This window comes from Bradyrhizobium sp. USDA 4486 (genome assembly GCF_054057995.1).
In genome coordinates this window covers 7,222,501-7,336,731 of record NZ_JBSRZV010000001.1, presented here as the reverse complement: position 1 = coordinate 7,336,731, position 114,231 = coordinate 7,222,501, and the positions used below count along the sequence as shown (strand labels likewise).

Here is a 114,231-nt window from a genome sequence, read left to right as displayed (position 1 = left end):
GGTGACGGTCTCTCTACGTCCAACAGTGCCCGAGTGGAGAGATCAACCCACCCCGCTCGCGCTGCGCGCGATCGACCCTCCCCCTCCAGGGGAGGGTAAGAGCAAGTGCCACACGACACACTCTCTCGATCAGAAATCGATGCAGCGCGTCAACACGGCTGCCGTTTTGCTTTCCGCCCATGCGTCGCATTGAAGCGGGCTGCCCGGCCACAGCTTTGCCAAACGCTTGACGTAGATTAAGCGGCCTTGGTGCGGATCGGGCCGACCTCGTTGGGGGCCAACGACAAGGTGTCGAACATGCGCGTCACCGGCAGACTGCTGTTCGTTTCGATGATCGCTTTCGCCTCACTCGGGGCGATGTCGCAGCAACACACCGAACAACCCGCGGCCGACACCGAAATCCGCATCGGCAATGTCATGCCGTATTCGGGGCCGCTCTCGGAGTTCGGCGCGATCGGCACGGCGGAGGCCGCCTATTTCGACATGGTCAATGCGCGCGGCGGCATCAACGGCCGCAAGATCCGCTTCATCACGCGCGACGACAATTCCGATCCGGCGACCGCGCTGGAGCTGACCCGCAACCTGGTCGAGAAGGACGGCGTGCAGCTGATGTTCGGCTCGTTCGGCACGCCCGGCAATATCGCCACGCGATGGTATCTGAACGAGAGGAAAATCCCGCAACTGTTCGTCGCCTCCGGCGACGAGGAGCTGAGCCAGGCCAAGGCGTTTCCCTGGACCATGGGCTGGCAGCCGTCGTTCCGCTCCGAAGGGCGCATCTACGCCAACTATATCCAGGCCTACTATCCCCGAAAGAAGATCGTGGTGCTCTGGCAGAACGATCAGTTCGGGCGCATGCTGTACAAGGGCATCCAGGAAGGGCTCGGCGAGCTTAACCGTCAGGTCCTCGTCGACATCGCCTTTGACATCAATGACGAGCATCTCGACGGCCACGTCTCGATCCTCAAGCGCGCGGGCGCCGACATCTTCGTCTTTCTCGGCGTGCCGTCGACAGCGTCCAAGGTGATCAAGCTCGCGGCGTCAATGAAATGGCGCCCGGTGTTCATCGTGAACGATGCCTCCGCCTCGATCGCCAATGCGATGGCGCCAGCCGGCCTCGAGAATTCATCCGGCGTGATCTCGGCGGCGTTCCTGAAGGATCCGAGCGATCCCGCCTGGAAGGACGATGCCGGCATGAAGGACTGGTTCGCCTTCATGGACAAGTACCACCAGATCGAAAGCACCAACAACAGCGCAGCGGTCTACGGCTACGCCGCGGCCGAGGCGCTGACGAGGGTGCTGAAGCAATGCGGTGACGATTTCTCGCGCGAGAACATCATGCGGCAGGCGGCATCGCTGAAGGCCTATCAGCCCTCCGTCGCGCTGCCCGACATCAGGTTGAACACCTCGCCGGACAGCTATCTGCCGATCAAGCAGATGCGGCTGGTGCAATTCGACGGCCGCTCCTGGCAGCCGTTTGGCGACGTGATCGAGACGGCGTTCACGGAGGGGGCGGCAAGGTGAGCCTCGCGTGGACGTGTCGTTGGTACAGCACGGCGTTCAACACGCACCTTTTGCGACTATTCCCCCCGTCACGCCGGCTTGAGCGAGGCCAGCGCGTTTTCCCAGGAGCGTGCGCACGCGGGCGGCGTTGCCTGACTTCACCACGGCGGGATCGAGATATGGTGGTCGCAGCAGCCACCTTTTCGTTTCATAATGAATGTTTAAGATCGGCTTGAACCTGCATTCACGCCGCCGGGAGATCTTGGAATGACCGACATCCGCATCAAGCGCTTCCATGCGCGCCCCGTGATCGTGCCGATGAACCTGCCGCTCCAGACCTCGACCGGCACGGTCGCGAAGGCGCCGCTGGTGCTGATCGACTGCGAGACCGACCAGGGCGCCGTGGGGCATGCCTATCTGTTTGCGATCACGCCCTCGGCCCTGAAGCCGCTGACCGCGATGGTCGCGGAAATGTCAGAGCTCGTCGCCGGCGATGCGCTGCTGCCGTTCGAGATCGAGCGCAAGCTGACCCAGCGCTTCACGCTGCTTGGCCTTGCCGGCCTGCAGCGCCTGGCGCAATCCGGTATCGACATGGCGGCATGGGACGCGCTGGCCCGCACACGCGGCCTGCCGCTGGCGCGCCTGCTCGGCGGCGCGCCGAAGCCGGTGCGCGCCTACAATTCGAAGGGCCTCGGCATCATGCCGGCGGGCGCTGCAGTGGAAGAAGCTTACAAGCTGCTCGCCGAAGGCTTTCACGCCGCAAAGATCCGCGTCGGCCGGCCCGACGCGCGGGACGATCTCGCCGTGGTGCGCGCGGTGCGCAAGGCCGTCGGCGACGAGGTGACGCTGATGTGCGACTACAACCAGGCGCTGACGGTCACCGAAGCCATTCGCCGCGGCGAGATGCTCGACGACGAGGGCCTGACCTGGATCGAGGAGCCGATCCGCCACGACGACTACGAGGGTTGCGCCCGCATCGCGGACGCGCTGCGCACGCCGGTCCAGATCGGCGAGAATTTCGACAGCGCGTTCTCGATGAAGGCGGCGCTGGCCGCCGAGGCGTCCGATTACGTCATGCCTGACGTGCAGCGCATCGGCGGCGTCACCGGCTGGCTGCGCGCCGCCGCGCTCGCCCACGCCGCCGGCATCGAGATGTCGACGCACCTGTTCTCGGAGGTCAGCGCGCACCTGCTCTGCGTGACGCCATCAGCGCACTGGCTGGAATATGTCGACTGGGCCGACGCGGTGCTGACGACGCGCTTGAAGATCAAGGACGGCTTTGCGCTGCCGAGCGAGGAGCCGGGGAACGGGATCGCGTGGGACGAGGCGGCGGTGAGGAAGTATTTGGTGGAGTGATCATGCCGGCCCGGTCATCCCCGCGCAACCGCCAAGCGGTTGTCGCTGGAGGTGCGCGTCGCGCGATGCGAAGCTTCGCACCGCGAGCCTCGAAGAGTGAACAGCCCGGATGCAGCGGGGCCGTCGCCCTTCGAGGGCCGCTGAAGAGGCGAGCGCCTCAGGGGTGATGGTGACAGAACGCGTCACTGTCTCCACATCGTCATTGCGAGCCAACGGGTCCGCGCTTCGCGCGGACCCGTTGGCTCGCAATGACGGAGTACTACCACACCTCCGCGCCCGGTATTTTCTTGCGCACCGCCATGCGCTGGATCCAGATGCAGCGACGGACAGACCGGTTGGAGCGGCCGACGGCGGATATCCCCTCGCCGGCCTGAAGCAGCGGCGCCACGTTCTGGCGCAGCTCGCGGCAGCGCTGGAGCTCGGCCTGCCAGTCGATGATCGCAGCCTCGGCGCGCGACGCCATCAGCGCCATCACCGCCAGGGCAAGACAGCCAGCCCGCGTCATTTGCAGTCCCTTCACTGTGACCTGCCTCCATCGCGCCGATAGCGGAAATTGCAATGAGAGGCGCCCTGCATGATCGTCTGGGTACGCGTGAGCTTGACGCCGGGGCCGAACCCTTCGGCGGTCGCAAAGTCCGCGGTGCAGACCAGGAGAAAGCCAAGCTCCGGCTCACCGAGCGCCTTGTAGAACTCGGCATAGGCACAGCGCGTCACGTCGAATGCGAACGCGTCCGGCGTCTGCTCGATGACCTCATAGCTGAGCGCGTCGTCGCGGGCGTAGGTCCTGAACGCCGAAGATACGGTCTTGCCGAGATCGACTTCGTTGTTCGCAGTGTTCTTGGCCTTCCAGAATTCCTCGCCGAAACCGCGGTAGAGATCGCCGAGCGCCCTGCGCACCAGCGCATTGGCGCGCGCCTCGCCGAGCTCGGCCTGCAATGCCTTGACCAGCGGCACCAGCACCTGCGCCTGGATTTTCGCCTGCTCGATGACGGACACGCTCATGTGCGGCCTCGCGTCTCTGGAAGATATCTCGCCTGGATGCCGGCGAGCATAACTCTGGCGTCGACGCTTGGCTAATTTTGCGCGGGGTAGGATAGGCGGCCGTCAGCCATGACGCGCGCGGCCGGATTGATCTCGGCCTCTTTGACCTGCCCGGGTCCCAGAATGTGAAACACCGTCTCGCCGGCCGCGAGCAGATAATCTGTGATGATACGGCGGTGGCACCGCCACCACAATGTTTCTGCACACATGATGGCGCAGCGCTGCATCCGCCCGAGGCTGCGCAAATGAACGAGACCTTCGTGAAAGGCCGAGCTCATGGCGTGGTCGGCGTAATTGTGAAAACTGTCGTTCTGCCAGAAGGCGTTGGTCTCGCGCGGCACTTCACCCTTGCGGCCGCGCAGGCCGCCGAGCGAGGCGATGTGCTCGTAGCCGATCGCGTCGACCGCCAGCGACTGCGGCAGCGTCTCGCGATTGTACTGCGGGTTGGTGCGGGATCGGGGCACTGTGCGCACGTCGGCGACGAAGGTGACCGAGCTGCCCTGCAACAGTCCGGCGAATTCCTCGAGCGAACGCGCGGCATGGCCGATGGTGAAGAAGGGATGAGCCATGGGCAGCCCGTCAGCTCGCCTCGTGCCGCTCAGCTACGCAGCCGCCGCAATGCCCGGCCCTTGTGCAGGGCGACGTGATCGGTCTTGTCGCTCTTGATCTCGTATTGCGGATCATCCGGGCTCGCATGGTGCGTGTGCCCCTTGTAGTCAACGTCCTTGGTGTGCACCCGCAGGATATGGCCGCGCACGCGGCCGGCCTCTGAATTCCAGCTGACGTGATCGCCGCGCTTGAAGGTTTTTGCGGAGGCTTTGGGCATGGCGGAACAATGCCGGATGGCGTTCGGGCGTTCCACGATACCGAGCAAGACGCGCCAGTCCGTCTACGCGCTCTAGGATACGCCGGACACGCTTCGCCGCAATCTTCCAGGCTGGGCCACGCGAAGCCGAACGCGACGCGTGGTGGGCACGACAGGGATCGAACCTGTGACCCCTACCATGTCAAGGAAGGTCCCGCAGGCGTATCTCGTTGATTTCAAAACGCTTCCGTTTCGTCCCGTGCCGTCCGGTTCGGCGCCATTTTCCGGCGTTTTGGCCCCAACGTGGAAAGCTCGTGGAAAGCGGCCGACCTCCCGGGAGGTGCTGGCATGAGCGGAGCGCCCTCCCGTGCCACCGGACGCCTGCTCGACCGGCGACCTCCCGAGCCCCGCCAGCGCGGTGCTCATCCCGCGAGCTGTTCGGGAAACGACGCGCTCCGTGCGACATTGTGCGTGCCGATCGAACAGCTGATTGAGAGTCAGATGTTTGATGAACAACGACAGGTACTTAGATGTAAAAAGCGGTGCGAACCTGCCTGTACAGATCAATAGGTTACCGTCGAATTGTAAATCGAGTTCCGCGGATTAGCGAACCTGCACCCTCTGCGTCCCGAACGCAGTGAGCATCTTCTAAGTCATTGGCTTTTTGATACGGCAGGCCCGTCGGTCGCGTTCTGTTCACGTTCGTTTCGCTCAATTCGTTGCGATTTCGCTGCGGTGTTCTCGAGGAGACGCGCGACCCGTCCCTTCCTGGTTAGCGGCAACGCACACTATCCGACGGTGACGTCACAGGTCTTTTCGGCAAGTTCGCAAAACTCGTCAAAACTCGTCACGGCGACTCCACCCTCGGATCCGAGCACGGGCATAATGGAGCGGTCGGGGCATGCCATCGTCGCGGAGCGCGCTGCTATGCGGCCGCTGTTAGTCCATTTCAGGTTTCGCGGAAAGCGCGGGAGAAGCTGTCGAGGACCGGCTTCATGATGTACTCGAAAAAGGTGCGCTCTCCAGTCTTGATGTAGACGTCGGCGGGCATCCCGGGCGTCGGAATGAATTCAGGCATGCGCCTTAGAATATCGTCTTGGTCCAAACGCACCCGAACGACATAGAATTCCCGACGCGTGTCGCCGTCGGAGCGGGTTTCGGTCTTCACCTGTACTTGCTCCGCCGCCAAGGCGTCCGCTGACACGTAGATAACGCTCGCTGCGACCATAGGCGTGATGCGCTGGTTGAGCGCGGACAGCCGCACCAGCGCCTCTTGGCCAATGCTCACGTGCGAAATGTCCTTGGGATTCACATGGGCTTCGATGATGCGCTCGTCGCCGATCGGTAGAAGCTCAAGGATCACGGCGCCGGGAGAGACGACGCCGCCTGGCGTGTGGAAGTTCTTCTTCACCACGATGCCCCGGACTGGCGAACGAACATCGATCCGGTCGACCACGTCCTGCGCGGCGCGGATCTGCTCATCGACGTCGTCCAGATCCGCCTCGGTCTCGCGCAGCTCCTTGGTCGCATCGCGGAGCGCCGTCGCATGGAGCTGCGTTATTCTTTCATTCGCCTGAGCGATCCGCTCCTTCGCATCCGCGATGCGGCCGAGATACTCGCCGAGATCTCCCCCGAGGCCTGCCTCGGAGCGCCGCAGTGCCAGCACATCTGACTTGCGGACCAACTGCTGACCAAGGAGCGAGTTCTTGTCCTTCAACTCTTCGGCGAACAAGGCAATGCGCTCTTTGGTGGACTGCACTTGCGCCTGATATCCGCGAATGCTTTCCTCCAGCCCGGCAATTTGCTTGACGAGAACGCTTTCCTCGGTCATCAGACTAGCCCGACGTGCCCCGAGTTCGGCACGTTGCCGCTCGAGAATCGCTTTGATTTCCGGATCGCGTGCGCTCTCGCTGAATGCGACCGGAGTTTCGATATGATCCGAAGAGCTCATTTCAGCTTCAAGACGCGCCTTCATAGCGAGGAGCCGATACTTCTTCAAGACCAGTCGCCTCAGCTTGGCATTGGCAGCAGTGTCATCCATGCGAACGAGGACCTGGTTCGCCTCGACGATATCACCGTCATTGACCGCAATCTCGCGGATGATGCCGCCCTCGAAATGCTGAACGAGCTTGTTTTGTCCGGTTGCCACGAACGTACCCGAGGCGACGACCGCACTGTTCAGTGGAGCGACTGCCGCCCAAAGGCCGAAACACCCGAGCCAAACTACCAGGATGGCAAGGCCGGTGAAGATGGGCCACTTGGCGCTCAACGGAACGTCACGATACCATTCGCCGATACGGTCGTTTTCCGCCCTCATGCCATCCTCCCGCACTCGTCACCGGCCCGAGGATTCCATCCGTTGCGGCTGCTCCGGCTTATCTCCGCCGGCACCGCCCGGCGAGCGAACCAGGCGATGCAACACGTCGCTCGGAGATCCGAATGCTTCCGCGCGCCCGGCCCGCAGGATGAGGACTTTATCCACACTGTTCAGGAGCGCCGGGCGCAAGGTTACGACCACCACAGTGACCCCCCGCCTCTTGGCGCGCTGCAGGGTCTCGGTCAGAGCCTGCTCGCCAGCCGCGTCGAGATTCGAATTGGGCTCGTCGAGCACGACAAGGGACGGACTACCGAAGAAAGCCCGGGCGAGCGCGATGCGCTGCTTCTGCCCGCCGGAGAGCGGCCCGCCGCCGCGGTCGAGCACGGTCTCGTAACCTTGCGGCAGCTGGCAGACCATATCGTGGATGCCGGACAACATCGCCGCCTCATAAATGCTCGCATCAGGCAGGTCGTCGCGCATGCGGCAGATGTTCTGCTTGATGGTGCCGGGAAATAGCTCGACCTCCTGAGGCAGGTAGCCGCTATATTCCCCGAACTGGCGGCGATCCCAGTTGCGCAGCTCCGTGCCGTCCAGTCTGACCTTGCCAGCGGTCGGCACCAGGCAGCCCACCAGAATGCGCGCGAGCGTTGACTTGCCCGATCCGGACGGTCCGACAATGGCCAAAGATTCTCCTGGCGCCAGGTCAAGCGATACGCCATTGAGTATCGGCTCCTTCGAGCCGGGCGGCAGATACAAGACCCGATCAACGCTCAGGCGCCCTTGCGGTTTGGGCAAGCGCAGCTTGGGCGTCTCGCGCTGGAATGACTCGACTGCCTGCTTGACGCGCGCGTACGCCGATCGCGCCTGCACGCAGCTGCGCCATCCCTCGATCAAACCCTCGAGCGGCTGCAGGGCGCGTCCGGCAATGATCGAAGCCGCGATCATCATGCCCCCAGTGATCTCGGCGTGGAGGGCCAGATAGGCGCCAGTGCCGAGGATCGTAATCTGGGCCACGAGCCGGACGAACTTCGACGCACCGCTAATCCAGAAATTCCGGTCAAGCGCCTGGCTCTGAACCGTCAGCGCCGGCGCCTGCCGCTGGCCCCAATGCAGAATGCTTTCGCTCAGCATTCCCATGGCATTGATTACTTGCGAATTTCGGGCCAGCGACTCCGCCGCCGCATCGGCCTCTGCGGCGTGCAGGCCTGCCTCGCTCAAACGTTCCGAGGTCGCTTTCTGGTTGATCAGCGCAATCAGCGCAAGAGCCAAGCCCGATACGACTGCGATCCAGCCGAGATGCCGGTGAACGAGGAAAATGACTCCGAAGTAGAGGGGCGAGAGCGGCGCGTCCATCAGCAGAAGCATGATAGGGCTCGAGATGAAGCCCCGCACTTGATGAAGACTACGGATCGCCTGAATGGTCCCGCCCTCGCCGGCCCTGGCGTTATTGATGCTACTCGCCAGCACTGCGCCGCCGAGCACCGCCTCCATCTTGGTTGCAAGACGCCCCAGCACCTGCCGACGCAGAATGTCGACGATCGAGAGGACGCCGATGAACGCCAGCGCGAGAGCCGAGAGCATCAGCAGGGTCTCGAGACTGCGGCTCGTCAGCACGCGATCAGATATCTGGAACAGGTAGATCGGTAGCGTGAGCATCAGCAGATTCACAACGAGCGAAAATGCCGCGACCGCTATCAGGTTGGTGCGCGCGACCGAACGCCAGGTGGCCAGCGCGTTAACAGGTCCGACATAGTCGCGGGGTTTGCCGCCGGGTGCGACACGAAGGTGATCTGCAGGAACATTGCGCGGCGGATTGTCCAGTGTCTCGACGGCCGCCATGTTTGCCTCCTACTACAGGATGGCGTCGTGAGGTGCAATGTGATCGATCGGTTGAGTCGTGTCGACGCTGTCAGGAGGCGGCGGCGCGGGTTTTTGGACATCGGCAACCACTGGCCCCGAGGTGTCGAGAGCCGAGGCGGCGTCCCCCGGAGAGACAGCATTCTGGAGGGGAACCGCGGTGTCGCTGCTGAGCGTGACGCCATAGTCGGTATACTGGCTTCCGGTGAACAGCGCATTTGAGGGAGGGGGTGGGGTGTCGTTCAAGGCGATCACATCGCCAGAGACGGCACTCGGATCGACGGTCGCCGCGGCATTCGACGTGCCCGTTGCCACATTGTCCGCGACGGAGTTCGCGGATGTAGGACCCTGGTTCGGTGCGTCAGTTGCGGTGGCGAGCGCGAGAAGGGTGTCGGCGGATCCGGGGGGTGGAGCACTGCTGGAGTCCAGGGTCGTATCAACCACCGGCGCTGCATTGGCAGGCGCTGCACTGGCAAGAGTGTCGCCGGCTACATTCCCGGCGTCGGCCGGATGTGACGTGTCGCTGCTCGGATCGGCCGGAGCGGTAGCTGTGTTGGTGAGCACCGGCTCGGTCGGGTCAGCGATCGGCGCGGCATTCGCAACTGCGTCGCTGGCTACGTTCGCAGCGTCGGCCGGATGTGATGCGTCGCTGCTCGGACTGGTCAAAGCAGCAGCCGTCGGGGTGAGCACCGGCTCGGTCGGGTCAGCGATCGGCGCGGCATTCGCAACTGCGTCGCTGGCCACGTTCGCGGCGTCGGCCGGATGTGACGCGTCGGTGCTCGGATTGATCGAAGCAGCAGCCGTCGGGGTGAGCACCGGCTCGGTCGAGTCAGCGATCGGCGCGGCATTCGCAACAGCGTCGCTGGCCACGTTCGCAGCGTCGGCCGGATGTGACGCATCGCTGCTCGGATTGGTCAGGATGGCGGCCGTTGGGGTGAGCACCGGTTCGGCCGAGTCAGCGATCGGTGCGGCAGTCGCAACGGCGTCGCTGGCCACGTTCGCGGCGTCGGCCGGATGTGACGCGTCGGTGCTCGGATTGATCGAAGCAGCAGCCGTCGGGGTGAGCACCGGTTCGGCCGAGTCAGCGATCGGCGCGGCATTCGCAACAGCGTCGCTGGCCACGTTCGCAGCGTCGGCCGGATGTGACGCATCGCTGCTCGGATTGATCGAAGCAGCAGCCGTCGGGGTGAGCACCGGCTCGGTCGGGTCAGCGATCGGCGCGGCATTCGCAACAGCGTCGCTGGCCGCGTTCGCGGCGTCGGCCGGATGTGATGCGTCGCTGCTCGGACTGGTCAAAGCAGCAGCCGTCGGGGTGAGCACCGGCTCGGTCGAGTCAGCGATCGGCGCGGCATTCGCAACAGCGTCGCTGGCCACGTTCGCAGCGTCGGCCGGATGTGACGCATCGCTGCTCGGATTGGTCAGGATGGCGGCCGTTGGGGTGAGCACCGGTTCGGTCGGGTCAGGGATCGGCGCGGCATTCGCAACGGCGTCGCTGGCCACGTTCGCAGCGTCGGCCGGATGTGATGCGTCGCTGCTCGGACTGGTCAAAGCAGCAGCCGTCGGGGTGATCACCGGCTCGGTCGGGTCAGCGATCGGCGCGGCATTCGCAACAGCGTCGCTGGCCACGTTCGCAGCGTCAGCCGGATGTGACGCGTCGCTGCTCGGACTGGTCAAAGCAGCAGCCGTTGGGGTGAGCACCGGTTCGGTCGGGTCAGCGATCGGCGCGGCATTCGCAACAGCGTCGCTGGCCGCGTTCGCGGCGTCGGCCGGATGTGGCGCGTCGCTGCTCGGATTGGTCAGGATGGCAGCCGTTGGGGTGAGCGCCGGCTCGATCATATCAACGGGTGCGGCAGTCGCAACGGCATCGCCAGCTACATTGGCGAGCTCCGGCTCGTCACTGGTCGCAATACGCGTAGCCAGCGCCGACTCCGTGATTTCAAGAGCTGGCGAACTGTCAAGGGTGTCAGCGCCGGCGCTGTCCAATGCAGCCATTTGCGACAACAAGGTCGACTGGCTATCTGCACCCGTCTTCGCGCCGGCCATGTCGTAGGGCAACGTACTGGCGGTGTCGGCCACGGTCGTGAGCACCGGCTGCACCGTCGCCTCCACCGGCGCAATCACGCCGCCCACGTCGCTTGCCAGCGTGCCGGCGGTGTCGCTCACGGTCGTGAGCAGCGGCTGCGCCACCGCCTCCACTGGCGCAATGGTGCCGGCCACGTCGCTGGGCAGCATCCTGACGGTGTCGGCCACGGTCGTGAGCACCGGCTGCACCGTCGCCTCCACCGGCGCAATCACGCCGCCCACGTCGCTTGCCAGCGTGCCGGCGGTGTCGCTCACGATCGTAAGCGCCGGCTGCACCTCGGCCGCGATCGGCGCGATCGCGCCGGCCATGTCGTAGGGCAACGTACTGGCGGTGTCGGCCACGGTCGTGAGCACCGGCTGCACCGTCGCCTCCACCGGCGCAATCGCGCCGGCCACGTCGCTTGCCAGCGTGCCGGCGGTGTCGCTCACGATCGTAAGCGCCGGCTGCACCTCGGCCGCGATCGGCGCGATCGCGCCGGCCATGTCGTAGGGCAACGTACTGGCGGTGTCGGCCACGGTCGTGAGCACCGGCTGCACCCTCGCCTCCACCGGCGCAATTGCGCCGGCCACGTCGCTTGCCAGCGTGCCGGCAGTGTCGGCCACGGTCGTGAGCATCGGCTGCACCGTCGCCTCCACCGGCGCAATGGTGCCGGCCACGTCGCTTGCTAGCGTGCCGGCGGTGTCGCTCACCGTCGTGAGCAGCGGCTGCGCCACCGCCTCGACTGGCGCAATGGTGCCGGCCACGTCGCTGGGCAGCATGCTGACGGTCTCGGCCACGGTCGTGAGCACCGGCTGCACCGCCGCCTCCACCGGCGCAATGGTGCCGGCCACGTCGCTTGCCAGCGTGCCGGCGGTGTCGCTCACCGTCGTGAGCGCCGGCTGCACCTCCGCCGCGGTCGGCGCGATGGCACCAGCCATGTCGTAGGGCAACATGCTGGCGGTGTCGGCCACGGTCGTGAGCACCGGCTGCACCGGCGCAATCGCGCCGGCCACGTCGCTTGCCAGCGTGCCGGCGGTGTCGCTCACCATCGTAAGCGCCGGCTGCACCTCCGCCGCGATCGGCGCGATCGCACCAGCCATGTCGTAGGGCAACATGCTGGCGGTATCGGCCACGGTCGTGAACACCGGCTGCACCGTCGCCTCCACCGGCGCAATCGCGCCGGCCAGGTCGCTTGCCAGCGTGCCGGCGGTGTCGCTCACCGTCGTGAGCAGCGGCTGCGCCACCGCCTCGACTGGCGCAATGGTGCCGGCCGCGTCGCTGGGCAGCATGCTGACGGTGTCGGCTACGGTCGTAAGCACCGGCTGCACCGTCGCAATCGCGCCGGCCACGTCGCTTGCCAGCGTGCCGGCGGTGTCGCTCACCGTCGTGAGCGCCGGCTGCACCTCCGCCGCGGTCGGCGCGATGGCACCAGCCATGTCGTAGGGCAACATGCTGGCGGTGTCGGCCACGGTCGTGAGCACCGGCTGCACCGGCGCAATCGCGCCGGCCACGTCGCTTGCCAGCGTGCCGGCGGTGTCGCTCACCGTCGTGAGCGCCGGCTGCACCTGCGCCGCGATCGCACCAGTCATGTCGTAGGGCAACGTGCTGACGGTGTCGGCCACGGTCGTAAGCGCCGGCTGCACCTCGGCCGCGATCGGCGCGATCGCACCAGCCATGTCGTGAGGCAACATGCTGGCGGTATCGGCCACGGTCGTGAACACCGGCTGCACCGTCGCCTCCACCGGCGCAATCGCGCCGGCCAGGTCGCTTGCCAACGTGCCGGCGGCGTCCGCCACGGTCGTGAGCACCGGCTGCGCCGCCGTCTCGACCGGCGCGGTCCCTCCCCCCGCGCCGTTGTCGAAATTGCCGACCATTCCAAGCAGCTGGCTGTTTCCGAGGTGGGAATTCGCTGACAGCGCGTTGACGGAACTGACGTCGATTGAGATTGGAGCGTCCTGCTCGGGGGAATCGGCATCATCGCCGCTTCCGCCGTCCCCGCCCAATGCGGCCGCGACAGCCTCACTGCGAGAGGAGCTCGGCGTGGCCGCCCCTTCATGTAGCTCCGCTTGAAGTCCAATCGGATCGAGCTGGGTCGCATGCGCCTGCGACGAGTGGGCGGCTCCCTTGGCCATCTCATCCTCTGCACTCGTTTTCCGCGCATCATCCATCGGCTGAACATCGTTTGTCACGTGCGGCGCGCCTGCCTGAGCGGCTTTCGCATCCTCCTCCTCGGCCGTCGCGGAATTGAACGTGGCAGCAAGAAACTCTTCTCTAGCGATCAAGGGGGCAATGGCAATGAAGAACGGCCAGGTTAAGAAGCTGAAAGAGCCGATTCGCTTGTCCAAACGCTGCGACCCAGCCTCGAAGATCTTTCGCTCTTGTTCGAACAGTTCACGCTTTTCTACATCGTTCATGATCGCCACCGTTCAACTCGTTCGTTACAAAGCAACTCGCACCGGGCGGCATTCACCGCCGGGCGCCGCTCTTTCGGCGCATCAGGCATCCGTGTTGTGTGACGTGTCCGTTGCCGCGTCGAAATGCCCTACGTCGACGTGATCCGCGTCCACCGGCCCCATCTGGCCGATGGCGTATTCGAGCGCATCGTCGGACGACATCGAAGCGAGCGCGCCGTGTATGTCACTCACATGATCCGGACCGTGCGAGCCGAAATCACCATGCGAGAAATCGAACCTGGCCAGCGCTTCGCCGGGATTACCATAGGTGTCACCCCCGCCGGCGTCGTCGGACCGAAGGTCGCAAGAATCCTTCGGCTGATAGTTGTGGTCCTTGGCGTCCGTCCAGCCAACATGATACTTGGAGTAGTCGCCCGGGCCATCTGTCGACGAGCCATCCTTTCCGCCAAGCTTGGAATACTCGTCGTTGTCGCCGTTCTTCGAGTAGACGCCGCGCCCCCCATGATCGTCATTCCACTTGGACTGCTTGCCGTCGCTGCAGTCGTCGGGCTTGCTTGGCGTGCATTCCTGCGTTGGGACACCGATCCCCAAACTCTTTGTCAACCCGAAAATGCTCGTAATGCTGCTCAGGATAGACATGATTGCGTTCCTCCCTGCAGGTTTGCGACGGCAAGGGCATGCGTCATGGGCACATGCCCCCGGATCACTGACCGTCACCCCTACTGTCGCCGACGCACACCGATGGATGCAGCGGCGAAAAATAATTTCACGCCTTATGCGAGCTGCCGCCGCAGGGCCACGAGCTCTCTCCGGATCCACGCCTTGACAGTTCCGACTGGAACCCGGAGGTATTCGGCGATCTCTTCATGTGTGCGCCCGTCGACGATCGCCAGAAGCAGGGTCGCGCGGCGCTTTGGCTCGAGTTGATCGAGCATGGTCCTGAGCGTCATGCTATCTGGGATAGAGGCGGCGGGGTTCCGGATGGTCTGTTTGCGCGCGCAGATGGCGTTCAATGTCTCGTCCTCCAGGGCGAATTCGCGCCTGGCGTTCTCCTGCATCTTGAGTGCCGTGTTGCGGACGATTGTGTAGATCCAGCCTCGCGCGGATCCGCGGGCAGGATCGAAGTTTTTGGCGTATCGGAGAATTTGCGCGAATGCATCGTGGACGACGTCTTCCGCACGCGACCTGTCGTGGACGATGCGGTGCGCCATCGCGCGCAACTGCTCCTTTTCACGGGCGTAGATTTTGCCGAGGGCCGACTGCGATCCCGAGGCGCAGTCAAGAAGCGCCATCTCGTAATTAAGAGCTGTCTCGCAACGATAGGTGTTATGCCGCGCCGCACCGGAGCGAGACTCTGGCTTCGTGAAACCAACGCATGGATGGGGCATGGTCGAAGTCACCCCTCATAAAGCAGGTACGCTATTACCCTTCCCGCGCAGGGAGACTGCCTACTGCGTTCGAATTGCTGCAGTATAAAATTGTCAAGTTCTAAATCGAAATCGGCTAACTCAAGTCAACACAGTCGACTTTCGTTCCGGAAATTTTTCAAAAATTTTTCCAATCGCCAAAACGCGACGTGGTCGACAGTGTAAGCGGCCGCAAACGGATCAAGCTCGCTAGCTCGGTGAGCCGGCCGCGAGCAGCAACGTGAATTGCCTCTGTTCGGAGAGAGTTGGAGGCGGCCCGTCATTCGTATTGTTCAGGCCCGCCGAAGCCGTTGCAAACCACGTTTGCCCGCGGCCGCTTGCGGACTGACGCCATGTTCTCGAGCGAAACGTCTTCGACGTTGTCATTTTGCGCGGCGGCTTTTTCGAAGAGAGCCGCAGCGGCCGCCGCCGGGTGGCACTGTCCGCTAATTGGCGTTTTACGACTTCAGAGCAGGCATCGGATCCAACTTCGATACTGTGTAACGTCTTCGAGGGTCAATCGCAGCCCTTCAAAAAGATCGGTATCGCTACCCTCACATTTTCCACCCTCTATACAAAATACAAACCTGCCCGCAACGCGCTCACACTGTCACGACTGCAAGCCTTTGCGCTGCTCATCGGAGCGGTGACGTGCGCCGCTATTGCGATGAGTGCGGCTATCGATGGAAGCCATGCCGCCTCTCGGGGGCGTACCAGCCCATGGCGTCGCAACGCATTTTCCTTCGGAAGACACGATCTCGCATTTCTGCCGCCGCCATCGAAGATATCGTCAATCAGAACGTCCAACTCACTCAGACGAAACCGCACTGACCCCGAACTTCAAGGCGCCATGCTTTCGTCGCTGTCGATTCACGATGAGGACGAGCGCGTAGCACGTACCACACAGCAATTTGCGCGAATTTGCGCGACGGTCATCCCACAGAAAAATTGTGCGACAGTGCATCCAGATTTACGCCTTGCAACTAGTTAGAACGTGGCAGCAGTCACAGCGATATCCCACCACTTACATCGAAAGGAGACCAACATGGAGAAGATGGACAAGTTTACTCATCCTATGGAGCTGTCTGATCAGGAACTCGATCTGGTTGCAGGCGGTGGCGGCCATCGTTGTTGCGGAGGAAACGAAAACAACGGCGGCATTGGCGGCCTCGTCGGCATCGGATTCCTCAACGACAACAATGTCGCGATTCAGGTTGGAGCTGGAAACGTCGCCGTCCAAAGAACGTAGCGACCCAATCTGCTCGTCCCCTGGGCGGTGCAGCGCCGCCCAGGGGGCCGCAGGAGCGAGCTACAATGAGCTACATCGCTGCCGCACTGCCGTCGCAGGTCAGTTTCTTTCGGCCCGGACGCTGGGCCAACCACTTTCCCGATAATGAGGCGCGGTTCTCCATCGCATTGTGGGGTACCGTTCGCAGCCGTGGCGCGGCGGAAGCTATCGAGTTGAGAGAGATATCGCGCGTAGCCCTTAACGTAACGAACGAAAGCTAACTAGGTGCATCCATGGCGGCTCGACCAGCTCTATTTCGCCAGGAAGCAATCGACTTTCTACGTCAGCGCCATAGCTGGGGAGAGGTCGTATTGCTGCAACCGCTATCGAGCACGCTCCTTAGCTGGAGCGTTGGAGCGCTCGTTGTACTCATTTTGTGTTTTCTCTCCATCGCGCAATACGCACGCAAGGAGACCGTCTCCGGGTATCTCACGCCTACCTCCGGCACGGCTAAGATTTTCGTAACACAACAGGGTTTCATCAAAGGCATACATGTGAAGGAGGGGCAGGAGGTTGCGGAGGGTGACCCGCTCCTGACCGTAGTCACTTCCCAAATCACCGCCAATGGCGACGACGTCAATGCCACCGTACTTGGAGTGCTGACCCAGCAACGCAATGTGGTCGAGCGACAAATCGATGCGGAAGATCGCCGAACCGCCTCGGAACGGGATCGCCTCGCTTCCACGATCCAAGGGATTGAAGCAGAGATTGCTCAGCTCGAGGACCAGCGAAACATCCAAAACGAGCGACTGAAGCTTTCGGAGGGTTTCGTATCAACCGGCGCCAAGCTAACTGCGAGCGGAGCATTGCCAGCGATTGAGCTGAAGCGCCGCGAACAGGCTGCACTTGAGCAAAAACAGAGCGTGGTATCGCTCGATCAGCAGATCATCGCGCGACGCACCCAATTGACAGACGCTCAGCATACACTCGAGCAACTCCCGACCGTTACTGCAGAGAGGATCCGGGTGCTGCGCAATGATCTCTCCTCGATCGAACAGCGCATCGCCGAGGTGAACGGGCGGCAGGCTTACGTCATCAGGGCACCAACGAATGGGCGCGTGTCCACGCTGCAGGCGACTGTTGGCCAGGTCGCTGATCCACGGCATATGCAGCTCGAAATCATTCCCGTTGATGCGCAGTTGCAGGCGGAGCTGTTCTTTCCGACGCGCGCGTTTGGTTTTGTGCGCCCCGGCCAGCACGTTAGGATACTTTACGATGCATTTCCGTATCAGAAATTCGGCACCTACCGCGGCAGCGTGACAAAAGTCTCTCACACCATTCTGACCGCCAACGAAACGACCGGGCCGATCACCCTCAAGGAACCGGCTTACCGTGTGACTGCGGCGCTCGAGCGGCCCGACATCGACGCCTATGGCCGGAAGATGCCGCTTCAGCCGGACATGCTGCTTAGGGCCGACGTTATCCTTGAGCAGCGCTCCCTGATGAGGTGGCTGCTTGATCCGGTGTTAAGCGCAAGGATGTAGCGCATGCAAAGCCTACTGAATTTCAGCGGACGCAGATTCCTTCCGGTCATCAGGCAGACGGAGGCGACGGAATGCGGGCTCGCCTGCCTCGCAATGGTAGCGTCCTATCATGGTCATCGAACGGACTTGAACAGCCTGCGGCGCCGGCATCCAGTATCCCTGAAAGGCGTCACTCTCCGCGACCTCATGGAGATAGCAGCTCACCTGGGACTGGCATGCCGGCCGCTGCGAATCGAAATGGGCCATCTCTGCCAGTTGCGTCTGCCGGCCATTTTGCACTGGGACATGGCTCATTTCGTTGTACTGAAAGCGTACAGGAAGAAAGGGATTGTGGTGCACGATCCGGCGGGCGGAGAGAAATGGTTTCCCCTCACTGAAGCATCTAGACATCTCACCGGGGTCGCGCTCGAACTGTCGCCAACTGAAGAGTTCTGCCGCACAGACGAGAGAGTGCGATTGCCGTTCTCGGTATTTTGGAGCGGAATGAACGGAAACACTCATGCGCTCGCCCAAATATTTGTTCTCTCAGTTGTCATCGAAATTCTTCTCCTTGCCGCCCCGTTCTACATGCAGCTCACAGTTGACGAGGTCATAGCCAGAGGGGACGTCGATCTCCTGGTCGTACTCGGGCTAGGATTCGCGCTCCTTCTCCTGATACGGGTCGCGTCAGCCGCGACACGCTCGTTCATTATTCTTGTTCTGCAGAACACCTTGAGCTTTCAAATCGGCGCCCGCCTGTTTCATCATCTAGTGCGTTTGCCACTCTCATTCTTCGAAAAGCGGCACATCGGCGACATCCTTTCTCGTTTCAACTCGATCGAGCCGATCCGCAACGTGCTCGCGGAGGGACTGATCACGGGCTTGATCGACGGGCTCATGTCGGTGTTGATGCTGGCCTTGATGTTCACCTACAGCGTCCAGCTCGGACTTGTCGTGCTGCTCGCATTCGCGCTGTATGCCGGCTTGCGGCTCGCACTTTTCAAAATGTTCCGACAACGAAGCGAAGCGGCCATTCACAGTAAGGCAGACGAGAATTCCACCTTCATCGAAACCGTGCGTGCGGTACAAAGCCTAAAGTTGCTCAACCGAGAGAACGAACGGGAAAGCCAATGGCTGAACCGCTATGCTGCGTATATAAATGCCGTCGTGCGGCTTGGTCGCGCGAGGATCAGCTTCAAAGCGATGAACGACACGATCTTCGGCCTCGAAAACGTCATCACAATCTACCTCGCGGCTCGCCTCGCACTGGACAACCTCATCACGGTTGGCATGATATTCGCGTTTGTCAGCTACAAGCTGCAGTTCGCCGAGCGGACAGCGCTGCTGATAGAGAAGCTGGTGGATGTCCGCATTCTCGGATTGCATTTGGAGCGTCTCGCAGACATTGCGCTCACTCCGCTGGAGCGTGGGCACGATCGGGACCTGTCGTATCTCCGACAGATTCGCGGCGCGATCGAACTGCGCAACGTGTGCTTCCGCTATGCAGAAGGAGAGTCTCTGATTCTTAGTAATGTCAATCTGTGCGTCGCTCCCGGACAATTCGTGACGATCATGGGACCGTCGGGCTGCGGCAAGTCAACTCTTGTCAAGATTATGCTTGGACTGCTCGAGCCAACGAGCGGAGAAGTTCTGATCGACGGCCTTCCGCTGGGCCAGATCGGACCGCGGGCTTATCGCGAGCAAATTGGCGCGGTGATGCAGGAGGATCAATTGCTATCAGGATCGATTGCCGACAATATCTGCTTTTTTGACACAACATTCGATCTGCAAGGGATGATCGAGTGCGCGCGGATTGCCGGCATTCACGACGACATCATGGCAATGCCGATGAGCTACAACAGCCTCATCGGTGACATGGGAAGCTCGTTGTCTAGCGGGCAGAAGCAGAGAGTACTGCTTGCGCGCGCGCTTTATCGCCGACCAAAGATCCTGTTTCTGGATGAGGGCACGGCACATCTCGACACCGAGAAGGAAAAAGAAATCAATGCGAATCTCCGGCAGCTGAACATGACGCGGGTGAGCGTAGCGCACCGGCCCGAAATTACCGAGGGAGCGGATATGATCATCCATCTTACCTCGGCGAGTGAGCCGTCCCAAGTCAGGATTGCAAGCCCCAGCCCAGCGGCGGCTCCCGCGTGCGATGCTGGTTCCACCAGGCTTGCCGTAGAGGGTGCAAGATCGGCCGAGGCCGCATCGGCCGGCGAGGGCCACGATGCCTGCTCCGATCACGGCCGCACGCGCGATAACGCGCATCATGCCGGGACGGACAACTACTCGGAGGACAGCCGGTTGGACCACTCCAAGCATGTTGGTGGCGACGAGTGCCAGCCGCACCAAGACGGCAGCCAGCTAAAGAAGCACGATTGCACCACCGAGCCATCCGACCACCGCGGCAACGGCGGCGCCATTCGTAATCCGGGTGAAGCGCTAGCCAAGATCGACTTCTCGCGATATTGATCTCGGCTCGCATTGTCCTGGATCACTCGGTTGACCTACGGGGCGCGCTCCATTTCTGCGCGCGAAACGCCATCTCATTAGCACGGTCGGTTACTCGGTCGGAGAAAAAACGGCCTCGCAACAATTCAGCATGCGGTTGCGCAGGGCCAAAGCTGCGCGAGGGTGCATCCAGATCGTCGGCTTTCGACTAGACACAACATGACAGCTACTACAGCAATTGGCCTGCGCCGGATGCCGGGAAGCAAGCGCGAGCGGCTATGCCTGGGTTCTCTTTCTTAGGTTGAAGCGATGGACGTGCATGAAAAGATAATCGATGATCCAATCGGCGACGGGCTGGGCGACCAAAGCCGCCGACCTGCTCCAACTAGATCATCCGCGCCTTGGTGACCCGCAAGCTGCGTACTCTGAGCGTTGCGCAGTCAAACCGAAGCGAAGTTCGGCACGAAGTGACATAGATGCGCTGGATCAAGCGATGTGCTGTCAGCGGCTGACGCGCCACAGCAGCGCCCCTGTTCCGAGAGCGCTGGGCGGGCATAAACCAATGATTGTGAGAAAGTCTCAGCAGACGATCCGCGCCGCTTCTTCGCCGTGCTATGGCCGGCACCGCAGCTTACACTGGGCACATCCCCGCGTCTGTGTCAGAATCTGCGTTCAGGACAGTACCTCCTCGCCCTGCATTGGGTCACTTGGAGGCTTCCGGTTGAACCCCTCGTTTTCGGTTCGACGCGCATGGACAACAGGTTCCAACTGCTATGGGAGGACGATGCCCGGATCTTTTGCCGGGCTTCGTGCCCGGATTCCAATGCCACTTGCAGAGCTGTATTGGCGGTACTTCCCAAGGCGACGCACGCTTCCTCCGGCATCCTCGATCGACTGGCTCACGAATTCGAACTGAAGGACCAGCTGGATGGCGCGTGGGCAATGCAGCCGCTCGGGCTGGAGTACGACGGCGGTCACCCTGTTCTGCTGCTTGAGTATCCTGGCGGCCAGCCACTTGAGCAGTTGCTTGGCGCGCCCATGGATATCGAACGCTTTCTGCGACTGGCGATCGAAATCGCGAGCGCCTTGAACAAGGTGCATCAGCGAGGCCTCGTTCACAAGGACGTGAAACCGGCGCATATACTGGTAAACTGCGACGACGAACGAATCCGGTTCTTCGGATTCGGTATCGCTTCGCGTCTCGTCCGGGAGCGACGTACGCCCGGCCCGCCCGAGTTCATTGTGGGCACGCTCCCCTACATGGCGCCCGAACAGACCGGGTGGATGAACCGCTCGATCGATTTCCGTAGCGACCTCTACTCGCTTGGTGTGACGCTCTATCAAATGCTGACAGGCTCGTTGCCGTTCACTGCGGCACATTCAATGGAGTGGGTCCATTGCCATATTGCGAGAAAGCCGGTAGCGCCCAGCGAGCGCTTGAGCACTGTACCGAGTGCAATCTCGGCCGTAGTACTCAAGCTGCTCGCCAAGTCCGCCGAGGAACGCTATCAGAGCGCGCTGGGCCTCGAGCATGATCTACGCCGGTGCCTGCGTGAATGGGAAACCGGACGCGGGATCGAAGACTTTGCACTCGGGCAAAATGACGCGCCCGACCGACTGCTGCTCCCAGAAAAGCTCTATGGAAGAGACCGCGAGATTGACATCTTGCTGGGCGCGTTCGACAGCATGCTCAAGAGTGGCGTGCCGGAATTGGTGCTGGTTTCCGGCTGTGCCGGCGTCGGCAAGTCCTCGGTGGTCAATGAGCTCCATCATCGGCTCGTTCCGGCGCATGGACTGTTCGCGTCGGGCAAGTTCGACCAGTACAAGCGCGATATTCCGTATTCCATGCTGGTCGAGGCCTTTCAGCGCCTCGTGAGGTCTCTTCTGAGCAAGAATGACGCCGAGCTCGCGAACTGGCGCCAAGCCTTTCAAGATGCGCTGCGCGCAAATGGCCGACTTGTAGTCGACCTGATTCCCGAATTGAGGCTGATCATGGGAGAGCAGCCGCCGGTCCCTGACCTGTCGCCCTTGCAGGCACAAAACCGCTTCCACCACGTCTTGCGGTGCTTCATTGGGGTATTCGCGCGTTCCGAGCATCCGTTGGTACTTTTCCTCGACGATCTCCAGTGGGCCGACGCCGCCACGCTCGATCTGGTTGAGGATCTATTGACCCGGACCGATCTGGAATACCTGATGCTGATCGGCTCCTTTCGGGACAACGAGGTCACCGCCGGCCATCCGCTACGGCGGCGACTTGAGGCCCTAGAGAACGCTGGCGCAAACGTGCAGCAGATCAGTCTTGCGCCGCTTGCCGGCGAACACATTTCGCGGCTGATTTCTGATGCTCTAGGCTGCGATTTGCTGCATGCGGCGCCGCTCGCGCATCTGATCCACGATAAAACGGCCGGCAATCCATTCTTCGTGAATCAGTTCCTCCACGCACTCGCCGCGGAAGGCCTCGTCCGCTTTGATCATGACGCGGTGTGCTGGTGCTGGGATTTGGACCGCATTCACGCAAAGGGTCACACCGACAATGTCGTGGATTTGATGATTGCAAAGCTTGCACAGCTGCCGGCTGACACACAGAACGCGCTGCGGGAGTTGGCCTGTCTCGGAAATTTTGTCGAAACCACGACACTCTCGATCGTCCTCGGGCGCTCCGAGCAGCAGGTTCATGCGGCGCTCTGGGAAGCGGTCCGCCAGGAATTGATCGAGCAACAGGCCGGCGCCTACAGGTTTGTCCACGACCGCATACAAGAAGCCTGCTACTCGCTGATCCCGGATCATCAACGCGCGGCGCTCCATCTACGAATCGGACGGCAGTTGCTGGCGCAGACATTCGGGGAGAAGCGCGAGAAGGCGATCTTCGCGATCGTCAATCAGCTCAATCGCGGCGCGGCCTTGATCACCTCCCGAGATGAACGCGTGCAGCTTGCGGAGTTCAATCTGACAGCCAGCCTGCGCGCGAGGGCATCGGCGGCCTACGCGGCGTCGCTCAATTACGCCGCGACCGGCGCGGCATTGTTACCGCACGACCGTTGGGAGCGCTTCCAGCGGCTTGCTTTTTCGCTCGAGTTGCAGCGCGCCGAATGCGAGTTCGTGACCGGCGCTGTCGTTGAGGCGGAACAGCGCTTACAGGAACTGACGACGAGAATCGCGAGTGCAACTGACCTTGCAGTCGTCGCACGCCGGCTGGTGGATCTGTATACGGCGCTCAGCAAGCCGGACCGCGCGGTTGGCGCCGGGCTCAGCTGTCTGGAGCAACTCGGGATTCGATGGGTGGCCCACCCAAGCGACGATCACGTCCGACAGGAGTACGAGCGCGTCCGATCTCGTCTCGGAGACCGAGCCATCGAGGAGGTGTTGGATCTGCCACTGATGACCGACCCGCTCGCACTGGCCATCTTGGATCTTTTGACGGCCCTCATGCCGCCCGCATTCTTCACCGATACGAACCTTCGCTCGCTGGTGGTCATCAAAGCGGTGGATTTCAGCCTGGAGTGGGGGAACAACGATGCTTCGTGCGTTCCCTACGTCATGTTCGGCGCCATTGCCGGCGCACGCTTCGACGACTATGAGGCGGGGCTTCGATTGAGCCGTATCGGCACTGAGCTGGTCGAGCGGCGCGGATTTTCGCTCGTTCAAGCGCGGACCTACCTGAACTATGGCAACCTTGTCCTTTCATGGACAAAGCCCCTGCAGCATGCGCGAGACGCGTTTCGACGCGCGTTCGAGGCGGCGAGCAACAGTGGCGATATCACTTTCGCGGCTTTCAGCTGCGCCAGCCTGAACACCAATTTCCTTGCGGCGGGCGATCCGCTTGCAGAAGCACAACGCGAAACCGAGCACGGATTGCAGTTGACCGAGAAAGCGAAATTTTCGCTCATCGGCGACATCATAAAGTCGCAGCTTGGGCTGATCCGGATGCTGCGCGGCCTGACGCGCCGGTTTGGCACTCTTCACGACGATCACTCCGACGAGCTTCGGTTCGAGCAGCATTTGGCCGCTGATCCGGCACTCGCATTGCCTGAGAGCTGGTACTGGATCCGCAAGCTGCAAGCATGCTTCTTTGCCGGCGACTATGTGTCGGCCGTTGCCGCCGCAGCCAGGGCTCGGAGCCTACCGTGGTCACCACCTCAGCTATTCGAAACGGCGGAATACGAGTTCTATGCAGCACTGTCCCACGCCGCATGCTGCGATTTTGCCTCCCCTGAAGAACGGGAAGGGCATTTTGAAGCGCTGAGGGCCCATCATCAGCAGCTCGAACTGTGGGCGCAGAATTGCCCTGAGAGCTTCGCAAATCGCGCTCTCCTCGCCGGCGCAGAAATCGCGCGCCTCCAAGGCAGAGAACTTGAAGCGGAGTGTCTTTTTGAACAAGCCATCCGCTCCGCCCGCGGCAACGGCTTCGTCCACCACGAGGGACTCGCTTACGAATTGGCCGCGCGCTTTTACGGCATGCGTGGCTTCGAAGAGTTTGCTCGCATCTATCTTCAAAAAGCACGCGAGTGCTACGTTCGTTGGGGGGCCGACGGCAAAGTGCGGCAACTTGAGAATATCCGTCCGTACCTCAAGGAGGAGAGATCAGAGCCTGGCCCGATGAGCACCATCGGGGCGCCAGTCGAGCATCTCGACCTCACTACCGTGATCAAGGTGTCTGAAGCGGTCGCAGGCGAGATGGTGTTGGAAAAGCTCATCGAGACCCTTATGCACACGGCAATTGAACAAGCAGGCGCTGAACGGGGCCTGTTGATCCTGTCGCACGAGAACAACGAGGCGCGCATCGAGGCGGAAGCCACGACAACCGACGAGAGAGTGACCGTCGAACTGCGCGATGCAGCGGTGACCGAGGCTCTCCTTCCGGAATCCGTTCTCTATTACGTAATGCGGACCAGAGAATGTGTTGTTCTCGAAGATGCCGCTTGCCAACCTCCTTTTGCTACGGACCCCTACGTTGGTCAGCGCAAGCCTCGTTCGATTCTTTGCTTGCCTCTGATCAACCATGGGAAGCTTATCGGGGTGCTCTACCTCGAGAATACACTGACACCCGACGTTTTCGCTCCCGCGAGAGTCGCGGTTCTAAAATTGCTTGCCTCACAAGCGGCAATCGCGCTGGAAAATGCGACTCTGTATCGCGATGTCAGAGAACGCGAAGCGAAGATCCGGCGCCTCGTCGACGCCAACATCATCGGGATCATCATCTGGGAGCTTGAAGGTCCCATTCTGGAGGCCAATGACGCGTTTCTGCGCATCGTGGGGTACGATCGTGAGGATCTCGCCTCTGGCCGCCTGCTCTGGACTGCCCTGACGCCACCGGAATGGCTCGACCGACACGAACGATGGTGGATCCCGGAACTCAAGAAGATGGGGAGCGTACAGCCGTTCGAGAAAGAGTATTTCCGCAAGGACGGGAGTCGCGTGCCGGTCTTGATCGGAATGGCTGCGTTCGACGAGCAACGGGACCAAGGTGTCTCCTTTGTCGTCGACCTGACGGAGCGTAAACGGTCCGAGGAGGCTCTGCGGGAGAGCGAAGAGCGCTTTCGAACTCTCGTACAGTTCTCTTTCGACGTGTACTGGGAATCAGATGCGAACCACCGCTTCATCCGCCAGGAGTTCGCCGAAACCATTGCTGACGCGCCCGCCTCGGGCTCTGAACTGGGTAAAACGCGCTGGGAAGTGCCCTACTTGGAGCCCGACGAGGAGGCTTGGCGCAAGCATCGGGAGACGCTCGATGCGCACCTGCCGTTCCGCGATTTCGAGCTCGCGCGCCCTACGAGCGACGGCCGGAAGCGCTACGTCTCCGTCTCGGGGATGCCGGTCTTCGACAAGTCCGGCCAGTTCATCGGTTATCGCGGCGTGGGACGCCACATAACCGAACAGAAGCGCGCTACGGAGGCCCTGCGCGAGATGCAGAGGGAGTTGGCACATGCCAACCGCCTCGCCACCATGGGCGAACTGACGGCCTCGATCGCCCACGAAGTAAGCCAGCCGGTCGCCGCGGCATCCATGAATGCTAGTGCGGCCGCGCGGTTCCTCGACAGAGACCCACCGGATCTAGAGAGGGTCAGGCAATCACTGGACTGGGTGATGAACGATACTGCGCGCGCCCGCGACATCATCCAGCGAATTCGCGATCTCATCAAAAAAGCACCGCCCCGAAAGGATAGTTTGGACATTAACGAGGCGATCCGGGACGTGATTGAGCTTACCCGCGGCGAAGCGATGAAGAACGGCGTCTCGGTACAGACGGAACTTGCACACAGCTTACCGCTTGTGCAGGGCGATCGTGTCCAATTGCAGCAAGTCATCCTCAATCTGATTGTCAATGCCGTCCAGGCAATGGGCACTGTGGCGGACGACGCCAGAAGGTTGCTTATCGCCACCCGTGCGGTCGACCCTGACCGTATTCTTGTCGAGGTGCAGGACTCGGGACCGGGGTTGGCAGTGGAGAATCCCGAGCACGTCTTCACCCCCTTTTACACGACGAAGCCGGGTGGGCTCGGTGTGGGACTGTCCATCTGCCGTTCCATTGTTGAAGCTCATGCCGGGCGCTTGTGGGCGACCCCTAGCCTGCCTCGCGGCGCGACTTTTCACTTCACCTTGGCGGTCCGTCCCGCAGACGCTACGCGATGATCTCCGGTTGGCTTTTAACTTCTGTGCCCAGCCTCGTGCGATTCCGCGCGCTCCTCTTCGAGCCCTTGTTCGACATAGAGGAAGCGTCGAAACCACCTCTTCAGGCCTCAGGCGCAAGGCGACTAAGTCATTGAAGAGGATGGTGGGCACGACAGGGATCGAACCTGTGACCCCTACCATGTCAAGGTAGTGCTCTCCCGCTGAGCTACGTGCCCTAAAAGTCCACTTGCGTCGGGTGGGGTCCCTATAACGGCTCAGGGGAGCGTGCGCAAGGACGGAACGGGCCTGATTTAGGCCGCCAGCATCTTGTTCACTTCGCTAACCAATTCGCGCAAATGCACGGGCTTGGACAGCACCTTGGCATTTTTGGGGGCGTCCGAATCCGAGTTCAGGGCGACCGCGGCAAAACCCGTGATGAACATGATCTTGATGTCGGGGTCGAGTTCCGAGGCCCGGCGGGCGAGCTCGATGCCGTCCATTTCCGGCATCACGATGTCGGTCAGCAGCATCTCGAACGGCTCTTCCCGGAGCCGCTGATAGGCGGCCATGCCGTTGTCGTGGGACGAGACCTGAAAACCGGCGTTTTCCAGCGCCTTGACCAGGAAACGGCGCATGTCGTTGTCGTCTTCGGCGAGCAGGATCTTTGGCATGGCAGGAAACGTCGAATCCCCAGAGGATATCAGCAGAAGTCACTAAGCCCGATAGACGGTAAATTTGGGGTGAAAATCTTTACCCTCGCGGCCCGCGCTGCCGGCTCCTTGTGAACCCGATCGAGCTGCGAATCAATCAAGCCGGCCGCGCCGATCCCCACCTCGATGGCTGCACGGTTAAGACAAGTTCCAGTGCCCGTCACATCTTTTCGCTTGGCAGAATGGTTGCGATTCCGGACAATGGCGACACATAAGAGCCGTTCGACCGGCCGAATCATTCGATCCGGGGGCCCCGGATCGTGCGGCGAAGGGACGAAGCCTGAGAAGATGACGCGGTTTGACGGCGAGGTGTCGCCAGCCTTCGAGATCGTGGAGCCCGCCGAGTGGCGCGCGCCAATCATCTTCAACTCGCCCCATTCCGGCTCGACCTATCCGGACGAATTCCTGACAGCCTCGCGGATTGATCTGCCGACGCTGCGGCGGTCCGAAGATTCCTTCATGGACGAGCTGATCGGCCATTTGAGCGCGCGCGGCTTTCCGACCGTGCGGGTCAACTTTCCCCGCTCCTATGTCGACGTCAATCGCGAGCCCTATGAGCTCGATCCCCGCATGTTCACCGGGCGCCTGCCGAGCTTCGCCAACACCCGCTCGATGCGGGTCGCGGGTGGTCTCGGGACCATTCCGCGCGTGGTCGGCGACGGCCAGGAAATCTACCGCGACCGCATCCTGGTCGACGATGCGCTGGCGCGGATCGAGACGCTGTACAAGCCCTATCATCGCGCGCTGCGGCGGCTGATCAACAAGGTGCACCAGATGTTCGGCACCGTGGTGCTGGTCGATTGCCACTCGATGCCGTCGGTTGGCGTCAGCAGGGACGAGCCGCGCCGGCCCGACGTCGTGATCGGCGACCGCTACGGCACCAGCTGCACGCCGCTGCTGCCGGACCGGGTCGAGGAGACCTTGGGCGGGCTCGGCTATTCGATCGGCCGCAACAAGCCCTACGCCGGCGGCTTCATCACCGAGCATTACGGCAACCCCGCAAGCGGCCTGCACGCCGTGCAGCTTGAGCTCAACCGCGCGATCTACATGGACGAGCGGCATCGCGAGCGCGGTCCGCGCTTTGCGCAAGTCGCGTCCGATTTCGGTGTGCTTGCCGACGTGCTGGCGACGACGATCCCGTTCGGCGATCTCGGCCCGTTCCAGGCCGCAGCGGAATAGACGACAGCTTGTCTCGAACGATCGCACCGCGCGCGATTGGCGCGAACGCGTTTTCGCTTCGCGGCCCAGCGCGCGCGAAAATGAAAACGGCGGCGACAAGAAAAAAGGGCCGCTTCTGATGAAGAAGCGGCCCAAGTCTAGGGAGGAAACGCCCAAGGAGGGCAGCGGTAACGCGAAGCGCTACCGCACCGCAACAATATGCGGCCGCGCCGCACAAAGTGCAAGGGCTTTTGAGCCATTTCCCATGCAATATGCACATGGCTCAATTGCTCTAAGAGAAACCCAGATTCAGTTTGTTTAATAAGGAAATTCAATGGGTTGATAGTTGTTTGCATACGAACAAGGCATATTCGGAACTAAGTTTTCAACTCCGTGATCGATATTTGGCCAGGATATGACTGAGCTGAGGCAGTCATCCGCGGCATTCAAAATACCAGGGGCCAAATCAAGACAGCGCTGCACGCGGCAGGCGAATTGAGCTAGCTAGAGGCGAGCTTCATCCGACTTTCGCTTCGAGGATACGCCGTGACGGTGATCGACTTCTCCGCCTTCATCGGACGGCTCGCCACCGCCTCCGGCGAGACCATCTTGCCGTTCTTCCGCACCTCGCTGTCGATCGACGACAAGAGCAAGACCAAGGATTTTGATCCCGTCACCGAAGCCGACCGCGCCGCGGAAGCGGTGATGCGGCGGCTGATCAAGGCGAGCTTCCCCCAGCACGGCATCGTCGGCGAGGAATTCGGCAACGAGCGCGAGGATGCCGACTACGTCTGGGTGCTCGACCCCATCGACGGCACGAAGTCGTTCATCGGCGGCTTTCCGATCTGGGGCACGCTGATCGCGCTGCTGCACAAGGGCACGCCGGTCTACGGCATGATGCACCAGCCCTTCATCGGCGAGCGTTTTTCCGGCGACAACGGCTCGGCCAATTATAAAGGGCCCTCCGGCGAGCGCCGGCTCCAGGTCCGCCGCTGCGCCTCGCTGTCGGAGGCGACCACCTACACCACCTCTCCGCTGCTGATGAACGAGCGCGACCGTGCCATTTTCGGCCGGATCGAGCAGGGCGCGCGGCTGTCGCGCTATGGCGGCGATTGCTACTCCTATTGCATGCTGGCGGCCGGTCATGTCGACCTCGTGGTCGAGACCGAGCTGAAGCCCTACGACATCGCGGCCCTGATCCCGATAGTGACCGGCGCCGGCGGCGTCGTCACCACCTGGGAAGGCAAGCCGGCGCAAGGCGGCGGCCGCATCGTTGCCGCCGGCGACGCCAGAGTTCATGAAGAAGCCTTGAGGCTGCTCAACCAATGACAAACGTGAGCAGGAGGCTTGCATGACCATCTCGCGCAGGCCGCTGGTTGAATTTGTTTCTTGGACTGGTGAAGGAAAAGCTCAGCCAGCAAGGCGCGACGCTCGTTGGTGATGAGCCGGAACATTTCCGGCAGTTCATCGCCGATGAGACCAGGAAGTGGGCGCAGGTGATCAAGGACGCGCGCGTCGAGACGGCGAAGTAAGTGGCTCTGTTGCCGCACCGTCATGGCCGGGCTTGTCCCGGCATGACGAGTTTGCTCAATCACCTCACACCGCCGCCGCGCGCAGATGCTCCACCAGCATCTTCGCCGGGCGCGGCAGTGCCTTGAAGCTGCGCGCGCAGATCACGAGGCGGCGATTGGCCCATGCATCGCGCAGGCGGACCATGGCGAGCGGCATCAGCTTGGCGCAGCGGCGGGCGGCGGATTCCGGCACCAGTGCGACGCCGACATCGGCGGCGACCATCTGGCAGATCGCATCGAAATCGCGCAAGCGCGCGCGGAAATGCGGGCGCATGCCGAGCCGCGCGGCGTGCTTGGAAATATGCATCTGGAGCGCCGTGGCGCTGGTGAGCCCGACGAACTCGCAAGAGCTCGCCTCCTGGAAATCGATCTGGCGGCGGCCGGCGAACGGACCGCGTTTGGACGTCACCAGCGTCAAACGATCCTCGCTGAACGGGAAGCGTTCGATATGATCGGGCAGCGCGTGCTCGGCGGCGAAGCCGAGCTCGGCGGCGCCTGCGGTGATGGCCGCCGCAATGTCGGTGCTTTCACGCTCCTCGATGTCGATGGCGACATCGCGATGCTCGCGCAGGAAGCCGGCGAGCGCCTTCGGCAGATGCTCCGACAGGCCCGACGTGTTGGCGAGGAGGTGCACGCTGGCGCGCACGCCGCTGGCAAAGCCGGCGAGATCGCCGCGCATGGCGTCGATCTGGTGAATGACGAGCCGTGCGTGGTCGAGCAGGCTCTCGCCCGCCGCGGTCAATTCGACGCCGCGGCGCCCGCGCTTGAGCAGCGCGACGCCCAACGCATCCTCGAGCCCCTTGATGCGCGCGCTGGCGGAGGCCAACGCCAGATGCGAGCGCTCGGCGCCGCGGGTGATGCTGCGCTGGTCGGCGACGGCGATGAAGAGCTGGAGATCGACGAGATCGAAGCGCACTCTTGTTTCCTCCAAGCTAGCCTTCGTCACGTACGAAGGCTGTCTCCGGAACCTCCAGATTGTGCCGGGATGCAGCTTCGGTCAATGTGCCCGCTATGATCGACCCCCTTCTCATTGCCGTTGCCGCCGTCTTCCTGATCGCCGGATTCGTCAAGGGCGTGGTCGGGCTCGGCCTGCCGACCGTGTCCATGGGCCTGCTCGCGGTGAGCACGGCGCCCAGCCGGGCGATCGCCATCGTCATCGTGCCCGCCATTGTCACCAACATCTGGCAGACTTTTGTCGGCCCCCATTTGCGCGACATCCTGAGACGGCTGTGGCCGCTGATGATCGGCACCGTGATCGGCTGCTGGCTCAATGCGGGCGCGCTGACCGGCCCCCATGCGCGCTACGGCACCGTGGTGCTCGGCGTCCTGCTGGTGATCTACGCTGTCATCGGCCTCAGCAAATTCAAGTTTCACGTCGCCCCTGAGAACGAGAAATGGGTCGGCGGCGTGGTCGGTGTGATCACCGGTGTGATCTCGGCCTCGACCGGCGTGCAGGTGATCCCCTCGATGCCGTTCATGCAGGCGATCGGCATGGAGAAGGACGAACTGGTGCAGGCGCTCGGCGTGTTCTTCACCACCGCGACGCTGGCGCTCGCCTTCAATCTCACTGCCGGCGGATTGCTGACGCCGGCCAATGCGGTGCCGAGCGCCATCGCGATGGCCATGGCCTTTGCTGGCATGTTCATCGGCCAGTCAGTCCGGGCGCGGATGCCGGCCGAAGCGTTTCGCCGCTGGTTTTTGATCGCGATGATCCTGCTCGGCCTTTATCTGGCTGGCAGTGCGCTGGCGAAGGAGTTCGTCTAGACGCGCGTTACCGCGTCTCCAGCATGGCGACGCGGATGCCGAGATAGATGAAGAGGCCGCCGAGCGCGCGGTTGACCCAGGCGATCGCGCCTTCGGAGCTGCGCAAGCGATGCGCGGCCTTGGCCGCAAACGCGGCCAGCACCAGGCACCACAGCGTTCCCGTCGAGATGAAGATCAGGCCGAGCGTCAGGAAGGCGAGCGGCTTGTGCGGCGCGTCAGCCGCGACGAATTGCGGCAGGAAGGCCAGGAAGAACAGCGCGACCTTGGGATTGAGCGCGTTGGTGAAGACGCCCTGGAGGAACACCCGCCGCAGCGAGCTCCGCGCCGGCTCGTCGATGGCCGGCGCCAGCACCGGGCGCGACCACAGCATCTGAAGCCCGGTGACGATGAGATAGGCCGCGCCGACCAGCTTCAGGATCGAGAACGCGGTGGACGAGGCCATCAGCAGGGCCGAAAGGCCGATCGCGGCGCCCGCGACGTGGAAAAAGCAGCCGCAGCTGATGCCGAGTGCGGCCGCGGCGCCGCCCCGCCAGCCCATCTGCATGCTGCGGCCGATCACATAGACGGTATCCGGCCCCGGCGCGATGTTGAGCAATATGCCCGACAGGATGAAGAGCCAGATCTCGTGAATACCCAGCATGTGAGGTGCCCTGCCCGGCCGCCTGCCGAAGGATTTGGGCTTAGTCGGTTCGCCCGCCCCCGTCCACCACCGGCATGCGTCAAATTTACCTCGAATTTGCAATGCGGATCATACTTTCGCTCGGCCGCATCTGCTCTATAAAGGCAGGGTTCTTGAAATGCGGGATTCGAGGCGACTGCCACGCCGTGGCCGGTCCCCGATCCCTTGGAGCTCCGGGGCTATGGAAAGACGTCTGGCCGCCATCGTCTGCGCCGATGTCGCCGGCTATTCGCGCATGATGGGCAGCGACGAGGCCGGCACCCATGCCGCCTTCAAAGCCCATCGCAGCGCGATTCACCCCATTATCCTCAATCACGGCGGCCGCGTCGTCAAAAACACCGGCGACGGCTTCCTGCTGGAATTCCCCTCCATCGTCGGCGCCACCGAGGCGGCGATCGCGATGCAAACGCTGATGGCGGAGCGCAACCACCATCTGCCAGCCGACCGCGCCATGCAGTTCCGGCTCGGCATCCACATGGGGGATGTCATCGCCGACGAGGACGAGGTCTTCGGCGACGACGTCAATATCGCCGTCCGCCTCGAAGCGGTGGCGAGCCCCGGCGGCTTCGCGATCTCGGCCAAGGCCTACCGGGAGGCGAGCAAGCATCTTCAGGTGCCGCTGACCGATGCCGGCAACCATCGCTTCAAGAATATCAAGGACTCGGTCGGGGTCTTCACCTGGACGCCCGAGAACGCACCGGCGCTCGTCCCCGAGCTGCGGGAGGCGTCCGTCCTGTCGCAGCAGTACCGCACCGCGATCGTCGGCGTGCTGCCCTTCGCCAATCTCAGCGACGCCCAGGACGAATATTTCTCCGACGGCCTGACCGAGGATCTGATCCACGCGCTGGCGCTGCAATCGTTCTATCGCGTGCTGAGCCGCAACTCGACCTTCGCCTTCAAGGGCAAGAATGCCTCGACCCGCCTGATCGCGCGCGAGATCGACGCCACCTATCTGATCCAGGGTTCGGTGCGGCGCGCCGGCGCAAAGATCCGCGTCACCGCCGAGCTGATCGCGCCGGAGACCGGAGAGCAGCTCTGGACCGGCCGCTACGACCGCGACATCGGCGACCTCTTCGCGATGCAGGACGAGATCACCACAAATCTGTCCGCCGCCATCGCCACCGAGATCGTTCGCGCCGAAGCCTCGGCGCCGGCACGGCCCTCCGCCGACGTGACCGCGTGGGACCGCTTCCTCAAGGGACTGTCGCATTACTACCGGCAGACCAAGGAGGACCTCGCCACCGCCGTTGACCTGTTCCGGGAGGCGATCAGGCTCGATCCCAAATTGTCGATCGCGCATGCTTATCTCGCCACGATCCAGATCCAGAGCATCCAGTTCGGCTGGGTCAAGGGCACGCGCGAGATGTGGGCCGAGGCGATGAACCTCGCCGAGACCAGCGTCCGGCTCGATCCGCGCTCCTCCTTTGCGTTCTCGATCCTGACCTGGGCGCACGCGTTGGAGGGTCATCACGAGGCGGCCATGGACGCCGCCAAGCGCGCGGTCGCGCTCAATCCCTACGACATGGGCGCACGCGGCGTGCTCGGCATCTGCCATTTCATGGTCGGCGAGCACCGCGAGGCGATCGAGCTGTTCTCGATGGCCGCGCAACGCGACAACAGCGACCCGCGCTACCAATGGGCGGCATTGAACGCGTTCAGCCATTATCTGTTGCGCCAATATGACGCGACGCTGTCATGGGCGCGCGAGCAGCTCTACATCAACCCGAATCACATGCAGGCGCTGGCGATCCGGGCCGCCGCATTGGCGCAGCTCGGACGAAGCGACGAGGCTAGCGAAGCCGCCCGCGTGCTGATGACAAATTATCCGACGCTGAACGTCGACAGGCACTTGCGCAACTTCCACTGGAAGCGGCCCGAGGACATCGCCCATTATCGCGAGGGACTGCTGAAGGCCGGCGTGCCGCTTGGCAAGCTGACGCTGGTCCAGAGCGACGTCAAACGCGCCGCTGAATCCTGAAAGGCAGGCGGCGGCCTCCTGCGATCCCCTCCGTCTTTTCGGTGACGCTCGCACCTGCCCTTGTTGACACGACAGTGAATTCGGACACACTTCGCTACACGCTGAAGTAGTATAGTGCGCTGCCGGTTTGTTAGGACTTTTCGCGCTTTATCGGCGCGTCATTTCACGATTCGCTGTTTTCAGGATTTGGGCCATGCACGACCCTGTTTCGAAGCCGCCCTTTGCCCCCTCAATCCCAGTCTCGCCAGACAATCCTTGCCCATTCCTGCGCGGCCTCGTCGGCGAAGGTTTTGTCGATGGCGGGACCGTCCTGCTCAACACGCTGTCGCAGACCATCGCGAATGCGAGCGGCGAGAACGGACTGAAGAAGATCTGGGCCCGCATCCAGGTCCGCGGCGTTGCGACCATCGCCAACGGTTTCAGTCACATCCTGAAAAGCATCTGGTCCGGCCCGCAGCTCGACGCGCTGCGTGGCGGCCCGCTGGATAAGCTGGGCGCCGGCTCGCGCATTCTCGGCGTCGATGGTAAGGTCAACGAGGACGAGATCGCGCGCCTCCAGAGCTTCGGCCGGACCTACACCGACCCGAACACCGGCGTCAGCGAGCCCGGCCTCAACGCCGCGGAAATCAAGACCTTCATGCATGACAATCTCAAGCGCGCCGGCAGCGCCGCGCGCTGGTACTACCCGGTGCTGATGCAGTTCGAATGGCCCGTGCTGCTGAAGATCATGGGCAAGGGCAAGGTCGACGGCAAGAAGGCAGAGCTCTATCTCAGCGTCGCCGACGTGCGCACGCTGTTCAACGAGCGCAAATTCCCCGTCAGGATCACCCAGCGGATCGTGTCACAGCCGCTGCTGTCGGCCTGCGCGCTCAGGTTTCGCTGGGCCCTCGGGATCGTGGGGCTCTTCCTCGCCGCCGCTCTCGTCGCGCTCGTTGCGGTCGCCGAATTCCCCAACCAGGTTCGCGCCATGCTGCCGCAGAAGGGAATCCTGGCGCAGCTCCTGCCGCCGCCCCTGCCCGCGGTACCCGAAACCAAGGCCGCTTTCTGGCTGGAGCAAAATTGGTCGCTGAAGGACCGGCACTGGTTTCACCATGCGAGCCAGGGCACTGCGACCTTCCCGGTACCCTATGACTGGTTCGTGGCGTTGGAGCAGCCGCGGCTGCATCTGTTCTCGAAGCCGGGCATGATCAAGGACAGCGCCTATCTCGAAAGCTTCGGCTTCATCCCAAGCCCGCAATCGGTCCAGACCGACGCGACGACGCTGCGCCGCTTCGGCTACGCCAACGTCTATGACACGACGCAGGTGCCGGACTGGTCGACGAGATGGACGCCGGCCGAGAACGTCGACGGCCTGCCGGTCGGCTTCGCGCGGATGACCGGCGTCGTCGATCCCGCGAGCGGACGACGCGAGGAGGACAAGATCGGGCTGACCTGCGCCGCCTGCCACACCGGCCAGATCCATTACCAGGGCATCGACGTGCGCTTCGACGGCGGCCCGGCCATGACCGACCTGAAGAAGCTCGAACTCGCCACCGGCCTGTCGATCGCCTACACGCTGTACGTCCCGTTCCGCTTCGACCGCTTCGCCGATCGCGTGCTCGGCACTGAAGCCGGCAAGGCGGATCGCGACGCGCTCAAGCAGAAGCTCAGCGCGATCGGCAAGTTCCTGATCGGCTGGCAGGACACGTACAACGAGACGATCGAAGGCAAGAAGACCTGGAACGGCAGGCAGCAGAAGGACACCGAGGAAGGCTTCGGCCGCCTCGACGCCCTCAATCGCATCGGCAACCAGGTCTTTTCGCAGGATCTCACGTTGAGCGGGGTCAGGGGATTCGAGAAGAACCTGCACGCCCAGGACGCGCCGGTGAGCTATCCCCCGATCTGGACCGTGCCGTGGTTCAAGTTCGCCCAATACGACGCCTCGATCGAGCAGCCGCTGATCCGCAACGCCGGCGAAGCGCTCGGCGTGACGGCGCTGCTCAACCTGTCTGACGCCTATCCGGACGACCGGATTTGGCGCTCCTCGGTTCACGTCAACACGCTCGGCTGGATCGAGGACATGCTGAGGGGTCCCGATCCCTTCAAGTCGCCCGATCCCGCCACCGGTCCGAAATTCGGCGGCCTGCTGTCGCCGAAATGGCCCTCGCAGATACTCGGCGATGCCTGGAGGATCGACAGGGACAAGGTCGAGAAGGGCCGCAAGATCTACGCCGAGATGTGTGCCGGATGCCATCTGCCGGCGATCGACACCCCGGCGTTCTGGTCGTCAAAACGTTGGGAGCCGAGCGGCGACAGCAAGGTGCTGAACGCGGTCACGATTCCCCTCAAGGAGATCAACACCGACCCCGAGCAGACACTCGTGCTCAGCAACAGGATCATCGATGTCCCCGGCTTCCTGAAGGTGAATACGGCGGACCTGCAGACATGGTGGCAATGCGAGGTCCCGACCGCGAGCACCTCGCCCAACGAGATGGTCTATGCGCTCGGGTTGATGACAGTGGTGGACCTCGTCGCCCGCAAATGGATGGACGACGAGAAGCTATCGGACGCCGAGCGGGCGAAGCTGTGGAATCTCGCGCGCAAGAACTGCCTCAATCCGGCGGGGGGAGCGCGCTATCGCGCGCGCCCGCTGAACGGCATCTGGGCGACGGCGCCCTACCTGCACAACGGCTCGGTGCCTTCGCTGTACTGGCTGCTGAAGCCGCAGAACGAGCGCCCGATCAAATTCTGCATGGGCCGCCGCGACTATGATCCCGTGGCCGTCGGTTTCGCCGTCACCGCCGACGAGCGCTGCAAGACAGGCGAAACGCAGTTCTCCATGACCGGACCCGACGGCAAGCCGATCCAGGGCAACAGCGTGCTCGGCCATTCATTCGAGCTCAGGGACGGCGAGCCGCGACGCGACGGCGTGATCGGCCGCATGTTCAAGGACGACGACGAGCGCTACGAGCTGATCGAGTATCTGAAGACGCTGTGAGCTGATGTGCCCGGGCTTGTCCCGCGCCCGGTGGCGGTAGGACTACGCCACGCCCGCCCGCAAGAGGTCGTGCAGATGCACGATGCCGACCACCTCGTCCGCGTCGGTCACGATCAGTGTCGTGATCTTGCTTGTGTTCAGCACCTCGATCATCTCGGTGGCGAGCATCGAGGGCGGCACGGTCTTCGGCTGCCTGGTCATGATCTCGTCGACCGACGCCGTCAGCAGATCGGGGCGCATGTGACGGCGCAGGTCGCCATCGGTGATGATGCCCGCGATCCCGCCGGCCTCATCGACGATGCAGACGCAGCCGAGGCCCTTGGCCGACATCTCGACCACCGCATCCGACATCTTGGTGCCGAGCGGCTTTAACGGAATCTCGGCGCCCGTGCGCATGTAGTCGCGGACGAATTTCAGCATCGCGCCCAGCTTGCCTCCGGGATGGAAATGCGCGAACTCCAGCGCGGTGAAGCCACGGCCTTCGAGCAGCGCGATCGCGATGGCATCGCCGATCGCGACCTGCATCATGGTCGAGGTGGTCGGCGCCAGATTGTGCGGGCAGGCCTCGCGCGCCTTCGGCAGCTCGATCACGATGTCGGCGGCCTGGCCCAGCGAGGACATGGCGTTCGACGTCACCGCGATCATGGGAATGGCAAAGCGGGCCGAATAGTTCACCAGCGTCTTCATCTCCGGCTGCTCGCCGGACCAGGACAGCGCCATGATGACGTCGTCCGCGGTGATCATGCCTAGGTCGCCATGGGCGGCTTCCGCGGTGTGAACGAAAAAGGCGGGCGTGCCGGTCGAGGCCAGTGTCGCCGCGATCTTGCGCGCCATGTGGCCGGACTTGCCGAGCCCGGTGACGATGACGCGGCCCTTGGCGTTGCGGATTAGATCGACCGCCTTGGCGAAGGTCACCCCCAACGGGCCGCGCAGCGCTGCAGCGAGCGCGGTGATGCCGCCGCTCTCCGTCTCCAGCGTGCGGAGCGCGGATTCGACGCTATCAGGAATGGGGCCGGATGATTGGGTCATCAGCGGTTTCGAACTCTGCATGATCAGGTCCCGGGAGGTGGGGCGTTCGCCCGTTGGCGCCTGCTTAGCACGCTCGGGCGGGTGAGGCGACGCGGCCGCAAATGCCCTCAACCGGTCATTAACCATAATTGTTTTAAGTCCATTAACGATGGTTCCCGCCAGCGGGTGGGAGGCCATCATGAAAGTACTTGATTTCGTTGGGGTTATTCCATCGTGGGGTCGTCTCCAGGCATGCGCCGGAGCAAACGCGCGCAATTGCTGCGTGCGGCTTTGCCGTGCCTTGTCCCGTGCCTTGCGCTGACGGCCCTCGGAAGCAGCCCGGCGACCGCCCAGAGCCTCACGCCCGACCTGTTCAATCCCAATCGCGGCGGCTTCGCCTCGCCCGACACGCTGCCGACCCGCCGCACGGCGGGCGTGCCGCAGGCCCCCTCGGACGCGTTGCCGACGCTGCCCGATCCCGGTGCCGATCCGCGCAAGCGCCAGCAGGCGCCGACGACTTCGCGCCTCGGCCAAAACACAGCCGGTCAGGTCCCGACCTACGGTCTGCCCGCCGCCAATGGCGCAAGCAGCTCCGGCTACGACTCGCTCAACCGCAAACGGCAGCAGCCAAAGCTCTATCCCGGCCAGGCCAAGCCCAAGCGCCCGCTCGGGCCCGGCTCGCCGCCACCGCCCGCAACGCCGGTGACGACGCTCGGCCCGCCGCGCATCGCGCCGCCGCCGTCCGAGACCGCGCACAAGACACCGGTCGCCCCGGCGATGGCCGGCATCGTGCCCGGACAGCCGCTGCGCCGCCGCCTCAAAGCCGATGACGATGCGTTCGGCGCGGTCGGCGATTATGCCGGCAGCTTCCTGATCAAGGGCGGGCTTGAGCTCTCCGCCGGCTACGACACCAATCCGGCGCGCCTGAACAAGCCGGTCGGCTCGCCGGCCTATGTCGTCGCGCCTGACCTCCTCGTGATCTCCGACTGGGAGCGCCACGCATTGGTCGCTGACCTGCGCGGCTCGTTCTCGGGCTACACCAACAACATGCCGGCGACGATCAACGGCTTTGCCTCGCCCTCGCCGGTCGACATCGACCGGCCCGATTTCACCGGCCATGTCGACGGCCGCCTCGACGTCGACCGCGATCTCAAGCTGACCTCGCAGCTGCGCCTGCGGCTCGCCACCGACAATCCCGGCAGCCCGAACGTGCAGGCCGGCCTGCAGAAATATCCGGTCTATGCCAGCTATGGCACGACGATCGGCTTCGACCAGACCTTCAACCGCTTCCAGGTCGCCGCCGGCGCCACCGTCGACCGCACCGCCTACACGGATTCAAAGCTCACCGACGGCTCGACCTCTGGCAATAACGACCGCGACTTCAACCAATATGGCGGCGTCGGGCGCTTCTCCTACGAGCTGAAGCCGGGCCTCAAACCCTTCGTCGAAATTGAGGGCGACACCCGCGTCCACGATCAGGCCGCCGACCGCAACGGCTACTTGCGCGATTCAAACGGCGGCTATGCCAAGGTCGGCTCGTCCTTTGAGTTCTCGCGCATTCTCACGGGAGAGATCTCGGTCGGCTACTCCGCGCGCAACTATGTCGACCCGCGCCTCAGCCAGCTCTCGGGCTTCCTCACCGCGGGCTCGCTGATCTGGTATGCGAGCGGTCTCACCACGGTCAAATTCTTCACCGACACGCAGATCAACGAGACCACGGTCCCCGGCTCATCCGGCGTGCTCGTGCACACCTATGCCGCCGAAGTCGACCACGACTTCCGCCGCTGGCTCACCGCCATCGGCAAGTTCACCTACGGCACGTACGACTACCAGAACCAGGGCCGCAACGACAAAACCTACTCGCTCGAAGGCAACCTGATCTACAAGCTCAACCGCAACCTCTGGGTCAAGGGCACGCTGCGTCACGACATCCTGGATTCGAACCAGCCGGGATCGAGCTCGCAGGGGACGGTGGTGATGCTGGGGGTGAGGCTGCAGAATTGAGGAGAAGCCGCCATGGCAGCTCGAATTACTTTGGATATCAATTCGGCGTGTGAATTCGAGCTATGGCTCAATCCCAAAGGCCGAGACCTTCTGGTCAAGGAACTGCTGGCCCTCAGTGAGACCAACGAGCATTTTCACTTGATGCCAAGTGATGTAGCATCGGACGTCGAAGTTTCGACGCGTCCTTATCGGCCAACCGACAAACTTCTCGAATACGGTAAGGTGATGTTCCGGCTTGACGAGTGGGATGCGAAGCATTTTCCACACGTCTTGGACTGAGACCCACTGCTGTCGCCACCCACTCGGCTGTCATGCCCCCCGCTTGACCGGGGCATCCAGTACGCCGCGGCTTATCCGTATACGTTTGACGTCGCTGGAATGCTGGATCGCCCGGTCAAGCCGGGCGATGACACTTTTCGTAAATTTGGCAGCGGAACGAAAACTACCGCGGCAGATCCGTCTTCCCCATCAGGAACGTGTCGATCGACCTTGCGCACAGCCGGCCTTCGCGGATCGCCCACACCACCAGCGATTGGCCGCGGCGCATGTCGCCGGCGGAGAACACGTTCGGGCGGGAGGTCTGGTAGTCGAGCGTGTTGGCCTTGACGTTGCCGCGCGCGTCGAGCTCGACCGCGAGCTGCTTGAGCAGGCCCTCGTGCACGGGGTGCACGAAGCCCATGGCGAGCAGGACGAGCTCGGCGTCGAGCTCGAACTCGGTGCCGGCAATCGGCTTGAACTTGTCGTCGACGCGGACACAGTGCAGCTTCTTGACCTTGCCGTTCTCACCCGAGAACTTCTGGGTCAGCACGGCGTATTCCCGGACCGCGCCTTCGGCCTGGCTGGAGGAGGTGCGCATCTTTACCGGCCAGTTCGGCCAGGTCAGGCCCTTGTTCTCGCGCTCGGGGGGAGCGGGCATGATCTCGAGCTGGGTCACCGACAGCGCGCCCTGGCGCAGCGAGGTGCCGATGCAGTCGCTTCCGGTGTCGCCGCCGCCGATGACGACGACATGCTTGCCGCCGGCCAAAATCTCCCGGACACCGCCCAGCGGCTCATTGGAGACGCGGCGGTTCTGCTGCGGCAGGAAATCCATGGCGTAGTGGATGCCGTCGAGCTCGCGGCCGGGGATCGGCAGATCGCGCGGGGCTTCCGCGCCGCCGGTCAGGGCGATCGCGTCATACTCGTTGAGCATCTCGCGCGGATCGACATTGCCCTCGGCGCCGACATGACTGTTGTAGTGGAAGGTGACGCCTTCGTCTTCCATCTGCTTGACGCGGCGGTCGATGATGCCCTTCTCCATCTTGAAATCGGGAATGCCGTAACGCAAGAGGCCGCCGGCCTTGGCGTACTTCTCGAACAGATGCACGTCGTGGCCGGCGCGCGCGAGCTGCTGCGCGCAGGCCATGCCGGCCGGACCCGAGCCGATCACGGCGACCTTCTTGCCGGTCTTCGCGGCGGCGACCTCAGGCTTCAGCCAGCCATTGTCCCAGGCGCGGTCGACGATCGCGCATTCGATCGTCTTGATGGTGACGGGGTTGTCGTCGATGTTGAGCGTGCAGGACGCTTCGCACGGCGCCGGGCAGATGCGCCCGGTGAACTCGGGGAAATTGTTGGTCGAGTGCAGGTTGCGCGAAGCTTCTTCCCAATTGCCCTGATAGACGAGGTCGTTCCAGTCGGGGATCTGGTTGTTGACCGGGCAGCCGGGCGTGCCGGGCGCGACCGAGCCGGTGCCGTGGCAATAGGGAATGCCGCAATTCATGCAGCGCGCGGCCTGGTCGCGCACTTCCTTCTCGCTCAGGGGAACGACGAACTCTTTGTAATGCTTCACGCGCTCGGCGACCGGGGTGTACTTGCGGTCATGCCGTTCGATTTCGAGAAAACCCGTGATCTTGCCCATTAAACCCGAAGTCCCTGCCGCTTAGTTTTCTTTTCCGTCGTTCCGGGATGCGCGCGCCGCGCGCAGACCCGGAACCTGGAGGTTATCTTTGCGAGATTCCGGGTTCGCGCTTTGCGCGCCCCGGAATGACGCGAGGTAAGAATTACGCCCCGATCGCGATCTTCGGCTCGGCGTCCGCGTTGGCGGCCATCTCGCGCAGCGCGCGCCGGTACTCGACCGGCATCACCTTGCGGAATTTGGGCAGCCAGTCCTTCCAATTGGCAAGGATCTCGGCGGCGCGCCTGGAGCCGGTCGCTTTCGCATGGCGCGTGATCAGGACATGCAGACGCTCGACGTCGGAATCGAGCAGGTTCTGGAACACGTCGACCCGGCCGTGCGCTTCGAGGTCACCGGCGTGATTGTAGGTGCCGGCGTTGATCAGCTCTTCCGACAGGACCGGCTCGAGCTCGACCATGCTGAGGTTGCACAGCTTGTCGAAGTCGCCGGCCTCGTCCAGCACATAGGCGATGCCGCCCGACATGCCGGCCGCGAAATTGCGTCCGGTCTTGCCGAGCACGACCACGATGCCGCCAGTCATGTATTCGCAGCAATGATCGCCCGCGCCCTCGACCACGGCGACCGCGCCCGAGTTGCGTACGGCGAAGCGCTCGCCGGCGATGCCGCGGAAGTAGCACTCACCCTCGATCGCGCCGTACATCACGGTGTTACCGACGATGATGCTCTCTTCCGGCACGATGCCGCCGTTCCGCGGCGGCTTGACGATGATCTTGCCGCCGGAGAGACCCTTGCCGACATAGTCGTTGGCTTCGCCCTCGAGCTCGAAGGTGACGCCGTGCGCGAGCCAGGCGCCGAAGGCCTGACCGGCGGTGCCCTTGAGGCTGACATGGATCGTGTCGTGCGGAAGACCCGCATGGCCGTAGATCTTGGCGACCGCGCCCGAAAGCATGGCGCCGGCGGAGCGGTTGGTGCTATTGATCGTGGCCTCGATCTTCACGGGCGCGCCGCGGTCGAGCGCGGGCTGCGCCTTCTCGATCAGCGTGCGGTCGAGCACCGCCTCCAGATGATGGTTCTGGCGCTCGGAGTGATAGATCTTCTGGCCCTTCTCTTCCTTCTGCTTGACGAAGAGCTTCGAGAAATCGAGGCCCTTGGCCTTCCAGTGCGCGACCAGCTTGGTCTGATCGAGCAGCTGAACCTGGCCGACCATCTCGTTGAAGGTGCGGAAGCCGAGCGAAGCCATGATCTCGCGGACTTCCTCCGCGACGAAGAAGAAGTAGTTGATCACGTGCTCGGGCTGGCCGGTGAAGCGCTTGCGCAGGACAGGGTCCTGGGTCGCGACGCCGACCGGGCAGGTGTTGAGATGGCACTTGCGCATCATGATGCAGCCGGCCGCGATCAAGGGCGCGGTGGCGAAGCCGAACTCGTCGGCCCCGAGCAGCGCGCCGATCACGACGTCACGGCCGGTGCGGAAACCACCATCGACCTGCACCACGATGCGGCTGCGCAGCCGCTCGCGCACCAGGGTCTGGTGGGTTTCGGCAAGCCCGATCTCCCAGGGCGAGCCGGCGTGCTTGATCGAGGTCAGCGGCGAAGCGCCGGTGCCGCCCTCGAAGCCCGCGATGGTGACATGGTCGGCGCGCGCCTTGGCGACGCCCGCCGCGACCGTGCCGACGCCGATCTCGGAGACGAGCTTGACCGAGACGTCGCCTGCCGGGTTGACGTTCTTGAGGTCGTAGATGAGCTGCGCGAGGTCCTCGATCGAATAGATGTCGTGGTGCGGCGGCGGCGAGATCAGGCCGACCCCCGGGGTCGAGTGACGCACCTTGGCGATGGTCGCGTCGACCTTGTGGCCAGGCAGCTGGCCGCCTTCGCCGGGCTTGGCCCCCTGCGCCATCTTGATCTGCATCATGTCGGAGTTGACGAGATACTCCGTGGTGACGCCGAAGCGGCCCGAGGCGACCTGCTTGATCGCCGAGCGCATGGAGTCGCCGTTCGGCATCGGCTTGAAGCGGTCGGCTTCCTCCCCGCCTTCACCGGTGTTCGACTTGCCGCCGATCCGGTTCATGGCGATCGCCAGCGTGGTGTGCGCCTCGCGCGAGATCGAGCCGAAGCTCATCGCACCGGTGGCAAAACGCTTGACGATCTCCTTGGCCGGCTCGACCTGGTCGAGCGGCACCGGCTTGCGCTTCTCCTCCTCGGCGTTCTTGATCCGGAACAGGCCGCGCAGCGTCAGCAGGCGCTCCGACTGCTCGTTGAGGATCTTCGCGAAGGCGCGGTAGCGCTCCTGCGAATTGCCGCGCGCGGCGTGCTGGAGCAGCGACACCGACTCGGCGGTCCAGGCATGGTCCTCGCCGCGACTGCGATAGGCATATTCGCCGCCAACATCGAGCGAGGTCTTGTAGACCTGCGCCTCGCCGAACGCGTCGGCATGGCGGCGCACGGCCTCTTCGGCGATCTCGGCAAGGCCGACGCCTTCGACACGGGTGTGGGTACCCGCAAAGAACTTCGACACGAAGTCCGCCTTGAGGCCGACGGCGTCGAAGATCTGCGCGCCGCAATAGGACTGGTAGGTCGAGATGCCCATCTTGGACATCACCTTGAGCAGGCCCTTGCCGATCGACTTGATGTAGCGCTTGACGATCTCGTAGTCGTCGAGCGAGCCGGGCAGGCGGTCCTTCATCGCGATGATGGTCTCGAACGCGAGGTAAGGATTGATCGCTTCGGCACCGTAGCCGGCAAGGCACGCGAAATGATGCACTTCGCGCGGCTCGCCGGATTCGACGACGAGGCCGACTGAGGTGCGCAGGCCGGTGCGGATCAAATGATGATGCACGGCGGCACAGGCCAGCAGCGAGGGGATCGGCACGCGGTCGGTGCCGACCATGCGGTCGGACAGGATGATGATGTTGACGCCCTCGCGCACCGCGCTTTCCGCGCGCGCGCAGAGCTCGTCCAGCACCTGATCCATGCCGGCCGCGCCGAGACCGGCGTGGAAGGTGGTGTCCAGCGTGCGCGACTTGAAGTGCGATTCGGCGACGTCCGAGATCGAACGGATCTTTTCGAGATCCGCATCGGTCAGGATCGGCTGGCGCACTTCGAGGCGCTTGGTCGTGGCCATGCCCTGCAGGTCGAACAGGTTCGGCCGTGGCCCGATAATCGAGACGAGGCTCATCACCAGCTCCTCGCGGATCGGATCGATCGGCGGGTTGGTGACCTGCGCGAAGTTTTGCTTGAAATAGGTGAACAGCGGCTTGGCCTTATGCGACAGCGCCGAGATCGGCGTGTCGTTGCCCATCGAGCCGGCTGCCTCCTCACCGGTGGCCGCCATTGGCGTCATCAGGATGGTGATGTCTTCCTGGCTGTAGCCGAACGCCTGCTGGCGATCGAGCAGCGACAGGTTCGAGCGCACGCCGGTGGTCGGCACCTTCGGCAGCTCTTCAAGCACGATCTGAGTCCGCTCCAGCCACTCCTTGTATGGATGACTCTTGGCGAGCTCGGCCTTGATCTCGTCGTCCGGGATCAGGCGGCCCTGCTCGAGGTCGACCAGCAGCATCTTGCCCGGCTGCAGGCGCCACTTGGTGATGATCTGGTCCTCGGGGATCGTCAGCACGCCCATCTCGGACGCCATCACGATGCGGTCGTCCTTGGTGACGAGATAGCGCGCCGGCCGCAGGCCGTTGCGGTCGAGCGTCGCGCCGATCTGGCGGCCGTCGGTAAAGGCGATCGCGGCGGGGCCGTCCCACGGCTCCATCAGCGCGGCATGATATTCGTAGAAGGCGCGGCGCTTCTCATCCATCAGCGGATTGCCGGCCCACGCCTCCGGAATCATCATCATGACGGCATGCGGCAGCGAGTAACCGCCCTGCACCAGGAATTCGAGCGCGTTGTCGAAGCAGGCGGTGTCGGACTGGCCCTCGTAAGAGATCGGCCAGAGCCGGTTGATGTCCTTGCCGTAGAGTTCGGAGCTCACCGAAGCCTGGCGCGCCGCCATCCAGTTGACGTTGCCGCGCAGCGTGTTGATCTCGCCGTTATGCGCGATCATGCGGTACGGATGCGCCAGCGACCAGGCCGGGAAGGTGTTGGTCGAGAAGCGCTGATGCACCAGCGCGAGCGCGCTCTCGAAGTCCGCCTCGTGCAAATCGGGATAGTACTTGCCGAGCTGGTCGGCGAGGAACATGCCCTTGTAGATCACGGTGCGGCAGGACATCGAGCAGGGATAGTAGCCGGCAAGGCCGCGGTCGCGGCGCTGGTAGATCGCCTGCGAGATCGACTTGCGCAGGATGTAGAGCCGGCGCTCGAACTCGTCCTCCGTCTTGGCGACGCCGTTGCGGCCGATGAACACCTGCATGCAGGCGGGCTCGGTCGGCTTTACGGTGGCGCCGAGCGAGGAATTGTCGGTCGGCACGTCGCGCCAGCCGAGCAGGGTCAGACCCTCTTCCTTGATCTGGTCGGCGATGATGCTCTTGATGACATTGCGCCAGGCGGTGTCGCGGGGCATGAACAGCGCACCGATAGCGTATTCACCGGGCGCCGGCAGCGCGAAGCCGAGTTCCTTGGCCTTGCGGCCGAAGAAGGCGTGCGGGATCTGCACCAGGATGCCGGCACCGTCACCGGCGCGCGGGTCGGCGCCGACCGCGCCGCGATGCTCGAGATTGCAGAGGATGCTCAGCGCGTCCGAGACGATCTCGTGCGACTTCTTGCCCTTGATATTGGCGATGAAGCCGACGCCGCAGGAATCCTTCTCCAGGCTCGGATCGTAGAGGCCTTCGGCGGCCGGACGGGAGTTGTGCGCCTGAATCGGATCGGCCGGTTTCGAGGCGACCGTCGCCGACAGCTGTTCTGCCACGATGTTTGCGCGCTCGAATTGCGACCCGTTCATTGTTCCTGTCCTCTCCGTGCGGCAAGCTGCCTCACCGCCATCTTCGGCGCACCTTGGGCGTTCCGCGGCACCCGCCTCTGGGTCACCGCTCGTCCGCTAGCGAGCCGCATTTTCTTAAATTCAGGCCTAGGCGTTCTACGTCCCCGAGAACGGCTTTGCCTGGTACCTTCCTGGCGCTCGAAAGTGCCAGCTTTCGCTGCAATCCCTGTGCCGGAACCGCAGGCAAAATTGAGACAGTCTTCCTGTCCTAACCATCACCTTGCCAAATTTTTGTCTAGCACACAAGCGCGCGGAAGTCCCGATTCCCGATAAGTCAATCAATCGCTTTCCGAAAGTTGCGCGGCCCCGGTTTTGAAGCAAACGCGCCCTGATCCGGCCCAAGCCGCGCCGAAATCCCCATTGAAGCTTCGGACCAGCTCTTCGAAAGCCGCGCCACGCCGCAAAGAAGCGAAAGAGCGCGAGCATCGGGGGCCTGACAGGAGCGTGTCGACCATGAAGTTTTTCACAGGATGTGTGGCCGCCGCCGCGCTGGCGCTGGCCGCGACCGGGACGCAAGCGCAGGTTCCGGCGAACGGAATCGGCGGCAGGGGCATGACCGCCGTGTCGGATTTCGACGGGCCTTACGCCCCGCCGCCACCGCCACCGCGTTACGGCTATGGCTACCGCTATGAGGAGCGCGGGCCGGCCCCCGCCCTGCTGCCCGCCACCGAGGTCTACGCGGTGCTGCGCGAGAACGGCTTCTCGCCGCTCGGCATCCCGCGCCTGCGCGGCAGCGTCTACACCATCGCGGTGATCGACCGCCGCGGCGACGACGGCCGGCTCGTGATCGACGCCCGCGACGGCAGGATCATCCGCTTCATGCCGGCTGCCGATGCCTATGGCATGGCGCCTGCGTATGACGAACCCGCGGTGACACCTTACCGTCCGCAAAGTGCGCTGCCGCCGCCGATCATGGTCCGCGGTGGCCCGCCGCGTCCGCCCGCCCCGATTCCTCATGTCGCCAGCCGCACAGTGCCGCTGCCCAAAGCCGCCCCGCAGCGCGCCGAGGCGCCGGTCGCAGCAGTGAAGCCGGCTGAGCCGGTGACGCAGCAGGCCCAGCCCGCGCAACAGACGGCGGCCGTGCAGGCGAGGCCTGCTGAAGCGGCGCCGCAAGCCGCCGCGCCAGCCGTGGGGCAAGCCAAGCCAGCTCCTACCATTCTGCCGACACAGGAGATGCCTGCCGCGCAGGGGCTAGATTAGCGCTGCGCGTTTGATGAAGGGGATGACCACACAAACGGTGTCGTCCCTGCGAACGCAGGGGATCCATACCGCGTGATCTATCGGTGGGGATGAGGCGCGAGTACCGAACCAATAGTCTTCGCCAAACTGCTCCCTGGGGTTATGGGCCCCTGCGTTCGCAGGGACGACAGCGGGGAGAGAGTTGGGCAAAACAAAAAGGCGCCCGAGAATCTCGGGCCGCTTTTGCGATCTCAGCGACCGCCCCTCAGCTCCGCGGATACCCTGCCGCTTCCAGAATCAAATTCGCGACCTCCTTCGGATGCGACACCAGCGAGAGGTGGCCGGCATCGAGCTCGACCGTGGTCGCGTTCATGCGCTTGGCGAGGAAGCGCTCGAGATCGGGGTTGATGGTGTAGTCGTTCTTCGACACCGCGTACCAGCTCGGCCTGGAGCGCCACGCGGCTTCCGTGGTGCGGCCGGCGAAGATCGAGGCGGCCGTCGGCCATTGCACGGCGTAGAGCTCCCTCGCCTGCTCCGGCTTCACGCCATTGGCGAAGTACTTCAGGAAGGAGTCTTCCGACAGCTTGGTGTAGCCGTCGCGTTCGACGATGCCGGCGCGCACGGGGCCGGTCGGGAATTGCTTCGAGAGCGCGACGAAGTCCTCATTCGCGTCGGGCGCGCGTGCTGCGACATAGACGAGGCCGGTGACCTTCGGGTCGGTGCCGACCTGGCTGATCACGGTGCCGCCCCAGGAATGCGCGACCAGCACGGTCGGTCCATCCTGCTCGGCCAGCGCGCGCCTGGTCGCATCGACGGAGTCCGCGAGCGACGACAGCGGGTTCTGCACGGCGGTGACATGCAGTCCGGCGGCCTGAAGGATCGGAATGACTTCCGACCAGCTCGACCCGTCGGCCCAGGCGCCATGCACCAGTACGACGTTCTTGGCCTTCACGGTCTGCGGTGCTTGCGCGTGAGCGAGGCTGAGCGGGGCCGCCAACAGGCTCGCGGCGACGAAAAGGCTGCGCCAGAGTGACATGATCATCTTCCGTCTCGTTAGGGTGTGATGCCCAAAGGACGGAGCGCGAGGCCGCGGCGTTACGGTCCTCACCGTTCTGTGATGCGATGCAAAATGAAAAAACGCCCCGGGACACCGGGGCGTTTTCGCAACCTGGAGGTCGCTTGTCTCAGGCGGCTTGCGCGGCCGAGTTCTCGATCACCTGCGCCTTCGGCGCGGCGGCGTTGATCGCGATCTGGCGCGGCTTCTTGGCTTCGGGAATCTCGCGCACGAGATCGACGTGAAGCAGCCCGTTCTCGAGCGAGGCGTCCTTCACCTGCACGAAGTCGGCAAGCTGGAAGGCACGCTCGAAGGCACGCGCGGCGATGCCGCGATAGAGCACCTCGGACTTGCTGTTCTCGTTGGCGACTTTCTCGCCCTTGATCGTCAGCGTGTTTTCCTTCGCGACGATGGAGAGCTCATCCTTGGAGAAGCCCGAGACCGCAACGGTGATGCGGTAGGCGTTCTCGCCGGTACGCTCGATGTTATAGGGGGGATAACCGGGGCTGCCGTCCGAACCGGCCTGGTCGAGCAGGTTGAAGAGGCGGTCGAAGCCGACGGTGGAACGATAAAACGGGGTGAGGTCGTAGGTACGCATGGTTCAAGTCCTCCATTGAGCGACTGTTGGTAACCCGCCCGCCAATCGGGCCGGGCTTTAGTCTGTGTGCAGCCTGATGTTCCGGTTCCGAAACACTGGTAGCGGCCTGCACGAAGGTGATATGGGTGAGTCCAGACGACGTTCAAGAGGGCGGCACTGGCCCCTTTTCGGCGCTCCCGCCCCTTGATTTGCAGCACTTGGCGCCCACGCACTCCCATCATGACGCTGGTCTCGATTCCGTCCAACCCCGTTCCCGAAGACGTCGTCAGCGGCACGATCAAGACGTCCGACGGCGTTGAGCTGCGCTTTGCGCGCTGGGCGCCACCGGCGAACCGCAAGGGCACGGTCTGCGTCTTCACCGGGCGCAGCGAGCAGATCGAAAAATATTTCGAGACCGTGCGCGACCTGCGCGACCGCGGCTTTGCGGTGGCGATGATCGACTGGCGCGGCCAGGGCCATTCCGCGCGGCGCCTGCGCGATCCGCGCAAGGGCTATGTGCGCGATTTCGCCGATTTCGAAATCGACGTCGAGGCCTTCGTGCAGCAGGTGGTGCTGCCGGACTGTCCGCCGCCGTTCTTCGCGCTCGCCCACTCCATGGGCGGCACGGTGCTGCTGCGGGTTGCGCATGCGGGCAAGCGCTGGTTCGACCGCATGGTGCTGTCGGCGCCGATGATCGACCTGCCCGGCCGCACCACCTCGTTTCCGGTGCGTGCGCTGCTCAAGACGATGCGCCTGCTCGGGCAGGGCGGCCGTTACGTTCCCGGCGGCAGCGACCGCCTCACCGGGCTCGATCCCTTCATCAACAATCCCGTGACCAGCGATCCCGTGCGCTATGCGCGCAATGCCGCGATCCTGGAGGAGGACCCGACGCTGGGCCTGGCCTCGCCGACGATCGCCTGGGCGGACACTGCGTTCCGCGCGATGCACACCTTTAAGCGCACGAACTACCCGTCCGAGATCCGCCAGCCGATCCTGATGCTGGCGGCCTCCAACGACACCGTGGTCTCGACCGCGGCGATCGAGGAGTTCGCCTATCACTTGCGCGCCGGCTCGCATCTCGTGATCGCCGGCGCCAAGCACGAGATCCTGCAGGAGCAAGACCGCTACCGCTCGCAGTTCTGGGCCGCCTTTGACGCCTTCGTGCCGGGCACGCCGCTGTTCGGGTGAGGCAATCCGTCCCCGGCGCGAGGTGATCTCTCGGCTCGGGCACCGTTCGAGGACTGTCACCCACCGCGCAGTTTCGCTGCGCTCAGCCAACCCTTCCCTTCAGGGACCGCCAGGGAAGGGCAGAATCGCTACGTCACCGCGACCGTCAGGTTGGCGCCGTCCACCTGCACCACCTTCACCCGCGTTCCCGCCGGCGTGTCGGGGCCGGCGACGCGCCACACGGTGTCGCCGATGCGGACCGTGCCGGAGCCGTCGATGATCGGCTTCTCCAGCGTGAACTCGCGGCCGAGCAGCGCCTCAGTGCGCTTGTTGAGGAAGGGGCTGGCGCTGGCGTCCAGCTTCGGACGGGCGAGCCGCCGCCACACCGGCACCGCCGCTGCCGCGAAGATGGCGAACATCACGAGCTGGATCTGCCAGGACATCGCGACCGCGAACGAGACCAGGCCGACCAGCAAGGCCGCAAGCCCGAGCCAGAACAGGAATACGCCCGGCGCGATCGTTTCCAGCGCCATCAGGATGAAGCCGAAGATCAGCCAATTCCAGTTGCCGAGCGATGCGAACATCTCGGTCATGACACGACCTCGTCATATTGGCGCATGTCCTCATCGGAAAACCGATACCCATTTTTCCTGAGCATACGCGCAAATCCCGTTACTGCGGCGGCACGGCCGGCGGCGTCGGGCCTGACGGCGGCACCGAACTGCCGCGACGGGCCGCGGCCGCAGCCGATGCAGCACTCTCCCCGAACGTCGCCTTGGCGATCTCGCCGATACCGGCGAGCGAGCCCAGCATGCTCACGGCTTCCACCGGCAGCATGATGATCTTCTGGTTCGGCGCGTCCGCGAACTGGCCGAACGCCTTGATATACTTGTCGGCGATAAAATAGTTCAGCGCAGCGACGTCGCCCTTGGAAATGGCCTCCGACACCGCCTGCGTCGCCTTGGCTTCGGCCTCGGCGAGGCGCTCGCGCGCCTCGGCGTCGCGGAAGGCGGCCTCGCGGCGGCCCTCGGCCTGCAGGATCTGGCCCTGCTTGGCGCCCTCGGCGCGCAGGATCTCGGACTGGCGCTGGCCTTCGGCGGCGAGAATGTCGGCGCGCTTGACGCGCTCGGCCTTCATCTGCCGGCCCATCGCCTCGACGAGATCGGCGGGCGGCACGATGTCCTTGATCTCGATGCGGTTGACCTTGACGCCCCACGGAGAGACCGCGGCGTCGACGACGCGCAACAGGCGCTCGTTGATCTCGTCGCGGTGCGACAGAACCTGGTCGAGATCCATCGAGCCCATCACCGAGCGGATATTGGTCATGGTCAGCACCGTGATCGCCTGGTTCAGATTGGCGACCTCGTAGCTCGCTTTCGCCGCGTCGAACACCTGAAAGAAGGCGACGCCGTCCACCGTTACGGTGGCATTGTCCTTGGTGATGACCTCCTGCTCGGGAATGTCGATCACCTGCTCCATCATGTTGATCTTGCGTCCGACGCGATCGAAATAAGGCACGATCAGGTTGAGCCCGGGGCTCAGCGTCTGCGTGTATTTGCCGAACCGCTCGATGGTCCAATCATAGCCCTGCGGCACCGTCTTCACGCCGGCCAGCAGCGTGGCGATGACGAGCAATACCAGAACAATCGCGAAAATGTCGAAGCCGCTCATATTTCCTCCAAGGCGGGAAAACAAAGGCAGGAAAAGCCCCTTCCCGCGCCGTCATTGGTCGGGAGCGCGACCCTAACGGTTCAGCGCCGATTCACGTCGGTATCGGCCCGATTCTGCACAAGACGGAGAGGGAGGGAATGGTCACGATATGTATTCGCAACGGGCTCTTGAAAGCGTGCAGGCGGAGACCTAGCGGCAAGAATTAGCGAACCGAGCAAGGCGTCCGTTCGATGACCTCATTCGATGACGTCGTTCGCGAGTGCAATGAGGCCAGGGGCAGGCGTGACGCCGATCGCCCGCGCAGTCCTAAGGTTGATCGCCAGCTCGAATTTGGTGGGGTTCTGAACCGGGAGGTCGGCCGCCAGCGCGCCCTTGAGGATGCGGTCGATGTAGGACGCAGCACGCCGCAATTGCTCGGCGCTATCCGTGCTGTAGGACATCAGCCCGCCTTCATCGACGAAGGTGCGGCTCCAGAACACCGCCGGCACGTGCGCTTCGCTGACGGCCGCCAGGAGCTGCGCCCGATTGGCCATGGTGAAGAAATCGGGCAGCACCAGGAAGCCACCCTCCTTGCGCGCGGCCAGCGCCGTGATCGTGGCGGCATCATGGACCGGCGCGGGCTCGACCGTCACGTGAACGGTCCGCGCCGCCTCCTCGATCGTGCGCAGCATCAGGGGCGCGAACGGCGCGGTGGCGGGATTGTAGACGACGAAGACGCGCGACACCCTCGGCGTGACCTGCGTCAGCATCTCCAGCCATTTGCCGGCCAGCGGACCGTCATAGTCGGTGAAGCCGGTAACGTTACCGCCGGGATGGGCAAGGTTCTTGACAAAGCCCTGGCTGACGGGATCGGTGACGACCGCGAACACGATCGGGATCGTCGCGGTGCGCTGGCGCAGCTCCTCGACAGAGGGTGTGCCGAGCGCGAGCAGGACGTCGGGCTTGAGCGCGATCAGCTCGTCGGCAAGCAGGGCGATGCGCGCGCGATCGCCGGCGCCGCTGCGCCAGTCGACCCCGAGATTGTCCTGCTCCTTCCAGCCATGGCTGGCGAGCGCCTCGGCCAGGCGTGTCTGGCCGATCACCTCATCGCCCGCAATCACCGACAGCACGCCGAGCCGGCGCGTTGCGTTCGCCTGCTGCGCCGGCACTGCGGCCGGCAGCGCGACGGTCATCCCGAGAAACGCCAGGCAGTCGCGGCGACTCACCGGGCCAACCATCAGATCCAGCCCTGAAGCTCGCGCAGCACCAGGGTGCGGATCACGTCCATCCCAGGCTCACTGTCGTTGAGGCAGGGGATTGCGGAAAACTCTTCACCGCCATTGTGCCTGAATATCTCGGCGTTCTCCTGCGCGATCTCCTCCAGCGTCTCCAGGCAATCGGCGGAAAAGCCCGGCGTCACCACCGCGATGCGGCGCACCCCTTCCTTCGCCAGCCGCTCCACGGTCTTGTCGGTGTAGGGCTGGAGCCACTCGTCATTGCCGAAGCGCGACTGGAAGGTCAGCAGCAGCTTTGTCTCGTCCATGCCGAGCCGGCGGCGCAGCGCCTCGGTCGTGGCGATGCAGTGGCTCTGATAGGGATCGCCCTTGTCGACGTAGGATTTCGGCATGCCGTGGAAGGAGGCGACGATCAGCTCCGGCTTGAAGGACAATGTCGCCAGATGCGTCTCGATCGAGGTCGCGAGCGCCTCGATATAGGCCGCGTCGTCATAATACGGCGGCGTCACCCGCAGCGTTGGCTGGTTGCGGAGCTGTGCGAGCACGCGGAACACCTCGTCGCAGACGGTCGCCGAGGTCGACGCGGAATATTGCGGATAGAGCGGCACGGCGAGGATGCGCTCGCACCCCTTGGCGATCAGCGCATCGATGCCCGATCCGATCGACGGATTGCCATAGCGCATCGCCCAGTCCACGGCGACATGCGCGCGGTCCGACAGCGCGGCGGCGAGCTTGTCGGCTTGCGAGCGCGTGATGGTCTTCAGCGGCGACTCGTTGCGCTCATTGTTCCAGATCTTCCGGTAGTCGAGCGCCTTGGTGCGCGGGCGGCTGCGCAGGATGATGCCGTTCAGCACCAGCTTCCAGATCAGGCCCTGGTCCTCGATGACGCGGGGGTCCGAAAGGAACTCCTTGAGATAGACCCGCACGCCGGGCGCGTCGGCCGTATCGGGTGTGCCGAGATTGACGAGGAGCACGCCGACCTGCGGGCAGCCGGACTGCACGGCGGGCTTCGCGCTCTCGATGGGGACAACGTTCGTCATGGGCCGTTGCGTCGCGCGTTGCCCCGAACTTGTCAAGATGAGGCTGCTTTCGCTACGGTCTATCCAAGCGGGGGAGGAAAGATGACACTCGCGGAATGGTGCGTCTTCGGAGCGCTGCTGCTGTATCTGTCGACGATCGTCTCGATCAAATGGATCAGGTTTCGCGGCTTCGACAATTCACGGCCGCGCGATCCGGCCTTCTATGAGGACGCCATCGCGCAGCGCGCGCTCGGCGCCCACCAGAACGGCATCGAGACCTTCCCGTTCTTCGCGTTCGCCGTCCTGCTCGCCGAATTCCGGGATTCGCCGCAGCGCCTGATCGACGAGCTCGCGGTGCTGTTCCTGATCGTGCGGATCGCCTATGTGCTGACCTATCTCGGCAATCGCCCGACGCTGCGCTCGATCCTGTGGAGCATCGGCTTTGCGATTAATCTCGGGATCTTCTTCATGCCGGCATTGAAAAAGTTTTTGCCGGTGTGAGCTGCCGTGTCCCGGATGCGGTGGAGCGCCCCTGCGCTGCTCCGCAGAGCCGGGACCCAACAGAAAGCCAAGCTCTACCCCGTGGACAGATGGGCCCCCGGCTCTGCAGCGCATCGTCGAAGGGACGCTGCGCTGCGTCCGGGGCACGAGGGCTTGGTTCAAAAACACGTGGTCCGTTCGGCCGCGATGTAGCCGAACAAGAGCCCTGCACCGAACAGCAGCACGACGGCGGCCGCTGCGAATTCGATGCCGCGCATGAACAGCGCGCCGCCGCCGTCGCGGCCGGCGCTGAGGCGCTGCGCGATGTCCTTGGCGGAGATGGCGACGACGGCGATGGCCGCGACCGTGATCGCGGTGCCGAGCCCCATCAGGAAAGTCGCCGCAATACCGGCCCAGAACAGGCCCTGCGCCAGCGCAAACACCAGCACCAGGATCGCGCCCGAGCAGGGACGGATGCCGACGGTGAGGATCGCCGCAAAGCCGCGCCGCCAGCCGCCGGGGCCGGCGAGCTCGGTCGGCATCGGCCCATGGGAATGGCCGCAATGCTCGTCGTGGACGTGGTCGTGCCCGTGATGGTCATGGGCGTGAGCATGATCGTGGTGATGATGATGGTGCTCGTGCGCCTCATGACGATGGTGATGATCATGCGGCACGCCGGCGATCGCCGGCACGGGTTGGGCCGCCTGGAGCGCCCGGATGAAGGTACGGCCCTTGACCCAGACGAGGCGCAGACCGAACAGCGCGATCAGGGCGTAGCTCGCGATCTCGATCGCGCCCTCTGCCTTGCACATGGTCTTGGCGGTGGCGTTCAGGATCCAGGCCGAGATGCCGACGATCAGGATCGCGACCAGCGACTGCATCAGCGCCGAGGCGAACGACAGCGCGATGCCACGCCGCGCGCTCTCGCGGTTGGCGACAAGGTAGGAGGCGATCACCGCCTTGCCATGGCCGGGGCCGGCGGCGTGAAAGATGCCGTAGGCGAACGAGATGAAAAGCAGCGTCCACACCCGCCGAACCGTCGGACTTGGCGGCGCGGATGGTCGCCGACATCTGGCGATAGAATTCGGACTGCTTTGCCAGCAGCCAGCCAACGATGCCGCTGGCTTCGGGCTCGGCCGCCTGCGCCGGCCGCGGCGCGCCAAAGGGATTTTGCGCGAGAAGGTCGTGGAGCGCGGCATCGGCCAGGCCCAGAGCGACGACGACCGCAGCGCAGGCGAGCAGCCCGCGGGCGAGCGGGGATTGAAGACGACCGGTCAAGGGCAATCCACCGTGATCTTGTTGGCGAACATCATGCCGAAATTGGTGTTCTCGCCGCTCAAAAAAGTCTGCTCGTTGAGCTTCTGCGCGGTCGCGGTGCCGTCGCTGGGTCGGTCGAGCTTCATCTGGCAGCCTGGGGGTGCGCCGACCAGCTTGACCGGATTGTCCTTGGCCATCTGGAAATCGATGAAGAAGGAGCGGTCGAACACTTCGAGTACCAGCTGCTTGGACTTGACCGGGTTCTTCAGCGGCAGCGTGAAGTGCAGGGTCAGCACCGTATCCTTGTAGTCGAGGAAATAATCGACCGGCTCGTTGAAGCGCTCCTTCTTGCCGTCGGCCTTCGCGAAGGTGAAGTAGGCATATTCCTTCAGCGACTCGACATTGGTCTGCGCCAGCGGCCCCAGCTCCTCGCGCGTATAGGCCCCCTTGGTCTTGCTCTCGAGCCCCTGCACCGCATAGGCCGAGAACATGTCGTCGAAGGTCCAGGCGTGGCGGACGCCGGTGATGGTGCCGTCGGCTGCATAAACCAGCTCGCTGGTCGCAGTGATCCAGACATGCGGATGAGCGCTCGCCGCTCCCGACGCAAGCGACAGGCCAGCGGCGAGCAGCATTCCAAGCAGGACGCGCATGCCCATCATGCCGCCTTGGCGTCGTCGAGCAGGCCGCGGCGACGCAGCAGCGCATCCGGCTCGGGCGGGCGGCCGCGGAAGGCCTCGTAGGCGGCTTGCGGATCGACCGATCCGCCGGTCGAATAGATGTCGTCGTGCAGGCGCTTGGCCACATCAGGATCGAAGATGTTGCCCGCCTCCTCGAAGGCGCCGAAGGCGTCGGCGTCCATCACCTCCGACCACATGTAGCTGTAATAGCCGGAGGCATAGTGGTCGCCGGAGAAGATGTGGCCGAACTGAGTGGGCCGGTGGCGCAGCGAGATCTCCTCGGGCATGCCGATCTTCTCCAGTTCCTTCTTCTCGAAGGCGCGCACGTCCTGCGCAGCCTCAGCCGGCTGGGTATGGAATTCGAGATCGATCAGCGCCGAGGAGACGAACTCGACGGTGGCAAAGCCCTGATTGAATTTTCGCGCGGCCAGGAAGCGCTGCAGCAGGTCGTCCGGCAGCGGCTCGCCGGTCTGGTAGTGGCGGGCGAACTGCTGGAGCACCTCGGGCCGCTCCTGCCAATGCTCGTAGAGCTGGGACGGCAATTCGACGAAATCCGTGAACACGGCCGTGCCCGACAGCGACGGATACGTCACGTTGGAGAGCATGCCGTGCAGGCCGTGGCCGAACTCGTGGAACAGGGTGCGGGCGTCATCCGGCGACAGCAGCGAGGGCTCGCCGTTGGCTCCCTTGGCGAAGTTGCAGACATTGATGACGAGCGGCGCGATGTCGCCGTCGAGCTTCTGCTGGTCGCGCAGCGAGGTCATCCAGGCGCCGGACCGCTTCGATGGGCGGGCATAATAGTCGCCGTAGAACAGCGCCTTGTGCTTGCCATCGGGTCCCTTCACCTCCCAGACCCGGACGTCCGGGTGCCAGGTGGGAACGTCCTTGCGCTCCTCGAAGGTGATGCCGAACAGGCGCGTCGCGCAGTCGAAGGCGGCGGCGATCATGTTGTCGAGCGTCAGGTACGGCTTGATCGCGGCGTCGTCGAAATTGGCGCGCTGCAGGCGGAGTTTTTCGGCGTAGAAGCGCCAGTCCCAGGGCGCGAGCCTGAAATTGCCGCCCTCTTCCGTGATCAGCGCCTGCATCTCGTCGCGGTCGGCGAGCGCGCGTGCCCGGGCCGGCTTCCAGACCCGCTCCAGGAGGCCGCGCACCGCGTCGGGGGTCTTGGCCATGGAATCCTCCAGCCGGTAGGCGGCGAAGGTCGGATAGCCCAGCAATCTGGCGCTCTCCTCGCGCAGCTTCAGGATCTCGACGATGATGCCGTTGTTGTCATTGGCATTGCCGTTGTCGCCGCGCGCCGTGAAGGCCTTGTAGACCTTCTCGCGGAGGTCGCGCCGCGCCGAGCTCTTCAGGAACGGCTCGACCGAGGAGCGCGACAGCGTCACGATGGCCTTGCCGGCCATGCCGCGCTCTTCTGCCGCAGCCCTGGCGGCGTCGACGAAGCTTTCCGGCAGCCCTTGGCGGTCGGCCTCCCCCAGCTCCATGAACCATTCCTGCTCGTCGCCGAGCAGGTGATGGCTGAAGCTGGTGCCGAGCTGGGCGAGTTTTTCGTTGATCTCGGCCATCCGCGTCTTGGCCTCCTCCGAGAGGCCGGCGCCGGAACGGTGGAAGCGGGTGTAGGTGCGCTCCAGCAGCCGGAGCTGCTCGGGGGTGAGACCGAGGCCAGTGCGGTTCTCGTGCAGATGGGCGATGCGACCAAACAGCACGGCGTTCATCATGATCGGATTCCAGTGCCGCGCCATCCGCAAGGAAACTTCCTTGTCGATCTCCAGGATGGCCGGGTTGGAATGCGCCGAGACGAGGTCGTAGAACACCGCCGCGACCTTGCTCAGCAGCTTGCCCGAGCGCTCCAGCGCCGTGATGGTGTTGGCGAAGTCGGGCGCGGCCGGATCATTGGTGATCGCCGCGATCTCGGCGGCGTGATCGGCGAAGGCCTGCTCGAACGCGGGAAGGAAGTGCTCCGGCCTGATCTCGTCGAAGGGCGGGGTTGCGAACGGCGTCACCCAGGCCTTCAGCAGCGGATTGATCGCGGTGTCCGGATTTTGGCGGGGTTCTGACATCACAAGTCCCGATTTTTGTGGCTCGATTGTTGTGGGCAGCTATAGCACGCGATGGGGCTTTTTTGGGCCATTTGCCCTTGCTCCCGGCCGGCTTTTCGGGGAGATTGCGGCCCTCGAAGTCTTGGGATCCCAGAGTTCATGAACGCGCCTTCCTCGTCCTCCCGCCAGATCGTCTGGCCGAGCGTCATCACCGTCGTCAGCGCCGCGATCCTGATCGGCGCGGAGGTGTTCGGCGCGGCCTTTGCCGGCGGCTGGGCGCTCGCGATCCTGTTCGGTCTCGGCGACCAGGGCACGCACATCCTGCAGGCCGTGCTGTTCGCACTCGGCGTGCTGGTGATGACCGCGTTCATCCGCGCAGCTCAGCGCGTCGAGCCCTTCACCAAGCGCGGCTGACGCTTCACGCGCGAGAGCAACACGCGCGCGACACAGAAAACTTAACGCTCGTTCATCTCCCGCGTCGCTCGCGCAACACTGCGCAAGCAGATGTTAGGCAATTCTGTCCGCAGCCTAAAAAAATTCTTGCGAAGCAGAGTCAAAACGCTTATGTGCGGTCTTGCCCAATTTCGCACGTGCCTGTGGTCGTGTGTCAGTCGGTAGGTATCCGGACAAGAGGCCGGACAGCCGCCAAGGGGTGAAGAAGCCGAGGGGCTCTTCGGAAGTGCGGAAGTCGAAGACTGAGAAGTCGAACGATCAAAGCAAACCCGGAGCGCCCAGCATCTCTCTCAAGAGGTGCCTTGTCGAAGGTGACTTCGCTCTTTGCAACCGTGACTGGCAGCCGGAGGCGAACCGGCGCACCCCGCTCTCAACGGGGGACGCGACTTAAAGCAACGACGGATCGGGCTTTTTTGGTCTCTACCGGCAGTCCAACGCCGGCGCGGGCTACTGAAAAGGCTTGTCCTTCATTGCCAGGTGAGCGGGCGGGAAACTCTCCCAACCAATCCACGGCAGCACAGTCTGGTTTGAGTTTTTTGGCCTCAGCGCGCCTCCATCGCGCGATGTGGCCGAAGCACTCTTATCCGACGTCACGTTGATGCGGATCCCGTCGCTGGGACCGTTGGAGAGTGCCATGACCGAACGTATCCAGGAATTCCTGCGCAACCGCCGCAAGGAAGGTCTCGACACCGAGCCGTGCCTCGTCGTCGACCTCGAGGTCGTGCGCGACAACTACCAGAGCTTCGCCAAGGCGCTGCCCGACAGCCGCGTGTTCTACGCCGTCAAGGCGAACCCGGCGCCGGAAGTGCTGTCCCTGCTCGCCTCCATGGGCTCCTGCTTCGACACCGCGACGGTCGCCGAGATCGAGATGGCGCTGGCCGCCGGAGCGACGCCCGACCGCATCTCCTTCGGCAACACGATCAAGAAGGAGCGCGATATCGCGCGGGCCTTCGCGCTCGGCATTCGCCTGTTCGCGGTCGACTGCGCCGCCGAGGTCGAGAAGGTCGCCCGAGCCGCGCCGGCTGCGAAGGTGTTCTGCCGCATCCTCTATGACTGCGCCGGCGCCGAGTGGCCGCTGTCGCGCAAGTTCGGCTGCGACCCGGAGATGGCGGTCGAGGTGCTCGACCTCGCAAAGCGCCTGGGCCTGGAGCCGTGCGGCATCTCCTTCCACGTCGGCTCGCAGCAGCGCAAGGTGAAGGCGTGGGACCGTGCGCTGGCGATGGCCTCGCAGGTGTTCCGCGACTGCGCCGAACGCGGCATCAACCTCTCCATGGTCAACATGGGCGGCGGCTTCCCGACCAAGTACCTGAAGGACGTGCCGCCGGTCGTGACCTACGGCCGCTCGATCTTCCGCGCGCTGCGCAAGCACTTCGGCAACCAGATTCCGGAGACCATCATCGAGCCGGGCCGCGGCATGGTGGGCAACGCCGGCATCATCGAGTCCGAGGTCGTGCTCATCTCGAAGAAGAGCGACGACGACGAGGTGCGCTGGGTGTACCTGGACATCGGCAAGTTCGGCGGTCTCGCCGAGACCATGGACGAGTCGATCCGCTACGCCATCCGCACCCCGCATGACGGCGCGGACATGACCCCGTGCGTGCTCGCAGGTCCCACCTGCGACAGCGCTGACGTGCTGTACGAGAAGAACCCGTATCCGCTCCCCGTTACGCTCGAGATCGGCGACAAGCTGCTGATCGAAGGCACCGGGGCCTATACGTCGACCTACTCGGCGGTGGCGTTCAACGGCATCCCGCCGCTGAAGACGTACCACATCTAAGCCGCCTCTCGTCTGAGGCCTGACGAACCCGGGAGCCGGCTTGCCGGCTCCTCCCTGACATCTTCGATTTCTGACGACGTCTTGGACCGGCGTGCAGTGCGCGCGTCGGCTCAAGCGGGGACTGACGCGCCATGACTGCTCCTCGGAAGCCACAAGTCGCCCTCACTTCGAAAGCCGCTCCGTTCGCGATCCGTGCGGAACGCGCTGCCGACGTCGCGATGCGTGAAGCGCTGCTCGATGCCTGCTTTGGCGAGAACCGCCACGGCCGCACCTGCCAGCGCCTCCGCGACGGGCGCGCACCTGCTGCAGGCCTTGCCCTGTCGGCGGTACGCGAGGGGACACTCGTGGGAACCGTGCGGTTGTGGAACGTCAGCGCCGGAGGCAGGCCCGCTCTGGTCCTCGGACCGCTGGCGGTTAACCCTGCCTTCCGCGAGCTCGGGATCGGCGCCGCGCTGATGCATCAAGCGCTGGCCGCCGCCCGGGCGCGCGGGCATGCCGCCGTGATCCTGCTCGGCGATGCTCCCTATTACGGCCGTTTCGGCTTCTCGGCGGAAAAGACCGGCGCGCTGTCGCTGCCCGGCCCGTTCGAGCGCGACCGCCTGCTGGCGATCGAGTTCGCCGACGGCGCGCTCGACGGCGCCGAGGGGATGATCGTCCCGACCGGCGCGGCCCTGCCCAAACGGAGGGCGGTTCGCGCCCTCCACGCGCACGCGGCCTAAGGGATCGCTCTCATAGCGAAGACCGAAGCCGCAGCACCGTGCGGCACGCCCGGCCGTGGCTGCGCCGAGCCCGTTCCTTTGTGGTTGCGCAGGCGCCGGAAACGCCCTTTAACCCCGCAAAACATCCTCTTTCAGTCGAGGTCCAAACATGTCCCGTCGCCTGATCTCCACCGGCTCCCCTCTCGAGAAGACCGTCGGCTACAGCCGCGCCGTGATCGACGGCGATTTCGCCTTCGTCGCGGGAACCACCGGCTACGATTACACGACGATGACCATGCCGGCCGATGTCACGAGCCAGTCACGCAACTGCTTCAAGACCATCGAAGCCGCCCTGAAGGAGGGCGGCTTCGAAATGGCCGATATCGTCCGTGCGACCTACTACGTCACCGACGCCAGCTACATCGATGCCCATTTCGCCGTCTGCGGCGAGGTGCTCGGTGACATCAGGCCAGCGGCGACCTTGCTGGTCGTCAGCGCCCTGGCCAAGCCCGAGATGAAGGTCGAGATCGAAGTCACCGCCAAGCGCCGCAGCATCTGACAAGCGCCGCAGCGCCTGAACCACCCACCCTTTGTCCGCCAGCACGTTCCGGAGAAACCATCCATGAGTCCCGCCTCGCAGATCTACGCGAAGATCACCGGTCCTATCGTCATGGTCGGCTTCGGCTCCATCGGCAAAGGCACGCTGCCGCTGATCGAGCGGCATCTCGACTACGACAAGGCGCGCATCACCGTGCTCGATCCCAAGGACGAGGGCCGCAAGGCACTCTGCGAGAAGCACAATGTCCGCTTCATCCAGAAGGGCCTGACCAAGGATAATTATCGCGAGGTGCTGACCCCGCTGCTCACCGAAGGCGGCGGTCAGGGCTTTTGCGTCAATCTGTCGGTCGACACCGGCTCCACCGATATCATGGAGCTCTGCAACGAGCTCGGCGCTCTCTATATCGACACCGTCAACGAGCCCTGGCTCGGCTTCTACTTCGATGCGTCGAAGGGTCCGGAAGCGCGCTCCAACTACGCCCTGCGCGAGGTAACGCTTGCCGCCAAGCGGGCGCGCCCGGCTGGCTCGACCACGGCCGTTTCCTGCTGCGGCGCCAATCCCGGCATGGTCTCCTTTTTCGTCAAGCAGGCGCTGCTCAATGTCGCCGCCGATCTGAAGCTCAATGCTCCCCGGCCCAAGACCAAGGCCGAATGGGCGGACCTGATGCGGCAGGCCGGCGTCAAGGGCATCCACATCGCCGAACGCGACACCCAGCGCTCCAAGAAGCCGAAGGAGCCGGATGTGTTCGTCAACACCTGGTCCGTGGAAGGTTTCCTGTCCGAAGGCGTGCAGCCGTCCGAGCTCGGCTGGGGTACCCACGAGAAATGGATGCCCGAGAATGCGCGGACCCACGAAGCCGGCTGCGGCGCTGCCATCTATCTGATGCAGCCCGGCGCCAACACGCGCGTACGCACCTGGTGCCCGACTCGCGGCGCGCAGTACGGCTTCCTCGTCACCCACAACGAATCGATCTCGATCTCCGATTACTTCACGGTGCGCGACGCATCCGGCAAGGCGATCTACCGGCCGACCTGCCACTACGCCTATCATCCGGCCGACGATGCCGTGCTGTCGCTGCACGAAATGTTCGGCCGCGCCGCCAAGATGCAGGAGAAGCACCATATCCTCGACGAGAACGAGATCGTCGACGGCATCGACGAGCTCGGCGTGCTGCTGTTCGGCCATGACAACAATGCCTATTGGTACGGCTCGCAGCTCTCGATCGAAGAGACCCGTGCCCTTGCGCCCTATCAGAACGCGACCGGCCTGCAGGTGACCTCCGCCGTGCTCGCCGGCATGGTGTGGGCGCTGGAGAACCCGAACGAAGGCATCGTCGAAGCCGACGAGATGGATTTCGATCGCCTGCTCGAAATCCAGCTGCCCTATCTCGGCCCGGTGAAGGGTTTCTACACCGACTGGACGCCGCTGACGGATCGTCCGGGACTGTTCCCAGAGGACATCGACACCAGCGATCCCTGGCAGTTCAAGAACATTCTGGTGCGCTGAGGGGCGCGACGCCTTCGCCTCATCCACAACTGTGATGCCCCGCGAAGGGGCATCCAGTACGCCGCAGCCTCTCCGTATCCAATCGTCGTCTCTGGAATACTGGATCCCCCGCGCTCCCGGGGGCGACACTGATTGTGTGGCTGGACGTATGGCCGCCAGTTATTTCTTCTCGATCGGCGGCGCGACCTTCTCCGCCGGAGCCGGTGGCAACACCGGCTTCGCAGCGCCCTGCGTCTGCGGATCGGGGCGCGCGGGCTCGGGGGCCGGCGTGGTCGGCCGGTCGCCGCCGGGCTTGGATTCCGCGGGCGTCTTGCTCTGCTCGTCGGACGGCGTGCCTTGGAGCGGCTGCGTCGCCTGCGCCGTCTGCAGCCGGCTTTCGGCGCGGATCTGGGCCAGCGACATGACCGAGACCAGGACGCCTGCTGCGAACAGCGAAGCGGCAATTGTGAGGTCGAGCTTCAGTCTGCGCTTATCGTTCTGGCCGGGCATATCGATCACCGCCTTTGTCCGCGGGACCAACGAATTTCCACGACCACGGTTCCGTGCTCTTCGCAAGCGGAACCGCACGCTTGTGCGCCAAAGCGCCGCGCTCACTCGGTCGTGCTGACTTCCCAGGTGGCGTGACGCACGCCCGGCAAGTGCTGAAGATCGGTCGCCACCGTATTCAGCTCGTTGGGGTCGACCGCGGTGGCAACGAGCTTCGCGACGATCTCCAGATTGTCCTCGCCGATTTCGGCGACCTCGATATCGGCCACCGGATATTTCGCGGCCTCGAGCTTGTCGACGAGGCGGTCGCGCATGTCGGGCAGCGCATCGGGGCAGACCGCCAGCTTGAAATAGTAGGTCGCCTCCAGCGCCTTCTCGTTCAGTGGGATGCGGTTGATGGCGTTGACCAGCGGGCGCAGCAGCGTGTTGCCGGCGATGACGAACACGGTCAGGGCGGCTGCCTGCGCGACCATGTCGGCGCCCGCGCAGGAGCCGACAGCAGCCGAAGCCCACAGCGTCGCCGCGGTATTGAGCCCGCGCACGTCCATGCCCTGCTTCATGATGACGCCGGCACCGAGAAAGCCGATGCCGGAGACGACATAGGCGATCACCCGCACGGCACCGTCGGCGCCGTCCAGCTGCATGGCGAGATCGACGAAGGCGGCCGCTCCCACCGCGACCAGCACGTTCGTGCGCAGGCCCGCGGTGCGCTGGCGGTATTGCCGCTCCGCACCGATCAGCGTGCCCAGCACGAAGGCCGTGAACAGGCTGACCAGCGTGTCGATGAAATCAGCAAGCTGGAAGGTCGTCAGAAATCGCATGGTCCCCTATACGGCCGGAACCATGACAGATCAAAGCTCGAGCAGGCCGCCATCCCCACCTTCATCCGCAAACGCCAGCAGCGTGCCCTTGGCATTCCAGGCGAGCGCGGACACCGGCGGGGTGCCGTTGCGGCGGACCAGAATCTCGGCGCCGTCTTCCAGACGCACCATTAGCACGGTGCCGTCGCTGTAGCCGGCGGCGAGGATGTCGTTCTTCGGATGGCAGGCGACGATGGACACGCGCGCCTGCAGCGGCGCCAGCATCGCGGGCTCCTTGCCCATCGGCCCGTCCTTGCTGGCGAACGGCCAGATGATGACGGTGTCGGCGCCAGAAGTCGCAAGCCCCTTGCCACCCGCGCTCCAGGACATCGAGCGGACGCGGCCGGGATAGCCGGTCATGCGCATGTGCCTGTTGTCGGCGAGCCGCCAGCCATGCAGGGCCGCTTCATGCATCGAGGTGACCAGGAACTTGTTGTCCGGGCTGAAGGTGACGCCGAGATGCGAGCCGGCCCAGGGCAGAAATTCGGCCGAGCCTTCCATGTTGGGAAACCACAGCGTCGCGCCGTTGTAATGCGCGATCGCAAGCCGCAGGCCCTTCGGCGCGAAGGCGAGCCCGCCGACGGTCGAGGGCACGTCGAGCGACTTCTGTTCGTTCTTGCCGCTCTTGACGGTGGCGGTCTTGCCGGCCGACCAGGCGAAGGCGCCGTCGGGCTGCACTGCCACCGCGTCGATCCAGCGCCGCTTCGGATCGGTGGCGAGCAGCGTCACTTCGCCTTTCGCATCGAGCGAGACGACCTTGCCGTCGTCGCCGCCCATGATGAGACGCTTGCCGTCAGAGGCGGCCGACAGAATGCCGCCGCTGTGCACGGCGACGGTGCTGACCTCACCCTTTGCGTCGACGAACGCGACGTTCTCCTCACCGCCGACGAAGGCGGCGCGGAGGCCGAGGAAATGCACCGAGGTCACGCCCATGCCGAGCGCAACGCGCTTGACGCGATCGGTGACGGAGACGATCGAGGCGGAATCGGGGGCCGGCGTAAACTCTTTCATCACGAGACGATGCAGCTCTCAAAGCCCTCGCGAATGGCCTTCTCGGGCAATTCGCGGCCGATGAAGACGAGGCGGCTCTCGCGCTTCTCGCCGTCCTTCCACTTCCTCTGGTGATTGCCCTCCAGCATCATGTGGACGCCCTGGAAGACGTAGCGGTCGTCGTCATCGTGGAAGGCGAGGATGCCTTTGGAGCGCAGGATCTTGCCGCCCTCGACCTGCACCAGGTTCTGGAGCCAGGGCATGAACACGTTGGGATCGAGCGGCTTGTCGGTCTTCAGCGAGAGCGACTGCATGTCCTCATCGTGATAGTGCTTCAGGCCGTGACCATGACCCTGGCCGTGATCATGGTGATGATGGTCGTGGCCGTGATGGTGGTGATGATCATGGTCGTGGTCATGATCGTCGGCTTCGAGGAAATCCGGCTCGATGTCGAGGATGCGGTCGAGGTCGAACGCGCCGCGATCGAGCACGTCGGCCAGCGCCACCGAGCAGCGCTCGGTGCGATGGAGTTTCGCATAGGGGTTGATGCCGCGGATACGGGCCTCGACTTCGGCCAGCTCGCCCTTGTTGACGAGGTCGGTCTTGTTCAGCACGATGACGTCAGCAAACGCGATCTGGTTCTTGGCCTCGGGCGCGTCCTTCAGACGATCGGACAGCCATTTGGCGTCGGCGACGGTGACGACCGCGTCGAGCCGGGCATTCTTCTGCACGTCCTCGTCGACGAAGAAGGTCTGGGCAACCGGCGCCGGATCGGCAAGGCCGGTGGTCTCGACGATGATGGCGTCGAACTTACCCTTGCGCTTCATCAACCCGTCCATGATGCGCACGAGGTCGCCGCGCACGGTGCAGCAGATGCAGCCGTTGTTCATCTCGAACACTTCCTCATCGGCGCCGATGATGAGGTCGTTGTCGATGCCGATCTCGCCGAATTCGTTGACGATGACGGCGTACTTCTTGCCATGGTTCTCCGACAGGATGCGGTTCAACAGCGTGGTCTTGCCGGCGCCGAGATAGCCGGTCAGGACGGTCACGGGAATTTTCTGGGAGGTCGCTTCAGACATAACAACTCCGGCTTCGGGCTTTTTCGCGCGACGCGAGGCGGGGTGGCCCCTGCCCTTAATGGTCAAGCGCGCTGGTCAGGGCCTTTATATTGTGCCTGACCATGTCAATGTAAGTGGGTGCAGGCCCCTTTTCGCCGGTCAAACCGTCCGAAATCAAGGTCCCGCCGACCCTGGCGCCGGTCTCCGCCGCGATCCGCCGGATCAGGCGGTCGTCGCTGATATTTTCCAGGAACACGGCCGGGATTTTTTGAGCCTTGATCTGGCCGATGATGGCCGCGATGTCCCGCGCGCTGGGCTCGGTTTCGGTGGAAACGCCGAGCGGCGCCACGAACTGAACGCCGTATTCAGCGGCGAAATAGCCGAAGGCGTCATGGGTGGAGATCACCTTGCGCCGTTCCACCGGGATTTTGGCGATGGCGTCGCGGACCTCGCGATCGAGGGTTTCGAGCTTTTCCAGATAGGCCTTGGCCTGACCGCGGAAGAACTCGGCATCATCCGGGTCGGCTGCAGCCAGTGCGTTGGCGATGTCGGTCACGTAGATCTTGGCATTCGGCACGGACTGCCAAGCGTGGGGATCCGCGGCCGAGCCGAGCTTGAGGGGGGCGATGCCGGCGCTCGCGGTGACCACTTGTGCCTGCGCCCCGGATGACTGGACGAGACGCGGCAGCCAGCCCTCGAGGCCGAGCCCGTTAACGACGACGAGCTTTGCCGCCGCAATCCGTTTCGCATCCCCCGGCGCCGGCGTATAGACGTGCACGTCGCTGTCGGGCCCGACCAGCGTGGTCAGATCGATCCGGTCGCCGCCGACGTTGCGGACGAAATCGGCAAGGATCGAGAAGCTTGCGACCACGTTGAGCCGCTCCGCGGCATGGAGTGGCGAGGTCATCAGCAGCAAGGCAAGGAGCAGAAGGAAGCGCATCCTCACGCCTCCAGATGCCGACCGGGAAACATCTGCCTGACGATGCCGCCGACGCGACCGAACAGCACGGAGAGGACGTAGATCACCGTCGCCACCAGGATGATCGCGGGCCCCGACGGCACGCGGGTCTGGAACGACAGCACGAGGCCGGCGTAACCCGAGATGGCCGCGGCGATCACGGCGATGCACATCATCGCCGTGAGATCGCGCGACCAGAACCGTGCGATGCCTGCGGGAAGGATCATCAGCCCCACCGCCAGCAGCGTGCCGAGCGCCTGAAACCCGTTGACGAGATTGATCACGACGAGCGCGAGGAAGGCAAGATGGGCGGGGCCGCCGGCGCGGCTCACGGTGCGCAAAAACAAGGGATCGACGCTCTCGATCACCAGCGGACGATAGATCACCGCGAGCACCAGGAGCGTGATTGTGGCATTGAAGGCGACCACCAGCAGCGTCTGGTCGTCCATCGCGAGGATGTTGCCGAACAGCACGTGCAAGAGATCGATATTGGTGCCCTTGATCGAGACGATGGTGACGCCGAGCGCCAGCGAGGCCAGATAGAACGTCGCGAGCGAGGCGTCCTCCTTCAGCCCGGTCGAGCGCGCGACCACGCCGGCGAGGATCGCGACCGCAAAGCCTGCAATCAGACCGCCGGCGGTCAGTGCAAAGAGATTGAGCCCCGACAGCAGAAAGCCGACGGCCGCGCCGGGCAGGATCGCATGCGCCATGGCGTCGCCGACGAGGCTCATCCGCCGCAGCATCAGGAATACGCCGATCGGCGCGCCGGCGAGCGAGAGCGCGATGACGGCGGCAAGCGCCCGCCGCATGAATTCGAATTCGGTGAACGGACCGATCAGCGCGTCATAGGCCATCGCTGATCACGCCGCGCGCGAACTGACATCGTCCGCGGCGCAAGCCGCGGCGCTGTCGTCGAAGGCCTCGCACATGCGCATCGCGACCATCAGGTTTTCCGGCGTGAGCACCTCCGCCGTCGGGCCCCAGGCCACGGGGCCGCGCGCCAGCACGAGCGTCTCGGTGAAATGGGTGCGCACCATCTCCATATCGTGCAGCGCGGCGAGCACGGTGCGGCCCTCGGCGTGCCACTGCTTCACCAGCGCGAGCAGATCGGCGGTGGTCTTGCTGTCGATGGCGTTGAAGGGCTCGTCGAGCACGATCAGGCGCGCATCCTGGAGCAGCACCCGCGCGAACAGAACGCGCTGCATCTGCCCGCCCGAGAGCGTGCCGATCGGGCGGTTCTCGAAACCGCTGAGGCCGACGGAAGCGATGGCGCGCAGGATCTTTTTGCGCGCGGCCTTGCCGATGCCGCCGAACAGGCCGGCATCGCGCCACAGTCCGGTGCCGACGAAGTCGAACACCGAGATCGGAAAGCTGCGGTCGATCTCCGCGCTCTGCGGCAGATAAGAGATGTCGCGGGTGTCTAACCCGCCGAGATGGATGGTGCCGTCGAGCGGCTTGAGGATACCGACGATGCCGCGCAGCAGCGTCGACTTGCCGGCGCCGTTCGGACCGATGACAGCGACCAGCGCCCCTCGCGCGACTTCGCCGTTGAGATGGTGCACGGCTGGATGGCGGTCATAGCCGAGCGTGACGTTATGGAAGTGCAGCGCCGCCACGGTCACCTCATTGCCAGGAAGACGATGCCCCAGAGCACGGCGCAGACCGCCAGAGCCGCCGAAAGGCGGCCGGCCATGGTCATGCGCAGGATCGACCAGGGTGCGTCCTGCGCCGGATGCGGCGAGGTCGCATCGTGGACATGGGCATGGGTATGGTCGTGCCCATGCGAATGGTCATGGGAATGGCCGTGAGCATGGTCGTGATGATGGACGTGGGACGCGGCAGGAACCATTCGAGGACGTTATATTATAACATTACGTCTGTCCACGTCCGCCTCAGGGCTTGCCGATCACCATAGCGATGGCGGCCGCCACGAAGGGAAACGGCACCGACACCGCGCAGCGGAACCAGACGAAACGGGCCGGCATGAACGGGATTTCCCACAGGATCACCCGCTGGAAGGCGAACAGGGCCCAGGCAACGACGTAGGCGACCACCTGCGGCACCCCGCCGCCCGACTTCAGCGCCACCGTTCCGATGGAGAAGCCGATCACGGGCCCGCCGGGGGTGGCGGCGCCGGCGACCACGGCGGTCGCAACCCCGAGCCAGCCAGAGTCCGGGCCGAGCCAGCCGGTGATCACCTCCTGCGGGATGATGGCGGCGATGTACCCGGAGCCGATCACCCCGAGCGCGATCCGCGGCACGATGTTGATGAAGTCCATCGAGCCCTCGCGCAGCGAGGTCTTGAATACCGGAGGGCCGCTGCGAAAGGCGATCAGGCCGACGCCGAGCACCGAGCCCCAGAGCAGGATGTCGATCACGAGCGCCGCGCTCATGCGGCATCCTCGTCGCTTTCGCGCTTCCGATAGACCCGGACATAGACGAAACGGCCGAGGCTACCTGCGAGCACCGGCAGCGGCAGTGAGATCAGGATCCGCCACAGCGTGAAATCGGTCCCCATGATCGGGATCTCCCACGCGACCGCGCGGCCATAGCCGATCAGGGTCCAGCTCACGACCATGGCGATGGTGGCGCCGAAATCGGCACCGACCGCAAGCAGCGCGCTCGCCACGGGATAGGCAGTGAAGGGCCCGCCGGGAAGGATCGCACCGAACGCAGTGCCGATCAGAAGGCCCATCAGGCCGGATTTCGGCCCGAGCGAGCGCGAGACTCTTTCGTGCGGCAGGATCTCGGAGATGAAGGCTCCTAACAGGCAGCCCGCCAGCACGCGCGGCAGGATGCCTGAGAACAGCGAGAGATCCTGGGTGAGGATGTCGAGGACGCCGTCGGTGCCGTCGCGGCGCCAGACCAAACCTGCGCTCACCGCCACCAGCGCTGCGATGATGATGGTCGACCAGCCGATCGGCTTGCGCGCACGCCCCGGCCGCGGCTCGGACTCCGCGTCCTCGGCAGGCGCCGGGTCTATCGGGAAAGGGTCTGACAACGGGTTTGGTCGGATCGAAGGTGATGCCCATCCTGCTTAAGGGCCGCGCCGAGGGGATGCAAACGGTGTGATGACAGACCCGTGCGCGCACGGCGCAGGACTGGTCCAATCAGTCAATTCCGCACAGCAAAAAGGCGGCCGCGCATGCGACCGCCTTTGTTGTCATTCCGGGGCGGCGAAGCCGAACCCGGAATCTCGAGATCCCGGGTTCGATGCTTCGCATCGCCCCGGAATGACAGCAAGGCCTTACGCCTTCTCGAACAGGGACTCGACGTATTCCCAGTTCACGAGGTTTTCCACGAACGCCTTGAGATAGTCGGGACGGCGGTTGCGATAGTCGATGTAGTAGGAGTGCTCCCAGACGTCGCAGCCGAGGATCGGCGTGGCGCCATGCACCAGCGGATTCTCGCCGTTCGGGGTCTTGGAGATCTCGAGCTTGCCGTTTTTGACCTGAAGCCAGCACCAGCCTGAGCCGAACTGGCCGACGCCGGCGGCCTGGAAGTCCGTCTTGAACTTCTCGAAGCCGCCGAGGTCCTCGTTGATCTTCTTCTCGAGCTTGCCCGGCAGCTTGGTGCCACCGCCATTGGGCTTCATCCAGCTCCAGAAGTGGATGTGGTTGTAGTGCTGGCCGGCGTTGTTGAACACCGCGGGGTTCTTGCCGAACGAGCCCTTGACGATCTCCTCAAGGGACTTGCCTTCCCATTCGGTCCCCTTGAGCGCGTTGTTGCCGTTGGTGACGTAGGCCTGATGATGCTTGTCATGATGATATTCCAGCGTCTCCTTCGACATGTACTGGCCGAGGGCGTCATAGGCGTAGGGGAGTGGGGGCAGCGTAAAGGTCATGGCTTCTTGTCCGCAACTGGTGGGGAACGAGTTCTAACGGTCACCCCTTATAGAAGGTTCCTGCAGCATTAAATACCTCAGAATTTACGAAAACGGGTGATGGGGTGACTTCGTCCGAATGCACAAATTGGTCGCAACGGGCCGGGTGGATCAAGCCTGCGGTTCGCCATAAAATATCATTGCCTTTGAGGCGCTTAAGACAGAACAAACGCGCCACGAAGCAGAGCTGTGAAGGACGCCATGAGCATCGAGATCGACATTTTGAACGGCGACGCCTCGTGGCCGATCGCCGAGCCGCTGCATCAGGCGGTCTGGGGACCGCATATGATCGCGGGCAGGCCCTGGGCTCACGTCAAATGGGAGAACGCCCATCTTCGCGTGCTGCTCGAGACCCCCGAGGACGGTCTCGTTTGCCACGTCGGCGTCTACTTCCGCACCATCACCTGGAACGGACAGAAGGTCCATGTCGGCGGCATCGGCGGCGTCTGCACGCGTGAAGACCGGCGCAGGCGCGGCTACGCCACCATGGCGATCGACGCAGCCGTCCATACCATGCGCGCCAACGAGGCGGTCCGCTTCGGGCTCCTGTTCTGCGAACCGCACAATTACGCATTCTACGAGGCGCGCAGATGGCAGCCCTTCAAGGGCGAGGTCTATTGCGAGCAGCCGGAGGGGCGGATCCGCTTCGAATACATGGCGCCCTACGTTTTCGAGATCGTCCGCGCGCCGACGCTCGGCACCATCGACCTATGCGGCCTGCCCTGGTGAGCCCTGCGTGAACGCAGGGCTGGCGCGGATGCCGGTTGTCCTATAATATGTCGATCATCATGCAATTCACCCGGTGACACATGACGATCGACGCCCCGCTAGACGCTGCGCCGCCGGGTGCTCCGGTCGCCTCCCCCATTGCGAGCCTGCTGACGGCGCCGATCCTCCCTACGCTGCTGCGGCTCGCAATCCCCAATATGATCGCGATGGTCGGCACCACGCTGGTTGCGATCGCCGAGACCTCCTATATCGGCCGGCTCGGCACCATCCCGCTCGCCGCCATCGCGCTGGTGTTTCCGTTCGCGATGCTGACGCAGACGATGAGCGCGGGCGCGATGGGCGGCGGTGTGTCGTCGGCGATCAGCCGCGCGCTCGGCGCCGGGAATCGCGACCGCGCGGCGACGCTGGCGCTGCATGCCGCCATCATCGGCCTCTGCGGCGGACTCTTCTTTACGGCGATGATGCTCGCCTTCGGCCGCTCGTTCTTCGCGCTGCTCGGCGGGCGCGAGCGCGTGCTCGAGGAAGCCTGCGGCTATTCGCAGGTGCTGTTCTCGGGCGCGGTCGCGATCTGGCTCGTCAACACGCTCGCCTCGGTGATCCGCGGCACCGGCGACATGCGCCTGCCGTCGATGACACTGATCGGCGCGAGCGTGCTTCAGATCGCCGTGGGCGGGACGCTGGGGCTCGGCCTGTTCGGCGTGCCGCAATTCGGCATGCCCGGCGTTGCGAGCGGACAGCTGATCGCATTCAGTTGCACCGCGGTCTTCTTCCTCTGGTATCTTCTGTCCGGCCGCAGCCGGCTGGCGCTGAACTTTCGCGCTTTCCAGTTCGAGCGCGCGATGTTCCTCGACATCCTCAAAGTCGGCGCGGTGGCCTGCCTGTCGCCGCTCCAGACCGTGCTCACCATTTTGATCTTCACGAAAATCCTGGCGACCTTCGGCACCGAGATGCTGGCCGGCTACGGCATCGGCTCGCGGCTGGAATTCCTGTTGATCCCGATCACCTTCGCCTTCGGCATCGCCTCGGTGCCGATGGTCGGCATGGCAATGGGAGCCGGACATATCAAGCGCGCGCGGCGCGTCGCCTGGACCGCGGCTGCGGCTTCGGGTCTCGCGGTTGGCACGATCGGCCTCGTCGTCGCGCTCGATCCTGCGCCGTGGGTGTCGCTGTTCACCAGGGATGCCGGCGTCACCGGCGCCGCGCACAGCTATTTCCACTGGGCCGGCCCCGCCTTCGTATTCTTCGGCATGGGCGTGTCGCTGTATTTCTCCTCGCAAGGTGCCGCGCGCGTCGGCGGCCCCGTGCTGGCCTCCACCGCACGGCTGCTGATCGTCGCGATCGGCGGGATCGGCCTGATGATGGCGCAGGCGCCGGCCTGGACCTTGTTTGCGCTGGTCGGCGGCGCCATGGTCGTGTTCGGGTTCTTGACCGCGGCTTCGGTCGCGTTCGCGCGCTGGGGCAAATGAGCGCAGGCGAATCAAGCGCAGGAATGTGATTCAATCCGGCGTTGCACTATCCTGCCGGGCTGCTATGGAGGCACCTCGATTTTTCGGGGCTTTTTCCATGCTCAGCAGATTCGCGATTCCTTCCGTCATCCTGGCTGCGCTGTTTGGCGCGCCGGCCGCCCATGCGCAGAGCGCCGATGGGACCTGGCTCACCCAGGCGGGTGATGCGCGCGTGAAGATCAGCAAGTGCGGCGGCGGCATCTGCGGCCACATCGTCTGGCTGCGCGAACCCATGGACACCGCGACGGGCCAGCCCGCCACCGACAGCAAGAACCCCAATCCCGCGCTCGCGAGACGCCCGATGATCGGCCTGCCATTGTTCAGCGGCATGCAGCCGTCAGGGCCGAATAAATGGTCGGGCCAGATCTACAATGCCGATGACGGCAGCACCTATGCGAGCAGCGTCACGGTCACGGGCGCAGATTCGCTGCGGGTCGAAGGCTGCGTCGGCGCGCTCTGTGGCGGCGAGACCTGGACCCGGCGCTAATCCGCCGCCATCATCGCCTTCAACGCCGTCGCCGCCGAGGCGTAGCCGCCCCGCGCGCCGTCGATGAAGTGGACATGGTCGCTGCGCAGCGCCGAGGGCGTGAAGCAGGTCATCATCGCGGCGTCCTGCTGGTAGAGGCCGTAGCGCACGATGCCGTCGCGCGCCGCCATCGCGAGGCGCTCGCTCAAGGCGCGCTCGAGCTGCGGCGTGCAGTCGAGGATCATGCGCAGGCCATCGTCATATTTGCGGAAGTCCGAGTTCTCCACCACCTGGCGCTTGTAGACATCAGGCACGAAGCCGCCGACCTTGAGGTCGAAACGCATGATCAGATAGACGAACAGCGTATAGGCCAACACCCCGGCTCTGCGCGCCAGCAGCGGACCGCCGCGCTTGGTGCGGGCTTCGAAGTCCAGCCCCTGCGGTGGCCATTTCAGCGGCGGGCCCTGCGGCGGGACGGGACGGCCGCCATCCGGGCTGCGCTCGACGAGGTGAATGATGTCCTCGATCACCTTGCGGAAGGCTGCGGGATCGGCACCGCGCGCGGGCATCACCAGCACCGACAGGATCAGGCCGCGCGCGGCCGGCATCACCTCGAAGCGGCAGGAGGACAGGCCGGAGAGATCGGGCTGCGTGCCCGCTGGCGCCTCCGCGACCGCGAACTCGCCGCGCTTCATCGCGGCATCGGCGAAGGCGAGCCCGCCGCCCGAGAACATCGCATAGGACAAATTCGCCGACGGACCGAAACGTGCAACGCGCACGTCGAGGCCCTGCGCACGGATGGCGCTGACCGGTACCAGCGCGACGCGCATGTTCAGATCGAGGTCCTCTCGCACCCAGGTCGCGGTCGCAGCCAAGGCTTCGCGCGCGGCTTCGAGATCGGACGGCGCGACTGCAAAGCTCGCGCCGTCGCCGCCGAACACGAAGGGGAATTCGCGCCCCTTCAGCGCATTGGTCACCGCCGCGATCACGGCGGCGCCGGCCATGTTGACCGCCTTGTAGCGCTGCGCCGCGATCGCCTTGGTCGAATCCACGATGTCAGCAACGCCAATGCTCCAGTCATCCGGCAGTGGCGCATAGAGCGCGGGGTCCATCAGGCTGGTGAAGCCGCGGAAGACGGGAATGCCGCCGTAGAAGGAGTCGCCTGATGTCATCGGGGGATGCCGAATGGTTGGGAAGCGGTCCGAGAGAGCTACGAGGCAGGAGCGATCCGGGTTCGCCGGGCGGCGCCCGTTTCGATCATTGGCCGAAACTGGCCCGGACAACAAGATCGCAGAGCGCCGCAATGCCGCGGCCGATCATTGATCGGCGTCAAACAGCCGGCCGGAGCAACCTCTACGATGGCGGCATCTCCAAGAGTTACGCGGGATGATCGAGGTGTCCGACTTCAGCAACAGGCACTCCACGGCTCCGGGGCGCACGGGACTTGATCCGATCAGCGCGGTGAAGATGCCGGAAAGGCTGACGGCGGCCGTCGATGCCTGGGCTGAAGCCCATCATTTGTCGCGTTCGGCTGCTATCTGCAAGCTGGTCGAACTCGGGCTGAAGATCGCACCTAGTGCGCCGGCATCGGCGCACCCGGTTGCATCCGGCGCCGCGCGGATCGAGGAGATCGCGGTGCACGAGATCGAAGGGCTGCTAGATCCCGCCTTGCCGGTCGATGAACGCGAACGCCGCATCCGCCGCCTCACCGAGGGGCCGCCGGAATTCTCACACGAACGGATCGACCTGCCGAAGCAGGAGACGTGAGCGCCTAGTGCAGCTTCTCGTCCTCACGCTGGCGCAACGCCTCGAGCGAGGCGTCGTGGCAGCCGACCAGCCGCACGAACTGCTGCGGATATATTTCATAGCCGTGACCGCCGGAATTCTGATGGGCCATCGGCGGGCAATGGATGTCGTCAGGCTTCGCGCCAGATTGCTCGGCCTGGCCCTTATGTGAAGCGGTCATGTCTTGCACGGTCATGGACTGCTCCCTGTCGATTAGGGCAGATCGATTGACGTAACCCAATCGATTGCGGGGCATCTTACGACCAAATCCGGCGGGATGTCATTGCGCCGGATCAACTCAATTGTGGCAGACGGGTTCCTTTATGCCGTGTTGCCCGCATCGATCGTGAACACGGTGCCGGTCACGTTGCGGCCACCCTCGCCGAGCAAATATTCCACCATGCGCGCGACGTCGTCCGTCTCAGGCAGGCGGCGCAACGCGCTGCGGCCGGCGATGCGCTTGCGGCCTTCGTCGGAAAGATTGTGGGTGAGCTCGGTGTCGATGAAGCCGGGCGCGATCGCATTCACGGTGATGCCGAGCTTGCCAACCTCACGCGCGAGCGAGCGGGTGAAGCCGGTCGCAGCCGCCTTGGTCGCGCCATAGACGGAGAGGCCGTTATAGCCTGTCGTCGCGATGATCGAGGAGATGTTGATGATGCGACCGGCGCCATCGGCCATCATCTGCCGCGCGACATATTTGGTGAGGATGATCGGCGACAGCACATTGAGCTGCACCAGCGCCTCGATCTCCGAATTGTGCATGGTCGCGAGCAGGCCTTCGGTGCCGAGGCCAGCATTGTTGACGAGGCCGAAGGTCGGGCCGAACTCGTCGCGCACGAGCTTTGCGAAAGCGGGGATCGCATCGATCACGGCGAGATCGCAGGCGCGGAAGTGCAGGCGTCCTTCGGACTCCGCGACCGCCGCCTTGAGCTCGTCGCTCTCGCGCCGCGCAGCCGCGATCACGTTGAAGCCGGCACCGGCGAGGCGCTTGCCGATCGCTAGCCCAATGCCGCGGCTGCCGCCTGTGACGAGGACATTATGCATCGGTGCGCGCCAGTTTGCCGGCCGGCGTGACGTCGAGCGCCTCGACGAAGCGGATCACCGCCGGCACCTTGTGGGACGCGAGCTGCGCGCGGCACTGCTCCAGGATCTGGTCGCGGATTTCCTTCACCCACGCCTGGTCGGTGCCTTCAGCGAGGATCACGTCGGCGACGACGATGCCGCCGGTAATTGGGCTGCGCCGCGACTTCGCCCGCGACATCCGCACGTCAGGGTGACGGTTGATCACCGCCTCGATTTCCTCGGGGTGGACCTTCAGCCCGCCGATATTGATGATGCCGCCGCGGCGGCCGACGAAATAATAGCGGTCGCCACGCAATTCGACGATGTCGCCGCTGTCGACGAAGCCGTCCGCGTCGGTGAGCGCGGCGGCGCTGCGGCCGACATAAGCATGCGCCGTGCGCGTCGAGCGAATCCGCAGCGAGCCGTCGACGACCTTCATCTCGACGCCGTTGCGGTTGCCGAGATAGTCGGCTGGAAAGCCTTCAAGCCCGTCATTGACCGCGAAGCCGACGCCAGCCTCGGTCGAGGCATAGGCATGGCCGACGGAGGAATTTGGGAAGGCCGCCTTGAGGCCGTCGAGCACCGCCTGGTCGGCGATCTCGCCGGAGAGGCGGACATAGTGCGGGGCGAATTGGGCAGCCGCGCCGCTCATCAAGAGCTTGCGCCAGTGCGAGGGCGTGCCGGAGATGTGCGAGACGCCGCGCGCGTTCAGCCGCGCGACGTGATCGCCGAGCGCCTCATGCGGATCGCACAGCACCATGGAGCCGCCGGACAGAATGGCGCGGAGGAAGATCTGCAGGCCGCCATAGCGGCGGATGTCGTAGAACGTCGCCCACACTGGTGCAGGCCCCTTCGCGGGACCTTCGGCGACGATGGCGCCGGTGAGCGCCTCCAGCGTATGGCCGACGATTTTCGGCACGCCCGAGGTACCCGACGTCAGCATCAGCCATTCGGTGGCGCGCTCGGTCCTGGCAGGTATGGTGGCCTGAAGCGGCAATTGTGCGGTGACGACCAGCGACACGCCGGCATCCGTCCAGCGATCGGGCTCGTCGGTGACGACGGCATCGATGCCGGCATCGGCGATCAGCGCGTCGAGATGCGCCGGATTGAGATCGGGCGGGCACAGCAGCATGCGACGTGCGACGCCGTCGAGCTCGATCATGGCAAGACCCGACCGGAGCTGGTCGGACAATTTCAGTAGCACCGCACGGCCGGACAATTCGTGCAGACGGCCGCCGAGGACCGTCTGCGACAGAATATCCGTCAGCGACACCATATGGTGCGCGTCCGACAGCGTGCGGCCGGTCAACTCCGGGCTGAGATGGTCGCGGAGCGCAAAGATCTCACGCGGGGACATTTTCGTAGGCCCGCACGAAATCGCCCACTGTGGCGGGGAACGCTGCGTCCTCGGAAATGGTGAAGGGATCGACGCCGATCTCGTCTTCGAGGCGCGCCACCAGAATGGCGAAGGCGAGCGAGTCGAAGCCCGTCTCATGCAGGGACAGATCGTCCGAGAGGGCAGGAAGCGTCACGTGTTGCTCTTTGGCGATCTGCTGGATCGCCTCAATGACCTTGGACCGTACCGACATGGCTGGCTCGCTCTTATTGATTTCGATGTTACGGCGGCTCTTGATGACCGCCTCCCCATGACCGTCTGTTTACCCGACAGAGGTAAATGGCTTCTTGGACAATTCAGATAAAATTGGACCTACCTAGCGATTTCCGCAGCGCTAGAGCCTGATCGTGCCGTCGATAATCTTGGTAAACACCCCTGACTCGAGCGCGACATAGGCGCCGGATTTCGGATCGAGCATGAACAGCGGATCGGAGATCGCTGCCGGATCAAAGCCCTGCCGCGCCAGCTCGCCCTTCTTCTGCTTGAAGGTCTCGGTCGCATCGAGCTCGCGCGAGATGCGGACGAAGACCGGGCGGGCGTAAGCCGGCAGGCGCGCGGCGAGATGAGCCGGCAGCGCGGCGATGTCAAAGCCCTCGTTGACAACGATCGCGCTCATGCCGGCGCGGCCGTCGGTGCCGGGGATGCTGACGCCATAGGTGGTGGCATCGATCACCCCGGTAAAATCGCGCACAGCGTCGTTCACCTCGGAGGTGGCGACGTTCTCGCCCTTCCAGCGGAAGGTATCGCCGATGCGATCGACGAAATGGAAAAAGCCCTTGTCGTCAAGCCGCATCAGATCGCCAGTCCGGAACCAGGCATCGCCCTTGACGAGCACGTCGCGAAGTATCTTCTTCTCGGTCTCGCCGGCATCGGTATAGCCCTCGAAACGGCCACCGCCTTCGTCGGCCGTGCCGATGCGGCCGATGGCTTCGCCGGCTTCGCCACGGACGCAGGCGATGCAAAAGCCCTCGTCATTGCGCAGCGGTGCACAGCCATCGGGATCGAGCTTGACCAGGCTCGCCGGAAACCGGTGCGCGAGCAGCGGCGGGATGCGGCCGATCGCGCCGGGCTGGCCCTCGACGTTGAACAGCGAGAAATTGCCTTCCGTGGCCGCATAGAATTCGAGGATGCGCGGAATGGCGAAGCGCGCCTGAAAATCTTCCCAGATGTCGCCGCGCAAACCGTTGCCGCAGACGAGCCGCAGCCGATGGCGGTTCTCGTATTCCGACGGCGGCGATTTCAGCAGATAGCGGCAGAGCTCGCCGATATACTGGAACAGCGTGCAGTCGTGCCGCACGATGTCGGGCCAGAAATGCGAGGCGGAGAATTTGTCCGCGATCACCACCGAGCCGCCGGCGGCGAGCATGCTGCATGGCGCGACGACGCCGCCGACCGAATGGAACAGCGGCAGGCAGTCATAGAGCCGGTCCTGCGGCGTGGCGCCGGCGAGGCCGGCGAACCAGAAACCCCAGTTGAGGATGCGGCGATGGCTGATGCTGGCGGCCTTGGGCAGCCCTGTGGTGCCGGACGTGTAGATCAGCAGCGCGCGGTCGTCGATCGTGACGTCGCCGTGCTCGTCCGGCGAGAGCGGCGCATCGTCGAGCGCAGCGAGCGCGACGTCGATGGCGCGCTCGCTGCGGGCATCGCCATGGGTCCAGACTTTTGCCTGCCCCTTCAAATGCGGCGCTGCGCCGTCCAGCATTTCTGCCAGCTCATGCGCGACGATGATATGCAAGGGCTTTGCGACGTCGATGCAATGCGCGAGCGACTGTCCGACCAGCTTGGTGTTGATCAGCGCCACCACGCCGCCGACCCGGCTGATGCCGAGCCAGGCCGCGACATAGTCGATGCCGTTCGGCATGATCAGGGCAACCGTATCGTTCTTGGCGACGCCGACCGAGCGCGCCCAGCGCGCATAGCGATTGACCCGCTTCGACAGGCCGTCGTAATCGAGTGTTGTCTCGTCGGCGACCAGCGCAATGCGGTCCGGCTGGCGCTGCGCCCAATCGTCGACGACGTCGGCAAACAGGCGGCCCGGCAGCGTCTCGATGCGCGCCGTGAGCTCAATGGCCTTCAGCCAGATCCTTGAAGCCGAAGGCGCACGTGCGGCTTTTGGTTGCTCGATGACGCCGGTAGTCATGCCGTTCATTCTCTCGGAACGTATCTGCAGGTAGCGGCAGCTTAGCCGGCGCGCCCTGCCCAGGTGTTAAGAGAGAAGGTAAAAGCCGGTTAGTGCGCGATTAACTCCAGTCATCCTTTACCAAGCCGGCAGGATCGGGGTGCACCGTGGCGCAATTATTGCGATAGCAAATCCAGTCAATTCGGGCACGCTGCGCGCGTCCCCTCTCCTTGGTTGCAAGCGAACCGAACTGGGCACGATGGTGATCACCAGACGACATTTCCTTCAGACCGCCGCCTGCACCGTCGCCACGCTGGCCGCGCCGCGCACCTTCGCGACCGGCAACCCCCCTTATCCCTCACGCAGCGTGAAATGGGTGGTGCCCTATGCGCCTGGGGGCGCGACCGACGTGCTGTCCCGGCTGCTCTGTCAGCGCCTGTCCGACCGGCTCGGCCAGACCTTTGTGGTCGAGAACAAGCCGGGCGCCGGCAGCAATATCGGGACGCAGGCCGTGATCACGTCGGCGCCCGACGGCTACACGCTGCTGCTGACCTCGACTGCGAACGCGATCAACGCCTCGTTCGATCCCTCGCTACCCTACGATTTCGCCAAGGCCATCGCGCCGGTCGCCGGGCTCGCACGGATCCCGCTGGTGCTGGTCGTCAACAACGACCTGCCGGTGAAGAATGTCGCCGACTTCATCGCCTATGCCAAAGCCAACCCGGGCAAGATGTCGATTGCCTCGTCCGGCATCGGGACCTCGCTGCATCTGTCCGGCGAGCTGTTCAAGTCGATGGCCGGCATGCAGTTCACCCATGTACCCTATCGCGGCTCGGCGCCGGGCCTCACCGACGTGATGAGCGGCCAGATCCAGGGCATGTTCGACAACGTCACCTCGTCGTTCGAGCTGGTGCGCGCCGGCAAGCTGCGCGCGCTCGGCGTCACCACGCGCCAGCGTTCGGAGACCCTGCCCGACGTGCCGCCGATTGCGGACACCTTACCCGGCTACGAGACCTCATCGTTCTACGGCGTCGGTGCTCCCAGCAACACGCCGCGCGAGATCGTCGATCTGCTCAATCGCGAGATCGACACCGTGCTGTCCGACACCGAGATCAAGGCCCGCATCGCCGAGCTCGGCGCGATCCCGCTGCACGGCAACGCCAGTAAGTTCGGCAGCATGCTGAGCGCGGAGACGGAGCGCTGGCGCAAGGTTGTGGAATTGTCCGGGGTCAAGAAGGAGTAGCGGCGCGGAACGCGGATTGCGTCCACGCCGTCCACACCCACTATTCCTAGCGGCTTGCCGAAATATCCCGAGCGCGGGCATGTTGCCGCGTCATGACGACCAAATCCCGCGAGCGAATTTATGGTGCGTCCGTCCGGGCGGCGGCCGAGCGCGCGGCCGACGTGCGTAAAGAGGCCGATCGCCTCGCCTGCGAGGCCTGGAATCAGCGGATGCTGGGGTTCCGGGGTCCCGCACAGCCATCGCCGACGCTGGGCGACGCGCTCAACGCGGGCTACTGCTATCTCGAGGTCAAGTGCCTGGGCTGCGAGACGCATCAGACGGTGGCGCTCGACATCATCAGGCGGAGGAAGTCGACACCGATCCACGAGCTTGAGCGGGCCATGCGCTGCCGCCAGTGCTCGGAGCTTGCGGGGCGCCCCTACAAGCGCAGCCATCTGGTCGCGCTCCGCACGACAAAAATTTCCGCAAAAGAACCGCGCTCGAATTGGTGGCCGGGCGAGCGGTGATCGTGCGGAGCTAGCCGCCGCGCCTGTAGCGCGCGCGGGGCAGCGGAGCGTTGACCGGATAGTACGGATTGAGATCGCAGGTCGCGGGACGGCCTGAGGCCGTGGCGCGGCACTGCGGCAGCGAGATGAAGGAACAGTCGTACCATTCCCCACCACCGCCGTTCGCGCCGGAATAGACGTGCATGCAGATCGGGAAGCGGGGATCGAACGTCTGCGCCTGCGCCGGCGCAGCCGCGATCAATGCACCGACGATCACCATCAGACCGAATGAGCTGCGCATGACAAGCATCTCTCCAATCCGCATCGCGGATCGCTAGTACTGTTTCCTGTGACGCTTGCGCGGAGGCGGCGGCGGTTCGAAGGCATAGTAGGGATTGAGGTCGCAGCTTGCCGAGCGGCCGGACGCCGTGGCGCGGCACTGCGGCAGCGAGGTGAAGGAGCAGTCGAAATAGTCGCCGCCGCCGCCAGCGAAGCCGCCTGGCGTATAGACGTGCATGCACACCGGGTAGCGCGGATCATAGGTCTGTGCGCTGGCGTCCGCCGCGGCAAACAGCGAGGCAATCGCGGTCAGGGTCAAGATCGGCAGGCGCATCGGACATTTCCTCGAATCGGCAACAACGGCACGCGGTATGCCATTTCGATATGGCACAACGGCGCGCAACAAGCGATTGTTCCTGTTCATACCTCTCCCGCTTGTGACGCGCGGCGAAACGGATGAGACACGGCGCCGCAACCTGTGAAAACGGGAAGACGCGGCGTTTTCGGCCTGCACGGAGCGCATAACTCGCCGCAGATCTCCTGCGACAAAGGTTGCAAGCATCCGGCGCAGGAATCCGTTCGCACGCTGGCGCAAACGGACTAGTCTTTCGAGCACAAGGCCGGCCCCGGACCGACGACGTTCCAGGGCAATCAACAAACAAATGGGCTGAAGGAAACGCACATTCGCGCTCGGGCTCTTTCGGGCGCGGCTCCGCCATGAGCGGGGGAGAAGATGCGCTGGCCCTCTGGTCCCAGGGCATGCAAGAGAGCTTCTCGTCTCCGTTCATCCGCTACCCGATCGGCACTTCATTGCTGATGGCGGGCATCCTGTTCGTAGGCCTCGTCGCCTATCCGCTGCTGCCGGTCGCACCGCTGCCCCAGGTCGACTTTCCGACCATCCAGGTTTCCGCGTCGCTGCCCGGCGGCAGTCCAGAGACCATGGCCTCCTCCGTGGCGCAGCCGCTCGAGCGCCAGCTCGCCCAGATCCCCGGCATCTCGCAGATGACGTCAACGAGCTCGCTCGGCTCGGCCTCGATCACCATCCAATTCGATCTCAACCGCCTGATCGATGCCGCCGCCAACGACGTGCAGGCCGCAATCAACGCGGCGAGCGGACAACTGCCGAAAAACCTGCCCTCGCCGCCGACCTATCGCAAGGTCAATCCGGCGGACTCCCCGATCATGATCCTGTCGGCGACGTCCGACACGCTGCCGCTGACCACGGTCAGCGACCGCACCGATGCCCAGCTCGCCCAGCAGATCAGCCAGATACCGGGCGTCGCGCAGGTGTTCGTCGGCGGCCAGCAAAAACCCTCGGTGCGCATCCAGATCGATCCGGCCAAGCTCGTCGCTAAGGGATTGTCGCTCGAGGACGTGCGCAGCCAGATCGCGATCGCCACCGCCGACAGCCCGAAGGGCAATATCGACGGCACGCGGCGCTCCTACACCATCTACGCCAACGACCAGTTGCTCGAGGCGGCGCACTGGAAGGACATCATCGTCGCCTATCGCAACGGGGCGCCGTTGCGGATCCGCGACATCGGCGAGGCCGTTTCGGGGCCGGAAGACATGAAGACCGCGGCGTGGGCCGACGGCAAGCGCGGCGTGTTCCTGGTCATCTTCAAGCAGCCGGGCGCCAACGTCATCGAGACGGTCGACCGCATCAAGGAGAAGCTGCCGCGGCTGATCGCGGCGATCCCGCCCGCGATCAAGATCAAGATCATCAGCGACCGTACCATCACCATCCGCGCCGCGGTCGAGGAGGTGCAGATCACGCTGATGATCACCATTGCGCTGGTGGTGATGGTGATCTTCGTCTTTCTGCGCAGCTTCTGGGCCACGATCATCCCAAGCATCACCGTGCCGCTGGCGCTGCTCGGGGCCTGCTCGCTGATGTGGGTGTTCGGCTATTCGCTGGACAATCTCTCGCTGATGGCATTGACCATCGCCGTCGGCTTCGTCGTCGACGACGCCATCGTGATGCTGGAGAACATCACACGTTATGTCGAGCGGGGCGAGAGCCCACTCGCCGCGGCGTACAAGGGGGCGGCCGAGATCGGGTTCACTATCGTCTCGATCAGCATCTCGCTGGTTGCGGTGCTGATCCCGCTGCTGCTGATGGGCGGCATCATCGGCCGGCTATTCCGCGAATTCGCGGTGACGCTTTCGATGGCGATCTTCGTCTCGCTGGTGGTGTCGCTGACCCTGACCCCGATGATGGCCTCGCGTTTCCTGCGCGCCGACCACGAGGCGCGGCGCGGCCGCTTCTACCAGTGGAGCGAGCGGATGTTCGAGCGCCTGCTCGGCGCCTACGAGCGCGGACTGGACCTCGCGCTGAAACACAGTTTCGTCACGCTTCTCATCTTCTTCGGCACCGTCGCGCTCTCGGCCGTGCTGTTCGTCATGATCCCCAAGGGCTTCTTCCCGCAGCAGGACAACGGCTTTCTCACCGCGGTATCCGAGATGCCCCAGGACATCTCCTTCGCCGAGATGAAGCGGCGGCAGGAGGAGCTGAATGCCCTCGTGCAGGCCGACCCCGCGGTCGATTCCATCGCGATGTTCATCGGCGGCGGCGGCACGGCGCTGAACTCGGGGCGCATGTATATCACGCTGAAGCCGATCGGGGAGCGCGACGCCAGCGCGCAAGCGATCATCGCGCGGCTGCGGCCAAAGCTCGCCGAGGTCGAGGGCGCTCGCCTCTATATGCAGGCCTCGCAGGACGTGCGGCTCGGCGGGCGCGCCACCCGCACCCAGTTCGAGTTCACGCTCCAGGACGCCAATCTCGCCGAGCTGAACGAATGGGCGCCGAAGATCCTGGCCGGCATGAGAAGCCTGTCGCAACTGCGCGATGTCGCCACCGACCAGCAGACCGAGGGCACGACCCTGCAGCTCAGGATCAATCGCGACACCGCCGCGCGCTACGGCATCCAGCCGCAACTGATCGACGACACGCTCTACGACGCCTTCGGCCAGCGCCAGGTCGCGCAATATTTCACCCAGACCAACAGCTATCACGTGGTGCTCGAGATCACGCCGGCGTTGCAGGGCCAGCTCGAGACGCTCGAGAAGCTCTACATCAAGTCGCCGCTGACCGGGGAGCAGGTGCCGCTCTCGGTGATCTGCAACTGGACCAACGTGCCGGTGCGGCCGCTCGCGATCGCGCATCAGGGCCAGTTCCCGGCGGTGACGATCAGCTTTAACCTCGCCGAGGGCGTGGCGCTGGGACAGGCCACCGATGCCGTGCTGCGCGCCATCGGCGCCATGGGCGCGCCGCCGACGCTGTCGACGAGCTTCCAGGGCACCGCGCAGGCGTTCCAGCAATCGCTCGGCACTGTGCCGATGCTGATCCTCGCCGCGCTGGTCGTGGTCTATCTCGTGCTGGGCGTGCTCTATGAAAGCTACATCCACCCGCTGACCATCCTGTCCACGCTGCCCTCGGCCGGCGTCGGCGCGATCGCGATCCTGATGATCTTCGGCTTCGACTTCAGCCTCATCGCCCTGATCGGGGTTATCCTGCTGATCGGCATCGTCAAGAAGAACGGCATCATGATGGTGGACTTCGCCATCGCCGCCGAGCGCGAGCAGCATCTGACGCCGGAGCAGTCGATCCGCCAGGCCGCGCTGCTGCGCTTCCGCCCGATCATGATGACGACGATGGCGGCGCTGCTCGGCGGCGTTCCCCTGATGCTCGGCACCGGCACCGGCGCCGAGATCCGCCAGCCGCTCGGTTATGCCATGGTCGGCGGCCTGCTGGTAAGCCAGGCGCTGACGCTGTTCACGACGCCGGTCGTCTATCTCTATCTCGACCGCTTTTCCAACCTGCTGTCACGCTGGATGGAGGGGAAGCCGCAGGCCGAGACAGCCAGCGGCAAGCAGAAGGATGCGGCGGAGTAGAAAGACAACGCTCAGGATTCCGTCATTGCGAGCGAAGCGAAGCCATCCAGACTCTTTGCGCGGAGGGCTTCCGGATTGCTTCGCCGCTTCGCTCCTCGCAATGACGCTGTGAGGCAGTGCCGGGTGGGCAAAGGCGCAAGGCGCCGTGCCCACCCTCCGCATGTGGTGGGCACGCTTCCGCCCTCGCTCGCTTTGCCCACCCTACGAGGTCTGCATGCGTGGCGTCAGCCCAGCCCCTGCAGCACCAGCCGGTTCAGCCTTGCCGCAAACGCTGCCGGGTCCTCCGGCAGCTCGCCGTCCAGGATTTGCGCCTGCTCGAGCAGGAGCAGGCTGAGGTCATCGACCGTCTTGGAGCCGGCCTGCGCCTTGGTGATCGCGCTCACCATGGGATGGCGCAGGTTGATTTCGAGAATCGGCTTGGTGCGCATGCCGCGGTTCTGCTGCGAGAGGATGCGCTCGAGCTCGCGGCTGGGGCCTTGGCTGTCGGCGACGAGGCAGCAGGCGGAGCTGGTCAGGCGCGTCGAGGCCTTGACGTCGCTGACGCGCTCGCCGAGCGCGGCCTTGATCACCGCGATGGTGGCGGCTTCGTCCGCCTCGGGCTCGTCCTTCTTCACCTCGTCCGCCGCGTCGACGCGCGGGATCAGGTCGAGATTGAGATCGCCCTGGCTCAACGACTTCAAAGGCTTGCCGTCGAATTCCGTCGGCATCGAGGTCCAGAACGCGTCGACCGGATCGGACAGCAGCAGCACCTCGATGCCGCGCGCGGTCGCAGCTTCCAGCCGCGGGTTGGACTTCAGCCGCTCGATGCTGTCGCCGACGAGATAGTAGATCTCGGTCTGGTTCGGCTTGAAATCGGCAACGACTTGCTTCAGCGACCGCTTCTCGCCCGAGGTCGTGGTGAAGCGCGACAGCGACAGCAGTTTCTCGCGGCGCTCGAAATCCTCGTAGATGCCTTCCTTCAGCACCGGGCCGAAGGCGTCCCAGATCTTCGCAAAGTTCTCCGGGTCCTTGTCGGCAAGGCCTTCGAGCTCGGACACGACGCGGGTCGCGACCGCCTTGCGGATCTGTGCGAGCTGCGGATTGTTCTGCAGCATCTCGCGCGAGATGTTGAGCGGAAGATCCTCACTGTCCACGACGCCACGGATGAAGCGCAGATAGCCCGGCAAAAGGTCAGCGTCGTCGGTGATGAAGACGCGGCGAACGTAGAGCTTCACCCGGCCCTTGCGGTTCGGCTCGAACAGGTCGAACGGTTTTGTCGATGGCGCGAACAGCAGCACGGCGTAGGAGTAGCGGCCCTCGGCGCGGTAGTGCAGCGTCATCGCGGGATCGTCGAAGGCGGAGGCGATCTGTTGATAGGCCTTCTTGTAGTCCTCCGCCGTCAGCTCGGATTTCGGGCGCTGCCACAGCGCGCTCGCTGAATTGATCTGGCGCGGCTCGCCCTGCTCCGGCACCAGCTCGATCGGGAACAGGATGTTGTCGGAATAGGCGCTGACGATACGTTCGATCTCGTAAGTCTCGAGATATTTCTTCGCGTCCTCCTTCAGGTGCAGGACGATCTCGGTGCCCCGCGCCACACGCGCCGCGTCTTCGTCGCCGGCCCGCGCGATCTCGAAGCCGGAGCCGCCGGAGGACGTCCAGGTCCAGACATCGCTCTCGCCGGCGCGGCGGCTGATCACGACGATCCTGGTGGCAACCATGAAAGCGGAATAGAAGCCGACGCCGAACTGGCCGATCAGGCCGAGACCGTCCTTGGCTTCCTTCAGCTTCGACACGAAAGCCTTGGTGCCGGAGCGGGCGATGGTGCCGAGATGGTCGATCAGCTCCTGCCGCTCCATGCCGATGCCGTTGTCGGCGATCGTGAGCGTTCCGGCCGTCTTGTTGGGGATGATGCGGATCTTGAGCCCGTCGCCCTCGCCCAGAAGCGTGGGACTTGCGATCGCCTCATAGCGCAGCTTGTCGCAGGCGTCCGATGCGTTGGAGACGAGCTCGCGCAGGAAGATGTCGGTCTCCGAATAGACGGAATGCACCATGAGGTGCAACAGCTCAGAAACCTCGGCCTGGAAGGGCTGCGTATGCACAGCCGTATCTGACGTCGTCATGCGATTACCCGGTCAATCAAAAAGGGAAAGCCGGGATATAGCGCGACCGGAGAGCGGATCAAGAGGATGTGAGCGCCGCTAGAACACCGGTCCTTCGGCCAGGCGTGATCAGGTCACGCAGCGACCGGGCTGGAGCAGCCTTGCGACCTCGGTCAGCGAACTGACCATCGGCTCGCAGGCGATCGTCGGCTTGGGGCGTCCCTGCTTCTGGCCCTTGTCCTTGAGCAGCACCGGCGGCGGCTTGGCATTGCCGGTCTCGATCACTGCGGGGACCCGCAACAGCACCGACGTATCGGCAAGGTCGTTCAGCCGCATCGACACGGTGCGGGTGGGAACCGGGGCCGGCTTGATCTCGGCGAGGCGGTCGGCCTTGCTGGCGCGATTGACGTTGTGGCCCGGCTTGTCGGCAACCGCCTGCCAGCGGTCGGCCAGATCGTGGCCGGAGGCCAGCTGCACCGCGCCGACCTGGACCGCACCGAGCGTCGCAGCAATTGCGACGGCGCCCAAAAATATCTTTTGGATCTGTGACATGGCTAAATATCCCTCGCCCCATGGCGATCGCGGGAACAACGCGACGAAAGGACCGGGAGTTCTCAGCCGTTAAGATCACTTAACCGTGTGCGCAAATCACCGCAGGCGGCACAAAAAATTTTGCAACCGACTGGAACGACTTTCGTGCCCGGGAGTCGTCTCAGCAGCCGGCTATTCCCCCCTGCCCCATAAGCCGGCGACGTAGGGCGCGACTGTGGTGATGCCAGTCGCGCCTTACTTTTGTCTGGGGCTCACTTTTGCTTCAAGTTATTTGGCCCTTCCCGCCAGCCACTCCCGCCCCTCGGAATAAAGCTTCTCGACCTCGGGCCCGATCAGGCCGGGCATGTCGCGCTTGACCTTGTAGCCGATCAGCTCCTGCATGTAGGCGAGGTGGCGGTAGCCGTCGGGCAGGGCGGCGAGCGCCTGCTGGTCGAGGCGGAGGGACGCGGCGGGATCGACCGGGTCGATGCGGTCCTTCTCATAGATCGGCTGGCGGCGGACGATGCCCCATTGGCCCTTTCGCTTCTCCAGAAAATCGTAGAAGCGGCCAGTGCAGACGACATCGCAGAGCACGTCATGGACCAGGGCCCGCTGCGAGATCGTCATCTTGGTTTGAGCGATCGCGCGCTCGCCGGCGAGATCAATGCTGCTGCCGCCGAGGAAATGCAGGATGCGCACGCCCCTGGCAAAACCCTCCTGGCTGACGCGCATGAAGTCCCGTGCCGGTCCCTGAAACCAGGTCGCCGACATCCAGCCCTCCTCGTGCCAGACCGTGGCAAAGCGCTCCCAATCACCGGCATCGCGCCACACCGCCCAGTTCTCGACGAGGTCGCGGATGGCGAGGCGATCGAGCAGCTGCTGGTCCATGAGCACATCTCCGATAGGGATCAATGCCGAGGTATGGGCGCCGAACTCAATCCCCGTCAAGCTGGCAACGGGCATGAAAAATCCGGCGTGCCTTGCAGCTCGCCGGATCAAATCACTTCGCGAAATCGCGTGTTGTCAAGCCGCCGGCGCCTTGTTACGCCGCCGGCGCCTTCGGCGTGCGGTTGCGAGAGTTGCGCTGGAAGAACAGCGCCTGGCTTGCCACCGCCGAGACCATGGCCGGCTGGAACGGCTTCGAGATCAGGAACGCCGGCTCGGGACGCTCGCCGGTGAGGAAGCGCTCCGGGTAGGCGGTGATGAACACCACCGGCACCTCGAAGGTGCGCAGCAGCTCGTTGACGGCGTCGAGGCCCGACGAGCCGTCGGCGAGCTGGATATCGGCGAGGATCAGGCCCGGCCGCTTGTTCTTGGCCAGCGCCACCGCATCGGCATGGGTGCGCGCGACGCCGACGACGTTGTGGCCGAGATTCTTCACCAGGCTCTCGAGGTCCATGGCGATGAAGGTCTCGTCTTCGATGATCAGTACGTCGGTGGCGATCTCGGCCGCCATCTCGCGTCCGGCGGCATCCGCCAGCCGCCGCGTCTCGCCGACGTCGGTGCCGAGGATGTAGGCGACTTCCTCTTCCGAAAATCCCTCGAGCGAGAGCAGCAGGAAGGCCTGCCGCGGCAGCGGCGTGATATTCGACAGCCGCCGCTCCGGCGGCATCGGCAGCGTCGTCACCTCGGCATCATCGTTGACGGAGACGGAATTCCAGATCTGGGTGAACAGCCGGAACAGACCGGCGCGCGGCCCATGACTCTCGTCGAGCACCGACGGATCCCCCAGCATGGCTTCCAACATGGCTGCGACATAGGCGTCACCGGAGGCCTGGCTGCCCGTCAGGGCGCGTGCGTAGCGGCGCAGCAGCGGCAGGTGTTCAGCAACAAGCTGTGAACGGGACATCCCCACTCCATTCATCTTCGGGCCAGCCTTGAGATCCAACCCTGAGGTCAGGCGATACGCGGGGGGCCCGGGTTCCCCTGCTGGGCTGTTTACGCATCAAGCCAATAAAAGTTCCGCAAGGCGCGGAACTTTTTATCTCACGTCGCATTGTGCCTATCCAGGGAACGGCTCCCGGTTGAGAAAACTTCTCTATTTTACAGTCACTTAACTCGGGGAAACGTGGAACAGGTCATGAAAGATCTCAAATCTCAAGCCAGCAAAAGCACGACCCCCGGCAAGGGAGGGCTCACTCCGGAGATCCAGTCCCGGATCGGGCATCAGCTCCGCGCCATGTACGACGACGTCGTGCGGCAAGGGGTTCCCGACCGGTTCGCGGAGCTCATCAAGAAGCTTGATGCGCCGGGAGGCGGATCCCACGATGAGAATGTTGCTGGGGGCTCCAACGACAACAACAATGGGAGGGATTAATGCCTCTCACGGACTCCCTGCGTAACGACATCCTGGCGGCCGTGCCTAGTCTGCGTGCGTTCGCCATCTCGCTCAGCGGCAATGCGGACCGCGCCGACGATTTGGTGCAGGAGACACTGCTGCGCGCACTCGCCAACATCGACTCGTTTCAGCCCGGCTCGAATCTGCCGGCGTGGCTGTTCACGATCCTGCGCAACTTGTTCCGCTCCGACTATCGCAAACGGCGGCGCGAGGTTGAGGATGCCGAGGGCAATTACGCCAAGACGCTGAAGACGCAGCCATCGCAGAACGCGCATCTCGAGTTCGAGGAGTTCCGCACCGCGCTCGACAAGCTTCCGCAGGACCAGCGCGAAGCCTTGATCCTGGTCGGCGCCTCGGGCTTCTCGTACGAGGACGCGGCTTCGATCTGCGGCTGCGCGGTCGGCACCATCAAGAGCCGCGTCAATCGCGCGCGCTCCAAGCTCGCCGCGCTGCTCTATGTCGACGGTGCCGAAGATTTCGGCCCCGACGAGACCGTGCGGGCCGTGATCGGCGGCAGCGGCGGCTAGCGGCCCGCGTCAATCGGACCAATCGACAGCTGCAAAGGCGGCCGTTTCTGCGGCCGCCTTTCCGCGCGTCCGCGCAGCGGATTGCCACTCGATCATTCCTCGACGAATGTCACCGTGTCCGCCACGCTCGCGCGCGAAGTGCGGTAGCTGTTGATCTTGTGGGCGCTGTCTGCGTAGCCGAACGAGATGCCGCAGACGACGCGGCGGTCGTCTGGCAGATTGAAATGGCGGCGGATCAGGCCGGAGTGGCGCGCCAGCGCCGCCTGCGGAATGGTGCCGAGCCCGAGCGCCTGCGCGGCCAGCATGAAGTTCGAGACATAAGCCCCGCAATCGATCGCGCCGTAGATGCCGAGCGGCTCGTTGGTGTGGATGATAGCCACATGCGGCGCGCCGAAGAAATTGTAGTTTTCCAGCGCCTGCTTTGCGTAAGCCATCTTGTCGCCGCGGGCGATGCCGAGCGTGTTGTAGAGCTGGAAGCCGCTCTCGCGGCGGCGCTCCAGATAGACCCCGACATATTCGCGCGGCGGAGTGAAATCGTAGTCGTCGCCGAGGCCTTTTGAGGCCTCCGCGTAGATCGCCTTGCGAAAGCGCTCTTTGGCCTCGCCGCTGGCGATGATGACCTGCCAGGGCTGGCTGTTGCACCAGGACGCGGTACGCTGCGCCGTTGTCAAGACATGCTCGATGGTGGCGCGGTCGACTTCCCTGGAGAGGAAAGCGCGGACGGAGTAGCGCTCCTTGAGGAGCTCTTCGAGCACGCCGATGCGGTCGTTTTGTTTCACCTGTGCGTCCATGGATCAGCTCGCGCTCTTCTCGGGTGGGCAAAGGCGCACCGCGCCCTGCCCACGGACAGACTTACTCCGGCGCATCCGGATATGGTGAGCACGCTTCGCTTTGCCCACCCTATGAGATACCGCAGGAGGTAACATCACCGCCCCTTGGTCGGGATCTTGTTGTACGGCACGTCCTTGTCGACGCGGATGTCGCCGGGCAGGCCCAGCACGCGTTCCGCGATGATGTTGCGCAATATCTCGTCAGTGCCGCCGGCGATGCGCATCGACGGCGAGGACAACAGCATCTGCTGGAACTGGCCCTGCACCGTCTCCTCGTCGGTGCCGGTGAGGACGCCGGCCGCGCCTTGCAAGTCCATGGCGTAGGTCGCGATGTCCTGCAGCATCATGCCCGACACCAGCTTGCCGATCGAATTCTCCGGCCCCGGCCGCTCGCCCTTCGAGAGGGCCGAGATCGTACGGTAGCTGGTGTATTTCAGCCCGCTCGATTTCGCCGCCCAGCTTGCGAGCTTCGAGCGCACGGCGGGATCATCGATCGCGAGACCATCATCCAGCATCAGGTTCGAGCAGAACTCGAACATCTCAGGGACACCGGTCGCAAGCCGCGCGCCGATCGACATGCGCTCGTTCATCAGCGTCGTCAGCGACACGCTCCAGCCCTCGCCGACGGCGCCGAGACGCTGGCTGTCCGGAATGACGACGTCGGTGAAATAGACCTCGTTGAACTCCTGCATGCCGTTGGCCTGCTTGATCGGCCGCACCTCGACGCCGGGGCTCTTCATGTCCAGGAAGAACATCGTGAGGCCCTTGTGCTTGGGCACATTCGGGTCGGTGCGCGCGATCAACAGGCCATAGTCGGAATAATGCGCGCCGGAGGTCCAGATCTTCTGGCCGTTGACGACCCAATTGTCGCCCTTCTTCTCCGCGCGGGTGCGGAGCCCTGCGACGTCGGAGCCGGCGGACGGCTCGGAGAACAGCTGGCACCAGATCTCCTCGCCTGAGGCGAGTTTTGGCAAATAGCGGCGCTTGGCCTCCTCGCTGCCGAACGCCATCACGGTCGGGCCGCACATGCCCTCACCGATCTGGAACGGCTGCGTCAGCTTGCCGTAGACGCCCTCTTCCTGCTGCCAGATCACGCGCTCGATCGGCGTGGCGCCCCGGCCGCCATACTCCTTCGGCCAGTGCAGGCAGGCCCAATTGCCCTCGAACTTCTTCTTCTGCCAGGCCTTGCCGACATCGACGATGTCGTGCTTGGCAAGCCGGATGCGCCCGAGCGAGGATTTTGACAGCTCGGCATGCAGCTCCTTCGGCGCATTGGCCTCGACCCATCTGCGTGCGGTCTCGCGGAAGGCGGCTTCCTGCGGGGTGTCGTCGAAATTCATGGCGGCCTCTCTCTTCCTGTCATGCCGGGACGCCCGAAGGGCGAACCCGGAATCCAGAGGTTAGTTGCTCATTTCGAGATTCCGGGTTCGGCCTTCGAGCCGCCCCGGAATGACGGTTAATTCCTTCCCTTGGTCGGGATCTTGTTGAACGGCACGTCCTTGTCGACCCGGATGTCGCCGGGCAGGCCCAGCACCCGCTCGGCGATGATGTTGCGCATGATCTCGTCGGTGCCGCCTTCGACGCGGGTGCCCGGCGCGCGCAGCAGCATCGCCTGGAAGCGGCCGGCGAGCTCGGCATCCTCGCCGCTGAGGACGCCGGCGGCGCCCTGCAGATCCAGTGCGTAGGTCGCGACGTCCTGGATCATCGAGCCCGCCACCAACTTGCCGATGGAGTTTTCGGGCCCCGGCCGCTCGCCTTTCGACAGCGCCGAGATCGCGCGCATGCTGGTGTATTTCAGCCCGCTCGCCTTCACCGCCCAGTTGGCGAGTTTCGAGCGCACCGCGCGATCCTCGATCGCCGGGCCGTGGTCGAGCATCAGATTGGAGCAATATTCGAACAGCTCGGGGAAGCCGGTCGACACGGCCGCACCGATCGCGCTGCGCTCGTTCATCAGCGTGGTCAGCGAGACGTTCCAGCCGTCGCCGACCTCGCCGAGGCGTTGATGATCGGGAATGCGGACATTGGTGAAATAGACCTCGTTGAAGTCGGACGCGCCGCTCGCCTGCTTGATCGGCCGCACCTCGACGCCAGGGCTCTTCATGTCGAGGAAAAACATGGTGAGGCCCTTGTGCTTGGGCACGGTCGGATCGGTACGGGTCAGGAGGATGCCGTAATCGGAGTAGTGCGCGCCCGAGGTCCAGATCTTCTGGCCGTTGATGATCCAGTCGTCGCCATCCTTCTCCGCGCGCGTTCGAAGCCCTGCGACATCCGAGCCGCCGGCAGGCTCGGAGAATAGCTGACACCAGACCTTTTCGCCGGAGGCAAGCGGCGGCAAATAAGTGCGCTTATGCTCCTCGCGCGCAAACGCCATCATGGTCGGCCCGCACATGCCGTGACCGATGATGAACATGCGCGACAGCTGGCCGAACGGCCCCTCTTCCTGCTGCCAGATCACGCGCTCGATCGGCGAGGCGCCACGACCGCCATATTCCTTCGGCCAGTGCAGGCAGGCCCAGCCGGCGTCGGCCTTCTTCTTCTGCCAGGCTTTTGCGACCTCGAGAATGTCAGCGTTCTTGAGCACAGTGCGGCCGAGCGAAGATTTGCGCAGCTCGTCCTCGTACTGCTTCGGCGCATTGGCTCCGATCCAGGCGCGCGCGGTGGCGCGGAACTGGGCCTCCTGCGGGGTGTCATCGAAGTTCATGGGTCTCTTTCTCTCTTCCGTCATTCCGGCGCGATGCGAAGCATCGAACTATGATGCGCAATTGCGCATCAGGGAATCCAGAGGTTATCGACTCATCTCGAGATCCCGGGTTCGCGCTTCGCGCGCCGCGGAATGACGACAAGGAGTCTACGCCGCGTTCTTCTTCCGCATGCGGTCGACCAGTTGGTCTTCCCAATAGGACATGCTGCCCAAGCCCAACGCCATGGCGTTGGCGCGGCGGTAGTACATGTGGCAGTCGAACTCCCAGGTGAAGCCCATGCCGCCGTGAACCTGGATGTTGTTCTTGGCGCAGTGCTGGAAGGCGTGCGTCGCGCTGATGCGCGCGGCGGCGGCGGCTTCCGGCAACTCGGCCGCGTTGGTCGAGAGCGCCCAGGCGCCGTAATAGCTGTTGGAGCGCGCCAGCGTCGCCGAGACGTACATATCGGCGAGCATGTGCTTGATCGCCTGGAACGAGCCGATCTGGCGGCCGAAGGCGATGCGGTCGAGCGCGTAGTCGCGGCCCATCTCCAGCGCGCGGTCGGCACCACCGACCTGCTCGAAGGCGCAGAGCACCGCGGCGCGGTCGAGCAGCTGAGTCAAAATGCTCCAGCCTTCACCGGCAGCACCGACCGGTTCGGCTTTGCAGTCTTTGAAAATGATCTCCGCCTGCCCGCGAGTCGGATCGAGATTGGTCAGGCTCTTCACCTCGACGCCGCTGGCCTTGAGATCGACGAGGAACAGCGAGATGTCGCCCTCACGCCCGCTCGATCCCGTACGCGCGGCAACCACCGCGAAGTCGGCGATCGCGCCGTCGGCCACCGGCTTCTTGACACCGTTGAGCACGCCGTTCGCGGCCGTCAGCTTGACGTTCTTCGGCGCCGGATTGCCCTTACCCTCGAACAGCGCCAGCGTGCCGATCGCGTCGCCCGAGGCGATCGCGGGCAGCCACTTCTTCTTTTGCGCGTCGTTGCCGGCGATCAGCAGCGCTTCAGCGGCAAGGTACACGGTCGAAGAGAACGGCACCGGCGCATTCGCCCGCCCCATTTCCTCCGCGATCACGCAGAGCTCGAGATGACCGGCGCCCGCGCCGCCGAATTCCTCGGGGATCGCGACGCCGAGAAAACCCATCTCGGCGAGCCCCTTCCACAGCTCCTTGTCGTAGGGCGCCTTGCCGTCGAGCACGACTCGCACGGCCTTCGGCGAGCATTTTTCGGCAAGGAATTTGCGCGCCTGATCGCGAAGCTGCTTCTGGTCGTCGGAGAAGTCGAAGTTCATGGCCGGCTGCCCTTTCACTTGCTGTGATTCCTAGGCGACGCGGAGCGCCGAACCCGGAATCTCGATTTAGTCATCTCTGCATTCTCAGGTGCGCAATTGCGCACCATAGTTCGCGCTACCCGCGTCCCGGAATGACGAATTCACTCCGCACTCATCGCAGCACGATCACATCCTGGTCCGGCTGGTCCGCATAGAGCCGCTCCACCAGGGCCGCGCGGCGTTCCAGGCCGGCGCGCTGGTTGATGTAGCCCTTGTCGGTGAGCTCGTTGCCGTCGATCGAGGGCGGCTCGGCCATCAGCATGGCGCGGGCGATGACGCGGCTGCTGGCGCCCGCGCATTCCCTGTTGTGTGCTTCGAGACCACGCTTGAAGCAGGCGATCACTTCGGGGTGCTTCACCGCGTCCTCGAAGCTGAGGTCGGGATTGCCCACGAGCTGGCGGCACGCATGCAGATTGGGCCAGGCGAGCAAACCAATGGAGCATTGGTCCTGCCCAGCGACCAGCGCATCATGCACGACGGGTGTCGCCGCAGCGATCGCATCGGTACGCAGCGAGCCGACATGCACGAACGTGCCCGTTGTGAGTTTGAAGTCCTCGACCACGCGGCCGGCGAAGATGATGCCCTTCACCGGATCGGCATCGTCGACGAAGATGCCGGCATCGCCGATGCGGTAAAAGCCTTCCTCGTCGAACATCTTCTTGGTCAGGTCCGGCTGGCCGAAATAGCCGGGCGTGACGTTGACGCCGCGCACACGCAGCTCGTATTTCGGGCCGCACGGCACCATCTTCAGTTCGACGCCGGGAAACGGCAGGCCGATCAAGCCGACGCGTTCGGTGTCCCAATAGGTGCCGGTCGAGGTCGGCGCGGTCTCGGTCGAGCCCCAGCCGGTGTAGAACACGATGCGCTCGCCGGTGGCCTTCACGGCGAGGGTCTGCATGCGGTCGTAGAGATCGTCGGGCAGCCGCGCGCCGCCATAGGCCATGATCGACAGGTTCTTGAAAAACGACCGGCAGAGCGCATCGTCCTTCTCCATCGCCGCCGCCAGCGCGGCATAGCCGGCGGGCACGTTGGCGTAATAGGTGGGCGAGATCTCGCGCAGATTCCTGATGGTCTCCTCGAGCTGGCCTGGCATCGGGCGGCCGTCATCGATATACAGCGTGCCGCCATCAACGAGCACCGGATGGAAAGCGGCGTTGCCGCCCATGGTGTGATTCCACGGCATCCAGTCGAGCACGACCGGCAGCGGGCCGCCCGGGAGGCGCGGTCGCACCTGCATCATCATCGCCGCATTGGCGCACATCATGCGCTGCGTGTTGATGACGGACTTGGGCATGCCGGTCGAGCCGGATGTGAACAGCAGCTTGCCGACGGTATCGGGCGTGATCTTCGCGATCGAGTCCTCGACATCCCTGGTCACCGGCGTCGCCGCGAGCTCGGCGAAGCTGACGCTCTTGATGCCGTCGCAGGGCCGCGCGACGTGAACGACGGTGAGGCCGGCGAGATCGAGTGCCTTCAGCGCCTTCTCGAAAGTCGGGCCGTCCTGCACCATCACGACGGCCGGCTTGATCAGGTCGAACAGGTACTTCAGCTTGACGTGATCGTGGCTCATCAGTGAATAGGCCGGCGACACCGGCGCCGCCGGGACGCGCGCCTGCATCGCGGCCTGCGTCATCAGCGCGTGCTCGATCGAGTTGCCGGAGAGGATCGCGACCGGGCGTCCGCCCAACTTGAGATCGAGCAGCGCCTGCGTCAGCGCGTCGACGGTGCGCTTGGCCTCGCCATAGGAGACCTTGCGCCATTCGCGGTTCGCTCCGCCGCGCTGCGCGAGCCAGATGCGCTCGGGCGCTTCCCTGGCCCATTTCGCCAGCGACGCCGGGATGTGCGTCTCGTAAGGCTGCAGCGGAATGCGCGACTTCAGCACCACGGTGCCGTCGGCACGGCGCTCGACATCGATGTCGCGCTTGAGCCACTCGACCTTGCGAAAGGCGGGCTTCGTCATCACCGCCGCCGCACTTCCACTCATTTTGCGTCTCCCGGAATTATAGTCCTTTGCGGATCTTCGTCGTTCAGCGCTTGATATAGACAGGCTTTCGCTTCTCAAGGAAGGCCCTGATGCCTTCCGAAAATTCCTCGGAGCGGCTGCACAGGACCTGGTTGCGATCCTCCATCGCGATCGCCGCCTCCAGCGATCCCGCATCGACGCTCATATTGAGACATTCTTTCGACAGGCGCAGCCCCACGGGCGAGGCCATCATCATGGCATCGACATAAGGCTCGGCCGCTGCATCGAGCTTGTCCTCGTCGACGACCTCCGAGACGAGCCCGACCGCGAGCGCGCGCTCGGCGCCGATGAAGCGTCCGGTGAGGATCAGCTCGGACGCGACGGAAACGCCGACGAGCCGCGGCAAAAAATAGCTGGTGCCGATGTCGCAGCCGCCAAGGCCAAGCTTGATGAAAGCGCAGTTCATTCGCGCCGATTTCGTCGCGATGCGGATGTCGGAGGCGAGCGCCAGCGCAAAGCCGCCGCCGGCCGCGGCGCCCTGCAGCAGCGAGATGATCGGCTGCGGGCAGCGCCGCATCAGCATCACGATGTCGGCGATGCGCCGCTGCGAGTCCAATGACTCCGTGACACCGGGCGGCTCCTGCTGCCCGGCCCGGCGCGCCATCGCGGCCTTGAGGTCGAGGCCGGCGCAGAAATTCTTACCGGCGCCCTTGAACACCACGACGCGCGTGTCGCGATTGCGCTGCAGGCCCTGGAAATAGGAATTGAGCGCATCGATCAGCGCCGGATCGAGCGCGTTGAGACGGTCAGGACGATTGAGCGTCACCCGGTCGACGCCGTCGTCGTGCTCGATCAGCAGCGGTTGGGACATGGGGCCTCGCACTTTCTTGCCACACGGAGACCGTCTCTCACCCTCCCCTGGAGGGGGAGGGTCGGCTCACATTGCGCGCAGCGAAATGTGAGCCGGTGTGGGGTGACGGTCTCTCCACTTGAGATGCTGCCCGTCTGGAGAGATCACCCCACCCCGCTCGCGCTTCGCGCAATCGACCCTCGCCCTCCAGGGGAGGGTAAGGAGCGGCAACCGCCCTACCGCGGCGCCATGCGGATGGCGCCGTCGAGCCGGATGGTCTCGCCGTTCAGCATCGCATTCTCCACGATGTGCACCGCCAGCGCGCCGTATTCCTTGGCATCGCCGAGGCGCGAGGGATGCGGCACCTGGGCGCCCAGGCTCTTGCGGGCTTCTTCGTTGAGGCCCATCAGCAGTGGCGTGAAGAACAGGCCGGGCGCGATGGTGTTGACGCGGATCTTCTGGCTGGCGAGGTCGCGCGCGGCCGGCAAGGTCAGGCCAACAACGCCGCCCTTCGACGCCGAATAGGCGATCTGGCCGATCTGGCCTTCGTAAGCGGCAACGGAGGCGGTGTTGATGATGACGCCGCGCTCCTCACCGACCGGCTCGATGGTGACCAGGCGCTCGGCGAACAGCCGCAGGCAGTTGAAGGTGCCGATCAGATTGACGTTGATGATGCGTGCGAACTTTTCGAGGGGATAGACGCCGTCGCGGCCGACGATGCGCTGCGAGCCGCCGATGCCGGCGCAGTTCATCAGCACGCGGGCAACGCCGTGCGCGGCTTCCGCTTTGGCGATCGCGGCCTTGATCTGCTCCTCGCTGGTGACGTCGGCGTGCAGCGCGACGCCCTTCACTTCGGCGGCGACCTTCTCGGCGTTCTCCTTGTTCTGGTCGATCACGCCGATCTTGGCGCCCTTGGCCACCATGGCGCGGGCGGTCGCTTCACCGAGACCCGAGCCCCCACCGGTGATGAGAACGGCTACGCCTTTCAATTCCATCGCTTGTACCTTTCCTCTACCTTTTCCTTGGGCGTTTCTTCTCTGGACTCTGAGAGTGATGGCCGGATTATCCGGCAGCAGCGGCTTTCTCGGCTTGCGCGAGGATGCCGCCGCAGATCAGCGTTTCCATGTGCTTGATGTATTGCCGGCAGACGTCGTCGGTGACCGGGCCGACGCCGGTCGCGCGAGACATCGCATGCCGGCCGAAGAACAGGTGATCGCAGGCGCCGATCAAGCTGGTGTAGAACAGCACCGGATCGGTGACGCGGAATTCGCCGCTCGTCTCGCCTTCGGCGAGCAGGCGGCGGTGGAAATCCAGCAGCGGCGCCACGAAGAACTTCGAAACTTCGTCGGCGGAGCCGGCGGCGCTCTCATGCAGCAGATAGTGGATCAGTCGGTTCATGTACGGGAACCGGTAATAGGCGCGGATGATGCCGGCGATATGTAGCTTCAGCTTTGCCGTCGGCGTGATCGGCTGCGCCAGGAGATATTCGAGGTTGGACAGCTCGGTGGCGGCGTTGCGCTCGAGCAGCGCCAGCAAGAGGCCGTCCTTATTACCGAAATGATATTTCACCAATGCGGCGTTGGCGCCCGATTTCTGGGCGATGTCGGAGAGTGAGATCTCGATCGAGGAGCGTTCGATCATCAGCTCGCTCGCGGCCACGAGCAATTTCTCTGCCGTGGAATTTTTCCCGCTCGGAAGCCGGTTCGGTACGCTGTTCGTCACGGAGATCCCTGTTCTCGCGCGTGAAGCCGGCCGCAGATAAGCCGATGCAGCGCCTCTTCACAAGAGTTAATTGATCGATTGACTAAACGATATCCGACCCCTTAAATCCGTTCTCGACAACAACCCAATCAAGAATCCAGGGAGAAACCGACATGGCCGAGGCTTACATCGTCGCCGCCGCACGTACCGCGGGCGGGCGCAAGGGGGGCCGCCTCGCCGGCTGGCATCCGGCCGATCTCGCCGCAAAGGTGCTGGACGAGCTGGTCGATCGCACCAAGGTAGATCCCGCCCTGGTCGAGGACGTGATCATGGGCTGCGTGATGCAGGTCGGCGAGCAGTCCAATAACATTGCGCGCAACGCGATCATGGCGTCAAAGCTGCCGGAGAGCGTGCCGGGCACCTCGATCGACCGCCAGTGCGGCTCCTCGCAGCAGGCGCTGCACTTCGCGGCGCAGGCCGTGATGTCCGGCACGATGGACGTAGTGATCGCGGCGGGCGTGGAATCGATGACGCGGGTGCCGATGGGCCTGTCCTCGCAGCTCGCCGCCAAGAACGGCTTTGGCCACTACAAGAGCCCGGGCATCGAGGCGAAGTATCCGAACATCGTGTTCAGCCAGTTCACCGGCGCCGAGATGATGGCCGAGAAGTACGGCCTGTCGAAGGATGACCTCGACGAATATTCGTACCAGAGCCATCAGCGCGCGATCGCAGCGACGCAGGCCGGCCATTTCAAGAAGGAGATCGTGCCGATCGAGATCACCCGCGCCGACGGCAGCAAGGACACCCATCACGTCGACGAAGGCATCCGCTTCGACGTCACCCTCGACGGCATCAAGGGCGTCAAGCTGATTGCCGAGAATGGCAAGCTGACTGCGGCCAGCGCCAGCCAGATCTGCGACGGCGCCTCCGGCGTGATGGTCGTGAACGAGCGCGGCCTCAAGCAGCTCGGCGCCACGCCGCTGGCGCGCATCCATCACATGACCATGACCGGCGGCGATCCCGTCATCATGCTCGATGCTCCCCTGCACGCCACCAAGAAGGCGCTGGAGAAGGCCGGCATGACGATCGACGACATCGACTTGTTTGAGGTCAACGAGGCGTTCGCCTCAGTGCCGACCAGCTGGCTCAAGACCACCGGCGCCGATCCGGCGCGCCTCAACGTCAATGGCGGTGCCATCGCGCTCGGGCATCCGCTCGGCGGCTCCGGCACCAAGCTGATGACGACGCTGGTTCACGCCCTGCACCAGCGCGGCAAGCGCTATGGCCTGCAGACCATGTGCGAAGGCGGCGGCATGGCCAACGTGACGATCGTCGAGCGGCTGTAGGCTGCTCTCGTGTGCCGGACGCGCTGCAGCGTGCAACGCTGCTGCGCAGAGCCGGGACCCATGCCCCACAGTGGACCCCGGATCAGCAGCGCACCACTTCGTGCTGCGCTGCGTCCGGGGAACGTCATATCCATTTGCCGGTCTTGAAGCAGCCCCATGACCCATCCGTCCATCCATGCCCGCACGACTCCCGACAAGATCGCCTACCAGATGGCCGGCACCGGCAAGGCGATCACCTATCGCGAGCTCGACGAGCTCTCCAACCAGGGCGCTCAGCTGTTTCGCTCGCTCGGCCTCAAGGCCGGCGACCACATCGCGCTGCTGATGGAAAACCGCCTCGCCTTCATGGAGATCTGCTGGGCGGCACAACGCAGCGGGCTCTATTACACCGCGATCAGCCGTTATCTGAAGCAGGACGAGATCGACTACATCATTGGCGATTGCGGCGCCAAGGTCGTGATCACCACGCCGAAATGCGCCGACCAGATCAAGGGCCTGATCAAGGGGACGCCGAACGAGCCGGTCTTCTACATGATGGACGAGCCCCTACCCGGCTTCCGCTCTTACGACAAGGAAGCAGCCGCGCAGCCGATCACGCCGGTTGCGGACGAGGTCGCCGGCTACGATATGCTGTATTCGTCCGGCACGACCGGACGGCCGAAAGGCGTCAAGAAGGCGTTTGAAGGCAAGGCGATCGACGCGCCGAATCCGCTGCTGAAGGTGCTCTGCGCCGACATGTGCGGCATGAACGCCGAGAGCATCTACCTCTCGCCAGCGCCGCTCTATCACGCTGCGCCCCTGCGCTTCAACATGATGGCAATCGTGCTTGGCGGCACCTCCCTCATCATGGAGCATTTTGACGCGGAAGAGTTCTTGAAGCTGGTCGAGAGATACAAGGTCACCCAATCGCAGCTGGTGCCGACCATGTTCGTGCGCATGCTGAAGCTGCCGGACGAGGTTCGCACCAGATACAATGTCTCGACGCTGAAGGGCGCGATCCACGCCGCCGCGCCCTGCCCCGTCGACGTCAAGGCCAAGATGATCGACTGGTGGGGCCCGATCCTAATCGAGTATTACGCAGGCTCGGAAGGCAACGGCGTCACCGTGTGCAACTCGAAAGAATGGCTCGAGCATCGCGGCAGCGTCGGCCGCGCCGTGGTCGGCAAGATCAAGATCCTGGACGAGAACGACGAGGAGCAGCCAACCGGCGAGATCGGCACGGTCTATTTCGCCGACGCGCCCGCCTTCACCTATCACAACGATCCCGAGAAGACGAAGAAGGCCTATAACGCCAAGGGCTGGTCGACGCTCGGCGACGTCGGCTATCTCGACAAGGACGGCTTTCTGTTCCTCACCGACCGCAAGTCCTACATGATCATCTCCGGCGGCGTGAACGTTTACCCGCAGGAGACCGAGGACGTGCTCATCACCCATCCCGAGGTGGCCGACGTCGCCGTGTTCGGCGTGCCGAACGAGGAGATGGGCGAAGAGGTGAAGGCGGTGGTGCAGCCGCACGACATGACGCGCGCCGGCAAGGAGCTCGAGGCCGACCTGATCGCCTACTGCAAAAGCCGCCTCTCCACGATCAAATGCCCGCGCTCGATCGATTTCGAAGCCGAGCTGCCGCGCACGCCCACGGGCAAGCTGGTGAAGCGGCACTTGCGCGATCGGTATTGGCCGAAGACGGCGGCGAAGATTTAAGCCTCAATCAAACAAACTCGGCGTGTGGTTCACCAGCGCGCCTTCGATTTCGAGCATCTTAAGCTTCGTCACCACGCCGCCATTCGCCGAGAAGCCGCCGGGCTTGTTGCCGGCCGCCAGCACGCGATGGCAGGGCACGACGATTGGGCACGGGTTGCGGCCGAGCGCCTGACCGACATCGCGCGAGAGCTGGACGCCGCCGAGCTGTTTTGCGATGTCGCCATAGGTGATGGTCTTGCCGGGCGGAATCGCGCGGGCGATCTCGTAGACGCCGCGGTTGAATTCGGGCACGCCATCGAGATCGAGCGGAATGTCGGTGAGATCGTCGGGCTCGCCCGCGAGCAGTTTTGTCATGCGGTCGATCGCCTGCTGCACCTCGGCGGTGGGCTCGGCTTCACTGGCGTCAGGATGGCGCTGGCTGATGCGGGTGCGGATCTTCTGCTCGCCGCCCATTGGCAGCTGCGTGCCGTTGATGCCGCGTGGCCCCCAGGCGATGGCACAGAGGCCGATCCTTGTGTCGAACAGGGAAAAATGCTGGTCGGTCATGGCTTGGTTCCTGGCTTGCGTCCTTGTCGCAGGCTCCCACTTTCATCTCTCGCCAAATCTAGGCTTGGAAATAGTTGCGATCCACCCGGTTTCCGGGAATCTTGCACAGGAGTTCCGCCGTCCCCTTTCGCGAGCCCCGAATGCAAAGCCTCCACGTCAACGGATACGACATGCCCTATCTCGACGTGGGCGAAGACAAGGGCCGCGCGCCGCTGGTCTGCGTGCATGGATCGCTGAATGACTTCCGCGTCTGGGGTTGCGTGCTCCGGCCGCTGACGCAGCGGCACCGGGTGATCGCCGTCAGCTTGCGGCACTTCTTTCCCGATCGATGGGACGGCATCGGCGACACCTATTCGATTGCCCAGCATGTCCAAGACGTCATCGCCTTTATCGAGAAACTCGATCTCGGCCCGGTCGATTTGATGGGCCATTCCCGTGGCGGGCACATCTGCTTTCGCGTCGCGCAGCGGCGGCCGGACCTGCTCCGGCGGCTGGTCCTGGCTGAACCCGGCGGCGAGCTCGATGCGAGCCTCGACCCGGACTATGTCGGCGGTCCCTCGCCGCTGCTGGCGCGCTTCACGGCTTCGGCGGAGAAGATCGCAGCGGGCGACGTCGACGGCGGGCTCGCGGTGTTCGTCGACACGCTGGAGGGCGCCGGCACCTGGGCGCGGCTGCCGGCGATGGTGAAGCAGAACCTTCGCGACAATGCCTACACCCTGATCGGCCAGGTCCGCGACAATCGCCCGCCCTTCTCGAAGGCGGATGCGGAATCGATTCTGATGCCGACGCTGTTCATCCTGGGCGCGCGGACCAAGGGTCTGCTGCCGAAGGTGCTGCATGCGCTGGCCGCGCATGTGCCCTATTCCAAGACGGCGATCATCCCGAATGCGACCCACCCGATGTTCGAGCAGGCGCCGCAGAAATACTCCGAAATCGTCCCTGGATTTTCTGGCGAGCTGATCATGCAGAGCTTTCGCGTCAACGGTTACGACATGGCCTATCTCGAAGTCGGCCAAGGCCGTCCGCTGGTCTGCGTGCACGGCACGTTAGGCGATTTCCGAACCTGGTATTCGGTGCTCGGGCCGCTGTCGAAGAAGCATCGGGTGATCTCGGTGAGCCTGCGGCATTTCTTTCCCGAGCATTGGGACGCCGTCGGCGACGACTACAAGATGGCGCAGCATGTTGCCGACACCATCGCGCTCATTGAGCAAGTCAAACCCGGACCGGTCGATCTGATGGGCCATTCGCGCGGCGGCCATATCGCGTTTCGCGTGGCGCAAGCGCGGCCTGATCTGTTGCGAAAGCTGGTGCTCGCCGAGCCCGGCGGCGATCTCGACGCCAGCCTGCCGCTGCCGGAGGGCACGCCCGCGCATCCGCCGCTCGCTGCGAAGACGATACGCTCGGCCGAGATGATCCGCGCCGGCGACATCGAGGGCGCGCTGCAAAATTTCTATGAAGGCATCGAGGGCGACGGCTCCTGGCGTCGCGTGCCGGCGGCCGCAAAACAGCAGCTACGCGACAACGCGCTGACCTTCCGCGGCCAGATCAACGAGCAGCGCCAGCCCTACACGCTCAGCGACGCGCAGGCGATCAGGACGCCGACACTGCTGATCGGCGGCGGGGCAACCACGGGGAGCCTGTCGGTGATCTGGCGCGTGCTGGCCGAGCACATTGCAGGCGCCCAGGCGGCGGTGATCCCCAATGCCGGCCACTGGATGTTCGAGCAGGCGCCGCTGGAGTTCGGCGAGGTGGTGAACAGGTTTCTGTCGGACTGAGCGCTCATCCTCGGCGACCAGCTGCGCATCGCGCTGCGTGTCGCGTTCAGCGGCGACCGTATTCCCGCGATCGAGGCTCTGGCCGATGCGGAGCGGATTGCGGCGCTCGACGTGGAGGTGCTGGAACCCTGAACCGGCTCACTGCCGCGAAAACAACCCCATGCACAGTAGACCACTCCCAATAAAATCAACGGTTTAGGACACCATTGACGCCGTCCTCTCCCCTGGAGTACATTGGAATGCGGAATTCCGTATTCCCTTTTGCTCGGAGCTGCCGGCGTGATCCCTCTCGACCCGCTCCCGAACCTGATCGACCAGGTCTATGCCCGGATCCTGGAGGCGATCTCCGACCGCACGCTTCAACCTGGCCAGCGCATCCGTCAGAACGAGCTCGCCGACAAGCTCGGCGTCTCGCGCCAGCCGGTGTCCCATGCGCTGCATCTGCTGCACCGGCAGGGCCTCGTTGCCGAGAGCGGCAAGCGCGGCTTTGAAGTCACGCAGCTCGATCCCTCCCGCATCCGCCAGCTCTACGAGGTGCGCGGCGCCATCGACGCGCTCGCCGCGCGCCTTGCGGCGGAGCGCGCAGGCACCGACGCGGCGGGACGCGCGCGGCTGGACGCGGCGCTCGCAGCCGGACGGAGCATCGACCGCAACACGCCGCTCGCCGAGCTCATCTCGCTCGACGTCGATTTTCACCGCGCCATCTATCAGCTCGCCGGCAATCCCGTGATCGAGGAGACCATTGCGCCGCAATGGCCGCATATGCGCCGCTCGATGGCGACGGTGCTGTCGGAGCTCGACTATCGCGGCAGCGCCTGGGCCGAGCATGCCGACATCGCAAAACACATTCTCGCGGGCGAGGCGAAGGCCGCCGAGTGTGCGGCGCTGGCGCATGCGCAGACGGCGGGTCGGATGACTGAGGAGAGATTGCGGGCGACGGACGAGGCGGCGGCGTAGCTATCTGCGCGCCGTCATTCCGGGCGCGCGAAAGCGCGACCCGGAATCTCGAGGTTCCGGGTTCGGTCCTACGGACCGCCCCGGAACGACAACAAAAATCAATTCAACAGGAGGACGACCATGAAACTGTCTCAGGAGCAATTGGAGTTCTTCCAGCGCGAGGGCTGGCTGTTTCTCCCCGAGCTCTTCAGCCAGGAAGAGGTCGACCTGCTCGCGCGGGAGGCCGTCGGTATCTACGACGCCAACCGGCCCGAGATCTGGCGCGAGAAGAGCGGCGCGCCGCGCACGGCCTTTGCCGCGCATCTCTACAACGAGGCGTTCGGAATCCTCGGCGCACATCCGCGCATGATCGAGCCGGTCGAGCAGGTGTTCGGCGAGCCCGTCTACATGCACCAGTTCAAGATCAACGCGAAATCGGCCTTCACCGGCGACGTCTGGCAGTGGCACCAGGATTACGGCACCTGGAAGCGCGACGACGGCATGCCGGAGCCGCGAGCCATGAACATCGCGATCTTCCTCGACGAGGTGATGCCGATCAACGGCCCCCTGATGCTGGTGCCGCGCAGCCAGAATGCCGGCGATCTCGAAGCTTCGCACGACCTCGCCACCACTTCCTATCCGCTATGGACGCTGGACGAGGACACCGTGACGCGTCTCGTCAAGCAGGGCGGCATCGTCGCGCCCACCGGCAAGCCCGGCGGCATGCTGATGTTCCACGGCAATCTCGTGCATGGCTCGAGTGGCAACATCACCCCCTACCCGCGCAAGATCGTGTACCTGACGCTGAACGCGGTCTCGAACTACATCCGCACACCGACGCGACCGGAGTACATCGCGCATCGCGATTTCACGCCGATCAAGACAGTGGACGACGATGCGCTGCTGCGGCTGGCACGGGCGCCGCGGCAGGCGGCGGAGTAAACAGGTCTCGTGCCCCGGACGCAGCGCAGCACGTCAGTGATGCGCTGCTGAGCCGGGGCCCAGGCCACGCAGATAGTTTTTCTTTGGGTCCCGGCTCTGCGGAGCGGCACTTGGCGCCGCACCGCGTCCGGGACACGATAATTGATCGGTAGCCCCATGAACCTCTTCCGCCTCCTCCAGGCCCGCGCGGCCGCCGGCAAACCCGTCCGTGTCGCGCTGATCGGCGCCGGCAAATTCGGCTCGATGTTTCTGGCGCAGGTGCCGCACACGCCGGGGCTGGAAGTCCCCATCATCGTCGATATCGACCGCGAGCGCGCGCGCGAGGCATGCCGCACCGTCGGCTGGGATGCCGAGCGCATCGTCAGGACCGTCTTCACCGATGACGGCGCCCGCGCCATTGACGGCGGTGCGATGGATGTGGTGGTAGAAGCGACCGGCAATCCCGCGATCGGCATCAAGCATGCGCGCGCCGCGATCGCGGCGGGCAAGCATGTCGTGATGGTCAACGTCGAGGCCGACGTGCTGGCGGGGCCCTTGCTTGCCGAGGAAGCGCGGAAAGCCGGTGTCGTCTATTCGCTCGCGTATGGCGACCAGCCGGCGCTGACAGCGGAGATGGTCGACTGGGCCCGCGCCACCGGCTTTCACGTCGTTGCCGCGGGCAAAGGCACGAAATACCTGCCCGCCTATCACGATGTCACGCCTGATGGCGTCTGGCAGCATTACGGCCTCACCGCCGGCGAGGCGCAGTCGGCCGGCATGAATCCGCAGATGTTCAACTCCTTCCTCGACGGCACCAAATCGGCGATCGAGATGGCCGCGATCGCCAACGCCTGCGGGCTCGACGTGCCCTCAGGCGGCCTGCTGTTTCCGCCCTGCGGCGTCGACGACCTGCCGCATGTCATGCGGCCCAGCGACAAGGGCGGCGTGCTGGAAAGCTCCGGCGTGGTGGAGGTGGTATCGTCGCTCGAGCGCGACGGCCGGCCGGTGTTTCGCGATCTGCGCTGGGGCGTCTATGTCGTGCTGGAGGCGCCGAACGACTATGCGGCGGATTGTTTCAGGCAATACGGCCTGAAGACCGATACCAGCGGGCGGTACGCTGCCATGTACAAGCCCTATCATCTGATCGGGCTCGAGCTGAACATCTCGATCCTGTCGGCTGCGCTGCGCAATGAGCCGACCGGGCAGCCCTACGGCTTCCGCGGCGACGTCGCGGCGGTCGCCAAGCGTGTCTTGCGCGCCGGCGAGATGCTGGACGGCGAAGGCGGCTACACGGTGTGGGGCAAGCTGGTGCCGGCGGCCGCCAGCCTGAGGGCCGGCGCGCTGCCGATCGGCCTCGCGCATCGGGTGAAGCTGAGGCGTGACGTCGCGCATGGCGCGGTGGTGCGCTGGAGCGACGTGGAGTTCGACGCGAACAACGAGACGGTGAAGGTTCGAAAGGCGATGGAAGCGGCGTTCGCAGCGCAACATTGAACGGCCGTGCCGGGACACGACCAAAGAGCGCTTGCTTTGCGCACCCCCTTTGGCCATCCTGATCGCGATCCGGAAAACCAAGATTTCGGACACAACGTCGGCTGCCCGGCGAAGACCAAAGCGGCACCAAGATCGCGATCCCTCGTCGAGGACTCGACAGCAGAGAGAGAGGGGAAGCGCATGGAACGTCGTAAATTCCTGACGGCGGGCGGATTGGGCCTTGCCGCGAGTGCTGTTGCCGCACCAGCCGTTGCACAATCGATGCCGGAGGTCAGATGGCGACTCGCCGCGAGCTGGCCGAAGGCGCTCGACACGCTCTATGGCGGCTGCGAATATTTCTGCAAGCGCGTCGCCGAGGTCACGGACAACAGATTCCAGATCCAACCGTTCGCGTCCGGAGAGATCGTCCCGGGGCTGCAGGTGCTGGATGCGGTGTCCAACGGCACCGTCGAGATGGGCAACACCGCGCTGTATTACTACTGGGGCAAGAATCCCGCCTTCACCTTCGGCACGGCACTGCCGTTCGGTCTCAACACGCGCCAGCACATCTCCTGGCTGCAATGGGGCGGCGGACAGGATCTGCTCAACGCCCTCTTGAAGGAACACAACGCGATCGGCATTCCAACCGGCTCGACCGGCGCTCAGATGGGCGGCTGGTTCCGGAAGGAGATCAAGTCGATGGCCGATCTGCAAGGCCTGAAATTCCGCGTCGGCGGCTTCGCCGGCACGATCATCGCCAAGGTCGGCGGCGTGCCGCAGCAAATCGCGGGCGGCGACATCTATCCGGCGCTGGAGAAGGGCACCATCGATGCCGCCGAATGGGTCGGCCCTTATGACGACGAGAAGCTCGGCTTCGTGAAGGTGGCGAAGTTCTATTATTATCCGGGCTGGTGGGAAGGCACCGGCCAGGGCCACAACATCATGAACCTGGACAAGTGGAACGCGCTGCCGAAGCACTACCAGGCCGCGATCGAGTGCGCCTCGCGCGACACCTTCACCTGGGTGACGGGCAAGTATGATGCGGTCAACCCGCCGGCGCTGAAGCGGCTGCTGGTCGCCGGCGCGGTCCTCAAACCCTTCCCGCAGGAAGTGCTGGAGGGCTGCTACAGCGCTGCGAACGAGATCTACGCAGATCTCTCCAAGAGCAACCCGCATTTCGGCAAGATGCATGCGAGCCTCGCCGCCTACCGCAACGAGTCGCTGGCCTGGATGCAGGTCGCGGAGCTGAGCTTCGACAGCTTCATGATGCGGATGCGGACGAGGACGTAGTCGCGCCCCGCTGCAAGCAGCGAAGCGACGAAAGCCCCGGAGATCACTCCGGGGCCTTTTGCCTTTCAGAAGGCGTCGAACGTTCGCGCTGGCGCATGATGGCCAGGACGTAAACTGGCCAGACATGACGGCCGAGGCGTGATGGCCGAGAGCCGAGCCGCAAACCGTCGCCCCCGCGCGCGTGATGAAGTCGGGGCTCGATCGATGGACCGAGGTTCACATCTCCTCTGCGCGAGAGGCGATGCAAGCTCTGGACGCGCATCACCTCAACTGAAATTCATTTGCGCGGCAACGTGCGCACGTTGCTGACAGCGAGACGATGCGTTAGGCAGATTGAACGATCCGCTTGATCATCCCGTTTGGAGCTCCGCATGGCCGAGGTCCTGCTGTTTCACCACGCGCTGGGGTTGACCCAGGGGGTGCGCGCGTTTGCGGATGATTTGCGGGCGGGCGGCCATACCGTGCATACGCCGGACCTCTTCGACGGACGCATTTTTCGTAGCATCGAGGAGGGTCTCGCCTACATCGGCGAGATCGGGTTCGACCAAATGCGCGAGCGCGGCGTCCACGCCGCCGACGAACTGCCGTCCGAGCTGGTCTACGCGGGGTTCTCGTTCGGTGTGCTGCCGGCGCAGAAGCTTGCGCAGACACGGCCCGGGACCCGCGGAGCCCTGCTCTTCTGCTCTTGCCTGCCGATCAGCGGGCAATGGGCTTTCGGTCCTTGGCCGGACGGCGTCGCTGTGCAAATTCACGGTATGGACAACGATCCGATCTTCGTCGGCGACGGCGACATCGACGCGGCCCGCGAGATTGTGGAGAAGGTCGAGGGCGCGGAGCTTTTCTTGTATCGCGGCGATCAACACTTCTTCGCCGACCGCTCCCTACCGTCATACGAGCCGGATGCGGCCGCGCTGCTGACGGCCCGGGTGCTCGACTTTCTTGGTCGGGTCTGATGCCGGCGATCGTCCCGTCAGGAGGCAGGGCCATCGTATATGACTTGTTGCGGCAGCCTGCGCGCGCCTCGTCCTTCGAGACGGCGCTAAAGCGCGATGAGATCAGGATGAATCGTCATCGCGCTTTAGCTTGTTGTTTACGCATGATCTTTTCGGAAAACCGCTGCGCACTTTTCCGGATCATGCTTTAACGCCTCCTCAGGATGAGGCCAACCAGCGTCAGCGCCTTTGAAACCGTAACCACGCCCTCCGCCCTCATACTGAGGAGCCCGTCTCAAGCGAGCGTCCCGAAGGATGGCCGCAAGGAAAAGCTCTCAAATGCGATAGCATGCGGGAAGAGAGGCGTGGCTCAGGTAAGCAACCGAACGTATCATCCATTCAGTTCTGATCGTCACCCAGCGCTGCGACCAGCTTGTCGTAGTACTTGCCGACCAGATCGATATTGCCCTTGTTCTCGACCTGCGGCGCCGGAGTCTTCAACGCTTCGTTGAGCTCGTCGAGGGCTTCCTTCTTGTCCTTGGCCGGCATCTTCTTGTCGGCCTGGATCTGCGCGATCTGCGCCTTGATGACGGCTTCGGTGCCGACATATTTCTTGGTGGCGGGATCGAAGCCGCCGAGCACCAGGCTGATATTGTCGACGACGTTGTTGTACTCGTCATAGCTGGCAAAGCCGTGCTTCTTGGCGACGCCGTCGAGCTG

96 protein-coding genes, 1 tRNA gene and 3 pseudogenes (1 of these 100 only partly in view) are annotated in these 114,231 nt (G+C 64.2%); 41 read left to right on the top strand and 59 right to left on the bottom strand.

Annotated features, from left to right (window positions below; translation table 11 throughout):
- The first annotated feature begins 297 nt into the window (after window positions 1-297).
- Window positions 298-1,521, top strand: a complete 1,224-nt coding sequence (locus ACVWY3_RS34625; protein WP_456843532.1) for an ABC transporter substrate-binding protein — start codon at window positions 298-300, stop codon at window positions 1,519-1,521.
- Between the two features lie 246 nt (window positions 1,522-1,767).
- Window positions 1,768-2,856, top strand: coding sequence for an enolase C-terminal domain-like protein (locus ACVWY3_RS34620; RefSeq protein ID WP_456842452.1), 1,089 nt, complete (start codon window positions 1,768-1,770; stop codon window positions 2,854-2,856).
- A 259-nt stretch (window positions 2,857-3,115) separates the two neighbouring features.
- On the opposite strand, the gene ACVWY3_RS34615 is transcribed toward ACVWY3_RS34620, so the two are convergent.
- The 9 genes from ACVWY3_RS34615 to ACVWY3_RS34575 form a co-directional block, all read right to left on the bottom strand.
- The gene (locus tag ACVWY3_RS34615) at window positions 3,116-3,361 is read right to left on the bottom strand and encodes a hypothetical protein (RefSeq protein WP_456843531.1); all 246 of its coding nucleotides are present in this window, start codon (window positions 3,359-3,361) and stop codon (window positions 3,116-3,118) included.
- Window positions 3,362-3,372: 11 nt separating this feature from the next.
- Window positions 3,373-3,858, bottom strand: a complete 486-nt coding sequence (locus ACVWY3_RS34610; RefSeq protein ID WP_456842451.1) for an L-2-amino-thiazoline-4-carboxylic acid hydrolase — start codon at window positions 3,856-3,858, stop codon at window positions 3,373-3,375.
- 71 nt (window positions 3,859-3,929) lie between these two features.
- Window positions 3,930-4,466, bottom strand: coding sequence for a DUF488 domain-containing protein (locus ACVWY3_RS34605; RefSeq protein WP_456842450.1), 537 nt, complete (start codon window positions 4,464-4,466; stop codon window positions 3,930-3,932).
- A gap of 29 nt (window positions 4,467-4,495) precedes the next feature.
- Window positions 4,496-4,723 (bottom strand): DUF2945 domain-containing protein, encoded by a 228-nt coding sequence (locus ACVWY3_RS34600; RefSeq protein WP_456842449.1) that lies wholly within the window; start codon window positions 4,721-4,723, stop codon window positions 4,496-4,498.
- Window positions 4,724-5,651: 928 nt separating this feature from the next.
- Window positions 5,652-7,019 (bottom strand): HlyD family type I secretion periplasmic adaptor subunit, encoded by a 1,368-nt coding sequence (locus tag ACVWY3_RS34595; RefSeq protein ID WP_456842448.1) that lies wholly within the window; start codon window positions 7,017-7,019, stop codon window positions 5,652-5,654.
- Between the two features lie 18 nt (window positions 7,020-7,037).
- Complete coding sequence (locus tag ACVWY3_RS34590) at window positions 7,038-8,858, bottom strand: type I secretion system permease/ATPase (RefSeq protein WP_456842447.1); 1,821 nt, start codon at window positions 8,856-8,858, stop codon at window positions 7,038-7,040.
- 12 nt (window positions 8,859-8,870) lie between these two features.
- Window positions 8,871-13,361, bottom strand: a complete 4,491-nt coding sequence (locus ACVWY3_RS34585) for a beta strand repeat-containing protein (RefSeq protein ID WP_456842446.1) — start codon at window positions 13,359-13,361, stop codon at window positions 8,871-8,873.
- Window positions 13,362-13,433: 72 nt separating this feature from the next.
- Window positions 13,434-13,991, bottom strand: coding sequence for a hypothetical protein (locus ACVWY3_RS34580; RefSeq protein ID WP_456842445.1), 558 nt, complete (start codon window positions 13,989-13,991; stop codon window positions 13,434-13,436).
- Between the two features lie 134 nt (window positions 13,992-14,125).
- Window positions 14,126-14,644, bottom strand: a complete 519-nt coding sequence (locus ACVWY3_RS34575) for a sigma-70 family RNA polymerase sigma factor (RefSeq protein WP_456842444.1) — start codon at window positions 14,642-14,644, stop codon at window positions 14,126-14,128.
- Window positions 14,645-15,803: 1,159 nt separating this feature from the next.
- On the opposite strand from ACVWY3_RS34575, the gene ACVWY3_RS34570 reads away from it, so the two are divergent.
- From ACVWY3_RS34570 to ACVWY3_RS34550, 5 genes are all read left to right on the top strand, one after another.
- Entirely contained in the window at window positions 15,804-16,007 is a 204-nt protein-coding gene (locus ACVWY3_RS34570; RefSeq protein ID WP_456842443.1) for a hypothetical protein, read from the top strand.
- 65 nt (window positions 16,008-16,072) lie between these two features.
- Window positions 16,073-16,267 carry a hypothetical protein gene (locus ACVWY3_RS34565; RefSeq protein ID WP_456842442.1) on the top strand — a complete coding sequence of 65 codons (195 nt, stop codon included), beginning with the start codon at window positions 16,073-16,075 and terminating at the stop codon, window positions 16,265-16,267.
- A 90-nt stretch (window positions 16,268-16,357) separates the two neighbouring features.
- Window positions 16,358-17,530, top strand: coding sequence for an HlyD family efflux transporter periplasmic adaptor subunit (locus ACVWY3_RS34560; RefSeq protein ID WP_456842441.1), 1,173 nt, complete (start codon window positions 16,358-16,360; stop codon window positions 17,528-17,530).
- 3 nt (window positions 17,531-17,533) lie between these two features.
- Window positions 17,534-19,987 (top strand): peptidase domain-containing ABC transporter, encoded by a 2,454-nt coding sequence (locus tag ACVWY3_RS34555; RefSeq protein WP_456842440.1) that lies wholly within the window; start codon window positions 17,534-17,536, stop codon window positions 19,985-19,987.
- 729 nt (window positions 19,988-20,716) lie between these two features.
- Window positions 20,717-26,596 carry an AAA family ATPase gene (locus tag ACVWY3_RS34550; protein ID WP_456842439.1) on the top strand — a complete coding sequence of 1,960 codons (5,880 nt, stop codon included), beginning with the start codon at window positions 20,717-20,719 and terminating at the stop codon, window positions 26,594-26,596.
- 140 nt (window positions 26,597-26,736) lie between these two features.
- Here the strand turns inward: ACVWY3_RS34550 and ACVWY3_RS34545 are convergent.
- A tRNA-Val gene (locus tag ACVWY3_RS34545) sits at window positions 26,737-26,811 on the bottom strand.
- 75 nt (window positions 26,812-26,886) lie between these two features.
- Window positions 26,887-27,246, bottom strand: a complete 360-nt coding sequence (gene cpdR, locus ACVWY3_RS34540) for a cell cycle two-component system response regulator CpdR (protein ID WP_007597092.1) — start codon at window positions 27,244-27,246, stop codon at window positions 26,887-26,889.
- A 327-nt stretch (window positions 27,247-27,573) separates the two neighbouring features.
- On the opposite strand from cpdR, the gene ACVWY3_RS34535 reads away from it, so the two are divergent.
- From ACVWY3_RS34535 to ACVWY3_RS34525, 3 genes and pseudogenes are all read left to right on the top strand, one after another.
- Entirely contained in the window at window positions 27,574-28,464 is an 891-nt protein-coding gene (locus tag ACVWY3_RS34535) for an N-formylglutamate amidohydrolase (protein ID WP_456842438.1), read from the top strand.
- Window positions 28,465-28,989: 525 nt separating this feature from the next.
- The gene (gene hisN / locus ACVWY3_RS34530) at window positions 28,990-29,772 is read left to right on the top strand and encodes a histidinol-phosphatase (protein WP_027562920.1); all 783 of its coding nucleotides are present in this window, start codon (window positions 28,990-28,992) and stop codon (window positions 29,770-29,772) included.
- A 68-nt stretch (window positions 29,773-29,840) separates the two neighbouring features.
- Window positions 29,841-29,975 (top strand): annotated as a pseudogene (locus tag ACVWY3_RS34525) (tripartite tricarboxylate transporter substrate binding protein); the annotation flags it as partial.
- 64 nt (window positions 29,976-30,039) lie between these two features.
- Here the strand turns inward: ACVWY3_RS34525 and ACVWY3_RS34520 are convergent.
- Window positions 30,040-30,930 (bottom strand): LysR substrate-binding domain-containing protein, encoded by an 891-nt coding sequence (locus tag ACVWY3_RS34520; protein WP_456842437.1) that lies wholly within the window; start codon window positions 30,928-30,930, stop codon window positions 30,040-30,042.
- A 95-nt stretch (window positions 30,931-31,025) separates the two neighbouring features.
- Between ACVWY3_RS34520 and ACVWY3_RS34515 the strand changes: the two genes are divergently transcribed.
- The gene (locus ACVWY3_RS34515) at window positions 31,026-31,778 is read left to right on the top strand and encodes a sulfite exporter TauE/SafE family protein (RefSeq protein ID WP_456842436.1); all 753 of its coding nucleotides are present in this window, start codon (window positions 31,026-31,028) and stop codon (window positions 31,776-31,778) included.
- Window positions 31,779-31,785: 7 nt separating this feature from the next.
- Here ACVWY3_RS34515 and ACVWY3_RS34510 read toward each other — a convergent pair whose 3' ends face one another.
- On the bottom strand, window positions 31,786-32,418 hold the full coding sequence (locus tag ACVWY3_RS34510; RefSeq protein WP_456842435.1) for a LysE family translocator: 633 nt from the start codon (window positions 32,416-32,418) through the stop codon (window positions 31,786-31,788).
- 220 nt (window positions 32,419-32,638) lie between these two features.
- On the opposite strand from ACVWY3_RS34510, the gene ACVWY3_RS34505 reads away from it, so the two are divergent.
- Together ACVWY3_RS34505 and ACVWY3_RS34500 are read left to right on the top strand one after the other, a co-directional pair.
- Complete coding sequence (locus ACVWY3_RS34505) at window positions 32,639-34,435, top strand: adenylate/guanylate cyclase domain-containing protein (RefSeq protein WP_456842434.1); 1,797 nt, start codon at window positions 32,639-32,641, stop codon at window positions 34,433-34,435.
- A 193-nt stretch (window positions 34,436-34,628) separates the two neighbouring features.
- Window positions 34,629-37,412: a di-heme-cytochrome C peroxidase gene (locus ACVWY3_RS34500; RefSeq protein ID WP_456842433.1), complete on the top strand. Its 2,784-nt coding sequence runs from the start codon at window positions 34,629-34,631 to the stop codon at window positions 37,410-37,412.
- A gap of 42 nt (window positions 37,413-37,454) precedes the next feature.
- Here ACVWY3_RS34500 and ACVWY3_RS34495 read toward each other — a convergent pair whose 3' ends face one another.
- The gene (locus tag ACVWY3_RS34495; protein WP_456842432.1) at window positions 37,455-38,462 is read right to left on the bottom strand and encodes a KpsF/GutQ family sugar-phosphate isomerase; all 1,008 of its coding nucleotides are present in this window, start codon (window positions 38,460-38,462) and stop codon (window positions 37,455-37,457) included.
- A 192-nt stretch (window positions 38,463-38,654) separates the two neighbouring features.
- Here ACVWY3_RS34495 and ACVWY3_RS34490 point away from each other — a divergent pair, with 192 nt between their 5' ends.
- Both ACVWY3_RS34490 and ACVWY3_RS34485 read left to right on the top strand, forming a co-directional pair.
- Complete coding sequence (locus ACVWY3_RS34490) at window positions 38,655-40,424, top strand: outer membrane beta-barrel protein (protein ID WP_456842431.1); 1,770 nt, start codon at window positions 38,655-38,657, stop codon at window positions 40,422-40,424.
- Window positions 40,425-40,436: 12 nt separating this feature from the next.
- Complete coding sequence (locus tag ACVWY3_RS34485) at window positions 40,437-40,703, top strand: hypothetical protein (RefSeq protein ID WP_456842430.1); 267 nt, start codon at window positions 40,437-40,439, stop codon at window positions 40,701-40,703.
- Window positions 40,704-40,866: 163 nt separating this feature from the next.
- Here ACVWY3_RS34485 and ACVWY3_RS34480 read toward each other — a convergent pair whose 3' ends face one another.
- Window positions 40,867-42,318, bottom strand: a complete 1,452-nt coding sequence (locus ACVWY3_RS34480; protein WP_456842429.1) for a glutamate synthase subunit beta — start codon at window positions 42,316-42,318, stop codon at window positions 40,867-40,869.
- A 142-nt stretch (window positions 42,319-42,460) separates the two neighbouring features.
- Window positions 42,461-47,194, bottom strand: a complete 4,734-nt coding sequence (gene gltB, locus ACVWY3_RS34475; RefSeq protein WP_456842428.1) for a glutamate synthase large subunit — start codon at window positions 47,192-47,194, stop codon at window positions 42,461-42,463.
- Between the two features lie 492 nt (window positions 47,195-47,686).
- On the opposite strand from gltB, the gene ACVWY3_RS34470 reads away from it, so the two are divergent.
- Complete coding sequence (locus ACVWY3_RS34470; RefSeq protein WP_456842427.1) at window positions 47,687-48,433, top strand: hypothetical protein; 747 nt, start codon at window positions 47,687-47,689, stop codon at window positions 48,431-48,433.
- 244 nt (window positions 48,434-48,677) lie between these two features.
- Here the strand turns inward: ACVWY3_RS34470 and ACVWY3_RS34465 are convergent, their stop codons facing one another.
- Both ACVWY3_RS34465 and ACVWY3_RS34460 read right to left on the bottom strand, forming a co-directional pair.
- The gene (locus ACVWY3_RS34465) at window positions 48,678-49,448 is read right to left on the bottom strand and encodes an alpha/beta fold hydrolase (RefSeq protein ID WP_456843530.1); all 771 of its coding nucleotides are present in this window, start codon (window positions 49,446-49,448) and stop codon (window positions 48,678-48,680) included.
- A 148-nt stretch (window positions 49,449-49,596) separates the two neighbouring features.
- Window positions 49,597-50,064: an Hsp20 family protein gene (locus tag ACVWY3_RS34460; RefSeq protein ID WP_027562907.1), complete on the bottom strand. Its 468-nt coding sequence runs from the start codon at window positions 50,062-50,064 to the stop codon at window positions 49,597-49,599.
- Between the two features lie 219 nt (window positions 50,065-50,283).
- Here ACVWY3_RS34460 and ACVWY3_RS34455 point away from each other — a divergent pair, with 219 nt between their 5' ends.
- Window positions 50,284-51,231: an alpha/beta fold hydrolase gene (locus ACVWY3_RS34455; protein WP_456842426.1), complete on the top strand. Its 948-nt coding sequence runs from the start codon at window positions 50,284-50,286 to the stop codon at window positions 51,229-51,231.
- Between the two features lie 128 nt (window positions 51,232-51,359).
- Here the strand turns inward: ACVWY3_RS34455 and ACVWY3_RS34450 are convergent, their stop codons facing one another.
- The 4 genes from ACVWY3_RS34450 to hemH form a co-directional block, all read right to left on the bottom strand.
- Window positions 51,360-51,803, bottom strand: a complete 444-nt coding sequence (locus tag ACVWY3_RS34450) for an NfeD family protein (protein ID WP_456842425.1) — start codon at window positions 51,801-51,803, stop codon at window positions 51,360-51,362.
- Window positions 51,804-51,882: 79 nt separating this feature from the next.
- Window positions 51,883-52,881: an SPFH domain-containing protein gene (locus ACVWY3_RS34445; RefSeq protein WP_456842424.1), complete on the bottom strand. Its 999-nt coding sequence runs from the start codon at window positions 52,879-52,881 to the stop codon at window positions 51,883-51,885.
- Window positions 52,882-53,117: 236 nt separating this feature from the next.
- On the bottom strand, window positions 53,118-54,086 hold the full coding sequence (locus tag ACVWY3_RS34440) for an ABC transporter substrate-binding protein (protein ID WP_456842423.1): 969 nt from the start codon (window positions 54,084-54,086) through the stop codon (window positions 53,118-53,120).
- Window positions 54,087-54,097: 11 nt separating this feature from the next.
- On the bottom strand, window positions 54,098-55,135 hold the full coding sequence (hemH, locus tag ACVWY3_RS34435; RefSeq protein WP_456842422.1) for a ferrochelatase: 1,038 nt from the start codon (window positions 55,133-55,135) through the stop codon (window positions 54,098-54,100).
- Between the two features lie 81 nt (window positions 55,136-55,216).
- Between hemH and ACVWY3_RS34430 the strand changes: the two genes are divergently transcribed.
- On the top strand, window positions 55,217-55,615 hold the full coding sequence (locus ACVWY3_RS34430) for an MAPEG family protein (RefSeq protein ID WP_456842421.1): 399 nt from the start codon (window positions 55,217-55,219) through the stop codon (window positions 55,613-55,615).
- 158 nt (window positions 55,616-55,773) lie between these two features.
- Here ACVWY3_RS34430 and ACVWY3_RS34425 read toward each other — a convergent pair.
- From ACVWY3_RS34425 to ACVWY3_RS34415, 3 genes and pseudogenes are all read right to left on the bottom strand, one after another.
- A pseudogene (locus tag ACVWY3_RS34425) lies at window positions 55,774-56,878 on the bottom strand (nickel/cobalt transporter).
- Window positions 56,869-57,507 (bottom strand): DUF1007 family protein, encoded by a 639-nt coding sequence (locus tag ACVWY3_RS34420; RefSeq protein ID WP_456842420.1) that lies wholly within the window; start codon window positions 57,505-57,507, stop codon window positions 56,869-56,871. Before ACVWY3_RS34420 ends, ACVWY3_RS34425 begins: the two are co-directional and overlap by 10 nt.
- Window positions 57,507-59,588: a M3 family metallopeptidase gene (locus tag ACVWY3_RS34415; RefSeq protein WP_456842419.1), complete on the bottom strand. Its 2,082-nt coding sequence runs from the start codon at window positions 59,586-59,588 to the stop codon at window positions 57,507-57,509. Before ACVWY3_RS34415 ends, ACVWY3_RS34420 begins: the two co-directional genes overlap by 1 nt.
- A gap of 138 nt (window positions 59,589-59,726) precedes the next feature.
- On the opposite strand from ACVWY3_RS34415, the gene ACVWY3_RS34410 reads away from it, so the two are divergent.
- The gene (locus ACVWY3_RS34410) at window positions 59,727-59,981 is read left to right on the top strand and encodes a hypothetical protein (RefSeq protein ID WP_283083778.1); all 255 of its coding nucleotides are present in this window, start codon (window positions 59,727-59,729) and stop codon (window positions 59,979-59,981) included.
- A 486-nt stretch (window positions 59,982-60,467) separates the two neighbouring features.
- Here the strand turns inward: ACVWY3_RS34410 and ACVWY3_RS34405 are convergent, their stop codons facing one another.
- On the bottom strand, window positions 60,468-60,656 hold the full coding sequence (locus ACVWY3_RS34405; RefSeq protein ID WP_164938904.1) for a hypothetical protein: 189 nt from the start codon (window positions 60,654-60,656) through the stop codon (window positions 60,468-60,470).
- Between ACVWY3_RS34405 and ACVWY3_RS34400 the strand changes: the two genes are divergently transcribed.
- From ACVWY3_RS34400 to ACVWY3_RS34385, 4 genes are all read left to right on the top strand, one after another.
- The gene (locus ACVWY3_RS34400) at window positions 60,655-61,797 is read left to right on the top strand and encodes a type III PLP-dependent enzyme (protein WP_456842418.1); all 1,143 of its coding nucleotides are present in this window, start codon (window positions 60,655-60,657) and stop codon (window positions 61,795-61,797) included. The genes ACVWY3_RS34405 and ACVWY3_RS34400 overlap by 2 nt on opposite strands.
- 131 nt (window positions 61,798-61,928) lie before the next feature.
- Complete coding sequence (locus tag ACVWY3_RS34395) at window positions 61,929-62,516, top strand: GNAT family N-acetyltransferase (RefSeq protein ID WP_456842417.1); 588 nt, start codon at window positions 61,929-61,931, stop codon at window positions 62,514-62,516.
- 148 nt (window positions 62,517-62,664) lie between these two features.
- A complete protein-coding gene (locus ACVWY3_RS34390) occupies window positions 62,665-63,054 on the top strand; it encodes a RidA family protein (RefSeq protein ID WP_018316187.1) in 390 nt (129 codons plus the stop codon).
- A 63-nt stretch (window positions 63,055-63,117) separates the two neighbouring features.
- Entirely contained in the window at window positions 63,118-64,560 is a 1,443-nt protein-coding gene (locus ACVWY3_RS34385; RefSeq protein ID WP_456842416.1) for a homospermidine synthase, read from the top strand.
- A gap of 159 nt (window positions 64,561-64,719) precedes the next feature.
- Here ACVWY3_RS34385 and ACVWY3_RS34380 read toward each other — a convergent pair whose 3' ends face one another.
- From ACVWY3_RS34380 to ACVWY3_RS34330, 11 genes are all read right to left on the bottom strand, one after another.
- The gene (locus ACVWY3_RS34380) at window positions 64,720-65,049 is read right to left on the bottom strand and encodes a hypothetical protein (protein ID WP_456843529.1); all 330 of its coding nucleotides are present in this window, start codon (window positions 65,047-65,049) and stop codon (window positions 64,720-64,722) included.
- Between the two features lie 101 nt (window positions 65,050-65,150).
- Window positions 65,151-65,867 (bottom strand): MgtC/SapB family protein, encoded by a 717-nt coding sequence (locus tag ACVWY3_RS34375; RefSeq protein WP_456842415.1) that lies wholly within the window; start codon window positions 65,865-65,867, stop codon window positions 65,151-65,153.
- 30 nt (window positions 65,868-65,897) lie between these two features.
- A complete protein-coding gene (locus ACVWY3_RS34370; RefSeq protein ID WP_456842414.1) occupies window positions 65,898-66,917 on the bottom strand; it encodes a WD40 repeat domain-containing protein in 1,020 nt (339 codons plus the stop codon).
- Window positions 66,917-67,978: a CobW family GTP-binding protein gene (locus ACVWY3_RS34365; protein ID WP_456842413.1), complete on the bottom strand. Its 1,062-nt coding sequence runs from the start codon at window positions 67,976-67,978 to the stop codon at window positions 66,917-66,919. Before ACVWY3_RS34365 ends, ACVWY3_RS34370 begins: the two co-directional genes overlap by 1 nt.
- Before the next feature lie 55 nt (window positions 67,979-68,033).
- Window positions 68,034-68,897: a metal ABC transporter solute-binding protein, Zn/Mn family gene (locus ACVWY3_RS34360; protein WP_456842412.1), complete on the bottom strand. Its 864-nt coding sequence runs from the start codon at window positions 68,895-68,897 to the stop codon at window positions 68,034-68,036.
- 2 nt (window positions 68,898-68,899) lie between these two features.
- Window positions 68,900-69,769 carry a metal ABC transporter permease gene (locus tag ACVWY3_RS34355; RefSeq protein WP_456842411.1) on the bottom strand — a complete coding sequence of 290 codons (870 nt, stop codon included), beginning with the start codon at window positions 69,767-69,769 and terminating at the stop codon, window positions 68,900-68,902.
- A 6-nt stretch (window positions 69,770-69,775) separates the two neighbouring features.
- Window positions 69,776-70,531: a metal ABC transporter ATP-binding protein gene (locus ACVWY3_RS34350; protein ID WP_456842410.1), complete on the bottom strand. Its 756-nt coding sequence runs from the start codon at window positions 70,529-70,531 to the stop codon at window positions 69,776-69,778.
- 2 nt (window positions 70,532-70,533) lie between these two features.
- Complete coding sequence (locus tag ACVWY3_RS34345; protein ID WP_456842409.1) at window positions 70,534-70,764, bottom strand: hypothetical protein; 231 nt, start codon at window positions 70,762-70,764, stop codon at window positions 70,534-70,536.
- Between the two features lie 43 nt (window positions 70,765-70,807).
- Entirely contained in the window at window positions 70,808-71,308 is a 501-nt protein-coding gene (locus tag ACVWY3_RS34340; protein ID WP_456842408.1) for a hypothetical protein, read from the bottom strand.
- Window positions 71,305-71,916 carry a permease gene (locus tag ACVWY3_RS34335; RefSeq protein ID WP_456842407.1) on the bottom strand — a complete coding sequence of 204 codons (612 nt, stop codon included), beginning with the start codon at window positions 71,914-71,916 and terminating at the stop codon, window positions 71,305-71,307. The genes ACVWY3_RS34340 and ACVWY3_RS34335 overlap by 4 nt, the downstream gene beginning before the upstream one ends.
- Window positions 71,917-72,162: 246 nt before the next feature.
- Complete coding sequence (locus ACVWY3_RS34330; RefSeq protein WP_027573470.1) at window positions 72,163-72,759, bottom strand: superoxide dismutase; 597 nt, start codon at window positions 72,757-72,759, stop codon at window positions 72,163-72,165.
- Window positions 72,760-72,999: 240 nt separating this feature from the next.
- Between ACVWY3_RS34330 and ACVWY3_RS34325 the strand changes: the two genes are divergently transcribed.
- The 3 genes from ACVWY3_RS34325 (at window position 73,000) to ACVWY3_RS34315 (ending at window position 75,519) form a co-directional block, all read left to right on the top strand.
- Entirely contained in the window at window positions 73,000-73,527 is a 528-nt protein-coding gene (locus ACVWY3_RS34325) for a GNAT family N-acetyltransferase (RefSeq protein WP_456842406.1), read from the top strand.
- Between the two features lie 80 nt (window positions 73,528-73,607).
- A complete protein-coding gene (locus tag ACVWY3_RS34320) occupies window positions 73,608-74,993 on the top strand; it encodes an MATE family efflux transporter (RefSeq protein ID WP_456842405.1) in 1,386 nt (461 codons plus the stop codon).
- 97 nt (window positions 74,994-75,090) lie between these two features.
- Entirely contained in the window at window positions 75,091-75,519 is a 429-nt protein-coding gene (locus ACVWY3_RS34315; protein ID WP_456842404.1) for a DUF2147 domain-containing protein, read from the top strand.
- Here ACVWY3_RS34315 and ACVWY3_RS34310 read toward each other — a convergent pair.
- Entirely contained in the window at window positions 75,516-76,670 is a 1,155-nt protein-coding gene (locus ACVWY3_RS34310) for a DUF3095 domain-containing protein (protein ID WP_456842403.1), read from the bottom strand. The two genes, ACVWY3_RS34315 and ACVWY3_RS34310, sit on opposite strands and share 4 nt — an antisense overlap.
- Window positions 76,671-76,884: 214 nt before the next feature.
- On the opposite strand from ACVWY3_RS34310, the gene ACVWY3_RS34305 reads away from it, so the two are divergent.
- Window positions 76,885-77,265: a hypothetical protein gene (locus tag ACVWY3_RS34305; protein ID WP_456842402.1), complete on the top strand. Its 381-nt coding sequence runs from the start codon at window positions 76,885-76,887 to the stop codon at window positions 77,263-77,265.
- 4 nt (window positions 77,266-77,269) lie between these two features.
- On the opposite strand, the gene ACVWY3_RS34300 is transcribed toward ACVWY3_RS34305, so the two are convergent.
- The 5 genes from ACVWY3_RS34300 to ACVWY3_RS34280 all read right to left on the bottom strand — a co-directional run bounded on the left by ACVWY3_RS34300 (window position 77,270) and on the right by ACVWY3_RS34280 (window position 81,890).
- The gene (locus ACVWY3_RS34300) at window positions 77,270-77,479 is read right to left on the bottom strand and encodes a hypothetical protein (RefSeq protein ID WP_456842401.1); all 210 of its coding nucleotides are present in this window, start codon (window positions 77,477-77,479) and stop codon (window positions 77,270-77,272) included.
- Between the two features lie 125 nt (window positions 77,480-77,604).
- The gene (locus ACVWY3_RS34295; protein ID WP_456842400.1) at window positions 77,605-78,327 is read right to left on the bottom strand and encodes an SDR family NAD(P)-dependent oxidoreductase; all 723 of its coding nucleotides are present in this window, start codon (window positions 78,325-78,327) and stop codon (window positions 77,605-77,607) included.
- A complete protein-coding gene (locus tag ACVWY3_RS34290) occupies window positions 78,320-79,702 on the bottom strand; it encodes a class I adenylate-forming enzyme family protein (RefSeq protein ID WP_456842399.1) in 1,383 nt (460 codons plus the stop codon). The genes ACVWY3_RS34295 and ACVWY3_RS34290 overlap by 8 nt, the downstream gene beginning before the upstream one ends.
- On the bottom strand, window positions 79,689-79,934 hold the full coding sequence (locus ACVWY3_RS34285; RefSeq protein WP_370137778.1) for an acyl carrier protein: 246 nt from the start codon (window positions 79,932-79,934) through the stop codon (window positions 79,689-79,691). The genes ACVWY3_RS34290 and ACVWY3_RS34285 overlap by 14 nt, the downstream gene beginning before the upstream one ends.
- A 141-nt stretch (window positions 79,935-80,075) precedes the next feature.
- Window positions 80,076-81,890, bottom strand: coding sequence for a long-chain-acyl-CoA synthetase (locus ACVWY3_RS34280; protein WP_456842398.1), 1,815 nt, complete (start codon window positions 81,888-81,890; stop codon window positions 80,076-80,078).
- A gap of 232 nt (window positions 81,891-82,122) precedes the next feature.
- Here ACVWY3_RS34280 and ACVWY3_RS34275 point away from each other — a divergent pair, with 232 nt between their 5' ends.
- Both ACVWY3_RS34275 and ACVWY3_RS34270 read left to right on the top strand, forming a co-directional pair.
- Window positions 82,123-83,103: a Bug family tripartite tricarboxylate transporter substrate binding protein gene (locus ACVWY3_RS34275; protein ID WP_456843528.1), complete on the top strand. Its 981-nt coding sequence runs from the start codon at window positions 82,123-82,125 to the stop codon at window positions 83,101-83,103.
- A 92-nt stretch (window positions 83,104-83,195) separates the two neighbouring features.
- A complete protein-coding gene (locus ACVWY3_RS34270) occupies window positions 83,196-83,609 on the top strand; it encodes a hypothetical protein (RefSeq protein WP_456842397.1) in 414 nt (137 codons plus the stop codon).
- A gap of 10 nt (window positions 83,610-83,619) precedes the next feature.
- Here ACVWY3_RS34270 and ACVWY3_RS34265 read toward each other — a convergent pair whose 3' ends face one another.
- Both ACVWY3_RS34265 and ACVWY3_RS34260 read right to left on the bottom strand, forming a co-directional pair.
- Window positions 83,620-83,889, bottom strand: coding sequence for a DUF3551 domain-containing protein (locus ACVWY3_RS34265; RefSeq protein WP_456842396.1), 270 nt, complete (start codon window positions 83,887-83,889; stop codon window positions 83,620-83,622).
- Window positions 83,890-83,922: 33 nt separating this feature from the next.
- Window positions 83,923-84,201 carry a DUF3551 domain-containing protein gene (locus ACVWY3_RS34260; RefSeq protein ID WP_456842395.1) on the bottom strand — a complete coding sequence of 93 codons (279 nt, stop codon included), beginning with the start codon at window positions 84,199-84,201 and terminating at the stop codon, window positions 83,923-83,925.
- Between the two features lie 425 nt (window positions 84,202-84,626).
- On the opposite strand from ACVWY3_RS34260, the gene ACVWY3_RS34255 reads away from it, so the two are divergent.
- Complete coding sequence (locus ACVWY3_RS34255) at window positions 84,627-87,761, top strand: multidrug efflux RND transporter permease subunit (RefSeq protein WP_456843527.1); 3,135 nt, start codon at window positions 84,627-84,629, stop codon at window positions 87,759-87,761.
- Window positions 87,762-87,985: 224 nt separating this feature from the next.
- Here the strand turns inward: ACVWY3_RS34255 and htpG are convergent, their stop codons facing one another.
- The 4 genes from htpG to ACVWY3_RS34235 all read right to left on the bottom strand — a co-directional run bounded on the left by htpG (window position 87,986) and on the right by ACVWY3_RS34235 (window position 92,219).
- A complete protein-coding gene (gene htpG, locus ACVWY3_RS34250; RefSeq protein WP_456842394.1) occupies window positions 87,986-89,860 on the bottom strand; it encodes a molecular chaperone HtpG in 1,875 nt (624 codons plus the stop codon).
- Window positions 89,861-89,968: 108 nt separating this feature from the next.
- Window positions 89,969-90,391 (bottom strand): hypothetical protein, encoded by a 423-nt coding sequence (locus ACVWY3_RS34245; protein WP_456842393.1) that lies wholly within the window; start codon window positions 90,389-90,391, stop codon window positions 89,969-89,971.
- A 267-nt stretch (window positions 90,392-90,658) separates the two neighbouring features.
- Window positions 90,659-91,258, bottom strand: a complete 600-nt coding sequence (locus ACVWY3_RS34240) for a nuclear transport factor 2 family protein (RefSeq protein WP_456842392.1) — start codon at window positions 91,256-91,258, stop codon at window positions 90,659-90,661.
- A 154-nt stretch (window positions 91,259-91,412) separates the two neighbouring features.
- A complete protein-coding gene (locus tag ACVWY3_RS34235; protein WP_027562863.1) occupies window positions 91,413-92,219 on the bottom strand; it encodes a response regulator in 807 nt (268 codons plus the stop codon).
- Between the two features lie 231 nt (window positions 92,220-92,450).
- Here ACVWY3_RS34235 and ACVWY3_RS34230 point away from each other — a divergent pair, with 231 nt between their 5' ends.
- Window positions 92,451-92,687, top strand: a complete 237-nt coding sequence (locus tag ACVWY3_RS34230) for a NepR family anti-sigma factor (protein WP_235541012.1) — start codon at window positions 92,451-92,453, stop codon at window positions 92,685-92,687.
- The gene (locus ACVWY3_RS34225) at window positions 92,687-93,235 is read left to right on the top strand and encodes a sigma-70 family RNA polymerase sigma factor (protein WP_018316216.1); all 549 of its coding nucleotides are present in this window, start codon (window positions 92,687-92,689) and stop codon (window positions 93,233-93,235) included. Before ACVWY3_RS34230 ends, ACVWY3_RS34225 begins: the two co-directional genes overlap by 1 nt.
- A 92-nt stretch (window positions 93,236-93,327) precedes the next feature.
- Here ACVWY3_RS34225 and ACVWY3_RS34220 read toward each other — a convergent pair whose 3' ends face one another.
- The 8 genes from ACVWY3_RS34220 to ACVWY3_RS34185 form a co-directional block, all read right to left on the bottom strand.
- Complete coding sequence (locus tag ACVWY3_RS34220; RefSeq protein WP_456842391.1) at window positions 93,328-94,026, bottom strand: nitroreductase; 699 nt, start codon at window positions 94,024-94,026, stop codon at window positions 93,328-93,330.
- Window positions 94,027-94,160: 134 nt separating this feature from the next.
- Window positions 94,161-95,405 carry an acyl-CoA dehydrogenase gene (locus tag ACVWY3_RS34215; RefSeq protein WP_456842390.1) on the bottom strand — a complete coding sequence of 415 codons (1,245 nt, stop codon included), beginning with the start codon at window positions 95,403-95,405 and terminating at the stop codon, window positions 94,161-94,163.
- Between the two features lie 116 nt (window positions 95,406-95,521).
- Complete coding sequence (locus ACVWY3_RS34210; RefSeq protein WP_456842389.1) at window positions 95,522-96,766, bottom strand: acyl-CoA dehydrogenase; 1,245 nt, start codon at window positions 96,764-96,766, stop codon at window positions 95,522-95,524.
- A 147-nt stretch (window positions 96,767-96,913) separates the two neighbouring features.
- Window positions 96,914-98,041, bottom strand: a complete 1,128-nt coding sequence (locus ACVWY3_RS34205) for an acyl-CoA dehydrogenase family protein (RefSeq protein WP_456843526.1) — start codon at window positions 98,039-98,041, stop codon at window positions 96,914-96,916.
- A gap of 151 nt (window positions 98,042-98,192) precedes the next feature.
- On the bottom strand, window positions 98,193-100,064 hold the full coding sequence (locus tag ACVWY3_RS34200; protein ID WP_456842388.1) for an AMP-binding protein: 1,872 nt from the start codon (window positions 100,062-100,064) through the stop codon (window positions 98,193-98,195).
- 43 nt (window positions 100,065-100,107) lie between these two features.
- Entirely contained in the window at window positions 100,108-100,914 is an 807-nt protein-coding gene (locus tag ACVWY3_RS34195; RefSeq protein WP_456842387.1) for an enoyl-CoA hydratase/isomerase family protein, read from the bottom strand.
- 215 nt (window positions 100,915-101,129) lie between these two features.
- Window positions 101,130-101,888 (bottom strand): SDR family NAD(P)-dependent oxidoreductase, encoded by a 759-nt coding sequence (locus ACVWY3_RS34190; protein ID WP_456842386.1) that lies wholly within the window; start codon window positions 101,886-101,888, stop codon window positions 101,130-101,132.
- Window positions 101,889-101,955: 67 nt separating this feature from the next.
- Complete coding sequence (locus tag ACVWY3_RS34185) at window positions 101,956-102,534, bottom strand: TetR family transcriptional regulator (RefSeq protein ID WP_456842385.1); 579 nt, start codon at window positions 102,532-102,534, stop codon at window positions 101,956-101,958.
- A 233-nt stretch (window positions 102,535-102,767) separates the two neighbouring features.
- Here ACVWY3_RS34185 and ACVWY3_RS34180 point away from each other — a divergent pair, with 233 nt between their 5' ends.
- The gene (locus ACVWY3_RS34180) at window positions 102,768-103,940 is read left to right on the top strand and encodes an acetyl-CoA C-acetyltransferase (protein WP_456842384.1); all 1,173 of its coding nucleotides are present in this window, start codon (window positions 102,768-102,770) and stop codon (window positions 103,938-103,940) included.
- Window positions 103,941-104,096: 156 nt separating this feature from the next.
- Window positions 104,097-105,641: an acyl-CoA synthetase gene (locus ACVWY3_RS34175; RefSeq protein WP_456842383.1), complete on the top strand. Its 1,545-nt coding sequence runs from the start codon at window positions 104,097-104,099 to the stop codon at window positions 105,639-105,641.
- A 3-nt stretch (window positions 105,642-105,644) separates the two neighbouring features.
- Here ACVWY3_RS34175 and ACVWY3_RS34170 read toward each other — a convergent pair whose 3' ends face one another.
- Window positions 105,645-106,187 carry a methylated-DNA--[protein]-cysteine S-methyltransferase gene (locus tag ACVWY3_RS34170; RefSeq protein ID WP_456842382.1) on the bottom strand — a complete coding sequence of 181 codons (543 nt, stop codon included), beginning with the start codon at window positions 106,185-106,187 and terminating at the stop codon, window positions 105,645-105,647.
- Between the two features lie 140 nt (window positions 106,188-106,327).
- Here ACVWY3_RS34170 and ACVWY3_RS34165 point away from each other — a divergent pair.
- The 7 genes and pseudogenes from ACVWY3_RS34165 to ACVWY3_RS34135 form a co-directional block, all read left to right on the top strand.
- A pseudogene (locus ACVWY3_RS34165) lies at window positions 106,328-107,056 on the top strand (alpha/beta fold hydrolase); the annotation flags it as partial.
- A gap of 93 nt (window positions 107,057-107,149) precedes the next feature.
- The gene (locus ACVWY3_RS34160; RefSeq protein WP_456843525.1) at window positions 107,150-107,962 is read left to right on the top strand and encodes an alpha/beta fold hydrolase; all 813 of its coding nucleotides are present in this window, start codon (window positions 107,150-107,152) and stop codon (window positions 107,960-107,962) included.
- A 279-nt stretch (window positions 107,963-108,241) separates the two neighbouring features.
- A complete protein-coding gene (locus tag ACVWY3_RS34155; protein WP_456842381.1) occupies window positions 108,242-108,919 on the top strand; it encodes a GntR family transcriptional regulator in 678 nt (225 codons plus the stop codon).
- A 120-nt stretch (window positions 108,920-109,039) separates the two neighbouring features.
- The gene (locus ACVWY3_RS34150; RefSeq protein WP_456842380.1) at window positions 109,040-109,840 is read left to right on the top strand and encodes a phytanoyl-CoA dioxygenase family protein; all 801 of its coding nucleotides are present in this window, start codon (window positions 109,040-109,042) and stop codon (window positions 109,838-109,840) included.
- Window positions 109,841-109,996: 156 nt separating this feature from the next.
- The gene (locus ACVWY3_RS34145) at window positions 109,997-111,310 is read left to right on the top strand and encodes an NAD(P)H-dependent oxidoreductase (RefSeq protein WP_456842379.1); all 1,314 of its coding nucleotides are present in this window, start codon (window positions 109,997-109,999) and stop codon (window positions 111,308-111,310) included.
- Window positions 111,311-111,490: 180 nt separating this feature from the next.
- Complete coding sequence (locus ACVWY3_RS34140) at window positions 111,491-112,579, top strand: TRAP transporter substrate-binding protein (protein WP_456842378.1); 1,089 nt, start codon at window positions 111,491-111,493, stop codon at window positions 112,577-112,579.
- A 371-nt stretch (window positions 112,580-112,950) separates the two neighbouring features.
- Window positions 112,951-113,532: a dienelactone hydrolase family protein gene (locus ACVWY3_RS34135; RefSeq protein WP_456842377.1), complete on the top strand. Its 582-nt coding sequence runs from the start codon at window positions 112,951-112,953 to the stop codon at window positions 113,530-113,532.
- Window positions 113,533-113,910: 378 nt separating this feature from the next.
- Here the strand turns inward: ACVWY3_RS34135 and ACVWY3_RS34130 are convergent, their stop codons facing one another.
- Window positions 113,911-114,231 carry the 3' portion of a hypothetical protein gene (locus tag ACVWY3_RS34130; protein ID WP_456842376.1) on the bottom strand. It continues 276 nt past the right edge of the window, so only the last 321 of its 597 coding nucleotides appear in the window; its start codon lies off the right edge, out of view — the gene reads right to left on this strand; it ends in the stop codon at window positions 113,911-113,913.

Bases quoted from the DNA above. Each gene is read 5' to 3' on its own strand.
- ACVWY3_RS34455 (WP_456842426.1), top strand. From the start codon at position 50,284: ATGACGCTGGTCTCGATTCCGTCCAACCCCGTTCCCGAAGACGTCGTC.
- ACVWY3_RS34615 (WP_456843531.1), bottom strand. From the start codon at position 3,361: ATGACGCGGGCTGGCTGTCTTGCCCTGGCGGTGATGGCGCTGATGGCG.
- ACVWY3_RS34215 (WP_456842390.1), bottom strand. From the start codon at position 95,405: ATGAATTTCGACGACACCCCGCAGGAAGCCGCCTTCCGCGAGACCGCA.
- ACVWY3_RS34265 (WP_456842396.1), bottom strand. From the start codon at position 83,889: ATGCGCAGCTCATTCGGTCTGATGGTGATCGTCGGTGCATTGATCGCG.
- ACVWY3_RS34580 (WP_456842445.1), bottom strand. From the start codon at position 13,991: ATGTCTATCCTGAGCAGCATTACGAGCATTTTCGGGTTGACAAAGAGT.
- ACVWY3_RS34550 (WP_456842439.1), top strand. From the start codon at position 20,717: ATGGACAACAGGTTCCAACTGCTATGGGAGGACGATGCCCGGATCTTT.
- ACVWY3_RS34565 (WP_456842442.1), top strand. From the start codon at position 16,073: ATGAGCTACATCGCTGCCGCACTGCCGTCGCAGGTCAGTTTCTTTCGG.
- ACVWY3_RS34245 (WP_456842393.1), bottom strand. From the start codon at position 90,391: ATGTCACAGATCCAAAAGATATTTTTGGGCGCCGTCGCAATTGCTGCG.
- ACVWY3_RS34590 (WP_456842447.1), bottom strand. From the start codon at position 8,858: ATGGCGGCCGTCGAGACACTGGACAATCCGCCGCGCAATGTTCCTGCA.
- ACVWY3_RS34170 (WP_456842382.1), bottom strand. From the start codon at position 106,187: ATGACCGACCAGCATTTTTCCCTGTTCGACACAAGGATCGGCCTCTGT.
- ACVWY3_RS34260 (WP_456842395.1), bottom strand. From the start codon at position 84,201: ATGCGCCTGCCGATCTTGACCCTGACCGCGATTGCCTCGCTGTTTGCC.
- ACVWY3_RS34430 (WP_456842421.1), top strand. From the start codon at position 55,217: ATGACACTCGCGGAATGGTGCGTCTTCGGAGCGCTGCTGCTGTATCTG.
- ACVWY3_RS34445 (WP_456842424.1), bottom strand. From the start codon at position 52,881: ATGAGCGGCTTCGACATTTTCGCGATTGTTCTGGTATTGCTCGTCATC.
- ACVWY3_RS34515 (WP_456842436.1), top strand. From the start codon at position 31,026: ATGATCGACCCCCTTCTCATTGCCGTTGCCGCCGTCTTCCTGATCGCC.
- ACVWY3_RS34315 (WP_456842404.1), top strand. From the start codon at position 75,091: ATGCTCAGCAGATTCGCGATTCCTTCCGTCATCCTGGCTGCGCTGTTT.
- ACVWY3_RS34385 (WP_456842416.1), top strand. From the start codon at position 63,118: ATGAGTCCCGCCTCGCAGATCTACGCGAAGATCACCGGTCCTATCGTC.
- ACVWY3_RS34375 (WP_456842415.1), bottom strand. From the start codon at position 65,867: ATGCGATTTCTGACGACCTTCCAGCTTGCTGATTTCATCGACACGCTG.
- ACVWY3_RS34605 (WP_456842450.1), bottom strand. From the start codon at position 4,466: ATGGCTCATCCCTTCTTCACCATCGGCCATGCCGCGCGTTCGCTCGAG.
- ACVWY3_RS34460 (WP_027562907.1), bottom strand. From the start codon at position 50,064: ATGCGTACCTACGACCTCACCCCGTTTTATCGTTCCACCGTCGGCTTC.
- ACVWY3_RS34185 (WP_456842385.1), bottom strand. From the start codon at position 102,534: ATGATCGAACGCTCCTCGATCGAGATCTCACTCTCCGACATCGCCCAG.
- ACVWY3_RS34235 (WP_027562863.1), bottom strand. From the start codon at position 92,219: ATGTCCCGTTCACAGCTTGTTGCTGAACACCTGCCGCTGCTGCGCCGC.
- ACVWY3_RS34255 (WP_456843527.1), top strand. From the start codon at position 84,627: ATGCAAGAGAGCTTCTCGTCTCCGTTCATCCGCTACCCGATCGGCACT.
- ACVWY3_RS34210 (WP_456842389.1), bottom strand. From the start codon at position 96,766: ATGAACTTCGATGACACCCCGCAGGAGGCCCAGTTCCGCGCCACCGCG.
- ACVWY3_RS34175 (WP_456842383.1), top strand. From the start codon at position 104,097: ATGACCCATCCGTCCATCCATGCCCGCACGACTCCCGACAAGATCGCC.
- htpG (WP_456842394.1), bottom strand. From the start codon at position 89,860: ATGACGACGTCAGATACGGCTGTGCATACGCAGCCCTTCCAGGCCGAG.
- ACVWY3_RS34230 (WP_235541012.1), top strand. From the start codon at position 92,451: ATGAAAGATCTCAAATCTCAAGCCAGCAAAAGCACGACCCCCGGCAAG.
- ACVWY3_RS34365 (WP_456842413.1), bottom strand. From the start codon at position 67,978: ATGTCTGAAGCGACCTCCCAGAAAATTCCCGTGACCGTCCTGACCGGC.
- ACVWY3_RS34305 (WP_456842402.1), top strand. From the start codon at position 76,885: ATGATCGAGGTGTCCGACTTCAGCAACAGGCACTCCACGGCTCCGGGG.
- ACVWY3_RS34555 (WP_456842440.1), top strand. From the start codon at position 17,534: ATGCAAAGCCTACTGAATTTCAGCGGACGCAGATTCCTTCCGGTCATC.
- ACVWY3_RS34225 (WP_018316216.1), top strand. From the start codon at position 92,687: ATGCCTCTCACGGACTCCCTGCGTAACGACATCCTGGCGGCCGTGCCT.
- ACVWY3_RS34140 (WP_456842378.1), top strand. From the start codon at position 111,491: ATGGAACGTCGTAAATTCCTGACGGCGGGCGGATTGGGCCTTGCCGCG.
- ACVWY3_RS34240 (WP_456842392.1), bottom strand. From the start codon at position 91,258: ATGGACCAGCAGCTGCTCGATCGCCTCGCCATCCGCGACCTCGTCGAG.
- ACVWY3_RS34145 (WP_456842379.1), top strand. From the start codon at position 109,997: ATGAACCTCTTCCGCCTCCTCCAGGCCCGCGCGGCCGCCGGCAAACCC.
- ACVWY3_RS34380 (WP_456843529.1), bottom strand. From the start codon at position 65,049: ATGCCCGGCCAGAACGATAAGCGCAGACTGAAGCTCGACCTCACAATT.
- ACVWY3_RS34410 (WP_283083778.1), top strand. From the start codon at position 59,727: ATGAACGCGCCTTCCTCGTCCTCCCGCCAGATCGTCTGGCCGAGCGTC.
- ACVWY3_RS34270 (WP_456842397.1), top strand. From the start codon at position 83,196: ATGACGACCAAATCCCGCGAGCGAATTTATGGTGCGTCCGTCCGGGCG.
- ACVWY3_RS34500 (WP_456842433.1), top strand. From the start codon at position 34,629: ATGCACGACCCTGTTTCGAAGCCGCCCTTTGCCCCCTCAATCCCAGTC.
- ACVWY3_RS34205 (WP_456843526.1), bottom strand. From the start codon at position 98,041: ATGAACTTCGACTTCTCCGACGACCAGAAGCAGCTTCGCGATCAGGCG.
- ACVWY3_RS34195 (WP_456842387.1), bottom strand. From the start codon at position 100,914: ATGTCCCAACCGCTGCTGATCGAGCACGACGACGGCGTCGACCGGGTG.
- ACVWY3_RS34280 (WP_456842398.1), bottom strand. From the start codon at position 81,890: ATGAACGGCATGACTACCGGCGTCATCGAGCAACCAAAAGCCGCACGT.
- ACVWY3_RS34535 (WP_456842438.1), top strand. From the start codon at position 27,574: ATGACGCGGTTTGACGGCGAGGTGTCGCCAGCCTTCGAGATCGTGGAG.
- ACVWY3_RS34310 (WP_456842403.1), bottom strand. From the start codon at position 76,670: ATGACATCAGGCGACTCCTTCTACGGCGGCATTCCCGTCTTCCGCGGC.
- ACVWY3_RS34470 (WP_456842427.1), top strand. From the start codon at position 47,687: ATGAAGTTTTTCACAGGATGTGTGGCCGCCGCCGCGCTGGCGCTGGCC.
- ACVWY3_RS34345 (WP_456842409.1), bottom strand. From the start codon at position 70,764: ATGGTTCCTGCCGCGTCCCACGTCCATCATCACGACCATGCTCACGGC.
- ACVWY3_RS34295 (WP_456842400.1), bottom strand. From the start codon at position 78,327: ATGCATAATGTCCTCGTCACAGGCGGCAGCCGCGGCATTGGGCTAGCG.
- ACVWY3_RS34285 (WP_370137778.1), bottom strand. From the start codon at position 79,934: ATGTCGGTACGGTCCAAGGTCATTGAGGCGATCCAGCAGATCGCCAAA.
- ACVWY3_RS34510 (WP_456842435.1), bottom strand. From the start codon at position 32,418: ATGCTGGGTATTCACGAGATCTGGCTCTTCATCCTGTCGGGCATATTG.
- ACVWY3_RS34355 (WP_456842411.1), bottom strand. From the start codon at position 69,769: ATGGCCTATGACGCGCTGATCGGTCCGTTCACCGAATTCGAATTCATG.
- ACVWY3_RS34405 (WP_164938904.1), bottom strand. From the start codon at position 60,656: ATGGCACTCTCCAACGGTCCCAGCGACGGGATCCGCATCAACGTGACG.
- ACVWY3_RS34340 (WP_456842408.1), bottom strand. From the start codon at position 71,308: ATGAGCGCGGCGCTCGTGATCGACATCCTGCTCTGGGGCTCGGTGCTC.
- ACVWY3_RS34450 (WP_456842425.1), bottom strand. From the start codon at position 51,803: ATGACCGAGATGTTCGCATCGCTCGGCAACTGGAATTGGCTGATCTTC.
- ACVWY3_RS34505 (WP_456842434.1), top strand. From the start codon at position 32,639: ATGGAAAGACGTCTGGCCGCCATCGTCTGCGCCGATGTCGCCGGCTAT.
- ACVWY3_RS34360 (WP_456842412.1), bottom strand. From the start codon at position 68,897: ATGCGCTTCCTTCTGCTCCTTGCCTTGCTGCTGATGACCTCGCCACTC.
- ACVWY3_RS34395 (WP_456842417.1), top strand. From the start codon at position 61,929: ATGACTGCTCCTCGGAAGCCACAAGTCGCCCTCACTTCGAAAGCCGCT.
- ACVWY3_RS34570 (WP_456842443.1), top strand. From the start codon at position 15,804: ATGGAGAAGATGGACAAGTTTACTCATCCTATGGAGCTGTCTGATCAG.
- ACVWY3_RS34160 (WP_456843525.1), top strand. From the start codon at position 107,150: ATGCAGAGCTTTCGCGTCAACGGTTACGACATGGCCTATCTCGAAGTC.
- ACVWY3_RS34290 (WP_456842399.1), bottom strand. From the start codon at position 79,702: ATGTCCCCGCGTGAGATCTTTGCGCTCCGCGACCATCTCAGCCCGGAG.
- ACVWY3_RS34325 (WP_456842406.1), top strand. From the start codon at position 73,000: ATGAGCATCGAGATCGACATTTTGAACGGCGACGCCTCGTGGCCGATC.
- ACVWY3_RS34610 (WP_456842451.1), bottom strand. From the start codon at position 3,858: ATGAGCGTGTCCGTCATCGAGCAGGCGAAAATCCAGGCGCAGGTGCTG.
- ACVWY3_RS34330 (WP_027573470.1), bottom strand. From the start codon at position 72,759: ATGACCTTTACGCTGCCCCCACTCCCCTACGCCTATGACGCCCTCGGC.
- cpdR (WP_007597092.1), bottom strand. From the start codon at position 27,246: ATGCCAAAGATCCTGCTCGCCGAAGACGACAACGACATGCGCCGTTTC.
- ACVWY3_RS34400 (WP_456842418.1), top strand. From the start codon at position 60,655: ATGACCGAACGTATCCAGGAATTCCTGCGCAACCGCCGCAAGGAAGGT.
- ACVWY3_RS34150 (WP_456842380.1), top strand. From the start codon at position 109,040: ATGAAACTGTCTCAGGAGCAATTGGAGTTCTTCCAGCGCGAGGGCTGG.
- hemH (WP_456842422.1), bottom strand. From the start codon at position 55,135: ATGACGAACGTTGTCCCCATCGAGAGCGCGAAGCCCGCCGTGCAGTCC.
- ACVWY3_RS34190 (WP_456842386.1), bottom strand. From the start codon at position 101,888: ATGGAATTGAAAGGCGTAGCCGTTCTCATCACCGGTGGGGGCTCGGGT.
- ACVWY3_RS34135 (WP_456842377.1), top strand. From the start codon at position 112,951: ATGGCCGAGGTCCTGCTGTTTCACCACGCGCTGGGGTTGACCCAGGGG.
- ACVWY3_RS34420 (WP_456842420.1), bottom strand. From the start codon at position 57,507: ATGGGCATGCGCGTCCTGCTTGGAATGCTGCTCGCCGCTGGCCTGTCG.
- ACVWY3_RS34300 (WP_456842401.1), bottom strand. From the start codon at position 77,479: ATGACCGTGCAAGACATGACCGCTTCACATAAGGGCCAGGCCGAGCAA.
- ACVWY3_RS34200 (WP_456842388.1), bottom strand. From the start codon at position 100,064: ATGAGTGGAAGTGCGGCGGCGGTGATGACGAAGCCCGCCTTTCGCAAG.
- ACVWY3_RS34390 (WP_018316187.1), top strand. From the start codon at position 62,665: ATGTCCCGTCGCCTGATCTCCACCGGCTCCCCTCTCGAGAAGACCGTC.
- ACVWY3_RS34465 (WP_456843530.1), bottom strand. From the start codon at position 49,448: ATGTCACTCTGGCGCAGCCTTTTCGTCGCCGCGAGCCTGTTGGCGGCC.
- ACVWY3_RS34600 (WP_456842449.1), bottom strand. From the start codon at position 4,723: ATGCCCAAAGCCTCCGCAAAAACCTTCAAGCGCGGCGATCACGTCAGC.
- ACVWY3_RS34480 (WP_456842429.1), bottom strand. From the start codon at position 42,318: ATGGGCAAGATCACGGGTTTTCTCGAAATCGAACGGCATGACCGCAAG.
- ACVWY3_RS34620 (WP_456842452.1), top strand. From the start codon at position 1,768: ATGACCGACATCCGCATCAAGCGCTTCCATGCGCGCCCCGTGATCGTG.
- ACVWY3_RS34575 (WP_456842444.1), bottom strand. From the start codon at position 14,644: ATGGCGCTTCTTGACTGCGCCTCGGGATCGCAGTCGGCCCTCGGCAAA.
- ACVWY3_RS34625 (WP_456843532.1), top strand. From the start codon at position 298: ATGCGCGTCACCGGCAGACTGCTGTTCGTTTCGATGATCGCTTTCGCC.
- ACVWY3_RS34180 (WP_456842384.1), top strand. From the start codon at position 102,768: ATGGCCGAGGCTTACATCGTCGCCGCCGCACGTACCGCGGGCGGGCGC.
- ACVWY3_RS34220 (WP_456842391.1), bottom strand. From the start codon at position 94,026: ATGGACGCACAGGTGAAACAAAACGACCGCATCGGCGTGCTCGAAGAG.
- ACVWY3_RS34595 (WP_456842448.1), bottom strand. From the start codon at position 7,019: ATGAGGGCGGAAAACGACCGTATCGGCGAATGGTATCGTGACGTTCCG.
- ACVWY3_RS34415 (WP_456842419.1), bottom strand. From the start codon at position 59,588: ATGTCAGAACCCCGCCAAAATCCGGACACCGCGATCAATCCGCTGCTG.
- ACVWY3_RS34370 (WP_456842414.1), bottom strand. From the start codon at position 66,917: ATGAAAGAGTTTACGCCGGCCCCCGATTCCGCCTCGATCGTCTCCGTC.
- ACVWY3_RS34320 (WP_456842405.1), top strand. From the start codon at position 73,608: ATGACGATCGACGCCCCGCTAGACGCTGCGCCGCCGGGTGCTCCGGTC.
- ACVWY3_RS34485 (WP_456842430.1), top strand. From the start codon at position 40,437: ATGGCAGCTCGAATTACTTTGGATATCAATTCGGCGTGTGAATTCGAG.
- gltB (WP_456842428.1), bottom strand. From the start codon at position 47,194: ATGAACGGGTCGCAATTCGAGCGCGCAAACATCGTGGCAGAACAGCTG.
- ACVWY3_RS34495 (WP_456842432.1), bottom strand. From the start codon at position 38,462: ATGCAGAGTTCGAAACCGCTGATGACCCAATCATCCGGCCCCATTCCT.